Origin of the sequence: Arthrobacter gallicola (assembly GCF_014836775.1) — a bacterium.
GTDB lineage: Bacteria > Actinomycetota > Actinomycetes > Actinomycetales > Micrococcaceae > Arthrobacter_B > Arthrobacter_B gallicola.
Genome location: NZ_JACSQD010000007.1, coordinates 1 through 115,343, shown reverse-complemented (window position 1 = coordinate 115,343; position 115,343 = coordinate 1). Strand labels below are relative to the sequence as shown.

At 65.4% G+C, this 115,343-nt stretch carries 99 protein-coding genes and 3 pseudogenes (1 of these 102 running past the window's edge); 61 read left to right on the top strand and 41 right to left on the bottom strand.

Going from position 1 to position 115,343, the window contains the following annotated elements; translation table 11 throughout:
• The 4 genes in view from H9639_RS14590 to H9639_RS14575 are tightly spaced (at most 22 nt apart) and all read left to right on the top strand, a layout consistent with a single transcriptional unit that may run on beyond the window.
• On the top strand, positions 1 to 116 hold the final stretch of the coding sequence (locus tag H9639_RS14590; RefSeq protein ID WP_191808802.1) for a carbohydrate ABC transporter permease. Its footprint begins 775 nt before the window's first position; the window shows 116 of its 891 coding nt (coding positions 776-891); the start codon falls outside the window, past its left edge; it ends in the stop codon at positions 114 to 116.
• Between the two features lie 22 nt (positions 117 to 138).
• A complete protein-coding gene (locus H9639_RS14585; RefSeq protein WP_191808801.1) occupies positions 139 to 1,407 on the top strand; it encodes a Gfo/Idh/MocA family protein in 1,269 nt (422 codons plus the stop codon).
• Positions 1,404 to 2,099, top strand: coding sequence for a ThuA domain-containing protein (locus H9639_RS14580; protein WP_191808799.1), 696 nt, complete (start codon positions 1,404 to 1,406; stop codon positions 2,097 to 2,099). Before H9639_RS14585 ends, H9639_RS14580 begins: the two co-directional genes overlap by 4 nt.
• Positions 2,084 to 3,199, top strand: coding sequence for a Gfo/Idh/MocA family protein (locus tag H9639_RS14575; protein WP_191808798.1), 1,116 nt, complete (start codon positions 2,084 to 2,086; stop codon positions 3,197 to 3,199). The genes H9639_RS14580 and H9639_RS14575 overlap by 16 nt, the downstream gene beginning before the upstream one ends.
• Positions 3,200 to 3,233: 34 nt before the next feature.
• On the opposite strand, the gene H9639_RS14570 is transcribed toward H9639_RS14575, so the two are convergent.
• Positions 3,234 to 4,970 carry a glycerol-3-phosphate dehydrogenase/oxidase gene (locus H9639_RS14570; protein ID WP_191808797.1) on the bottom strand — a complete coding sequence of 579 codons (1,737 nt, stop codon included), beginning with the start codon at positions 4,968 to 4,970 and terminating at the stop codon, positions 3,234 to 3,236.
• A gap of 119 nt (positions 4,971 to 5,089) precedes the next feature.
• Here H9639_RS14570 and H9639_RS14565 point away from each other — a divergent pair, with 119 nt between their 5' ends.
• Positions 5,090 to 6,076: a sugar-binding transcriptional regulator gene (locus tag H9639_RS14565; RefSeq protein ID WP_191808795.1), complete on the top strand. Its 987-nt coding sequence runs from the start codon at positions 5,090 to 5,092 to the stop codon at positions 6,074 to 6,076.
• Here H9639_RS14565 and H9639_RS14560 read toward each other — a convergent pair.
• From H9639_RS14560 to H9639_RS14535, 6 genes are all read right to left on the bottom strand, one after another.
• Positions 6,045 to 6,740 (bottom strand): DUF4166 domain-containing protein, encoded by a 696-nt coding sequence (locus H9639_RS14560; RefSeq protein ID WP_191808794.1) that lies wholly within the window; start codon positions 6,738 to 6,740, stop codon positions 6,045 to 6,047. The genes H9639_RS14565 and H9639_RS14560 overlap by 32 nt on opposite strands.
• Entirely contained in the window at positions 6,737 to 7,459 is a 723-nt protein-coding gene (locus H9639_RS14555; RefSeq protein WP_191808793.1) for an SRPBCC family protein, read from the bottom strand. Before H9639_RS14555 ends, H9639_RS14560 begins: the two co-directional genes overlap by 4 nt.
• A gap of 61 nt (positions 7,460 to 7,520) precedes the next feature.
• The gene (locus H9639_RS14550) at positions 7,521 to 7,979 is read right to left on the bottom strand and encodes a MarR family winged helix-turn-helix transcriptional regulator (RefSeq protein ID WP_191808792.1); all 459 of its coding nucleotides are present in this window, start codon (positions 7,977 to 7,979) and stop codon (positions 7,521 to 7,523) included.
• Positions 7,980 to 8,041: 62 nt separating this feature from the next.
• Positions 8,042 to 11,350: a DEAD/DEAH box helicase gene (locus tag H9639_RS14545; RefSeq protein ID WP_191808791.1), complete on the bottom strand. Its 3,309-nt coding sequence runs from the start codon at positions 11,348 to 11,350 to the stop codon at positions 8,042 to 8,044.
• Positions 11,351 to 11,515: 165 nt separating this feature from the next.
• Entirely contained in the window at positions 11,516 to 13,126 is a 1,611-nt protein-coding gene (locus H9639_RS14540; protein ID WP_225219640.1) for a sulfite exporter TauE/SafE family protein, read from the bottom strand.
• Positions 13,127 to 13,200: 74 nt separating this feature from the next.
• Positions 13,201 to 14,448, bottom strand: coding sequence for an NAD(P)/FAD-dependent oxidoreductase (locus H9639_RS14535; RefSeq protein WP_191808790.1), 1,248 nt, complete (start codon positions 14,446 to 14,448; stop codon positions 13,201 to 13,203).
• A gap of 107 nt (positions 14,449 to 14,555) precedes the next feature.
• On the opposite strand from H9639_RS14535, the gene H9639_RS14530 reads away from it, so the two are divergent.
• From H9639_RS14530 to H9639_RS14510, 5 genes are all read left to right on the top strand, one after another.
• The gene (locus H9639_RS14530) at positions 14,556 to 15,065 is read left to right on the top strand and encodes an Lrp/AsnC family transcriptional regulator (protein WP_191808789.1); all 510 of its coding nucleotides are present in this window, start codon (positions 14,556 to 14,558) and stop codon (positions 15,063 to 15,065) included.
• Between the two features lie 98 nt (positions 15,066 to 15,163).
• Positions 15,164 to 15,691 (top strand): gluconokinase, encoded by a 528-nt coding sequence (locus H9639_RS14525; protein WP_225217495.1) that lies wholly within the window; start codon positions 15,164 to 15,166, stop codon positions 15,689 to 15,691.
• Positions 15,692 to 15,726: 35 nt separating this feature from the next.
• Positions 15,727 to 17,130 carry a GntP family permease gene (locus H9639_RS14520; RefSeq protein WP_191748704.1) on the top strand — a complete coding sequence of 468 codons (1,404 nt, stop codon included), beginning with the start codon at positions 15,727 to 15,729 and terminating at the stop codon, positions 17,128 to 17,130.
• A 95-nt stretch (positions 17,131 to 17,225) separates the two neighbouring features.
• On the top strand, positions 17,226 to 17,999 hold the full coding sequence (locus H9639_RS14515; protein WP_191808788.1) for an SDR family oxidoreductase: 774 nt from the start codon (positions 17,226 to 17,228) through the stop codon (positions 17,997 to 17,999).
• Positions 18,000 to 18,010: 11 nt separating this feature from the next.
• Positions 18,011 to 19,060 (top strand): L-idonate 5-dehydrogenase, encoded by a 1,050-nt coding sequence (locus H9639_RS14510; protein ID WP_191808786.1) that lies wholly within the window; start codon positions 18,011 to 18,013, stop codon positions 19,058 to 19,060.
• A 179-nt stretch (positions 19,061 to 19,239) separates the two neighbouring features.
• Here H9639_RS14510 and H9639_RS16940 read toward each other — a convergent pair whose 3' ends face one another.
• From H9639_RS16940 to ppk2, 3 genes are all read right to left on the bottom strand, one after another.
• Positions 19,240 to 20,916, bottom strand: a complete 1,677-nt coding sequence (locus H9639_RS16940; RefSeq protein WP_318242107.1) for an HNH endonuclease — start codon at positions 20,914 to 20,916, stop codon at positions 19,240 to 19,242.
• A gap of 528 nt (positions 20,917 to 21,444) precedes the next feature.
• A complete protein-coding gene (locus H9639_RS14495; RefSeq protein ID WP_191808785.1) occupies positions 21,445 to 22,182 on the bottom strand; it encodes a FadR/GntR family transcriptional regulator in 738 nt (245 codons plus the stop codon).
• Between the two features lie 51 nt (positions 22,183 to 22,233).
• The gene (gene ppk2, locus H9639_RS14490) at positions 22,234 to 23,271 is read right to left on the bottom strand and encodes a polyphosphate kinase 2 (protein WP_191808784.1); all 1,038 of its coding nucleotides are present in this window, start codon (positions 23,269 to 23,271) and stop codon (positions 22,234 to 22,236) included.
• 116 nt (positions 23,272 to 23,387) lie between these two features.
• On the opposite strand from ppk2, the gene H9639_RS14485 reads away from it, so the two are divergent.
• Both H9639_RS14485 and H9639_RS14480 read left to right on the top strand, forming a co-directional pair.
• Positions 23,388 to 24,293: a GmrSD restriction endonuclease domain-containing protein gene (locus H9639_RS14485; protein WP_191808783.1), complete on the top strand. Its 906-nt coding sequence runs from the start codon at positions 23,388 to 23,390 to the stop codon at positions 24,291 to 24,293.
• 186 nt (positions 24,294 to 24,479) lie between these two features.
• Entirely contained in the window at positions 24,480 to 24,722 is a 243-nt protein-coding gene (locus H9639_RS14480; RefSeq protein ID WP_191808782.1) for a hypothetical protein, read from the top strand.
• A 24-nt stretch (positions 24,723 to 24,746) separates the two neighbouring features.
• On the opposite strand, the gene H9639_RS14475 is transcribed toward H9639_RS14480, so the two are convergent.
• Both H9639_RS14475 and gluQRS read right to left on the bottom strand, forming a co-directional pair.
• Positions 24,747 to 25,220: a nitroreductase family deazaflavin-dependent oxidoreductase gene (locus H9639_RS14475; protein ID WP_191808781.1), complete on the bottom strand. Its 474-nt coding sequence runs from the start codon at positions 25,218 to 25,220 to the stop codon at positions 24,747 to 24,749.
• 98 nt (positions 25,221 to 25,318) lie between these two features.
• Positions 25,319 to 26,242 (bottom strand): tRNA glutamyl-Q(34) synthetase GluQRS, encoded by a 924-nt coding sequence (gene gluQRS / locus H9639_RS14470; protein ID WP_318242106.1) that lies wholly within the window; start codon positions 26,240 to 26,242, stop codon positions 25,319 to 25,321.
• Between the two features lie 87 nt (positions 26,243 to 26,329).
• On the opposite strand from gluQRS, the gene H9639_RS14465 reads away from it, so the two are divergent.
• Together H9639_RS14465 and H9639_RS14460 are read left to right on the top strand one after the other, a co-directional pair.
• On the top strand, positions 26,330 to 27,253 hold the full coding sequence (locus tag H9639_RS14465; RefSeq protein WP_191808780.1) for an LLM class flavin-dependent oxidoreductase: 924 nt from the start codon (positions 26,330 to 26,332) through the stop codon (positions 27,251 to 27,253).
• Between the two features lie 50 nt (positions 27,254 to 27,303).
• Entirely contained in the window at positions 27,304 to 27,747 is a 444-nt protein-coding gene (locus tag H9639_RS14460) for a nucleoside deaminase (RefSeq protein ID WP_191808779.1), read from the top strand.
• Here the strand turns inward: H9639_RS14460 and H9639_RS14455 are convergent.
• On the bottom strand, positions 27,744 to 28,457 hold the full coding sequence (locus H9639_RS14455) for an MBL fold metallo-hydrolase (protein ID WP_191808778.1): 714 nt from the start codon (positions 28,455 to 28,457) through the stop codon (positions 27,744 to 27,746). The two genes, H9639_RS14460 and H9639_RS14455, sit on opposite strands and share 4 nt — an antisense overlap.
• A gap of 102 nt (positions 28,458 to 28,559) precedes the next feature.
• Between H9639_RS14455 and H9639_RS14450 the strand changes: the two genes are divergently transcribed.
• Both H9639_RS14450 and H9639_RS14445 read left to right on the top strand, forming a co-directional pair.
• A complete protein-coding gene (locus tag H9639_RS14450) occupies positions 28,560 to 29,081 on the top strand; it encodes a TetR/AcrR family transcriptional regulator (RefSeq protein WP_191808777.1) in 522 nt (173 codons plus the stop codon).
• An 83-nt stretch (positions 29,082 to 29,164) separates the two neighbouring features.
• Complete coding sequence (locus H9639_RS14445) at positions 29,165 to 30,586, top strand: alpha/beta hydrolase (protein WP_191808776.1); 1,422 nt, start codon at positions 29,165 to 29,167, stop codon at positions 30,584 to 30,586.
• A 1-nt stretch (position 30,587) separates the two neighbouring features.
• Here H9639_RS14445 and H9639_RS14440 read toward each other — a convergent pair whose 3' ends face one another.
• The 5 genes from H9639_RS14440 to H9639_RS14420 form a co-directional block, all read right to left on the bottom strand.
• Positions 30,588 to 31,001, bottom strand: a complete 414-nt coding sequence (locus H9639_RS14440) for a VOC family protein (RefSeq protein WP_191808775.1) — start codon at positions 30,999 to 31,001, stop codon at positions 30,588 to 30,590.
• A 114-nt stretch (positions 31,002 to 31,115) separates the two neighbouring features.
• Positions 31,116 to 31,553, bottom strand: coding sequence for a VOC family protein (locus H9639_RS14435; protein WP_191808773.1), 438 nt, complete (start codon positions 31,551 to 31,553; stop codon positions 31,116 to 31,118).
• A 27-nt stretch (positions 31,554 to 31,580) separates the two neighbouring features.
• Positions 31,581 to 32,063: an SRPBCC family protein gene (locus H9639_RS14430; RefSeq protein WP_191808772.1), complete on the bottom strand. Its 483-nt coding sequence runs from the start codon at positions 32,061 to 32,063 to the stop codon at positions 31,581 to 31,583.
• Entirely contained in the window at positions 32,060 to 32,566 is a 507-nt protein-coding gene (locus H9639_RS14425; RefSeq protein ID WP_191808771.1) for an SRPBCC family protein, read from the bottom strand. The genes H9639_RS14430 and H9639_RS14425 overlap by 4 nt, the downstream gene beginning before the upstream one ends.
• Positions 32,563 to 32,928 carry an ArsR/SmtB family transcription factor gene (locus H9639_RS14420; RefSeq protein ID WP_191808770.1) on the bottom strand — a complete coding sequence of 122 codons (366 nt, stop codon included), beginning with the start codon at positions 32,926 to 32,928 and terminating at the stop codon, positions 32,563 to 32,565. The genes H9639_RS14425 and H9639_RS14420 overlap by 4 nt, the downstream gene beginning before the upstream one ends.
• Positions 32,929 to 33,278: 350 nt before the next feature.
• Here H9639_RS14420 and H9639_RS14415 point away from each other — a divergent pair, with 350 nt between their 5' ends.
• Together H9639_RS14415 and H9639_RS14410 are read left to right on the top strand one after the other, a co-directional pair.
• On the top strand, positions 33,279 to 33,581 hold the full coding sequence (locus H9639_RS14415) for a hypothetical protein (protein WP_191808769.1): 303 nt from the start codon (positions 33,279 to 33,281) through the stop codon (positions 33,579 to 33,581).
• A gap of 46 nt (positions 33,582 to 33,627) precedes the next feature.
• Complete coding sequence (locus tag H9639_RS14410; protein ID WP_191808768.1) at positions 33,628 to 34,128, top strand: DinB family protein; 501 nt, start codon at positions 33,628 to 33,630, stop codon at positions 34,126 to 34,128.
• Between the two features lie 4 nt (positions 34,129 to 34,132).
• Here the strand turns inward: H9639_RS14410 and H9639_RS14405 are convergent, their stop codons facing one another.
• Both H9639_RS14405 and H9639_RS14400 read right to left on the bottom strand, forming a co-directional pair.
• Entirely contained in the window at positions 34,133 to 34,474 is a 342-nt protein-coding gene (locus H9639_RS14405) for a DUF202 domain-containing protein (RefSeq protein ID WP_191808767.1), read from the bottom strand.
• Positions 34,475 to 34,876, bottom strand: a complete 402-nt coding sequence (locus tag H9639_RS14400; protein WP_318242105.1) for a YidH family protein — start codon at positions 34,874 to 34,876, stop codon at positions 34,475 to 34,477. It abuts the gene before it with no gap.
• A gap of 206 nt (positions 34,877 to 35,082) precedes the next feature.
• Between H9639_RS14400 and H9639_RS14395 the strand changes: the two genes are divergently transcribed.
• The 3 genes from H9639_RS14395 (at position 35,083) to H9639_RS14385 (ending at position 38,305) form a co-directional block, all read left to right on the top strand.
• Positions 35,083 to 36,048 carry a PDR/VanB family oxidoreductase gene (locus H9639_RS14395; RefSeq protein ID WP_191808765.1) on the top strand — a complete coding sequence of 322 codons (966 nt, stop codon included), beginning with the start codon at positions 35,083 to 35,085 and terminating at the stop codon, positions 36,046 to 36,048.
• Positions 36,049 to 36,154: 106 nt separating this feature from the next.
• Positions 36,155 to 37,408, top strand: coding sequence for a cytochrome P450 (locus tag H9639_RS14390; RefSeq protein WP_191808764.1), 1,254 nt, complete (start codon positions 36,155 to 36,157; stop codon positions 37,406 to 37,408).
• 129 nt (positions 37,409 to 37,537) lie between these two features.
• A complete protein-coding gene (locus H9639_RS14385; RefSeq protein WP_191808763.1) occupies positions 37,538 to 38,305 on the top strand; it encodes an IclR family transcriptional regulator in 768 nt (255 codons plus the stop codon).
• Here H9639_RS14385 and H9639_RS14380 read toward each other — a convergent pair.
• Entirely contained in the window at positions 38,302 to 39,276 is a 975-nt protein-coding gene (locus tag H9639_RS14380; RefSeq protein WP_225219638.1) for an MBL fold metallo-hydrolase, read from the bottom strand. The two genes, H9639_RS14385 and H9639_RS14380, sit on opposite strands and share 4 nt — an antisense overlap.
• A gap of 208 nt (positions 39,277 to 39,484) precedes the next feature.
• Here H9639_RS14380 and H9639_RS14375 point away from each other — a divergent pair, with 208 nt between their 5' ends.
• Positions 39,485 to 40,879 (top strand): MFS transporter, encoded by a 1,395-nt coding sequence (locus H9639_RS14375; RefSeq protein ID WP_318242104.1) that lies wholly within the window; start codon positions 39,485 to 39,487, stop codon positions 40,877 to 40,879.
• 208 nt (positions 40,880 to 41,087) lie between these two features.
• Here the strand turns inward: H9639_RS14375 and H9639_RS14370 are convergent, their stop codons facing one another.
• Positions 41,088 to 42,515: an aldehyde dehydrogenase family protein gene (locus tag H9639_RS14370; protein ID WP_318242103.1), complete on the bottom strand. Its 1,428-nt coding sequence runs from the start codon at positions 42,513 to 42,515 to the stop codon at positions 41,088 to 41,090.
• 179 nt (positions 42,516 to 42,694) lie between these two features.
• On the opposite strand from H9639_RS14370, the gene H9639_RS14365 reads away from it, so the two are divergent.
• The 4 genes from H9639_RS14365 to H9639_RS14350 all read left to right on the top strand — a co-directional run bounded on the left by H9639_RS14365 (position 42,695) and on the right by H9639_RS14350 (position 47,943).
• Positions 42,695 to 43,483, top strand: coding sequence for a coniferyl-alcohol dehydrogenase (locus tag H9639_RS14365; protein ID WP_225219637.1), 789 nt, complete (start codon positions 42,695 to 42,697; stop codon positions 43,481 to 43,483).
• A gap of 342 nt (positions 43,484 to 43,825) precedes the next feature.
• The gene (tpx, locus tag H9639_RS14360) at positions 43,826 to 44,323 is read left to right on the top strand and encodes a thiol peroxidase (RefSeq protein ID WP_191808760.1); all 498 of its coding nucleotides are present in this window, start codon (positions 43,826 to 43,828) and stop codon (positions 44,321 to 44,323) included.
• Between the two features lie 158 nt (positions 44,324 to 44,481).
• Positions 44,482 to 46,509: a hypothetical protein gene (locus tag H9639_RS16935; RefSeq protein ID WP_225219636.1), complete on the top strand. Its 2,028-nt coding sequence runs from the start codon at positions 44,482 to 44,484 to the stop codon at positions 46,507 to 46,509.
• Between the two features lie 231 nt (positions 46,510 to 46,740).
• Complete coding sequence (locus H9639_RS14350) at positions 46,741 to 47,943, top strand: globin domain-containing protein (protein WP_191808759.1); 1,203 nt, start codon at positions 46,741 to 46,743, stop codon at positions 47,941 to 47,943.
• Between the two features lie 75 nt (positions 47,944 to 48,018).
• On the opposite strand, the gene H9639_RS14345 is transcribed toward H9639_RS14350, so the two are convergent.
• A complete protein-coding gene (locus tag H9639_RS14345) occupies positions 48,019 to 48,645 on the bottom strand; it encodes a rhodanese-like domain-containing protein (RefSeq protein WP_191808758.1) in 627 nt (208 codons plus the stop codon).
• 159 nt (positions 48,646 to 48,804) lie between these two features.
• On the opposite strand from H9639_RS14345, the gene H9639_RS14340 reads away from it, so the two are divergent.
• From H9639_RS14340 to H9639_RS14290, 11 genes are all read left to right on the top strand, one after another.
• Positions 48,805 to 49,491, top strand: a complete 687-nt coding sequence (locus tag H9639_RS14340) for a hypothetical protein (RefSeq protein WP_191808757.1) — start codon at positions 48,805 to 48,807, stop codon at positions 49,489 to 49,491.
• Between the two features lie 576 nt (positions 49,492 to 50,067).
• On the top strand, positions 50,068 to 50,877 hold the full coding sequence (locus tag H9639_RS14335; RefSeq protein WP_191808756.1) for a tyrosine-protein phosphatase: 810 nt from the start codon (positions 50,068 to 50,070) through the stop codon (positions 50,875 to 50,877).
• Positions 50,874 to 51,833 (top strand): metallophosphoesterase family protein, encoded by a 960-nt coding sequence (locus tag H9639_RS14330; RefSeq protein WP_191808755.1) that lies wholly within the window; start codon positions 50,874 to 50,876, stop codon positions 51,831 to 51,833. Before H9639_RS14335 ends, H9639_RS14330 begins: the two co-directional genes overlap by 4 nt.
• Positions 51,817 to 52,875, top strand: coding sequence for an ABC transporter substrate-binding protein (locus H9639_RS14325; protein ID WP_225219635.1), 1,059 nt, complete (start codon positions 51,817 to 51,819; stop codon positions 52,873 to 52,875). The genes H9639_RS14330 and H9639_RS14325 overlap by 17 nt, the downstream gene beginning before the upstream one ends.
• Before the next feature lie 604 nt (positions 52,876 to 53,479).
• Complete coding sequence (locus H9639_RS14320; protein ID WP_318242102.1) at positions 53,480 to 55,066, top strand: ABC transporter permease; 1,587 nt, start codon at positions 53,480 to 53,482, stop codon at positions 55,064 to 55,066.
• Entirely contained in the window at positions 55,067 to 56,320 is a 1,254-nt protein-coding gene (locus tag H9639_RS14315; RefSeq protein WP_191808753.1) for an ABC transporter ATP-binding protein, read from the top strand.
• Positions 56,317 to 56,901: a histidine phosphatase family protein gene (locus H9639_RS14310; RefSeq protein WP_191808752.1), complete on the top strand. Its 585-nt coding sequence runs from the start codon at positions 56,317 to 56,319 to the stop codon at positions 56,899 to 56,901. Before H9639_RS14315 ends, H9639_RS14310 begins: the two co-directional genes overlap by 4 nt.
• A gap of 198 nt (positions 56,902 to 57,099) precedes the next feature.
• On the top strand, positions 57,100 to 58,221 hold the full coding sequence (chvE, locus tag H9639_RS14305) for a multiple monosaccharide ABC transporter substrate-binding protein (protein WP_191746282.1): 1,122 nt from the start codon (positions 57,100 to 57,102) through the stop codon (positions 58,219 to 58,221).
• 78 nt (positions 58,222 to 58,299) lie between these two features.
• Positions 58,300 to 59,928 (top strand): multiple monosaccharide ABC transporter ATP-binding protein, encoded by a 1,629-nt coding sequence (gene mmsA, locus H9639_RS14300; protein WP_191808751.1) that lies wholly within the window; start codon positions 58,300 to 58,302, stop codon positions 59,926 to 59,928.
• Complete coding sequence (gene mmsB, locus H9639_RS14295) at positions 59,925 to 61,133, top strand: multiple monosaccharide ABC transporter permease (RefSeq protein ID WP_404799761.1); 1,209 nt, start codon at positions 59,925 to 59,927, stop codon at positions 61,131 to 61,133. The genes mmsA and mmsB overlap by 4 nt, the downstream gene beginning before the upstream one ends.
• A 242-nt stretch (positions 61,134 to 61,375) precedes the next feature.
• Entirely contained in the window at positions 61,376 to 61,657 is a 282-nt protein-coding gene (locus H9639_RS14290) for a hypothetical protein (protein WP_191808750.1), read from the top strand.
• A 100-nt stretch (positions 61,658 to 61,757) separates the two neighbouring features.
• On the opposite strand, the gene H9639_RS14285 is transcribed toward H9639_RS14290, so the two are convergent.
• Both H9639_RS14285 and H9639_RS14280 read right to left on the bottom strand, forming a co-directional pair.
• A complete protein-coding gene (locus H9639_RS14285; protein WP_191808749.1) occupies positions 61,758 to 63,050 on the bottom strand; it encodes a hypothetical protein in 1,293 nt (430 codons plus the stop codon).
• 210 nt (positions 63,051 to 63,260) lie between these two features.
• The gene (locus tag H9639_RS14280; RefSeq protein WP_191808748.1) at positions 63,261 to 63,752 is read right to left on the bottom strand and encodes a hypothetical protein; all 492 of its coding nucleotides are present in this window, start codon (positions 63,750 to 63,752) and stop codon (positions 63,261 to 63,263) included.
• A gap of 188 nt (positions 63,753 to 63,940) precedes the next feature.
• Here H9639_RS14280 and H9639_RS14275 point away from each other — a divergent pair, with 188 nt between their 5' ends.
• Both H9639_RS14275 and H9639_RS14270 read left to right on the top strand, forming a co-directional pair.
• A complete protein-coding gene (locus H9639_RS14275) occupies positions 63,941 to 64,720 on the top strand; it encodes a restriction endonuclease (protein ID WP_191808747.1) in 780 nt (259 codons plus the stop codon).
• Between the two features lie 18 nt (positions 64,721 to 64,738).
• Positions 64,739 to 67,866, top strand: a pseudogene (locus H9639_RS14270) (DUF3427 domain-containing protein).
• Between the two features lie 356 nt (positions 67,867 to 68,222).
• Here H9639_RS14270 and H9639_RS14265 read toward each other — a convergent pair.
• The 5 genes and pseudogenes from H9639_RS14265 to H9639_RS14245 form a co-directional block, all read right to left on the bottom strand.
• Positions 68,223 to 68,375, bottom strand: a pseudogene (locus H9639_RS14265) (transposase); the annotation flags it as partial.
• Positions 68,376 to 68,647: 272 nt separating this feature from the next.
• Positions 68,648 to 69,862: a restriction endonuclease subunit S gene (locus H9639_RS14260; RefSeq protein WP_225219656.1), complete on the bottom strand. Its 1,215-nt coding sequence runs from the start codon at positions 69,860 to 69,862 to the stop codon at positions 68,648 to 68,650.
• 2 nt (positions 69,863 to 69,864) lie between these two features.
• Positions 69,865 to 71,280 (bottom strand): class I SAM-dependent DNA methyltransferase, encoded by a 1,416-nt coding sequence (locus H9639_RS14255; protein ID WP_191808744.1) that lies wholly within the window; start codon positions 71,278 to 71,280, stop codon positions 69,865 to 69,867.
• Positions 71,280 to 74,558, bottom strand: coding sequence for a type I restriction-modification system endonuclease (gene hsdR / locus H9639_RS14250; protein WP_191808743.1), 3,279 nt, complete (start codon positions 74,556 to 74,558; stop codon positions 71,280 to 71,282). Before hsdR ends, H9639_RS14255 begins: the two co-directional genes overlap by 1 nt.
• Position 74,559: 1 nt before the next feature.
• On the bottom strand, positions 74,560 to 74,778 hold the full coding sequence (locus H9639_RS14245) for a helix-turn-helix domain-containing protein (protein ID WP_191808932.1): 219 nt from the start codon (positions 74,776 to 74,778) through the stop codon (positions 74,560 to 74,562).
• Between the two features lie 1,273 nt (positions 74,779 to 76,051).
• On the opposite strand from H9639_RS14245, the gene H9639_RS14240 reads away from it, so the two are divergent.
• The 13 genes and pseudogenes from H9639_RS14240 to H9639_RS14180 all read left to right on the top strand — a co-directional run bounded on the left by H9639_RS14240 (position 76,052) and on the right by H9639_RS14180 (position 89,307).
• Entirely contained in the window at positions 76,052 to 76,519 is a 468-nt protein-coding gene (locus H9639_RS14240; RefSeq protein ID WP_191808742.1) for a sigma-70 family RNA polymerase sigma factor, read from the top strand.
• A 253-nt stretch (positions 76,520 to 76,772) separates the two neighbouring features.
• Positions 76,773 to 77,926, top strand: a pseudogene (locus H9639_RS14235) (IS3 family transposase).
• Positions 77,927 to 77,995: 69 nt separating this feature from the next.
• A complete protein-coding gene (locus H9639_RS14230; protein ID WP_191808741.1) occupies positions 77,996 to 78,211 on the top strand; it encodes a hypothetical protein in 216 nt (71 codons plus the stop codon).
• A gap of 24 nt (positions 78,212 to 78,235) precedes the next feature.
• Complete coding sequence (locus H9639_RS14225) at positions 78,236 to 78,961, top strand: GntR family transcriptional regulator (protein WP_191808740.1); 726 nt, start codon at positions 78,236 to 78,238, stop codon at positions 78,959 to 78,961.
• Between the two features lie 54 nt (positions 78,962 to 79,015).
• Complete coding sequence (locus H9639_RS14220; RefSeq protein ID WP_191808739.1) at positions 79,016 to 80,014, top strand: ABC transporter substrate-binding protein; 999 nt, start codon at positions 79,016 to 79,018, stop codon at positions 80,012 to 80,014.
• 42 nt (positions 80,015 to 80,056) lie between these two features.
• A complete protein-coding gene (locus tag H9639_RS14215; RefSeq protein ID WP_191808738.1) occupies positions 80,057 to 81,280 on the top strand; it encodes an alpha-hydroxy acid oxidase in 1,224 nt (407 codons plus the stop codon).
• A 92-nt stretch (positions 81,281 to 81,372) separates the two neighbouring features.
• Complete coding sequence (locus tag H9639_RS14210) at positions 81,373 to 81,897, top strand: DinB family protein (RefSeq protein WP_225219632.1); 525 nt, start codon at positions 81,373 to 81,375, stop codon at positions 81,895 to 81,897.
• A gap of 119 nt (positions 81,898 to 82,016) precedes the next feature.
• The gene (locus H9639_RS14205; protein WP_191808737.1) at positions 82,017 to 82,715 is read left to right on the top strand and encodes a hypothetical protein; all 699 of its coding nucleotides are present in this window, start codon (positions 82,017 to 82,019) and stop codon (positions 82,713 to 82,715) included.
• An 81-nt stretch (positions 82,716 to 82,796) separates the two neighbouring features.
• Positions 82,797 to 84,092, top strand: a complete 1,296-nt coding sequence (locus H9639_RS14200; RefSeq protein ID WP_191808736.1) for an amidohydrolase — start codon at positions 82,797 to 82,799, stop codon at positions 84,090 to 84,092.
• A 370-nt stretch (positions 84,093 to 84,462) separates the two neighbouring features.
• Positions 84,463 to 85,950, top strand: coding sequence for a hypothetical protein (locus H9639_RS14195; RefSeq protein WP_191808735.1), 1,488 nt, complete (start codon positions 84,463 to 84,465; stop codon positions 85,948 to 85,950).
• 32 nt (positions 85,951 to 85,982) lie between these two features.
• Positions 85,983 to 87,746, top strand: a complete 1,764-nt coding sequence (gene pelF / locus H9639_RS14190; protein ID WP_191808734.1) for a GT4 family glycosyltransferase PelF — start codon at positions 85,983 to 85,985, stop codon at positions 87,744 to 87,746.
• 35 nt (positions 87,747 to 87,781) lie between these two features.
• Complete coding sequence (locus H9639_RS14185; protein ID WP_318242101.1) at positions 87,782 to 88,846, top strand: putative glycoside hydrolase; 1,065 nt, start codon at positions 87,782 to 87,784, stop codon at positions 88,844 to 88,846.
• Positions 88,847 to 88,881: 35 nt separating this feature from the next.
• Positions 88,882 to 89,307, top strand: coding sequence for a hypothetical protein (locus H9639_RS14180; RefSeq protein ID WP_191808732.1), 426 nt, complete (start codon positions 88,882 to 88,884; stop codon positions 89,305 to 89,307).
• Positions 89,308 to 89,342: 35 nt separating this feature from the next.
• Here H9639_RS14180 and H9639_RS14175 read toward each other — a convergent pair whose 3' ends face one another.
• On the bottom strand, positions 89,343 to 90,524 hold the full coding sequence (locus tag H9639_RS14175) for an FAD-dependent oxidoreductase (RefSeq protein ID WP_191808731.1): 1,182 nt from the start codon (positions 90,522 to 90,524) through the stop codon (positions 89,343 to 89,345).
• Positions 90,525 to 90,821: 297 nt separating this feature from the next.
• On the opposite strand from H9639_RS14175, the gene H9639_RS14170 reads away from it, so the two are divergent.
• Positions 90,822 to 92,270, top strand: coding sequence for a basic amino acid/polyamine antiporter (locus H9639_RS14170; RefSeq protein WP_191808730.1), 1,449 nt, complete (start codon positions 90,822 to 90,824; stop codon positions 92,268 to 92,270).
• 126 nt (positions 92,271 to 92,396) lie between these two features.
• Here H9639_RS14170 and H9639_RS14165 read toward each other — a convergent pair whose 3' ends face one another.
• The 5 genes from H9639_RS14165 to H9639_RS14145 form a co-directional block, all read right to left on the bottom strand.
• Positions 92,397 to 93,548, bottom strand: coding sequence for an adenosine deaminase family protein (locus H9639_RS14165; RefSeq protein ID WP_191808729.1), 1,152 nt, complete (start codon positions 93,546 to 93,548; stop codon positions 92,397 to 92,399).
• A 49-nt stretch (positions 93,549 to 93,597) separates the two neighbouring features.
• Positions 93,598 to 94,677, bottom strand: coding sequence for an ABC transporter substrate-binding protein (locus H9639_RS14160; RefSeq protein WP_191808728.1), 1,080 nt, complete (start codon positions 94,675 to 94,677; stop codon positions 93,598 to 93,600).
• A 150-nt stretch (positions 94,678 to 94,827) separates the two neighbouring features.
• Positions 94,828 to 95,895 (bottom strand): ABC transporter ATP-binding protein, encoded by a 1,068-nt coding sequence (locus H9639_RS14155; RefSeq protein WP_191808727.1) that lies wholly within the window; start codon positions 95,893 to 95,895, stop codon positions 94,828 to 94,830.
• The gene (locus H9639_RS14150) at positions 95,892 to 96,686 is read right to left on the bottom strand and encodes an ABC transporter permease (RefSeq protein ID WP_191808726.1); all 795 of its coding nucleotides are present in this window, start codon (positions 96,684 to 96,686) and stop codon (positions 95,892 to 95,894) included. Before H9639_RS14150 ends, H9639_RS14155 begins: the two co-directional genes overlap by 4 nt.
• A 26-nt stretch (positions 96,687 to 96,712) precedes the next feature.
• Entirely contained in the window at positions 96,713 to 97,534 is an 822-nt protein-coding gene (locus H9639_RS14145; protein WP_191808725.1) for an ABC transporter permease, read from the bottom strand.
• 228 nt (positions 97,535 to 97,762) lie between these two features.
• Here H9639_RS14145 and H9639_RS14140 point away from each other — a divergent pair, with 228 nt between their 5' ends.
• Together H9639_RS14140 and H9639_RS14135 are read left to right on the top strand one after the other, a co-directional pair.
• Positions 97,763 to 98,746, top strand: a complete 984-nt coding sequence (locus H9639_RS14140; protein WP_191808724.1) for a LacI family DNA-binding transcriptional regulator — start codon at positions 97,763 to 97,765, stop codon at positions 98,744 to 98,746.
• Positions 98,747 to 99,804: 1,058 nt separating this feature from the next.
• Positions 99,805 to 102,372 (top strand): beta-glucosidase H, encoded by a 2,568-nt coding sequence (locus tag H9639_RS14135; protein WP_191808723.1) that lies wholly within the window; start codon positions 99,805 to 99,807, stop codon positions 102,370 to 102,372.
• Positions 102,373 to 102,482: 110 nt separating this feature from the next.
• Here the strand turns inward: H9639_RS14135 and H9639_RS14130 are convergent, their stop codons facing one another.
• The 3 genes from H9639_RS14130 to H9639_RS14120 all read right to left on the bottom strand — a co-directional run bounded on the left by H9639_RS14130 (position 102,483) and on the right by H9639_RS14120 (position 105,861).
• Entirely contained in the window at positions 102,483 to 103,484 is a 1,002-nt protein-coding gene (locus H9639_RS14130; protein ID WP_191808722.1) for a sugar phosphate isomerase/epimerase family protein, read from the bottom strand.
• 29 nt (positions 103,485 to 103,513) lie between these two features.
• Entirely contained in the window at positions 103,514 to 104,704 is a 1,191-nt protein-coding gene (locus H9639_RS14125) for a Gfo/Idh/MocA family protein (RefSeq protein ID WP_191808721.1), read from the bottom strand.
• A gap of 110 nt (positions 104,705 to 104,814) precedes the next feature.
• Entirely contained in the window at positions 104,815 to 105,861 is a 1,047-nt protein-coding gene (locus H9639_RS14120; protein ID WP_191808720.1) for a substrate-binding domain-containing protein, read from the bottom strand.
• A 161-nt stretch (positions 105,862 to 106,022) separates the two neighbouring features.
• Here H9639_RS14120 and H9639_RS14115 point away from each other — a divergent pair, with 161 nt between their 5' ends.
• From H9639_RS14115 to H9639_RS14100, 4 genes are read left to right on the top strand one after another with little or no spacing between them, the layout of a single operon-like run.
• On the top strand, positions 106,023 to 107,555 hold the full coding sequence (locus H9639_RS14115; RefSeq protein ID WP_191808719.1) for a sugar ABC transporter ATP-binding protein: 1,533 nt from the start codon (positions 106,023 to 106,025) through the stop codon (positions 107,553 to 107,555).
• Positions 107,552 to 108,607 carry an ABC transporter permease gene (locus H9639_RS14110; RefSeq protein ID WP_191808718.1) on the top strand — a complete coding sequence of 352 codons (1,056 nt, stop codon included), beginning with the start codon at positions 107,552 to 107,554 and terminating at the stop codon, positions 108,605 to 108,607. The genes H9639_RS14115 and H9639_RS14110 overlap by 4 nt, the downstream gene beginning before the upstream one ends.
• Positions 108,604 to 109,776: an ROK family protein gene (locus H9639_RS14105; RefSeq protein ID WP_191808717.1), complete on the top strand. Its 1,173-nt coding sequence runs from the start codon at positions 108,604 to 108,606 to the stop codon at positions 109,774 to 109,776. The genes H9639_RS14110 and H9639_RS14105 overlap by 4 nt, the downstream gene beginning before the upstream one ends.
• A 55-nt stretch (positions 109,777 to 109,831) precedes the next feature.
• Entirely contained in the window at positions 109,832 to 110,803 is a 972-nt protein-coding gene (locus tag H9639_RS14100) for a D-2-hydroxyacid dehydrogenase (RefSeq protein ID WP_191808716.1), read from the top strand.
• A 64-nt stretch (positions 110,804 to 110,867) separates the two neighbouring features.
• On the opposite strand, the gene H9639_RS14095 is transcribed toward H9639_RS14100, so the two are convergent.
• The gene (locus H9639_RS14095) at positions 110,868 to 112,643 is read right to left on the bottom strand and encodes an amidase (protein ID WP_191808715.1); all 1,776 of its coding nucleotides are present in this window, start codon (positions 112,641 to 112,643) and stop codon (positions 110,868 to 110,870) included.
• Positions 112,643 to 113,704: an agmatine deiminase family protein gene (locus H9639_RS14090; RefSeq protein WP_225219631.1), complete on the bottom strand. Its 1,062-nt coding sequence runs from the start codon at positions 113,702 to 113,704 to the stop codon at positions 112,643 to 112,645. Before H9639_RS14090 ends, H9639_RS14095 begins: the two co-directional genes overlap by 1 nt.
• Positions 113,705 to 113,906: 202 nt before the next feature.
• On the opposite strand from H9639_RS14090, the gene H9639_RS14085 reads away from it, so the two are divergent.
• Both H9639_RS14085 and H9639_RS14080 read left to right on the top strand, forming a co-directional pair.
• Complete coding sequence (locus H9639_RS14085) at positions 113,907 to 114,578, top strand: hypothetical protein (protein WP_191808714.1); 672 nt, start codon at positions 113,907 to 113,909, stop codon at positions 114,576 to 114,578.
• Positions 114,579 to 114,830: 252 nt separating this feature from the next.
• Positions 114,831 to 115,256 (top strand): hypothetical protein, encoded by a 426-nt coding sequence (locus H9639_RS14080; protein WP_191808713.1) that lies wholly within the window; start codon positions 114,831 to 114,833, stop codon positions 115,254 to 115,256.
• The last annotated feature ends 87 nt before the right edge of the window (positions 115,257 to 115,343 follow it).

Genomic DNA, 115,343 nt, shown 5'->3' with positions numbered 1-115,343 from the left:
TCAACATCCCGGCGGTGCTCGCCGCCGTCGTTCTCTCCACCCTTCCGCTGGTTGTCCTCTACGTTCTGGCTCGTCGCCAGCTCGTCAGCGGTCTGACCGCCGGATTCAGCAAGTAGACCGAAAGGAAACCGGAGCCTTATGACTACCACGCAGCAGCCCTCAACCCTGAGGGTAGGCATGGTGGGCTATGCCTTCATGGGCGCTATGCACTCCCACGCCTGGCGCACCGCACCGCGCTTTTTCGACCTTCCGCTTCGACCGGAACTCGCCGTCCTCTGCGGCCGTGACCAGGTTGCCGTCAAAGCGGCAGCGGACACGATGGGCTGGCAGGAAACCGAGACTGACTGGCGCTCTCTGGTGGAGCGCGACGACGTCGATCTAATCGACATCTGCACCCCGGGAGACACCCACGCCGAAATCGCCATTGCGGCTCTCGAGGCCGGTAAGCACGTGCTCTGCGAGAAACCGCTGGCCAACTCCGTCGAGGAAGCCGAGCGGATGGCCGAGGCAGCCCGAAGCGCCGAGGCGAAGGGAACCTATGCCATGTGCGGGTTCTCCTACCGCCGCACTCCCGCCTTAACCCTGGCCCGGCGACTGGTTGAGCAGGGCCGGCTCGGAGAAATCCGGCACATTCGCGCCCAGTACCTCCAGGACTGGCTGTCGGACGAAAACGTGCCCATGACGTGGCGCCTGGACCGGGAAAAATCGGGGTCCGGAGCGCTCGGGGACATCGGCGCGCACAGCATTGATGCGGCGCAGTATGTGACTGGTCTGGACATCTCCGGTGTGTCAGCCCTCATGAACACTTTCGTACACCAGCGTCCCCTGGCCGGAACGAGGATAGGACTGGGGGGAACCGGCGCCGACGACGGCCGGACCGGACAGGTCACGGTGGATGACGCCGCCATCTTCAGTGCCAGGTTCGACGGCGGAGCCGTCGGCGTCTTCGAGGCCACCCGCTTCGCGCTGGGCAGGAAGAACTCCATGCGTCTGGAAGTCAACGGAACCCGGGGGTCGTTGGCCTTCGACTTCGAGAATATGAACTCCCTGGAGTTCTATGACGGCAGCACTGACGCTGAGGCGGCGGGTTTCACCACCATTAACGTGACCGAACCGGTTCACCCCTACACCGGCAACTGGTGGCCCTCCGGGCACGGCCTCGGATATGAGCACGGCTTCACCCACCAGGTGGTGGACTTGGTGCAGTCGATCTCCGGCGGAACCACACCCTCACCCTCCTTCGACGAGGCATTGCGGGTCCAGAAGGTCCTGCACGCCGTTGAGCGCTCAGCAGCGGACGAATCCAGGTGGCAGTGGACGGACCTTCCGTTGGCTGCCTCTATCGAAGCGGCCGGCGCCACCGGGGCACAGAGCCGCGTATCAACTCCCGGGAAAGGGACACCATGACCAGCAAGCAAGTTCTCGTCGTGCGCGGTGGCTGGGACGGGCACCAGCCCGTCGAAGCTACTGAGCGCTTTATTCCATTCCTCCGCGACCATGGATACTCGGTGCGGATCGAGGAGTCCCCCAAGATCTACGCCGACAGCGAGTACATGGCGTCCGTAGACCTCATTCTGCAGTGCAACACGATGAACACGATCGAAAAGGATGAGTTTGCAGGCCTGCGGGCCGCCGTCGAGGCTGGGACCGGTCTGGCCGGCTGGCACGGCGGCATTGCAGATTCCTACCGGAACGAATCCGATTATCTTCACCTGATCGGCGGACAATTCGCGTGCCATCCGGGCAAGCATCCCGATGAGCGAACCGGCGAGCAGTCCGACAACTATGTGCCCTACACCGTCAACATGCTCCCGGCGGCCGCCGACCACCCCATAACCCGGGGCATCGAAGATTTCGAGCTCGTCACCGAACAGTACTGGGTGCTGGCCGACGACTACATCGATGTCCTGGCAACCACCACTCAGGCGGTTCGGGCCTGGGATCCCTGGCATCGTCCGGTAACTTCACCGGCCATCTGGACCCGTCAGTGGGGCAGCGGCCGCATCTTCGTCTCGACTCCCGGCCACCGTGTCGAAATCCTTGACGATCTGAACGTCCGCACTATCATCGAAAGGGGTTTGCTGTGGGCGAGCCGCTGAACGTCGGAATTATCGGCTGCGGCGCGATCGCTGCACAGTATCTGGCCACCCTGCCGACACTGCCGTCCGTTAACCTCGTTGCCGTCGCCGATCTCGATCCCGATCGCGCTGACGCTGCAGCCAAAGGGCAGGAGGGTGTGCGAGCCCTGACGGTGGAGGAGCTGCTGGCCGACCCGGAGATCGACACGGTTCTAAACCTCACCATCCCGGCAGCCCATGCAGAGGTGTCCCTGAGGGCGCTCAATGCGGGCAAGAACGTCTATGGCGAGAAGCCCCTGGCGGCCAGCACGGAAGAGGCCCGCAAGGTGCTCGAACTGGCATCCGCTGCGGGCTTACGAGTCGGCTGCGCCCCGGACACCGTGCTTGGCACCGGGATCCAGACCGCCCGCCGTGCGATCGACAGCGGCCTGATCGGCTGTCCGATTGCCGCTACGGCAACCATGGTCACCCCCGGCCATGAGCGCTGGCACCCCAACCCCGACTTTTACTACGTTCCCGGGGGCGGGCCGCTGCTGGATATGGGGCCCTACTACGTGACGGCTTTGGTCACCCTCCTGGGGCCGGTCACATCCGTGGTTGGTGCGGCGAGTCACACCCGTTCGGTGCGCACCATCGGAAGCGGTCCGCGGGCCGGGGAAGCTGTCCCGGTCACGATCGACACGCACGTCACGGGGGTCCTCGTCCACGACTCAGGTGCCCTGTCCACCCTGGTCATGAGCTTCGACGCCGTACAGACCCGGTCCTCTAGCATCGAAATCCACGGTGAACGGGCCAGCATGGTGGTTCCCGACCCCAACTACTTTGACGGCGACGTCTCCATCTGCCGTCTTGAAAACAGGGATGGCGGCTGGGAAACGCTGCCGAGCAGCGCGGGTTACATCGGCGCCGGCCGGGGGTACGGGCTCGCGGACATGGCCCTCGCACCCGCGGACGGACTGCACCGTGCCAACGGCGACCTCGCCTACCACGTGCTGGACGTGATGGAGTCGCTGCTCGAGGCAGCCGGCAGCGGGGCCGCCGTCAGGGTGCAGAGCACCGCAGCCCGTCCGGAGGGCGTGCCGCTGATGTCGCTGACGTCGTCGGAGGAGGTCACTGCCTGACCCCGCAGCGCGGGGCCAGGCACCTGATCTTCGCCTAGCCCACGGTGCGCGCCACGGCCTCGACAACGCCCGGTACCTCGGAGCGGACGGCTGCAGCGGTGGGTTCGTCCGCGATCGCGGCGGCAGCATCCTGGGCCTCGCAGCGGGCGCGGTACGCCCGCACCTCGGCGTCGCGGCGGGCCTGGTCCCAGCCCAGCGCTTCGGCGGCCAGGTCGGCAATCTCCTCGACGGCGTCCAGGCCGTGGTTCGGGGCTTCCCAGGTGAGGCGGGTGCGCACGTCGAACAGATCTTCCAGGTGCAGGGCGCCTTCATGGGTGCAGCCATGCACGATCTCCGCCCGCAGGTAGGCCGGGGCACCCTGCAGCGGGGCAGCCAGCTCGGGCCGTTCGTCCACGAGTTCGGTGATCTCGGAGATGGCCGATCCGTAGCGGTCCAGCATCCGGATCACCTGCTGTTCGGTCCAGCCGTACTTCGCACCCAGCGCGGCGGCCTGGCGGGTCAGCGGCAGATAGCCGTCGGCACCGAGCAGCGGGGTCTTGGCGGTGACGGAGGGCAGCTCCTTGGCGCGTGCGCCCAGGGCCAGGTCCACGGCGTCCTCGGCCATGACCCGGTAGGTGGTGAGCTTGCCGCCGGCAATCGCGACTAGGCCGGGCAGGACCTCGGTGACGGTGTGCTCGCGGGAGATCTTGGTGGACTGTTCGTCGCCCTTAGTGCCCGGCTGCAGCAGCGGGCGCAGGCCGGCGTAGGTGCCAATGACGTCGTCGCGGGTCAGCGGCTTGTCCAGCACCACGTTGGCGTGCTCGATGACGTAGTCGATGTCCGCGCTCGTGGCCACCGGCGTCGACAGCTCCTGGTGGTACGGAGTGTCGGTGGTGCCGATGATCCAGTAGCGCTCCCACGGAATCACAAACAGCACGGACTTCTCGGTCTGCAGGATCAGGCCTGACTCACCGGAGATCCGCTCGCGCGGCACAATGATGTGGATGCCCTTGGACGCAAGTACCTTCAGGCCGCCGTCGGCCCCGGCCAGATCCTGGGTTTTCTCGGTCCATACGCCGGTGGCGGTGATCACGGTCTTGGCACGGATGGTGCGCTCGCGGCCGGTCTCCAGATCGCGGACGACGGCGCCGGACACCCGGCCGGAGGCATCCTGCGGGAAGGAGACTGCCTTGGCACGGGTGACGGCCGTGGCGCCCAGACGCGCGGCGGTGCGGACCAGGGTCAGGACCAGGCGGGCGTCGTCGACCTTGCCGTCCCAGTACTTGATGGCGCCGACCATGGTGCCTTCCTTGATATCAGGAAAGGCCTCTTTGACGCCCTTCATACCGAGGTGACGCTGGATAGGCATGGTGGCGTTCTTGGCGCCGACGTGCGCCAGGGTGTCGTAGAGGCCAATGCCGGCGGCGACGTAGGGGCGCTCCCAGCCGCGGTGCGTGATGGGGTAGAGGAAAGGCACGGGCTTGACGAGGTGCGGGGCCAGTGAATCGAGCAGCAGCTCACGCTCGCGCAGCGCCTCCGCTACCAGCTTGAAGTCCAGCTGCTGCAGGTAGCGCAGGCCGCCGTGGACCAGCTTGGAAGACCACTGGGAGGTGCCGCCGGCCCAGTCCTGGGCTTCGATGATGGCGGTACGCAGGCCGCGGGAGACGGCATCCAGGGCGATGCCGGCGCCGGTCACCCCGCCTCCGACTACTAGGACATCGAGTTCGGGACCATCAGCGAGCTCGTCCAGGACGGCGTCGCGGTTCCCGGTGGAGGGCAGGCGAGTTGACATGTGGAGGCCTTTCGCATTCGGGTCGGACCTGTAGATCCGGAGTCTTCGCTGAACCTTAGGCCCCAGCTGGGAGTACGATCAAAGTAGATGAACGAACGTGCACAGTCGAGGGAGATGCCATGCACGAAGATGCTGATCTGTACCGGGCAGCAGAGCTTTACTACATCCAGGGCGCCACGATGGAGGCGGTCGCGGAACGGTTCAATGTCTCCCGCTCCACCGTCTCGCGGATGCTGCAGGCAGCGCGGGAGCGGGGCATCGTCCGGATCACCCTCTCGGCGCCGGTGGACACGCGCAATGAGCTGGTGCGGACTCTGCGGAAGTCCTTCGGTGTGACCACCTATCTGGCTGCGGCACCGGCTACGGCATCCAACGCCAAACGGCTGGAGGCCGCCGCCCGGCACGCAGCGGTGCTAATCCATGACTGGTTCACCGACGGGATGACCATGGCGGTGGCCTGGGGTACAACGACGTCGGCAGTCGCGGCCGCCCTCCAGCCGAAGCTCACCCGGGACGCGACCGTGGTGCAGATGAACGGCGCCGTGAGCGCCCGGTCGGCGCAGCTGAATGCCTCTCCTGGGCTGTTGACGCGGATGGCGGCCTCCTTTGACGCCGCGCTGATCCAGTTTCCGGCCCCTGCCTTCTTCGACGACGAACGGACGAGGGAACTGATGTGGCAGGAATCCACGGTACGGAGGGTGCTGGCGGTGCGGGCCGAGGCGGATTTGGCGGTGTTCAGCGTCGGCGCGTTCCAGGGACCCTCGCCCTCGGAGGTGTACAGCGGCGGCTACCTCACGGAGGACGCATTCCGCGAGTTCGCCGCGCAACGGGTGGTGGGCGATGTGTGTACGGTGTTCCTGCGCGAGGACGGCAGCTATGCGGACATCGGGCTGAACCGCCGCGCCTCCGGGCCCACACCGCAGGAACTGAGGCAGATTCCCCGCCGGCTCTGTGTGGTCTCGGGCGATCACAAGGTGCCGGGACTGCTCGCAGCGCTGCGGGCCGGCGTGATCACGGACCTGGTGCTCGACGACGGCACGGCCCGCACGCTGACCCGTCACCTGTCCCGGGGCGTTAGTCCCGCAGTTCCTCCCGGAGCGGCTTGAGTCCGGCTGGTACCTCTGCGCCGGTGACGGGTACGAAGGCGCAGCTGAACTCTCCGCGGTAGCCAAAGAGGAACCCGAACAGGGGATTCCGGACCTGCAGCTGGATCGTGTAGACCTGCCGCTCGTCGTCGTAGGCCTCGTACAGGTCCGCCGATCCGGTCAGGAACCGTGGCACGGTGAAGTGCAGCAGCCCTTCATGGAAGCGCAGAGCGGTGGAGCGCAGGTGCAGTGAGCCGTCCTCCCGGACAGCCAGGCGAAGATCCGTGGCCAGGTGCTGGTGGCTGCCGAGATAGTCCACCACGGTGCCGCGGGCTTCGCTGTAGACCATGGTCGCGTCGAACCGGCGCGGTTTGCCCGGGCGCATCTCCAGGGTGCGGGTGAACGTGACAGTGGGCCGCCCGAACCCGTCGGTGTAGGGATAGTTCTCGATGGTGAAGGGAACGTCCGTGCCGCGTTCGGGGAAGAGGATATTCCGGTACGCACCAACCTTCAGGAACGGTACCGTCCACCAGGCTCCGCGCCGCACTTCGGCGAAGACGCCGCGGCCCAGGCAGGCGTAGCCGGATGCCGGGTCCACACCGAAACGCTGCTGCAGCATCGGGTGCAGCCGGTCGAAATCCGGGCCGAGGGCGCGGGCAAAGATGGACTGGGCGTCACCGCTCATGCCGGTTCCGCCAGCGAAGCGAGCGACGACGGCGCCTGGCCGGCTCTGCGGTCCGGCGGATTCCGCAGGCAGCGGTCCGCCCGTGGAATGCTGGGATGCCGGGGGATCAGGCTGGCAGCGGCGGCAGCAGCGAAGGCGGTCAGTACGGTTGCCGGCCTCGGCCTCCGAAACACCAGAATGACGCCCGTGGCCACTGCGCCCAGCCGCGTGCCGCCGTCGAGCAGCCACCGGTTGCGGGTGCACCGGGGGTCCAGCTCCTCCTCGGCCCACAGCCGCAGCCGGTCGAAGCTCCAGGCGGTGGCCCAGCCAAGCAGCGGGCGGATGAGCGGCTTGTCCAGCCAGGTGCCGATCCGGCCCCAGCCCGGCGCAAAGTCGTAGCCGGTGATAAACCGGGTGCCGCCGTCGTTGGCTGGAACGTAGCGCCAGTAGCCTGCTCCCGGACCAATCGGGGACAACGGGTCCTTGGTGCTGAACTTCAGGACAGAGGTAGCGGCACCGCCCGCGCCTGTCCGCCCGCCCAGGGATACGCCGGTGCCGTGAACGGTGTGGAGCGGCAGCCTGAACTCGTAGCGGAATTCCTGCGGCGGTCCGTCCGTAAGCGGCACGATGGAACTGAACCGCAGGTCCCAGCGGGAGTGGAGATCCGGCTGCTGCGTCAGGTTCCAGACGGTGTCCAGCGGCGCACGGACCAGTATCTCCACATAAATCTGCTTCCCCATGAAGGGAGCCTACCGCTGGCGTGCCGGTTTCAAAGGCCGGGGTTGCTTAAAGTCCGGGGTTCTAAAGCCCGGGGGTATCTGCGTCCATGGTGCCGCGGGGTTCGCTCCAGCCGAGGTTGCCGGCCATCCGCTGCAGCACACCCACCAGCGCGGCATATTCCTCCTCGGACACCTCCGAGGTGAGCTGGTCCCGGATGCGTTCAACGGCGCCGCGCAGGTTCTCCAGGCTGCGCGATCCCAGCTCGGTCAGCGCATACTCGCCGTCCTGCACCGCAACCCAGCCGCTTTCGGCAAGTTCGTCGATCAGTTCCTTGGACGTGCCTGCCTCCACCGGGGGGAAGAACGGACGGAGCTGGTCTGAGAGCTCTTGTTCGGTGGCAGGCCCGTTGGTGAGCATGTTCATCATCTGCCACTGCCGGCGGGTGACGCCGTGCTCCTCGAAGCTGGCGCCGTACTGTTCATCGACCAGCTGATCCACCAGTTTGAGCCAAAATCCTATGGGACGTTCCTGGGTAGCCATCCCCCCACTGTACAAACCGAACCGGACGCTGGGAATGGCCGGAGTGTCCGGGCCGCAGGGCGTTACTGCAGCAGGGCGTGAATGTCCTCGGCGGTCAGGGCGGAACTGAAAACGGCGTCGTCATCCATGACCGAGGAGAACAGGGCGGCTTTTTGTTCCTTCAGGGCCATGACCTTTTCCTCAATGGTTCCGCTGGCGACCATCCGGTAGACCATCACGGACCGGGTCTGCCCGATCCGGTGGGTGCGGTCCACGGCCTGGGCTTCCGTGGCCGGGTTCCACCAGGGATCCAGCAGGAAGACGTAGTCCGCCTCCGTGAGGTTCAGGCCGAAACCGCCGGCCTTCAGGCTGATCAGGAACACCGGAGCTTCGCCATCCTTGAACCCGGAAATCACCTCGGCCCGGTTGCGCGTGGACCCGTCCAGATAGGCGTAGGGAATCCCGGCCGCCTCGAGCCGCTGGGCAGCGATCTTGAGGAAGGACGTGAACTGGCTGAAGACCAGGGCACGGTGCCCTTCCGCGGTTACGTCCTGAAGCTGCTCAAGCAGGGCATCCAGTTTGGCTGAGGGCACTCCCTGATTTTCCGGATCCACCAGGGAGGCGTCGAGGCTGAGCATGCGCAGCAGCGTCAGCGAGCGGAACACGATCATCCGGTTCCGGTCCATGTCCTGGAGCAGGCCCATCAGTTTCTGGCGTTCGCGCTGCAGGTGCGTCTCGTAGATTTTCCGGTGCTTGGGGCTCAGCTCCACCTCCAGGACCTGCTCCTGCTTGGCCGGCAGATCGGAGGCCACGGCTTCCTTGGTGCGGCGCAGCATCAGCGGTTTGATCCGGCGGCGGAGCCGGCCCAGCAGTTCCATGTCCTGGGACTTTTCGATCCTGCGTTGGTACTCCTCAGCGAACCTGCGGGCGGATGGAAACAATCCGGGTGCCACGATGGCGAACATGGACCACAGTTCCATGAGGTTGTTTTCCATGGGGGTGCCGGTGATCGCGAGCTTGAACGGCGCCGGCAGGTCCCGGGCACATTGATTGGCCCTAGTGGTGCGGTTCTTCACGAACTGCGCTTCGTCCAGGATCAGTCCGTCCCAGTCCTGTTCCCGGTAGGCGGCGAAGTCGAGCCGGAAGACGGCGTAGGACGTCACCACGATGTCTGCGCCGTCGATGATCTCGGCCAGCTTCCGGCGTGATTTGCTGCTGGTGTCGGTGACAGCCACAGCCCGCAGACCGGGGGTGAAGCGGGCGGCTTCGGAGATCCAGTTCGGCACCACTGACGTCGGCGCGACCACCAGGAACGGGCGGCGGGCCGGCTGGGTCTCCTGTTCCCGGGCTTTGCCCGCCTGGGTTTCCCGCGCCCGGGCGATCAGTGCCAGGGTCTGCAGCGTCTTGCCCAGACCCATGTCATCCGCCAGGACTCCGCCCAGCCCGTGGTCCCAGAGGAAGGCCAGCCAGTTGTACCCCTGGACCTGGTAGGGCCGGAGTTCGGCGTTCAAACCCGCCGGAAGCGGCACCGGCTCCACGGAGTCGAGTTCCAGGAGGCCGCTGACCGAGGACTTCCAGGCAGCGGCCTGCTCGGTTTCTTCCGCCAGCTCTTCGAGTTCCGCCCAGAGCCCGGCCTGGTACCGGCTGATCGACAGGGCACCGGTGTCCCATTCCTGCAGCGCCTGGGCCTCTTCAATCAGGGCATGGAGCTGTTCGAACTCCGGACGGTCCAGGGACATATAGGTGTTATCCACGAGCCTGAGCTTGGTTTTTCCCTTGGCGATGGCCTTGAAGACGTCAGCGAAGGCCACCTGCCGCCCGTCCACGGTGATCATCACCGCGAGGTCGAACCAGTCCCGGCGTTCGGTCTCCACCGTGGTGATCTTCAGTTTCGGCGCCGAGGTCAGTTCGCGGTAGTCCGGCCGCTCACCGAGGATATCGACCCGGATTCCATCGGCTTTCTGCAGTTTCGGAAGCGTGTATTCGCTGAACTCGGCGGTATCGATGTCCTGCAGGACGGTATTCCGCGGTGCGGTGCCGAGCACCTGCGTGGCGGTGGCCAGGACGTCGGCTTCGGCTCCCAGATCCCGGGCCGCCGGTCCGCCGGCGGCGGGGTGCGCGTCCAAGGGAATCCGGTGGGCACTGGTGCCCTGCCGGTACTCGTATTCCCAGGCCAGAGCCAGCAGATGATCGGGCTGGAAGGACGCGGTGAGGACCAGCAGCGGCGGCTCGACCTCCGGGAACTGCACGGACTCGTCGCTGCTGGTTACCGGCAGCACCTGACGGAGCTTCGGATAGAACTTCTCCAGGAACAGGGCGGTATCTGCCTGGGGAATGGTGACCGGTGCGTTCCCGGCCAGTAGAGCGCGGTCCTGCTCGGTGAGGGTCCGCGGACTCGGTGCCAGCAGGATCGTTCCGTTGGCTGAGCGGACGTACAGGCCGTGGCTTCCGATGATGCCTGCCGTATCCAACGGATAGTGCTGGGCATCGATTTCCAGGCTGGGAAGCAGCTGCAGCGGCGCCGAGTCTCCGGCAGCGGTGGCCCGGACATCGAGGGCCAGGATGGCCTCGGCGCCGAGCTGCACGGTGATGTCCTTCTTGGTGCCGACAAATTCCACACCCAGACGCTGTGCCTCTTCCAGCAGCTGCCAGAGCAGCGGATTGGCGAAGTCATCCAGATAAAGCCAGGAGTCGTTCTGCCCGAAGTAGGTCACGCCGTTGGACCGGTGCAGGGCCGGGAACTGGGAGAACCAGCGGTGCTGTTCCGGATCGAATTTCAAGCCGTACGTCTGGTAAGCGAGGTTGGTCCACGCCAGGTTGTTCTTGACCCAGGCGCCCCGGGCGTTACGCACCACCGGCCGGACCCCAAGCCGCCAGGCCGGTGCCCGGGTGCCGCGCCGCGAAGGCGGGGGACCCCACACGCCGCTGGCGCCGCCGTCGCGCCTGCGCAGTTCAAACTGCAGGCCCAGGGGAGTGGTGTGCCGTGGCTCGCTGCTTTCCGTGCCTTCGAGCAGGTGCTGGAGGGATTGCTGCCAGGCCGGGACGGCGGGCGTGGCCGGAGGGCTGCGCAGCTCCTGCCGGCTGATCAGGTGTTCGGTGTTGCTCTGCAGGGCTGCTGCGGCGACGTGCTTGCAGTCGTAGCCCACCGGGCAGCTGCAATGGTTGTCCGCCAGGCGGTAGTCGCCCTGCCGTTTGGGTTCCAGGACCAGCATGGTGCGGTACGGCGTATTGGCGTGTCCGCGCACCCTTGCCCGCAGCACGTTTTCGGGCGAATCCCAGTCCAGGGACTCCACCGCACCGCCCTTGGCGTAGCTCTGCCCCCGCTGAAAAGCGGTGCCGCCGACCACACGGATGATATCGGTGACATCAACGAGGGGCATGGTCGCAGGCATAAAAATATCGTCTCACGCAGCACCGACGGCGCTTCACGAAGCCTCAAGACTGCAGGTCAGAAGTGCCCGCGTGTCTCCGTTTAGCCTTCCGCAGCGGGGACAGGTAGCATCGCCTGTAACGCGGATCACAATGGCGTGATTCGCGTGCAAGCTATTTCGTGCCGGCTATTGAGTGCAGGCCGAACGAACAAACTCGTAGACCGCGGCCGTGAATTCCGGCGGCGGTTCCAGACGCACCTGCCCGCGGTAGCCGCCGGCCTCGATCTCCAGCGGCAGCCGGGTGCCGACCTTATCCTCAGCCAGTGCGTGGACATCGCAGCGCATGGGGACAATATGCAGTTCCAGCACGGACGGCGCATCGTTGCCGGAAATCTCCACCTGCCGCGGCCAGGGTTTGCCGGGGGCCTCGGTGATCAGAGTGGTGGTGCCGATCGCGTCCACGGTAAGGCTTCCGTCCCCGCCGGTCGGAGTCACAGCAACAGAGATCACTGTGCTTCGGCCGTCTTCGCTGACGCCCAGGCCCGCCGGGAGCGCGATGACGGCCACCTCATCCACCGCCTGCTGCAGGCAATCCTGCCCATGGACCCCCGCCAAAGAGGAGTAGGGGTCCGGTGCCGCCACGGAATGGGTGCTGCCGTCGCCGAGCGTGAGCCGGACGGAGGCTGCGTTGTCCCCGGAGCTGTCCGCCCCGGACGGGTCGGTCCCACCAGCGCAGACCGCGGCCGGCAGCGCAGCAGGCAGCGCAACCCGGCCGCCGGGCCGCACGGTGGTGCCGTCACCGTCGGCGGGTACCCACGGGGCGGGACCGGTATACCAAGGAGAGTCCAGGGCAGCGGCCGTGATTTCCAGGTCCGTCTCCGTGCCGTTGCTGATGACCAGATTCACGCTGCGCTCGCCGATGCTGAGCCGGCTCACGGTGAGGCTGGCGCTGATTCCGGCTGGCTGGGTCTGAGGTGCCTGCTGTGCCTGCGGTGCCGGAGCTTCCGGCGGCGCCGGCTCCTGCCGCAGCAGAGCCGGGACGGTCTGCAGCAGGACCCCGAGGGCGACCGCGAAGATCATGACGGCGAAGACCCGGCCGACGACGGCGTCGTCGAGCCGGTGCGCGGCCCGTGCGGCGGTGAGGGACGCGGCCATCGCGGCGGCGGCGAAGCTGGCTGTCAGGGCCCAGTCGATGGACAGGTCCTCGAGATGCGCGGCGAATCCGGAGGCTGAGTTGATGCTGATGATGACCAGCGACGTGCCGACGGCGCGCGGGATGGGAAGTCCCAGCAGCAGGGTCAGGGCCGGAATGATCAGGAAGCCGCCGCCCACGCCCAGCATCCCGGTCAGGAAACCGACGGCCAGTCCCGTCGGGATGCCGCGCAGCGCCAGGGTTCCCCTGTTCCGCGCACTGGAAGCCGTTGGAGGCCGTCCGGAAGGACGCGAAACACTGAGCATCCGCAGGCCGGCCACAATCATGATGCCGGCGAAGATGAGCATCAGCCAGTCCGGGTCCAGCAGGGAGCCGGCTGCGGCCCCGGCCCAGGACGCGGGAATGCCAGCCAGACCGATGATCAGGACCAGCGGCCAGCTGACATCCGACCGCAGCCGGGGGATGGCGCCGGCAATCGAGGCCAGCCCAACGACGACGAGGGAGGTGGGTACCGCCTCTTCCGGGCTGAGCCCCACCACGTAGACCAGGGCCGGGACCGCGATGATCGCCCCGCCGGCTCCGACCAGGCCCACCACTGTGCCGACCAGCAGCCCTCCGGCGAGTCCGATCAGCACCATGTCCATGGTGGCAAGAGTCCCAGAGTCGGGCTGCAGGGAAAAGACTGCGGACCCCGCCGGCGTCGTACCCGCGGTAGTGCTTACCTCAGCGGATTGAAGGGCCGGATGGCGTCCGGGGTGGAACCGGTGACAATCTGCTCCGCGAGGAGCTTGCCGGTGGCCGGACCCAGCACGATTCCCCACATGCCGTGACCGCCGGCCACATAGACTCCCGGTGCCTTCGTGGCGCCAATCAGGGGCAACCCGTCCGGTGTGACCGGGCGCGGCCCAACCCAGATGTCCTGGAGTTCGGTGAGATCCATGTTCTGGAACAGCGGCCGCACCGAGTCAAGGATGGCATCGATCCGGCCGGTCTGCAGCGGCTCGTCCGGGCCGCGGAACTCCATGGTCCCGGCGATGCGCAGCCGGCCCTGGTACGGCGTGCAGGCAACGCGGCGGGCGGGAAAATAGATAGGGAACTCAGCCGGCTGGTCCGTGGCCACGCTGAACGAGTAGCCGCGTCCCGCCTGCACCAGGGTCTTCACGCCCAGCGGACGGGCGAGCTTGGGCAGCCACGCACCCGTGGCGAGAATAACGACGTCGGCCGCAACCGGCTCCTGGGCATAGGTTTCGACGGCGATCCCGGACGGCCCGTGCCGCAGGGACCGTACCTCTGATCCCGTGATGATGCGGCCGCCGCGCTCCCGGACCGCTGCAGCCAGAGCCTCGACGAACGGTCCCGGTTCCAGGAAGCGCTGGCCTTCCATGGCGTACACCGACTCCACATTGGCGGAGAGCTGGGGAACCTTCAGTTGGGCGTTTTCCAGCCGCTCCAGCGGAACCTGCTGGCCGGCTGCTTCCACATGGTGGATTTCCTCGACGAACGGCACGGATTGCGCTTCCTTTTCGAAGCCGATAATGAACGGCCCCTTGCGTGTCTGTGCCTGGACGCCGGCATCGGTGAGCTCGTCGAAGCAGTCCAGGGCCATCCGGTCGATCGGGGTGAGTGCTGCCATCGCCTTGGCCCAGGCACCGGGGGTTGCGTGTGCGGCGAAGCGGAGCAGGAAGGCCCACAGCTTGGGATCCAGCCGGGCCGGAATGTGCAGCGGAGCGGCAGGATCCAGCAGTGCTTTCGCCCCGTAGCTCCACAGTGACGGATCCGAGAGCGGCATCGCCATGCCCGGGGTCAGCCAGCCGGCGTTGCCCCAGGATGCTCCGGCGCCCACTCCGGACCGATCCAGGACCGTGACCTCGACTCCCTGTTCCTGGAGATGCCAGGCGGTGGAAAGTCCGACCATGCCCGCTCCGACGACGACGGCGGTACGCGGGGCTGCGGCGCGGGGGTACATAAGAGCTCCTAGGGATCGACTGAGGCAGGTGGCTTCAGTGCAATCGTCGAATAATCCACATCCCTTAGGCAATGGTTTTGTAGAAAATTCTCTGTAGGGTCACCTCCATGACAAATGATTCGAGCGCGGCTGATTTTTCCAGCGTTGTACCGAAGGAACGGCGGGGCCTGGATCCGGTAGACCGCAGGATCCTCGAGCTTCTTCAGGAAGATGCCCGGATGCCGAACAATGCCATTGCCGCCGCCGTCGGCGTTGCTCCCTCCACCTGCCACGGGCGGATTCGAGCACTGCAGGACAGCGGGGTGATCCGCGGTTTCCATGCCGATGTCGATCCGGCGGCCACCGGCCGGGGACTGCAGGCGATGATCGCGATCCGGCTCCATGCCCACGCCCGTTCCAATTTGGCGACGTTTAAGGACTATTTAGCCCGGCTGCCCGGAGTGGAGAGCATTTTCTTTGTGACCGGGGACCGGGATTTCCTGATCCATGTGGCTTTGTCCGACTCGGAAGCGCTGCGGGACCTGGTGGCCCACAACATCAGCGTTCATCCGGAGGTGGCCGGGACTAATACCAGCGTGATCTTCGAGTACGTCTCCGTGCGGCGGCCTGCGGGCTGAGGAGTTTCCTTGTGCTATCTTGGACCTGATAAATCTGATTTATTACTGGCTCAGCCACGAGCAAATCAGATGTAATGGAGCGTCTGAGGAGTTTTGCCATGCCGTTGGCGGACAAGCCGTATACCCCACTGGTGGTTATGGGAGTGCAAGGTTGTGGCAAGTCCACAGCGGGCCAGGCAGTTGCCGCCCGCCTGGGACTGCCCTTCCTGGATGGAGATGACCTTCATTCGGTCAGCAACAAACAGAAAATGGCCTCCGGGCATCCCCTAACCGATGCCGACCGCGAACCGTGGCTGCGTGCCATCGGACGTGAGCTGGCTGCGGGCCTGCAGAGGGGAACCGCCACGGTGATCGCCTGCTCTTCCCTGAAGCGGCAGTACCGAGACCTGATCCGCTCCTATGCACCCGAGACCCAGTTCATTCACCTGGACGGATCCAGGGAACTGATCGCGGAGCGGCTCACCCAGCGCGACCACGAATACATGCCACCCACGCTGCTGGATTCCCAGTTCGCAACCCTGGAACCCCTCGGTGAGGACGAAGCCGGCATCCGGCTGGACATCTCGCTGAGCCTCGACGAAATCGCGGCCGCCGCAGCGGAAGCCTTCGCCCCGGCCGGGCACTGAGCCCGGCTTACTCACCTCACCCTGATAGGACAACGATGACCGATCTTGAGCTCAACTGGACGCTGGGTACACCCGGCCTCCTGTTGGTCGCAGTTGCAGCCATTGCGCTGCTCCTTGTGCTGATTATGAAGTTCCGCATCCATGCGTTCCTGGCACTGATCACGGTTTCCGTGCTTACCGCCATCGCAACCGGCGTTGCGGCGGCTGACCTGGTACCCACGCTGCTGAGCGGCTTCTCCTCGACCCTGGGCAGCGTCGCGCTGCTCGTTGGCCTTGGCGCCATGCTGGGCCGCATGCTGGAAGTCTCCGGCGGCGCGGAAGTGCTGACCAACGCGTTGATCAACAAGTTTGGCCAGAAACGGGCCTCGCTGGCCCTCTCCGTGGCCTCGCTGCTGTTCGGCTTCCCGATCTTCTTCGACGCAGGCCTCGTGGTCATGCTGCCGATCATCTTCACCGTTGCCCGCCGTATGGGCGGCTCCCTGCTGACCTACGCCTTCCCCGCAGCGGCCGCATTCTCCGTGATGCATATCTTCGTTCCGCCGCACCCCGGCCCCGTGGCAGCCACCGGCCTGTTGGGCGCCGACGTCGGACTGGTCCTGATCTTCGGCCTGCTCGTCGCGATCCCCACCTGGTACCTGACCGGCTACCTCTTCGGCCACTTCCTGGGCCGCAAGTTCAACATCCCGGTTCCGACCATCCTGGACGCTCCGAAGGGTTCCGCTGAGTCGGAGTTCCGCTCCAGCCCCAGCCTGGGCACCATCATCACCCTGCTGGTCCTGCCGTTCATCCTGATCTTCCTGAACACCGGCCTGAACATGGCTGCTGCAGCAGAACTCGTATCCCTCGAGGACACCTGGGTGCAGGTGCTGCGTACGTTCGGTGAAACCCCGATCGCCCTGCTGATCACCGTGTTCCTGGCCATGTGGCTGCTGGGTCGCCGCCAGGGCAAAAAGGGCACCCTCATCGAGACTGTCGTGGACAGCGCCCTCGGCCCGGTATGTTCCATCATCCTCATCACCGGTGCCGGCGGAATGTTCGGTGGCGTGCTGCGTGCCAGCGGTATCGGCAACGCCATCGCCGACTCACTCGATGCCATCGGCCTGCCGGTCATCGTTGCAGGCTTCGTGATCGCTGCCATCGTCCGTATGGCACAGGGTTCGGCTACTGTCGCCCTGACCACCGCCGCCGCCCTGGTGCAGCCCGTTGTCCTGGACAACCCGGACTTCAACGCCGTGCAGACCGTCGCGATCGTCCTGGCCCTGGCTGCCGGTTCGGTCTTTGCCGGCCACGTGAACGACTCCGGCTTCTGGCTGGTGAGCCGCTTCTTCCAGATGGACACCAAGACCACGCTGAAGACCTGGACCGTCGGGCAGGCGCTGATCGGCGCCGTCGGCTTCATCCTGGCCCTTGCGATCTACCTGGTCGCATCGAGCGTCTAACAATGTAGTACGGCCGGGGGCGGCAGCAGCTGCCCCCGGCCGCTTTGGCATCACCGCCCCGTTGGTGCTGGTGGTGCAGGAAAGGAATGCAGCACATGGCTGAGAACATGTTCGATATTTCCGGGCGGATCGCCCTGGTCACCGGATCAAGCCGGGGGATCGGCAACGCGATTGCCCGCGGCCTTGCCCGTGCCGGAGCGGTTGTGGTCCTCAACGGCCTCGACGGCGACAGGCTGGAGAAGGCCCGGGCCGCTCTGGCTTCCGAGTTCGGTGATGACCGGATCTTCGCCCGCCAGTTCGACGTCACCGATGCGGAAGCAGCGGCCGACGGCGTTGCCTGGGTGGAGCGCGAAGTTGGTCCGCTGTCGATTCTGGTCAACAATGCCGGAGTGCAGCACCGTGTGCCGATGCTGGACCTCGACGTCGCCGATTGGGAGCGCGTGATGCGCACCAACCTCACCAGTGCTTTCCTGGTGGGCCGGGAGGCTGCACGGCACATGATTCCGCGCGGTGCCGGGAAGATCATCAACATTGCGTCGGTGCAGACCGACCTGGCACGTCCCACCATTGCCCCGTACACCGCCTCCAAGGGCGGCATCCGGAACCTCACCCGTGCGATGACGGCGGAGTGGGCCGGCGAAGGCCTGCAGATCAACGCGATCGCTCCGGGTTACATCCACACGGAAATGACCCAGAACCTGGTTGATGACGAGGCGTTTAACTCCTGGATTCTGGGACGTACCCCGGCCAAGCGCTGGGGAACCGTGGAGGACATCGTGGGTCCGGCCATCTGGCTGGCTTCGGATGCATCCAACTTCATTAACGGTCAGGTCGTCTTTATTGACGGCGGCATGACCACCGTGGTCTGAAAGGCGGAACGATGATTCCTGAAAGTGTTCTTGGCGTTGTAGCCCATGGTGCCGGTGACCTGCGGGTTGAGCCCGTAGACCTGGCTGCTCCCGGCGCCGATGAAGCCGTTATTGAGGTTTCCTACGGCGGTGTCTGCGGGTCCGATCTGCACTACTGGCAGCACGGTGCGGCAGGGGAGTCCATCCTGAAGGCGCCGATGCTTCTTGGCCACGAAGTAGTGGGCCGCGTGGCTCGTGCCGCGGCGGACGGATCGGGTCCGGCTGTGGGTACGGCTGTGGCCGTGCATCCGGCGACCCCGGGCCCGGGCGACGGATCACGCTACCCCGAGGACCGGCCGAACCTCTCTCCGGGGTGCACGTATCTTGGCAGTGCGGCGCGGTTCCCGCACACCGAAGGTGCCTTCGCCCGGTACGTGAACCTTCCGACGCGGATGCTCCGGGTGCTTCCGGAGGAACTGCCGATGCGCCGTGCTGCTCTCGTGGAGCCGGCTGCTGTCGCCTGGCACGCTGTCTCACGTGCTGGCGATGTGCGCGGCAAGCGGGTTCTGGTTATCGGTTCCGGTCCGATCGGTGCGCTGATCACGGCTGTGCTGAAGGCCCGCGGCGCCGGTGAGATCATCACCACCGACATGCACGAGCAGCCTCTGGCTACCGCCCGCAAAGTGGGAGCGGACCGGTCGATCCTGGCGACGGATGCCGAGGCTATCGCCGCTGTGGACGCGGATATCTGCTTCGAATCTTCCGGCAGCTACCGTGGCCTGATGTCCGCCGTGCAGGGCGCAACCCGTGGCGGCCGTGTTGTGATGGTCGGTCTGTTGCCTTCGGGTGAGCAGCCGGCGCTGATCTCCCTGGCGATCACGCGGGAGCTGGAACTGGTTGGCTCCTTCCGCTTCAACGATGAGATCGACGAGGTGATTGCAGCCCTGGCTGACGGGACCCTGCAGATTGATCCTGTCGTCACGCACGAGTTCGCGGCCGAGGATGCCTTGGAGGCATTCGGTGTTGCCCGGGACGCCTCCGTGAGCAGCAAGGTCCTGCTGCGTTTTGGTGGGGCGGAGTAGCTTCTCCGGAACGGTCCTTTCGGCACGCTTGCTTTAGCAGGACGGGTGCATCTGTTCATGAACAGGTGCACCCGTCCTTTTGCGTGGGGCGGTGTACCCGTTGGTGGGGCTGTATTCGTTGGACGGGCTTGCCGGACCGGTAGGAGAAGCGGATTCGATACGTCCGCCGCGTCACCGGACTACTGGGCGGGCGGCGCCCCGGGCAGGGACGGTGCTGTGGATTCGTACGCGTGGCCGGTGGGTGTGACGGTTCGGACGGTGTGGCGCTGTCCTGGGATGCCGGTGATATCTGCGGTCCAGCCGGGTGCTTCCTTAGCCTGGTTGCAGGCTTCGCAGAGTCCTTGTCCGTTGGCGTAGTTGGTTGGTCCGCCGGAGGAACGGGGACGGATGTGGTCGATGTGCCGGATCGGTGCATCGCACCACGGTGTCCGGCACGTCTGGTCGCGGGTACGGATCAACCTTGCCAAGCCCGGAGGGAAGTAACGGGCTTTGGAATCCATGCCGATCAGTTCACCCGTTTCGGGGTTCAGGAAGAGCCGGCGCAGCGTGACAAGGGGTTGTTCGCGAACACCGTGCTTGGCTTTACGGCGGACGGGCCCAGGACCAACGGTGTCCGCACGGGCATGACTGTAGATGTGCTCCTGCGACGGAACCTGGCGTGGGTTTGCGCCTGGGGCCGGGTCTGGGTCTGGGGCTGGGTCGGTGAACGGCGTTCTGTCTCCGCCGGGTGGGATGAGGTAACCCGGTGGGTTGTGTTGACCGGGCGGGTTCTGCCGATCGGGTGGGAGGCTGTCGCTCGGAGGGATGCGCCGTTCAGGCTGGTTGTGCCGACCGGGCGCGAGGCGGTCGCCAGGCGCATGGTTGTCGGCGGTCAGGTCCGGCTCCTCTACGCGAAGTGCGCCGGTGATGAGATCCCTGGCCCATTGCCCGGGAACGACGCCGTACCCGGGGAAGTATGCTGGGTCGTCGCCGCCTCCGTCGCTGCCTCCCTCAACGTCGCAGATGCCGTTCGGCTGCTTGTTTATGGGTGACGAAGGTGTTGCGACCGGTGGAGCGGACAAAGTTTGCTCGGCATCGGCATCGGCATCGGCATCGGCATCGGCATCGACATCGACATGGCGGCAGCCTCCTGCCTGCTTGGATTGATAGGCACTGCTGAAGAGGGTCCGGTCGGTGATCACGAGCTGGACCTCGACCGGTACCTGGGATGCGGTTGCTTGCCCGGTGATCCGTTCCACCAGGGTGTCGGCCATGATTTGGCCCCGGCCGCGTTCGTCCCCTGAGGAACGCAGGGAGTCAGCGGCCCGGGATAAGGCGGTGAATACTGCTACGCCCTGGGCGACGGGCAGCAGTCCGGTCAGATAGGACATGGTGTCCGGTGCCGGACGGCAGGAAACGTATCTGTCGGCGACGGCTTTGGCATGACGGCGGACCTGGGAGGCAGGATCAATGGCCTGCGTGAGGGTCCTGATCCTGGCGATGAGTTTGCGGTCCCCGATTCCTTCCAGTGCGGCGGGGTTGCCGCAGACCAGGGCGTCGACCCGGCGCCGGTCTTCCACGTCGAGGCAGGCGGTTTCCCGGACCAGGAGGGTGGCTCGCCATTCGTTGAGTACTCCGGTGGATAGGGCGTGGAGGGTGTGGGGCATTTCGTGGACCAGGGCTTTGCCAAGGCCGAGGTGCCTGCCTCCGCGGTGGGGTGAGTCCCGGCGGGCCAGTGCGATTTGGGCTCCTACTCCACGGCTGAGTTGGGCGGCGGGTAGTCCTGCCTGGGTCTGGGCCTGGCGTTGGGAGGCATCAAAGGCTGCCGCTGCCCGGGCCTGCGCTGCAGCGGCTGCGGCTTTGAGTTCTTCCAGCACCCTGGTCAGGTCAATCAGATCCGCATCGTTCAGACGGGCTGGATCAACATCTTTCAGGTGGCTGATCCATTCACAGACATCGGCGATTGACGGCTGCCTTGCTGAGTGAAGAGGAGAGCGTGCAAACTGCGGGTTGGAACCCGCATGCGTAACTGAGGATTTTGCGGGAAAATTGCCAGCCGGAGAACGACGACTAAGACCCGGCACGGGCAGCTCAGTTTCCGCCCAGTGGGTCCCGTCGCGTAGGCCTGCTTCCATCTCCAACATGGTCAAAGGCTAGAAACAAACAACCATGCCAGGACCGGTAGGGAGACAAAATGTGGATAAGTAACTCTGCCCACGGTCGCGGCACACACCTGTGGAGGACAAGACACGTCGACAAGTCTCGTTCCCGCCGCTCCGCGCCGCTCCGCCGCTGCCCCCGCCCGCACCGCCGCCCGCCGCTCCGCGCCGCTCCGCCGCTGCCCCCGCCGTCCCGCCGCTGCCCCCGCCGTCCCGCCGCTGCCCCCGCGGCCGGACCACCCCGACCTACCCCTCCGAAACCTCCGGCTGCGCAAAGATCCGAGGCTCGTCCTTCCAGACACTCTCAACTTCGGACTTTGTCCGCCGCATGATTTGGTCCATCGCGGCACGCGCTTCTTCAGGCTGACCCGCCTGAATGGCGTTGGCGACGTCGACGTGCCATTGCAGCGCTTCCTCATGCGGATGGGTGGGCATGAGCCCATAGTCGGTCCGGCCGCGAAGGACCTCAGCGATCATGGACTGCATCTGGCTGAACATTTCATTCCCTGACGCCGCGAGAACCAGAGCGTGATAGTGAATATCCAGCTCCAGGAACTGCTGCAAATCTCCGGCACGCCCCACAGCACGCATCTTCGCGGCAACAGCCATGAGTTCGGCAGCCATGTCTTCCGGAGCGTATTGCGCCGCTAATTCGGCAGCAGCAGGCTCGACGGCGGAACGCAGTTCGGTCAGGGACCTCAGCTGGGCACCCTTGCCCGCCTTGGCTGCGAGCCGCCACCGCACAATGTAGGGATCGAACACGTTCCAGGATGTTTCAGGGAGAACCCGGATCCCCACGCGCTTGACCGTCTCCACGAGGCCCAGGGACTGCAGCACCCGGACCGCTTCGCGGGCAACAGACCGGGAGACATTCAGCTCCGACTCGAGCTGTTCGGAAAGCATGGTGTCACCGGGCACCAGTTCGCAGGAAACAATCCTGCGCCCGAGCGATTCGATGACCAGGCTGTGCAGGCGCGAACTCATGGGAGTCTTCGGGTAGCAGTCACCCAGACATCATATGCAACAGGGGGCACATCAGTTCTGCGGTTTGACCACTGGAAACATTCCGTTGGGTTCTTCACCCTCTTCATAATGGCTGGCGGCAGGACCCACGATCAGCTGATCCGGCGCGTGCGCCACGGACAGGTCTTTATTGGGATAATCGACGCCGTTCAGGACGAAGCGCATTGCTTCAAGCCGGGCGCGTTTTTTGTCGTTGGATTTCACCACCGTCCACGGAGCATCGCCGGTGTCCGTATAAAAGAACATGGCTTCCTTGGCTTGGGTGTAGTCATCCCATTTGTCCAAGCTGGCCAGGTCGGTGGGGGAGAGCTTCCACTGCTTCACCGGATCCGTTTCGCGCGCCGCAAACCGGGCCACCTGCTCGGCCCGGCCCACCGAGAACCAGAGCTTGCGCAGCAGGACACCGGAATTCACCAGCATCCGTTCCAGCTCCGGCACCTCCCGCATGAACTCCAGATACTGGGCGGGGGTGCAGTAATTCATCACGCGCTCGACGCCGGCACGGTTGTACCAGGAACGGTCCATCATGACGATCTCCCCGCCACTGGGAAGACGTGCGACATAGCGCTGGAAATACCACTGTGTGCGTTCCTGCTCACTGGGTTTTTCCAATGCGACAACGCGTGCACCGCGGGGATTCAGATGTTCGTTAAACCGCTTGATCGCACCGCCCTTCCCGGCAGCGTCACGGCCCTCAAAGATGATCAGCATTTTCTGGCCGGTTTCTTTGACCCACAGCTGCATCTTCAGCAATTCGATCTGCAGCTGACGTTTTTGCCGTTCATAGGAGCGGCGGGAGAGCTTTTTGTCGTACGGATAATTGTGCGTCCAGGCGGCGGCTTCAACCTTTTCCTGAACAGTTCCCGTCTTGGAACCGAGCTCTTCCAGCTCGTCGAGTTCCGCCGCGTAGTCCTCGGCCACGGATACGCGGCCGCCGTCGTCGTCAGGCCCGGCCCGCCCGGACCTCCCGTCCTGCCCGTCCCGCCCTGCCAGCTCCTGCGCCAGCGCGTTCGGAGTGCCGGACTTGGATGCGTTCTTGCCCGTGGCCATGGGATCTCCTCGTGAGGGGTTGCACCACCGAATTTACGCGGACGGCAGGACCAGCGGAAGGGCACGCCGTGAGCCTCCCCGGGTTTCCGGCAAATGGCACAGATAATTGATGCCAAATGAAATACCTGCGCTCCACCCTCGTGTCCCTGTTCGTCCTTTCGTTCCTCATCTTCGGAACGGCCTGCGTGCCGCAGGAATCCGGCCCTGCCGCCGCCGCACCGCCCAGCCAGCAGGCCCAGGCGGGAACGGCACTGGAACAGCTAACGAGCATTCCAATCAAGGGCAGGGCGCCGAAAACCGGATACGACCGCGACCAGTTTGGGCCGGCATGGGCCGACGTCGACCGCAACGGCTGCGACACCCGCAACGACATCCTGGCCCGGGACCTGGTGAACCTCACTTTCCGGGAGGGCACCAAGGACTGCGTCATCGCCTCCGGGACGTTCCTCGACCCCTACACCGGAACATCCATCAGCTTTGTCCGCGGCAATACAACCAGCACGGCAGTGCAGATTGACCACGTGGTGGCGCTGTCCGACGCCTGGCAGAAAGGCGCCCAGCAGCTGAGCGCGGAACAGCGCCGGCAGCTCGCCAACGATCCGCTGAACCTGCTCGCCGCCGATGGCCCCACCAACGGAGCGAAGTCGGATTCCGACGCCGCAACCTGGCTGCCGCCGAATAAGGGCTTCCGCTGCGAATATGTTGCGCGGCAGACCGCGGTGAAAGCGGAATACGGGCTCTGGATGACCCAGGCGGAACACGATGCGATTGCCAACGTTCTCTCCGGCTGCCCGGAGGAGCCCGTGCCGGCGCGGGAAGGAACGGCGGCGCGGTTCGCCGCTGCCGGAATAGACGCTGCCGGAATAGACGCCGCGGGAACCGACGCCGAGGGGGCCACGACGCCGGTCTATGCCAATTGTTCGGCCGTCAAAGCTGCGGGAGCCGCACCTATCCGCCCCGGCGACCCGGGCTGGGATCCTAAGTTCGACGGCGATGGAGACGGCGTCGGCTGCACCTCCTAGGCTAATTTTCCGGGCCCGCAAAACCCTCCGGCAAACACCTTTCGGATGCGGACCAATCCTGTCCTGAACGGCCTCGTCCAGACCTGCCCAAGCTTCTAGCGTTAGTTCCGGTAAGAAGAGCTCCCTGCCGGCAGCGCACACAGCGCACAGAGTGCAGCGGCGGCACAGGGATAGAGGGATAGGGACGTGAGAGAAGCCATGGGGCTGATGGAGATTGAACTGGCGCGGCTGGATTACCGGGAACGCGTGGACGAAGCAGCTCGGGCAAATGCCGAGCACCGCAGAAGGGCTGAGCACAGGTCAGCGTCGACGCCGGAACTGCTGCCGGTCCCGGCCCGGCGCGAAGCAAAGATTGATTCCCCCGTGCTCTCGATCCGCCTGGGCGGATTCCGCTACCGGCTGTGGTTTACCCGCAGCGTTGCTGTCTAAACCAGGTCGCTCCGGGGCCGCACCTCAGCCCGCCGGCGCAGGTGCCGGCGCGGCCCCAGGAACGTCCAGCCGCTCCAGAACGAACACAGGGATCTCCCGGTCAGTCTTTGCCTGATAGTTGGCGTAGGGCGGGTAAGCGTCCACGGCTCGTTCCCACCACAGGGCCTTCTCCTCGCCGGTGACCTCGCGGGCCTGCATATCCCACTTCTGCGGACCGTCCTGCAGCTCCACATGTGGGTGTGACCTGACGTTGTAGTACCAGACCGGGTGCCGGGGAGCGCCGCCGAGGGAGGCAACCACCGCATAGTCGCCGTCGTGCTCCACCCTCATCAGCGGGGTCTTGCGCAGCTTGCCCGTTTTCGCGCCCTTGGTGGTGAGCAGGACAACGGGACGTCCGTTGAGAGTAGTGCCGCGGGTGCCGCCGGAGGACTCAATCTGCTCGGCCTGTTTCGCGGATCTCTTACTGGAACTCGGGACATATTCGCCGGTGAGGGGCATGGCACCAGTGAACACCTCGGCAGCAGAACCTGGCCAGCCCCCAAAACCGGTAAACGCCCCGGCCTAACTCAGGAACAGGACAGTTCTGGGCCCGCAGTTCAGCGACCCGGCGGCTCAAAGACCCACGGATGCAGCGGCAGCTTGGCAGGATCAAACACAGCTAAGGCCTCGGGCAGGGTTCCCGGAAGATCCAGGGAACCGAGAATCATTGCCGTCGCGTCCCGGGCAGAAATGCCAAGGTCCGCCAAACCGCCCAGCGTCACCGCGCCGTCGCGCTTCGCCAGCCGCTTGCCGGTACGCCCCAGCACCAGCTGGACGTGCACATAGTCCACCGGCGGCAGTCCCAGCAGCGACGCGAGGTATGCCTGCCGGGGTGTGGAGGAGAGGAGATCATCACCGCGGACCACCTGATTGATGCCCTGGGCAGCGTCATCGACGACGACGGCCAGGTTGTACGGCGGAACGCCGTCGTTGCGCAGCAGCACCAGGTCATCGACCACACCGGTGTAGTCCCCATGCAGGACGTCATGGATGGTGTACTCGGTGACCTCGGAACGCAGCCGCAGGGCCGGCGGACGTTCACGTCGGCGTCGTTCCCGTTCCGCCTCCGAAAGGTTGCGACAGGTTCCGGGATAGGCACCCGGCGGCGAGTGCGGGGCGCGGGGCGCGTCGGCGATTTCGCTGCGGGTGCAGAAGCACTCATAGACCCGTCCGTCTTCCCGCAGCCGTTGAATTGCCTCGAGATAGACCGGTGTCCGGTCGGACTGCCGGATGACTTCGCCATCCCAATCCAGTCCGACGGCGGCCAGATCGCGCAGCTGGGCGGCCTCGGCTCCGGCGCGGGCCCGGTCCAGGTCCTCCACGCGGAGGACGAAATCCCGGCCGGTGCTGCGCGCGAAAAGCCAGGCCAGCAATGCCGTCCGGAGATTGCCGACGTGGAGTTCACCGGACGGACTGGGAGCAAAACGTCCGGCACCGGCGGCGGACACATCGGCAGGGACGGCGGGAATCTCATGGGGCACGTCTTCCAGCCTACAAACCAGGCTGCCCGGATGCCGCACCGGAGGAATAGGCTGGCTCCCACTCACCCCAGCTGTCAGGAGCCCTTGATGCCCGACTACGGCCGCGACCTGCTGTTCGGAGCCTTCATCACGCCGTTCGCCTCCCCGCCGCAGCGGGCGGTGGAGCTGGTGCAGACTGCCGAAGCCTCCGGCTTGGACCTGGCGGCGTTCCAGGACCACCCGTACCAGCCGCGGTTCCTGGACACCTGGACGCTGCTGTCCTATCTGGCGGCGCGGACCACGCGGATACGGCTGGCCACCGATGTGCTGAACCTGCCGCTGCGGCAGCCGGTCATTGTGGCCCGGAGTGCGGCCGGTCTGGACCTGCTCAGCGGCGGACGCTTCGAGCTCGGATTGGGAGCCGGAGCATTCTGGGATGCGATCGCGGCCTCCGGCGGAGACCGGCTCAGCCCGGGCGACGCGGTCACCGGGTTGGAGGAGGCCATCCGGATCATCCGCGGGATCTGGGACGTTTCCGCGGGCTCGCCTCTACGGGTCGACGGAAAAATACACCGGGTCGAGGGAGCCAAGCGCGGTCCGGCACCGGCGCACGACGTCGGCATCTGGCTCGGTGCCTACAAACCCCGCATGCTCCGGCTTACCGGGGAACTGGCCGACGGCTGGTTCGCCTCCCTGGGGTATCTGCCCGGCGGGCCGGGGGAGCTGGCCGGACTGAACGCACGGATAGACGACGCCGCTGCCGGAGCCGGGCGCAGCCCCGGCGCTGTCCGGCGGCTGCTGAATATCAGCGGGTCCTTTGGCCCTGCAGGTTCCTTGAACGGAGCAGGTTCCGGACGGCTGCAGGGCCCGCCGCACCGGTGGGTTGAACCGCTGGCGGAACTGGCCCTGGACTACGGAATCTCAGGCTTCCTCCTGGCCAGTGATGATGCCGCTGACCTGTCCCGTTTCGGCGCCGAGGTCGCCCCCGCCGTCCGGGAAACCGTGGCCGCGGCGCGGGCCGCCGGAACCTGAAGTCCGTGCGGCCCTTCCCTGCCGGGGGCTGTGGCTCCTAGTGTGGGGCCATGACATCGGAGTTGCTGCTGCCCGCGCTGAACGCCGCCCGGAAGGGCCTGTCCGAGGGCGGAATCCCCATTGGATCGGCGCTGTATGTCGAAGGCACGATTGTGGCTACGGGACGTAACCGCAGGCAGCAGCTCGGCAGCGTAATCCGGCATGCGGAACTGGACTGCCTGGAGCAGGCCGGCCGGCTGCCCGCCGGTTCCTACCGGCGGGCCACCCTGGTCACCACGCTTTCGCCCTGCGACATGTGTGCCGGAGCAGTGCTGCTCTACGGGATTCCGCGCGTGATCATTGGCGAGAACCGGAACTTTACCGGCGCGGAAGACCTGCTGCGGAGCCGGGGAGTGCAGCTTGAAGTGCTGGATGACGACGCCTGCGCCCTGCTGATGGAGGACTTTATGACCGAGTACCCGTCGCTGTGGAACGAGGACATCGGGCTGCTCTAACTCTGCGCCCGCACCGCAGCGGCGAGGCCGGAAATCTGTCCGTTCCACGGAGTCCCGTGGCCGGGCAAAACCCAGTCGACCTGCTGCAGGCCCGTGACACGGTCGAGCACCTCCAGCGCTTGTGCCGGGTCATCGGTGAACGGCGCCGGCTGCGGGCCAACCTGTCCGGTCAGGACATGGCGGGTGGTGAGCGCGTCCCCCACAAAGAGCGCGCCGGCGGCTGGCACATGCACGGCCACGCTGCCGGGGGAGTGTCCCGGCAGTGCGATGATCCGCGGCGAGCCGGGCAAATCGAGCACATCGCCATCCTCCACCGGGACGACGTCGGTCAGGTACTTGGTCCGCCAGCCGCCCTTCCGGAGGGAATAGGCGAGGAAGCTCAGCGTCGGACCAAGCCGCATACGGCCGGCGGACGCCTTGGGCTTGTCCTGTCCCTTGGCCCGGGCCGCGTCTGCGCTGTGCACATACACGGGAATGCCGGTGGCCAGGCGCAGCCGCTCGGCGAAGCCGAGGTGGTCGGTGTCGCCATGGGTCAGCACAATGCCGCGGACATCCGAGAGGGGGCGCCCGACGGCGGCGAGCTCGCGCTGCAGGTCGCTCCAGTGTCCGGCAAGTCCGGCATCGATGATGGTGATGCCCTCATCGGTAAGAACCAGGTACGCCGCAACGATGTCGTTGCCGATCCGGTGCAGCTGCGGTCCGAGCTTCATGGTTTCCTCCTCCACCGGCCGGGGCGTGTCCCGGCGATATAGTTACGGTAATTAGCTATCATGGCTAATGTCAATAGCTTACGTTTTCAGCCAGGAGTTGTTATGCCCACACCGCAACGAACGTCGCTCGCTGAAATCGTGGCGGCCGGCAGGGAGGTTCTGGAGACAGGCGGTCCTGGTCGGGTGACCATGCAGGCTGTGGCCGACCGGGTGGGTGTCCGGGCGCCGTCGCTGTACAAGCATGTGCGGGACCGGGAGGCACTGCTGACGCTGATCGCCGCAGCCACGCTTGAGGACCTCCGGGAACGCTTGGAAGCCCAGGACTCTTTGGCCGGAATGGCGCACGCCTACCGGACGTTCGCCCACGAGCGGCCGGAGGGATTCCGGCTGCTCAGTACCCGCAGCGCCACGGCCGAAGACCTGGCACGGGCCAGCGAACCAGTCCTGGCGGCGGCGAGGACCGCCGTGGGTGAGACGGATGCGTTGGAAGCCGCACGGTTTATGACCGCCTGGCTGACAGGCTTTCTGTCCATGGAACTCGCCGGGGCCTTCCGACTGGGCGGAGACCTCGACCATGCCTTCGCCTACGGGATCGAGCGGGTGAGCGCCGCGCTCGCGTCCTGAGAGCCGTTGTTCGTCCGGACTGTTGTCCTTGCTCCCTGCTCCGGTGTCGTGAAGGATAGCGGGACTGGGAGGAACCTCCTGCAATGACGCAGAGAAGAACGGGCGAAACCATGCACAGACTGAAAACACTGGGACTTACTGTGTCCCTGGCACTCATCGCGGCACCGGCAACAGCCATGGCAGCCGAACCCGCGGTCACTGAACTCGGCGGGACACTGGCTAACGGGGCCACCTGGGCGGCGGAGGTTCCGGCGGACTGGAACGGCAAACTGGTGCTCTACAGTCACGGCTTCCGTCCGGGACCGGACAACCCCGCCTGGGACCAGGGCTTTGACTCCACGGCCCAGGCACTGACCGACAGGGGTTTCGCCGTGGCCTCGTCGTCGTACGCCAGCGCCGGGTGGGCACTTGGCACGGCGGTGGATGACCAACTGGGAACGCTGGCAGCATTCTCGGCAGCTGCCGGTGAACCGGACCGGACCATCGCTTTCGGCACCTCAATGGGAGGGCTGGTAAGCAGCCTCATCGCCGAAGTTCCGAACAGCGGGGTTGACGGTGTGGTGAGCACTTGCGGGCTGCTGGGAGGCGGAATCAACCTGAACAACTACCAGCTGGACGGAATCCATGCGCTCGCGGAACTGCTCCTTCCCGGCCAGGAGCTTCAGCTGACCGGCTTCCGCACCGGAGCGGAAGCCGGAGTCACAATCAACGCGCTGATGGGTGCGGTGCAGCAGGCGCAAACTACGCCCGAAGGCCGAGCACGGCTGGCGCTGGCTGCGGCATTCATGAACACACCAACCTGGTTCAGCGGGTCCACTGCCCCGGGTCACAAGGACTACGCCGCGCAGCAGGTAGCCCAATACAACTGGTTGCTGCAGACCATTCCCTTCGTAGTGGGCTCGCGCTCTTCAATCGTGAATGCGGCCGACGGCGATAGCGGCTGGAACGCGGGCGTGGACTACCGGGCACTGCTGCAGGACTCCGCCCAGCGGCAGCAGGTCGAGGCGCTGTACCGTTCTGCCGGGTTGGATGTTCGAGGTGATCTGCGAACCCTCACCACGACGGCAGATATCACCCCGGATACCGATGCTTTGGGGTGGATGGACCGGACATCCACACCGCACGGAAATCTGCAGGTTCCGGTGCTGACCATGCACACTCTGGCCGATATCCTGGCGCCCGTTGAGTACCTCGAGGAATACGAGGAAACCGTGCGGGAAGCCGGCAGTAACGCACTGCTGCGCCAGTCCTACGTTGAGCGGACCGGGCACTGCACCTTTACCGACGCGGAACGGACCGCAGCCGTGCTCGCCATGGATGAACGCCTCGACACAGGACGATGGGCCAACCTCGCCGAGCCGAAGCAGCTCGACCGCCGCGCCGAATCACTGGGCCTGGGTGGTGCGGACTTCATCAAGTACCGGCCGGCTGAGTTCGTCAACGACCGGACCTACACAGCAGGTCACGGCCACGGCAACGGCCACGGCAGCGGAAAGGGCAGCTAAGTTACCGGAGTTCGTCCAGCTCCTGGAACAGGGTCAGCTGCAGGCCTGCGGGGCCGTTGAGCCGGGAGTTGAGCGACCGCCACGGGGTTTCGCGGGGCTCGGCAACCAGCTCGGCTCCGCCCGCCACGGCCTGCTGGGTGCGGGCCGTGGCGTCGTCCACCTCGAAGGCCACCCGGACCTTCAGGCTGGGCTGCCCATCCGCTTCCACCCGGTCGATCATGCGGACCTGGGCGGGGTTGGACAGTTCCAGAGTGGCCCGGCCGGCGTCGAGGATCGTGACCCGGGCGTCGCCGTCGCCCTGATAGGACTCCTGCTCGGGCAAGCCCAGGACATCACGGTAGAAGGTGAGGGCGGCGTCGTAATCTTCGGCTTCGACCACCAGGCGCAGCTGGCGGACGGGATTCGGTGTCTCCATGCCAGCACCAACCCCGGGTGCGGCTGCCGCATTCCCAGCTGCTGAAAAACTCAGCGACGGCGGCAGCTGCCCTTTCTCGAAAAGGCAGCTGCCGCCGTCGTTCTGTTGGAGCTTTTAAGCGGGTTCCCCGGCCGCAGCGGCTTCGGGATCGCGCGGGATCAACGGCTTTTCGGCACGTGCCCTGATCTGCTGCACCACCCAGCCGTTGCCGTCCGGATCCTCGAAACTGAACAGAGTGCCGCCGTCGCGCTCGTCGAGAACCATGATCTCCCCGGCCTCGACTCCGCGGGAGAGGAGCTCCTCCCGGGCAGCCGCAGCATCGGAAACCACCAGCTGCAGTCCTTTGAGGGAGCCCGGCTCCATCTGAGCCTGTCCGGGAACATTGCCGATCACAATCGAGCAGCCGGATCCCCGCGGTGTCAGCTGAGCGAACTGCATCTGCTCCGTGACGGTGTGGTGATCGAGTTTGAAGCCCACCTGATCGGCGTAGAACGCGATGCAGCGGTCCAGGTCGCTGATGGGGACCACAATGACTTCCAGGGTCCAGTCCATGGTTCCTCCCTTGGTTGTGCCGGCGGATCAGGCAGTGGCGAAGGCCAGCAGCTGCTCGAGCTTGTCCAGGCCGGCAGCCATCCCGGCTTCCATGCCCGAGGAGAGAAAATTATCCCTGGTCTCCACGGAAGGATAGAGTGAGCGCCCGTGCATTCGTGACCGGCCGCCGGGCAGGTCCTCGAAATGCAGATACTCCAGCGAGGCGTGGTCCGGATAACCCTCGTATTCGAAGGTCTGCAGGATGAATTCGTCCGGCCGGACCGTGTGGAAGACGCCCCGGAAGGCGAATTCACCGCCGTCGTCGTCGGTTTGGACAAAGCGGTAGGAGCCGCCCGAAACAGGTTCGAAGCCGTCAACCCGGGTGGTGAGCCGGTCCGGGCCGATCCACTCGGCATAAACCTCCGGGTCAACATGCGCGCGGAACACCTGCCGGGCCGGGTAATCGAATTCCCGGGCGGCATCCAGGTACGGGACGCCGTCGGGAGCGGTGACTTCCAGTGCATTGGTCATGATGCCTCCTGGGCTGTCGTCTCCTGGGTGCGGGTGGCGAGGAGTTCCTCCAGCCGGTCGTAGCCTTCGCTCATGCCGCCTTCCATGCCGGAGGACGCCATGCCGTCACGGGCCTCCTGCGTGGGATACACCGATCGGCCGCTGAGCCGGGTCCTGCCGTTGCCGAGGTCCTCGAAGGATATCGACTCAATGCTGACGACGTCGGGATAGCCGGAGAACTCAAAGGTCTGGATCGCGAATTCGTTCTCCCGGACGGTGTGGAAGATGCCCGTGAAGTCGTAGGGGACACCGTCCGGGCCGGTGTGTGTGTACTTGTAGGAACCGCCGGTGATGAAGTCGTAATGGTCAATCTCCATCTCCATGCCGCGCGGACCCAGCCACTGGACAATCAGCTCGGGATTCCGGTGGGCCTCGAAAACGTCGGCCACGGGAAAATCGATCTCACGGGAAAAGTCGATAAATGGAACGCCGTCGGGAACGGACAGCTGCAGTGCGTTGGTCATGATGGATCCTTTGCCTGCGGGCCGCTGTGCGCGGCCTGTTGGGAGAGCACGGAGTCGAGGCTGCGGAACTGCTCCTCGCGGACCAGCCGGTACCGGTCGATCCACGCTGTGAGCGCCTCCAGCCGTGCGGGGTTCAGGTGCACGGGCCGGCGCTGGGCGTCACGGGTTCGCGTGACGAGCTGCGCCTGCTCGAGGACCTGGATGTGCTTCGAAACCGCCTGCTTGGTGATCGCGAAGGGTTCCGCCAGTTCGTTGACCGTGGCCGGGCCCTTGGAGAGCCTGGCGATGATGCGGCGGCGGGCCGGATCGGCAAGGGCCAGGAAGGCCTTGTCGAGGAGGGCGTCGTCACGGGATTCGTTCATCTGCTGGCCAACGTTTCGTGTGCAGTGTGCCTGTAGGGAGTCAAAACGGTATTCAATGTTGCGTTTGATCAACCAACTGATTGATTACGTTCCAAGCTACGCCTGCCCTGGCCCGGCGGCAAGAGGTTGGACGTGATGTTTTTGGTCTTTCGAGTCCCGGTGGCGTTGCCATGACCGCCCTTCGTCATGGAAGCACTTTTCCTCGCGGGGGCTCCGGCGCACCTGTTAAGTCCGTGGTTTTCTGCCGCACTTTCGGTGCTCCCAGAACCAGAACAGGGCAGGCAGGAGTACCGTGTTTTGTCTCCGGCTGAGCCGTTTAGGCGGCGTCAGCCCGCGGAAGGGGACAGCCCATGGTTTCGATGGACCGCAGTCAGACCGCCGGCACGGGCAGCAGCGAATCCGGTTTTCACTGGCCCAGTTTCGCCCTGGGCCTGGTACTTCTGCTGCTGGTGGTGGCACAGGGGGAGGACAACGGCCTGCCGGGCTTCGTGGGCATGGCTGGACTGATCCTGCTGATCACCGGCTTGTACTCTGCGGCGACTGTCCGAAAATCCTGGCTGCGGTTGACCACCCAGGGTGCGGCGCTCACTGTGGCAGCCGCCGGGGCAGCCACGATGCTGCTGGCACTGAGTCTGCGGCTGGTCGGTTTGTGACGCACCCGGCTGCAGGACAGTCAGTGACGGCCGCTACGCTGAGCCGATGCTCACCGATGAACGACTTGACCCGCCGGAAGCCGGCAACGAACGCGAGACCCTGAACGGGTTCCTGGATTTCCTCCGGGCCAGTGCCGTCCACAAAGCCCAGGGGCTCAGTGACGCCGACGCCGCCCGCCAGGTCCTGCCTTCCCTCACCACCGTCTCCGGCCTGCTCCGGCACCTGGCCGACGTCGAACGCACCTGGTTCCGGGACCGGATGGACGGACAACTGGACGTTCCCACCCGCTGGAGCGATGCTGATCCCGACGGCGAATTCCGGGTCACCGAAAACGACAGCTTGGCGGAAATCATTGCCGACTACCAGGCAGCCTGCGCCGAATCGCGGGAGGTGGCAGCCCGCTACCAGCTCGACGACCTGGGCACGGCCGACGGGATGACCCACAACCTGCGCTGGGTCCTGGTCCACATGATTGAAGAGACCGGCCGGCACTGCGGGCACCTGGACATCGTCCGCGAACTGCTGGACGGAGTGACGGGGGAGTAAGGGCTCAGCCGGAAACCGGCAGCCAGATGACAGCAGCAATCCCCACCGCGCCCAGGAGAACGACGGCGAGGGACAGTGCCAGCGCCGCCGCGGTGTTGGGCTGCCCGGCTTCAGCCGAAATGCCTGCGGAGCCCAGCCTGTAGCGGCGCTTCTGGGTGAAGTGAATGGCGACGGCGGTGGCCAGGGCGAGCGCGACAAGCGTGCCGGCGAACCAGCCATGGTGGGGCATCCAGCGCAGGAAGATAGCTGCAGCCACCACCAGTGCCAGGGCGGTCCGGCCCCAGGCCAGGGCGGTGCGCTCCGGCTGGAGACCCGGGTCCTGGTGCCCAGTCAGCGGGGGAGCCATCTAGGCGGGCCGCAGGACGACGAACACCACCAGCACCGCCGCGGTGATTCCGCCTCCGACAGCAAGGAGCGGGGCCAGCAGCGGCAGCGGCAGCGGGGTCTTGTTCCGCATGGCCCGTTCCACACCCAGCCAGCGGAAAAACGCCCCGCCGCCGATGGCCATGGCCAGGATCAGCAGCAGCAGAGCTACGGCCTTCCGGATCTCAGGGACAAAGAGGTCAGCGGTGAACGCCTCTACCGCGATGCCACCGGCCAGCAGTGCAAGTGACGTGCGAATCCACGCCAAAAAAGTACGCTCATTGGCAAGCGTGAACCGGGGATCAGGCTCCTCGCCGCCCCGCAGCAGCCGCGCAGAGAGACGTCCGCGCTCAGCAGGTGAACTCAGCGTTTTGGGACGCGGCACGTCAGCCTTCCTTCTATCCATAGGGGAAACATCCTCCTAAGGATGGTAGCGCCGGGCCTTTCCATGGACCGCAACGCGGCTGCCTGCCGGGCCCGCCTTTCCACTGCCCGGAAAGCATGCAGTGCCGTGGGTCACGTCGAACCGTAACGTGCAGTGCGGAGCTGCTGCGCCGTTTCGGCGCGCAGGGGATGGAAGGAACAGCGGCAATGGCTCAAGGAAGCACCAGCAGGACAGTTGTCCTGGAGAAGAAGGAGACGCTGGCCGACGGCGTTGTCCGCCTGACGCTGCGGAACCCGGACCGGACCAATTTCCCGCAGTGGCAGCCCGGCTCCCACATCGACCTGGTGCTGCCCGGCTTTATCCGGCAGTACTCGCTCTGCTCGCCGTGCGCTGACCCATCGATGCTGCAAGTCTGCGTTCTGCACACCCCGGAATCCCGCGGCGGGTCTCAGTACGTTCACGAATCCCTGCCTGAAGGCACCGAATTCACCATCAACGGGCCGCGGAACAACTTCCCGCTGCAGGACTCCCGCAAATACCTGTTTATCGCCGGCGGAATCGGCATTACCCCCATCCTTCCCATGATCGAAGCCGCCGAAGCGGCCGGCCGGGAATGGCGCCTGGCCTACGGCGGCCGCAGCCGTGCCTCAATGGCTTTCGCTGACGAGCTGGAAGCCAGGTATGGCAGCGAGAAGGTGCTGCTGTATCCCGCGGACACTCACGGGCGGATCGATCTGCAGGGCCTCCTCGGCCTGCCGCGCGCGAAAATGCTGGTCTACGCCTGCGGTCCCGCCCCGCTGCTGAACGCCATCGAGGACTTCTGCATGGGCTGGCCGCCCGGAGCCCTGCACACCGAACTTTTTTCGGCTGCCGCGCTGGACGGCAGCGGAGCCTCGGCGGAACCCTTCGAGCTTGATCTGCGGAACTCCGGCCTGCGCCTGGAAGTCCCGGTGGACAAGACGGTGCTGGAAGTCGTGGAGGAGGCGGGGATCCGGGTCCTGTCCTCCTGCCGGCAGGGCGTGTGCGGTACCTGCGAAATCCGGGTTGCAGCAGGCGAAGTGGATCACCGGGACGCCGTGCTCTCCGCGGAGGACAAAGCCTCCGGCGAGACCATGCTGGTCTGCGTATCCCGGGCTGCGGCCGGCTGCAGCACCCTCGCACTGGACCTCTGACGCTTCCGGCCTGACCCACCCGGCCTCACACTCCCAGCCGGACCCGCCTGGCTTGACCCGCCTGGCCTGACCCACCCGGCCACCAGATACCGCTGATAGGAACCCCATGACAACCAAGACAGTCAGTCCAAGCACCGGCACCGGCGCGCCGGCGTCTGCGCGAAACCCGGAGTCCGTGCCGTCCCTGGCCGATGATCCCTTCTCCCTGGCCAACCTGGCCGACCCCTATCCGCTGCATGAGAAGCTGCGGGAAGCCGGGCCGGTGGTGTGGCTGGAGAAGTACGGTTCCTACGCGGTGACCCGGTACGAGCCGGTCTATGAAATCCTGACCGACTTCGAGACCTATATTTCCGGCGGCGGGCTGGGCCCGGCCGACCGGAGGAAATCCGCAGAATGGCGCCCGGCCGGCATCCTGGAGTCGGATCCGCCGACGCACACCGCCATGCGGCGCGGCCTGTCCAAGGTGGTGAGCCCGTCCTCGGTCCGCCGGCTCCGGTCCGAGTTTGAACCCCCGGCGCGGGACCTGGTGCAGGAGCTGGTGGCCCGCGGCAGCTTTGACGTGGTCCGGGACCTGGCCGAGGTGTATCCGCTGCAGGTCTTCCCCGATGCGGTGGGGATTCCCCAGGGCGGACGCGAGAACCTGCTGCCGTACGGGTCCATGACCTTCAACGCCTTTGGGCCCCGGAACGAGGTCTATGAGGAAGCCTTCCGGGACGCGGACGCGGTCTCCGCCTGGGTGATGGAAAACTGCGAGCGCCGGAACCTGCGGCCCGGAGGATTCGGCGCCGGTATCTGGGAGGTGGCCGACGACGGCGGCATCACCGCCGATGAAGCGGCACTGCTGGTGCGGGCACTGCTCTCCGCCGGCGTCGACACCACTGTCACCGGGATCGGCAACACGCTGCTGTGCCTGGCCCGGAACCCGGATCAATGGGAGAAACTGCGTGCGAACCCAAACCTGGCAAAATTCGCGGTGGACGAGGCTCTGCGTCTGGAATCGCCGTTCCAGATGTTCCACCGCACGGCGGCCGTGGACTCGGTGATCGAAGGTGTGCTGATTCCCAAAGATGCGAAGATCCTGCTGTTTATGGGCGCAGCGAACCGGGATCCGCGCAAGTGGGGCGAGAACGCGGACAGCTTCGATCTGGACCGCAGCGCTTCCGGCCATGTGGCCTTCGGCATGGGCCTGCATCAGTGCGTTGGCCAGCCCATCGCCCGGCTGGAAATCGAGCTGGTGCTGAGGGCACTGGCCGAAGCAGTTGAACGGATCGAACTAACCGGCGATCCCGTGCCCCAGATCCACAACGTGCTGCACGCTTTCTCCTCGATTCCGGTCCGGGTGGTTCCGGCCGCCGGATAGGCCCCTGTTACCCGAACATGACGCGGGCGCAGCGCCCGAAGCGCCCGGATGGGGGCGCTTCGGGCGTTTCGCTATATAACAAATGAAGCCCTTGCGGGCAGGCGCACAGATCTACCGGAGGTTGACGCAGTGGCAGGACAGGCAGCGGCCAAAGGACAGTCGGTCACCTCACGGGCGCTGAACATCCTGGGGGCCTTCGACGCCGGCAACGTCAAGCTCACGCTGTCCCAGATTGCCCGCCGCTCGGGAACCCCGGTAGCCACCTGCCACCGGCTCCTGGGCGAGCTGCTCGAGTGGGGCGCCGTCGCCAAACGCGGCAACAACTACTACGTGGGGCACCGGCTCTGGACACTGGGCCTGCTGGCCCCGGTGGAGAAGGACCTCAAGACCATTGCCGGTCCTTACATGCAGGACGTGCTCTTCGCGACCCGGCAGGTGGTCAACCTGTTTGTCCTGGAGGGCCAGCAGGCGCTGCTGATTGAACGCTTTGCGGGCACTGCGGTGGGAAAACCGGTGGCTCAGGTGGGGGAGCGGCTTCCGCTGCACGTCAGCGCCGCAGGGAAGATCATCCTGGGCTATGCCCCCGCGGAGGTCCGGGCGAAGGCCTTCGCCAACCTGGGCCGCCGCACCCCGTACACCGTGATCGAGCCCGGCAAACTGCATCGACAGGTCCAAGAGGCCCGGGACAACGGGTACGCGACCACCCGCGAAGAACATGCCCTGGGCACCTCGGGGCTGGCGGTGCCGGTGTTGAACTCCAAGGGGCAGCTGATGGCCGCCCTAGGCGTCGTGTTCATCGGGCCAATGCGGGAACCCGAGCGGATCATTCCGGCCCTGCAGGTGGCCGCCGCCGCCGTCGGGCGTGAAGTGGGCGGCCTGACCGGCCTTGCGGGTTAGAGCGCTTCCGCCAGCGCGGCGCCTGCGACGTCGAACCGGTTGCCTGGAGCAGCCACGGTGATGCGGCCGTCGAACCCGGTCCGCACACCCGCCGTCCACTCGTCGTCGCTGGCCAGCCCGGCCAGGTGCGAGAGCACGACGTGCGGGACGCCGGCCTGCGCAGCGACCCGGCCGACGCCCGGGGCCGTGGTGTGGGAGATCCGCTGATGGTTGAGGAACTCCGGCGCCATGTCCAGCGCCGCGAAGTAGTCCAGATTCACTGCTTCATGAATCAGCAGGTCGGCGCCGGTGGCCAGTGCCACCATGTTGGCGCACTCCGTGGTGTCGCCGGAAATGACCACGGACCCGTAACGGCTCTCAATCCGGAAGCCGAAGGCGGGAAACACCGGGGGATGTTCCACCAGGATGGCGCTGACCCGCACCAGCTCGTCCTCATAGACGAGGAAGGGTTCCATGGCGGGGGTGTGGTTTCCGTGCGCGGTGCCGGCCACTGCGGCGGGCAGTTCAATGTCCGCGGCGAGCACCAGTTCCCGCAGGTCAGGGCGGCCCTCGTCATGGACGCGGATGTTGATGTCGTAGGAGAACGCCTCCAGAAGGTGCTCAACCATGGCGGCGGTTCCGCCGTTTTCACCGGGGATTCCCTGCGGATCGGTGCCCGGGCCGAAGACAGTCGCGGGAGTGGTGATGCCGTTGACCGGGCGGCCCCAGTTCCAGAGGAAATAGCCCGGGAGCTCTGCCACATGGTCCGAATGCAGGTGCGTGATGAAGCAGGCCCGCAGGTTCTCTCCGCGCAGCCCGGCGCTGTTCGCGGCCCGGGTGATGCCCAGGCCAAAGTCCACCAGGTAGAAACTGCCGTCCACCACGACGGCGGTGGCCATCCCCGGATGCGGACCGCGGATGGCCGGTCCGGCGGCGGTTCCGAGGGTGATGACGGACATGCCCGCCGCAGGCTCCGGGAGGGGCTTGTTCATGTCGTGTGCTCGCATATCTTCGCCGGCCCGGCGAGGTTGGAAGTCGGTTGACTCCAGAATGCCCGCCCGCGGAGAGAAAAACCGGACGAGCTTTCCGGCCACCGGAAAGCGCAAATTGTTGCTCAGGTCACACGAACTTACAGTCGAGGAAATAACGCCCCACACCGGATGCCTGCGCGGTATCCGATTACGAAAGTCTGGTAGGCCCGTGTCCCTCAAAGAACCCCCCACGTCTGTTCGGCAGGACCCTGGTAATCCGCGCTACTGGTCCGCCGCCAGACGGAACCGCTACGCCTGGTTCACCACCTCTTCGCTCCTGGTGCTGATGATGCTCAGCTGGGCGGACAAAGCGGTTCTGGGCATCGCCGCCGTTCCGCTGATGCGGGACCTTGGCATTACGCCGGAACAGTTCGGCCTGGTGAGCAGTGCAATGTTCCTGACCTTCGTGATTATCCAGTTCGTGGCGGCGCCGATCGCCAACAAGATTCCCACCAAATGGATCCTCCTGGTCCTGTGCCTCACCTGGTCGGTGGCGCAGCTGCCGATCCTGATCTTCGCCTCGCTGCCTGCCCTCTGGATTTCGCGGCTGCTGCTCGGCGCCGGGGAAGGCCCGCTGGCTCCGGTCATGATGCACAGCATCTACAAGTGGTTCCCGGAGAAGAAGGGCGCGACGCCGGCGGCGGTCGCTTCCTCCGGCGTCACCCTGGGTGTGGTGGCCTTCGCTCCGGTGCTGGCCTGGGTGGTCGGTGCCTTCGGCTGGCAGACTGCCTTCGCCACGCTGGCCATCATCGGGCTGGTCTGGTCCGTCTTCTGGGTCATTACCGGCAAGGAGGGCCCCTACACCAGTCGGCAGGTGGAGCGGGAAATCGACGGTCCCGACGCCGGTGCCGGGGACGATGAGGAGGAGCCGGCGGCCGCCGTCGCCGAAACGAAGGTCAGCTATAAAAAGACCATCTTCACGGCCAGCTGGATCATCGCCGTCCTGACCTCGTTTATGGGTTACTGGACGTTCACCCTGGCGATGTCCTGGGGGCCGGCTTACTTTGAAACCGTTCTTGGCTACTCCAGCCAGGCTGCAGGGAGCATGATTGCCCTTCCTGCTGCCTGGGGTGCCATTACGACTATTTCCCTGAGTGCCCTGACCCAGCGCCTGCACCTGCGCGGACTGCCCACGCGTCAGGCCCGTTCCTTCGTCCTGGGCGGCGCCGCCACCCTGGCCGGAGCGGCTCTGCTGGGTGCAACCCTGGTGCAGTCCCCGCTGCTGTCCCTGGTGCTGCTGGTCCTCGGACTGGGCACGGCCCCGGCACTGTTTGCCATCACGTACCTGATCGTTTCCGAACTCACCACCGTTGCGCAGCGCGGGGCGAACCTCTCCATTGCCAACGCGGTGCTCTCCTCCGGCGGCATCTTCGCCCCGGCCGTCTCGGGCTTCCTGATCGGCGGCGGAGCCACCCCGGCTGAGGGTTACACCTCGGCCTTCGCCCTGGCCGGCGGTCTGATGCTCCTGATGGGCATCCTGGCCCTGCTGTTCATTAACCAGCAGCGCGACGTGCGCCGGTTGGGCCTTGCTGGGCCGGTACCTACCGGCGGTTCCACGCACTAAGCACGTATCCCGCTGCGGCCGTAACCGCGAAAGGTCCCCTTCCGAACATGGAAGGGGACTTTTTTGTGTTTGTCTTTGGTGCTAGCTGGGGCTACCTGTGGTTCCCGGCGGAACTCTGGGCTGCCTCTAAAGGCTGCGGTCAAAACCGACCAAATAGAGAAAGCCCGGCTACGGCGGGCTGCCGTAGCCGGGCGCTGCTTTCTAGGCTCTAGCTGCTCTGGGCGGCGGAAGATGCACCGGCTGCCGCGACGGCGTGGGTCCCTGCCATGGCATTCACGGTGCGGGTCTGCAGGTATTCGGACAGGCCCCAGTGGCCGCGTTCCCGGCCCATCCCGGAGGCCTTCCAGCCGCCGAACGGTGCATCCAGCTCCACCTGGGTGTGCTGGTTGATCCACACCGTGCCGGCCTCGATCCGGGCGGCCAGTTCTCCGGCGCGGTCCAGGTCCGGTGTCCAGACCGATGCGCCGAGCCCGAATTCCTGTGCGTTCAGCTGGGCCAGGACGTCCTCGACGTCGTCGTACACCGACACCGGGAGCGCGGAACCGAACTGTTCGCTGCAGACCAGCGGGGTGTTATGCGGGGCGTCGGAGATGATGGTCGGCTCCATGAAGTACCCGGGCAGTGAGGTGCCTGTGCCGCCGCCGAAGGCGAGCTTGCCGCCGTCGTTCACTGCCTGCGTGACCAGGCTGGCAACCAGGTCCCGCTGCGCGGCGTTATGCATCGGGCCCATGCTGGTGCCGGCGTCGAGGCCGCGGCCCACCACCAGGCCGGCCGCGGCGGCGGCGAGCGCCTCGGTGAGTTCCCCGGCCAGGCTGCGCGGCACAAAGACCCGCTTCACGGCCATGCAGACCTGCCCGGCGTTGCGGAACGCGGAGCCGATGATGCCTGCGGCGGTGAAGGCCGGATCGGCGTCGGGCAGGACGATCGCCGGATCGTTGCCGCCAAGTTCCAGCGTTACCCGCTTCACCGTGGGGGCGGCCTGGGCCATGATTGCGGTTCCCACCTCGGTGGAACCGGTGAAGGAAATCTTCCGCACACCCGGCAGGGTGCTCAGCGCACGGCTGAGCACGCCCCGGCCGGTCACGGACGTCAGCACGTGCGGCGGCAGGAAACCGTTCATCAGCTCCACCAGCGCGATGGTGGAGAGCGGGGTGCTGGGTGAGGGCTTGGCAATCACCGTGCAGCCGGCCACCAGGGCCGGAGCCAGCTTGACTGCCAGCAGCGAGATCGGGAAGTTCCACGGCGTGATGGCGCCGACCAGGCCCACCGGACGGTAGTCCACCGAGAGCCGGCGGCCGTCGCGTTCGGGCAGCTGCTCGGTCTGGTCCCATTCAAGATCGGCGTAGTAGTCGAACAATCCGGCAGCGACCTGGAATTCCATCACGGCCTCGCGCAGGACCTTGCCCTGTTCGCGGCTGAGGATTTCGCCCAACCGGCCCGACTGGGTCCGGACGGCAGCAGCAATGGAGCGCAGGGCTGAGCGCCGGGCCCCGCGGTCCGCGGCCCAGGCGGCGGCAGCAGTGCCGGCCAGAGCAACGGCGCGTTCCATATCCTCCGCCGTGTGCAGCGGCGCGGTGCCGACTACTTCCAGGGTGGCCGGGTCGAAGACCTCATAGGTGGTGGGGGAAACAGTCACAGGCCGTCCTTTTCGCGTTGTTTCTGGGATCCCAGCCTTGTCCGATGCGGGGAAACGGACAAGTCTCATTATCTGTCCAGTGGAAAGGCGGCCTTGCCTGGGTGCGTGTGGAGGAGAAGATTGGTCAGCGATGAGCCGTGGCCGCTGCCGCGGAAGCACGGAGAGTACGGAGACGAAACATGGGCATGTTTGCTGGGCAGAGGATTGTGGTTACCGGAGCTGCCTCGGGCATCGGCGCGGCCACGGCGGCGGCGTTCACGGCCGCCGGCGCCGAGGTCATCGGTATTGACCGCAACCCGGCCGAGGATTTCTCCGGAGAGTTCATCCAGGCCGATCTCTCCTCCCCGCAGGGCGTGGCCGACGCCGCCGCCCAGGTCAGCGGCACCATCCACGGCCTGGCCAACATTGCCGGCGTTCCGGGCACCGCACCGTTTGAGCTGGTGCTCGCGGTTAACGTTTTCGGTCTGCGGGAGCTCACCAAAGCGCTGCTGCCCCGGATTGCGGACGGCGGATTCGTCACCAACCTGGCGTCCTCGGTGGCGGCAGGATGGGCCGAGCGGCGCTCCCAGCTGTTCGCGTTCGTCTCCGCCGCCGACTGGGACGGCGCGCTCGCCGGCGTACACCAGGATGCTGAGGTCACCGGCAACTCCTACCGCTTCTCCAAGGAAGCCGTCCGCCTGCTCACGGAACTGCAGGCGAGCGAAAACCTGGGCCGCGTCCGGGTGAACTCGGTGAGCCCGGGTCCGGTGGAAACCCCGATCCTGGCTGACTTCAAGAAGGACCACGGCGTGGACAAGGTGGAAGGCGCAGTAACCCTCCTGGGCCGGGCGGCCTCCGCCCGGGACATCGCCAACGTGATCATGTTCCTGGCCTCGCCGCAGGCCGGCTGGGTCAACGGCACGGACATCCGGGTCGACGGCGGCCTTGCGGCCCACCGCGGATCGGCGCAGCTGCAGCCCGCGGGGTAGGTTCTTCGCCGCCGGGCACCTGGCGGGGCTGAGCTCATTCCCGGCATGAACTGACCCCCACATGAACTGACCCCCACATGAACTGACTCCCCGGCCTCAGCCGGGGAGTCGTTCCCAGATCCGGCCATCGAACCTACTGGTCCCGGCCATGTGGACCTATCAGCCCTCCGGGGAGGGCCTAGTTGGGATTCTCTGCAGCAAACCCACAACCTTCTCCCAGTAGAACACCACCACGCGCGCTGGGAACCCCGCATCCCGAATTTCTTCGGATTTGCAGACCAATCCGGCATCGCCGCAGGTCAGCGTCCCAACAAAGGGGGCCGGACATGATAGACACGAACCATGGCAACCACAGCATTCAAAGAAAACCCTGTCCGCACCGCCGGTGAACTTCCCGCCGTTGGCACGTCCGCACCGGCGTTCGAACTGGTCGGCACCGACCTGTCCGCAGTGACCCCGTCCGATTTCGCCGGCCGCCGGGTGGTTCTGAACATCTTCCCGAGCGTGGACACCGGTGTCTGCGCTCAGAGCGTCCGCCGCTTTAACGAGGTGGCCGCCCAGCTGGAGAACACCGCGGTGGTGTGCGTCTCCAAGGACCTTCCCTTCGCCCTTGGCCGGTTCTGCGGTGCAGAAGGCATCGAGAACGTGGTGGCAGCTTCCGCTTTCCGCAGCAGCTTCGGAGAAGACTTCGGCCTGACCCAGGCTGACGGGCCGCTGGCCGGCCTGCTGGCCCGCGCCGTCGTCGTGCTCGATGCCGAGGGCACCGTGCTGTACACGCAGCTGGTTCCGGAGATCACCACCGAACCGGATTACGACGACGTCGTCGCGGCTCTCGCTTAGTCTTTCTTCGTTTGGGGTCCGTTCCGCAGCTGCGGGGCGGACCCCTTTCTCATGGGGAAAGCCGCAGGTCAGGGGCCTAGAATGGTGCCGGGGCCACCGGCAGGACGGCTGTGTCCCCGCATTTTGTGCACACAGGGCTCTACGCATGGGGGAAACAAATGGACAAGGAACAGGGCCAGCCTGGGCTCGGAGACGGCCAAGGGCAGAACGGTTCACCGGAACCCGGGGAGGGCCGGGAACCCGGGGAATTCCGGGGCCCTGGGGGGACGCTGGACGCGGGGGAGACCCGGGAAGCTGGGGAGACCCGAGACGCGGGGGAGACCCGGGAAGCTGGGGACGCGGCGGCTGCTGGAACGCCCGGCGAGGCGCCTGCCGAACCCGGGGCTCATCCTCCAGCTGACTCAGGGCACACCGGGCCGGCACCTGTTGGAGAACGCAACGGCAGCAGTGCGGCAGCGCAAGGCGCCGGCGGCGGGCCGCAGCAGGAGGACCGCTCCCGGCTGGCGCCGCCGGGCGGATTTGCCTCTCCCGGCGGGTCCTTCGTCCCTCCCGCCTATGCTCCGGCCGGATCCGGAGGTGCTGCAGGCAGCAGGGAAACGTCAGGTGCCGCAGCACAGCCGTACGGCGACAGCGGCGACGCCGGCGGCCGGGGCTACGAGACGGGCGGCTACGGCCAGGGTGGCAGCGGCAACACGGCCTACGAAACGGGCGGCTACGGCCATGGCGGCAGCGGCGATGCCGGGGCGCAGGAAACGTCGGAAGGTGGCCCGTACATCGTTGGCGGATACCTGGTGCCCACCCGGCCTTTGACCTCGTACGACAGGCCCAGCGGAAATCCCTACGCCGCAGTTGCGCCAGCCGGGGCTCCAGCGGGCGGTCCCGTTCAACCCTCTTATCCGCCGGCCGGTCAGTCTGCTGGGCAGCCCGCGGGTGTGCCGTTCAGTGGCCCGACGGGAGCCCCGGCGGGTGCGCCGGGTGCTGAGGAGACTGGATCCTCCGGCCCGAACGCCGCCCCGGAGTACATCCGGCCGCAGTACGGCATGCCGAATCAAGGTCAGCAGTCGTACACGGCTCCGGACCAGGGTCAGCAGTCGCACACGGCTCCGGACCAGGTTCAGCAGCAGTACGCAGCTGCGGGACAGGGGCAGCAGCAGTACGCAGCTCCGGGACAAGGGATGCCAGATGCCGGTTACGGCTCCGCGTCGGGCTATCTCAATACCCCGGGCTATCCGGGCAGCGCAGGCACCCCCGGATACCCCGGCAGCGCAGGCACCCCCGGATACCCGGGCACCCCCGGATACCCGGGCACCCCCGGATACCCCGGCGCCCCCGGATACCCGGGGCACCCTGGCGCTCAGCCAGCCGGGACACCCGGCAAGGCACTGGGCATCGCGGCCCTGAGCATTGCGGGTGCTGGACTCCTCATCTCCTGGATACCGTTCATCAACCTCTTTACGTACATGTTCGGCGTCGTCGCTCTCGGCCTGGGCATTGCAGCCCTGATCAAGGGAATCCGTGCCCGCAACGTGTCTCGCATACTCTCCATCATTGCGCTGGCAGCCGCCGCGGTCTCGCTGGTCATCGCTAGCGTTGTGTCTGCCCAGGTGGCAGATACGTTCCGGAAGCTGGGCATTGGCGAATACGACGCCAGCGAGTCGGATCCGGACCTGCTCCTCCCGGATGCCTCCGAGACGCCGGATGCACTGCCCACCCCGGATGAGTACACCTTTGATATCAGCGACACGTATCGCTCCAAGGTGCTGGCCGCTTCCGCGAATTCGGCGGGCGACGAGGCAACGGTGGGTGACTACACGGTCACCCTGGTCGAGGTGAACGGAGATGCCTCCGCCGAGGTGCAGGAACGTGACCGGTTCGCCGACGCCCCAGACCACAACTATGTGATTTTCGAGTTCAACACCGTGTACAACGGCAGCGGTGAAGGACGGTTGTGGCTGGACCTTGCACCGGAGTTCATCGGCGCGGACAGCCGCGCCTACAGCGTGTTGGACTGCTCCACGGACCTGGGCGCCGACATTTTCGGCGAGCCCAACCTCGCCAAGGGAGACAGCCGCACCTACGAGGTCTGCTTCGACCTGCCCGAGGAAGCGATCGGCGAGGACAGCCGGATCAGCCTCCGCATGATCCTCGCCCAGGAGAATGATCCGGTGTACTGGCGCCTGCCCTGACCCTGGAAAATACAGCGGCCGACGCCGGCACCCGCCTGGGTGCCGGCGTCGGCCTTTTGCTGCTGCTGCGGGCGCGTCAGAGGCCATCGTCCATGTCCTGACGGGCCGCCTGGGGGACAGCCTTACCGTGATTTCTACACGGCGTAGAAGAGGAGTACTGTGACTGTCGGAAGTCGGCAGAAAATCACTCCTGGCTTTCGAATTGCGTTTCGTTAAGTCAAGGAGTTTTACGTGCTTTCAGATACATCCCGTCCCGTTGTCGAGGCCACTTTGCCGGTGGTCGGAGCGAATATCGGGGAGATCGCGAAACGCTTCTATTCACACATGTTCGCCGAGAAACCTGAACTGCTTGATGGCCTCTTCAACCGCGGAAACCAGGCCGACGGCCGCCAGCAGCAGGCGCTGGCCGGCTCCGTGGCCGCTTTCGCCAGTTTCCTGGTGAATAAGCCCGGGGAACTGCCGGATCATCTACTGGCGCGGATTTCGCACAAGCACGTATCCCTGGGCCTGCGGCCGGAGCAGTACAAGGTAGTCCACGACCACCTGATGTGGGCCATTGTTGACGTCCTGGGCGAGGCCGTCACCCCCGAGGTGGCCGCCGCCTGGGATGAGGTCTACTGGCTGATGGCTAACGCCCTGATCAACCAGGAACGCGCCATGTATGCCGCGGCGGACGTGGATCCGGACAGCGTCTGGGCGACCTGGCGCGTGGTGGAGCGGATCCAGGAGACAGCGGATGTGGTGACCTTCGTCGTCGAGCGTACCGACGGGAGCGCTGCCTCTCCGGCTCTGCCCGGCCAGTACGTCTCGCTCAAGGCACTGATGCCCGACGGTGTGCACCAGCCGCGGCAGTACAGCCTGACCCGCGCCGATGACGGGCGGCACCGCCAGTTTGCGGTCAAGCGGGTCCACGGCCGGACGACGCCCGACGGCGAGGTGTCGAACCTGCTGCACGCGGCCGTCCAGGTGGGCGACGAGCTGGTCCTCTCGGCACCGTTCGGCGAGGTTGTCCTGAAGGACACCGGCCGGCCGGTGGTGTTCGCCAGCGCCGGGATCGGCATCACCCCGATGGCCGGGATGATTTCCCACCTGGCGCAGGCATCAGCCACGCGCCCGGTCACTCTGCTGCACGCTGACAAGTCGGAGGAAGCGTTCGCGGTGCGGGACCAGGTACGTGCGGATCTGGCGAAGTTGCCGGGTGCCTCGCTCAGCACCTGGTTCTCGGCTGCGGCTGGGCTGGAGGCCGCCAACCAGTTCTCCGGTGCCATGGATCTGTCCGCGGTGGACCTCCCCGCCGACGCCGAGTACTACCTGTGCGGGCCGCTGGGCTTTATGCAGGCGATCCGCAGCGCACTGATTGAGCGCGGGGTTGCGGCACAGGATATCCAGTACGAGGTCTTCGGCCCCGACCTCTGGCAGGCTGACGTCCAGTAGCCAGATCGGCGTTCGTTCCTGCCGGGGCCTGGTTGCCCGGGGCATCAGGTCCCGGCAGGAACGGGCGCGCGGCTCTTACCGGTCGAGCTGAGTCTGGATTTCGTCCCAGGAGGGCTCGGACCTGCCCTGGTTCCAGGGCAGGTAGGAGAGCGCTTTGCCCATGGCGCAGGTGTTTGACAGTGCGGAGAACACCAGGCCGCTGCTGATGCCGCCGGCCAGGATCCGGAACTTCGGGGAAACCGTGCGTCCAGCCAGCAGGCTGATCCCCACCAGGCTGCCGGCAACGAACCGGACCTGGCGTTCCATGTCCCAGACCTGCTTTCCGCGCACCACGGTGCCGCCGGCCTTTTCCACATCCGCGACGCTGCCGGAGAGCACCGCACCACCCTGCAGACCAGCCGCGGCCAGCCGTTCATGGGCCTGCCTGGCCCGCACACCGGACTGGCACAGGATCACGACGTCGTTCCCCAACCGGGCCGCGAGCTCCACAGCGTGTTCGGAGAGCAGTGGCAGCGGAATGTTCCGGGAGCCGGGGATGTGCGCGGATTCGAATTCGGCGGGGCTCCGGACATCAACGAGCGTCAGCGCAGGATTCTCCCGGATCAGGGAGGCAAGCGTCTGCGGATCAATCGTCTTCTGGCCGTTGGCGTTGGCGTTGGCGTTGGTTTTGGCAGGGGTAGCTGTGGCGGTGGTGGTGCTCATGCAGGTTCCTTCGGTAGTGGTGGCCGGAGCGAAGCCACCACCGTAGAACCCGAATCTGGGAGAAGCCCCGGGATATTACGCCGTGTGGCCTTGGGTGTGGCCCCGGTGCCCGCGGCTGCCTTGGCCCGGCCCAGGACGGTGTCGAGTAAGCTCGCCGCCATGGGGAATCACACACCGTCGGAGGACTACCGGCTGTACGCGCGGCCACGGGCTGGCCAGACTCAGGACCCGGTGCCGATTGTCGACGGCGGCGGATCTGTTCCGTCTGCTGTGGGGCAGACCGCCGGGAATGATGAGGCCGAGGTTTTGACCGCCGGCAGGGCCGGGGGCCGTGCCGCTGCAGTCAGGTCCGGTGGGCGTTCCGTCGCCCGGGCCGGGGACCGCGCCGCCCGGCAACACCCGGTTGGGGCCTCCGGTGGGAGCGGCACTTCCGGCTGCGAAGATGGTTCCGCGTTGGCTGGCGAGTCCATCCGAATTGAAGAGGTGGGGAACCCGGGCCGCTCCGAGGGTGACCGCGGGGCGCCGGTTTCCAGCGGATTGTCCGCCAGCCACGGTCTATCCGCATCTGATGGACCCCGGCGTTGGTTCAATCCGTACCTCTGTGCGGCATGGGTGCTGGTGGCCGTGATGCTGGCAGCTGGCCTGTTCTGGCTGACGGGAGCCCTCGAGCCGCCAAGATACGTCTCGGTTGATCCGGCCACGGGTCAGGGGATGGAGAGCGGGCCCAGCGTCATCGCTTCCAACCTGTACGGCGTGGGTCCGTTCCTGCTGCTGCTCGGGCTGATCGGTGCCTTGACGCTGCTCACCGTGCAGGCTGATGGCTTCCGGCGGGGTCGCGGACGCTAGCTGTACTCCCCTGCCGTTTGGCAGACCGTTTTCCACCGGTTTGGGGTTCCCCTGCCAGTTTGGGATTTTCCTGCCCGTTTGGGACTTTCCTGCCGGGGCGCCACGGCAGGGAAGTCCCAGCACGGTCGATTTGACCCAAAACGGAGGGTTCTTCGTCCGGATCCATCGGCCTGGCTACTGGTTGCCTGACCGTTGGTACGGCTGGGGCTGGTGTTACCCCGCAGTGCATTTTTCCCGCGAATTCTGAGCAGGTTGGCCGTGCGAGAGCCGAGTTCACGCAGTTTGGCGGGCTGTGGGCCACGGTTCCCAGGGAGTGTTGAAGGTGTTGCCTGCTGTGACCTCAGCGGTAACTCCAGCCCCACATCGTGGGAACTGTGGGCGCGGGGGAGTCGGCAGGATCCATCAAGGAGTTCAGATACGGCAGAACCGGGCGACCGGAAGTGCGTGACGGGAGAGGGGTCAGCTGGGGCAGAGTGTTCGCGCACGGTTGGCCTGAGCGCCGGGGTGTGTTCACCGCTGATTAACCTTCGCTGGGTGAACTCGGAGAGTCCCAACCGAGCACGACCCAGAGGTTCCATGAATACCGAGCTGCCCCCAGATCTGCAGGCACCTGCAGACGTTCCGCCGTCAGTCAGCGGATTGTTCAATTTCCGTGATGCGGCGGACGGAACCGGAATTCCGGGACTTCGCCGGGGGCTGCTCTTCCGGTCCGGAGCTCTGAACGACCTCGACGCGTCCGGTCTCACTGAGCTGGCGTCCGCACGGATCGCCACGGTAGTGGACCTGCGCGAGCCGATGGAAGTCGCCGCGGCCCCGGATCATGTTCCGGCCGGAACGCAGGTGGTGAACGTCCCGCTTTACCGCGGAAGCATTCCCATCTCCGAACCAATCGAAGCCGTTTACCGGCATCTGCTGCAGAACTGCGCCCCGGCACTGACCCGCGCCGCCGCGGCTGTAATCCGAAACCTCGACGGCGGTGTCCTGGTGCACTGTGCTGCCGGGAAAGACCGTACCGGGCTGATCATCGCGCTGGTGCTGGCCGCCGCCGGTGCTTCCCGCGGGGCCATCGTGGCGGACTACTCCCGCACCGAAGCGGCCCTTCCTCCTTCCTTCCGCCAGGCTGTGCTGGACCGGCTCCGCAGCCGGACGACGGATCCCGCGGAACTGGCCACAGCTGTCCGCCTGCACCTGGCCAGCCCGCCCGAGGTTCTGGAAAGCGCCCTGCAGCTTCTGGCGGAAGAATCCTTCGACGGCGAGACGGGTGCCGCAGCCTACCTGCTGCGGCACGGCTTGGGCCGGGACCTCCTGGACCGGGCCCGCGACCTGCTGGACTCCGACCTCCCGGCCCGCGGCCTGCTGCATAACGAGGGAATCCCCGCGTCATGAACGGCCCCGGATACACCTTGATCCACCTCACGGACACTCATCTGCGTCAGCCGGATGAGCTGCTGTTTGGTGTCCTGGATACATGGGCGCGCACTGCCGAGGCCCTGCGCGCCGCGGCCCGCTACCGGCCCGACGCCGTGGTGATTACCGGTGACATAGCCGACGCCGGTGGCGATATCTATGCCGCTGCCGCTGAGCTGTTCGCCCGGGCTGGCCGGGAGCTGGGCTGCCCGGTGATCCTGCTGCCCGGTAACCACGACGTTCCCGGCCCCCGCGCGTGGGCTGCGGAAACGTTCACCGGCTCGCGCACTGACATGGGGCCCGGCCCGGGGAATGACGTGCATTTTGTCGGGGGACTGCGCCTCATCACGCTGGATTCGCACGACCCCGGCCAGCCCGCAGGCCGCCTCACCGGCGAGCAGCTGCACTGGCTGGATACCGTCTTGGCCGAGCCTGCGCCAGACGGCACAGTGCTGGCCCTGCACCATCCGCCCGTCGATTCCCTGCTGCCGCAGCTGGCCGGCCGCGGCCTGGCCCGGCCGGCAGAACTCGCCGGCGTGCTGGCCGGGACCGACGTCCGCGCCGTCCTGTGCGGGCACTATCACCATGCGGTTTCCGGACGGCTGGGTGGTGTGCCGGTCTGGGCCGGTCCGGCGGTGTCCTACGGCCAGGACCTGTCCGCCCCGCCGGAGACAGTGCAGGGCCTGGACAGCAGCTGGCTCTCGGTCATCCGGCTGGGCGAAAAGGGCAGCTTCAGCGCCGTTCCGGTGCCGCTGCTGCCCGCCGGACGCCAAAACGCCGGAGCCCTGGTGTTCAGCAGGACCGCCGTCCCAGCCGCGAACATCACCCGTTCCACTCATCCGATCCCGGTGCCCGCACGGGCCCCGGGCCACCCCTGCCGGCAGCAGCCGCTGCTGCCGGTTTCCCAAGGAGAACCCATTGCTGCACCGCACTAAGTACCCCGCCCTCGCCGTCGTCTCACTGGCATCTTTGGCGCTCCTGACCGCCTGCAGCGGCAGTGCCGACGGTGCCGAGAACTCCCCGGCAGCCACGGCGTCCAGCACCGGAGCCGGTGCCACCGGGACCCTCACGGTCTACACCTCCGAGCCGCAGGCCAAGATCGATGAACTGGTCGCCGCCTACAACAAGGTCAACCCGGAGGTCAGCGTTGAGGTCTTCCGGGCCGGCACCGGCGAACTGAAGACCCGGATCGCCACGGAGAAGGAGACCGGCGGCATCCAAGCAGACGTGATCCTCGCCGCCGATGTCCCCACGTTCGAGGCGTACGCCGCTGAGGGCGACCTGCAGGTCCTGGACATCGACAATGCCGGTGAACTGAATCAAGAGATCGACGGCCTTGTCGACGCCGAGGGCTACTACGTGGGCACCCGCATCATCCCCACGGTCATCGCCTACAACACCACGCTGGTGGACAGCGCCCCCGAGTCCTGGGCCGAGCTGACCAACGCGGAATACAAGGGCCTGATTGCCATGCCGAACCCGGATGTGTCAGGTGCCGCTGCCTTCAACACCACCGTCTGGCTCGAAACCCCGGCCCTGGGCGAGAACTGGTTGAAGAACCTGATCAGCAACGAACCGACCGTGCTGGAAAGCAACGGCCCGGTGGGTCAGGCCGTGGCCGCCGGTACCTCGGGAATCGGGATTGTGGTGGATTATGTGGCCCGTGAACTGGCAGCGAAGGGCTCGCCGATCAGCCTGAACTACCCGTCCGACGGCGTTCCGTACGTCTCCCAGCCGGCCGGGGTCTTCACTGATTCGAAGAACCCGGACGCTGCCAACGAGTTCGTGGAGTTCCTGGTCTCCAAGGAAGGCCAGGAGCTGGCTGTGGCGCAGTCCTACCTCCCGGTCCGCGACGACGCCGGTGTTCCCGAGGGTGCGCCCGAGCTGGCCGACCTTCAGCTGCTGAACCCGGATCTTGCGGTCATCGCTGAGAAGCAGGCAGGAGCGGTCGCGAAGTTCAATGAACTCCTCAAGTAATTCCGTGTCCCCGGAGGCAGGGCGGCTCAGCGCTGCCGGGTCGAGCCCCGACGGTCAGAACCCCGCCGCTCAGAGCCCCACCGTTTCCAGGTCTTCCGGTTCCAGGTCCACCGGCTGGAGGCGTCCCGGCTGGAGGTTTTCCGGACGGCTGCCCGCGGGGCAGGTGCCCGCGGGACGGCTGCCCGTCAGGCGGGGATGGGCAGCGCGACGACCCGCCACACAGGTATCGGCAGGACGATGGCCCGCCGGACAGACAGCAACCGGGCGACGTCCAACCGGCCAGAGCTTAGCCGGACAGAGCCCAGCCGGACAGAGCCCGGCCGGACAGAGCCCGGCCGGCCGATGGTCTGCCGGCCGGTTGCCAGCAGGCCGGGCCGCCGGGCCGGCTGCCCGACGGGACGCCAGAGGGACCTCAGGCCGGGGATCCGCCGGCCGGGGCGCTCCAAACAAGGGTGCTCCGAACAAGGGCGTTCCAGGCAAGGGCACATCAAACAAGGTCGCTTCAAACCGCGGCTCTTCAAACCAGTCCGCTTCAGACCGGGGGCCGCGGGGCGACGGACTGCACTGGCTTCGGCTGGCGGTCTGGGCGGCGCTGGCCCTGTTGGTGCTCCTTCCGCTCGGCGTCATCCTGGTCCGCGGGGCCCAGCCGGCCAACGCCGATGTGCTCACGGATCCCTACGTCCTGGCGGCGGCTTGGAACTCCGTGTCCTCCGCCGCCGGATCGGCCGCGCTGGCCACCGCGTTCGGTGCGCTGCTCGCCGTCGTCCTGGACCGCACCGATCTCCCGGGCCGGACCGTGCTGCGCTGGATCCTCCTGCTCCCGTTCCTCATTCCGCCGTTCATTGGCGCGATGTCCTGGATGGCGTTGCTCTCTCCGGCGGGCACCGTGAACCAGACACTGATGGCGCTGACCGGATCCGCGCGCCCGCTGCTGGATATTTACGGCGGCGGCGGTGTGGTGTTCCTGCTGGCCGTGCACTCCTACCCGCTGGCGTACCTGGTGATCAGTGCGGCGCTGCGCCGGGTTCCCGGCAGCCTGGAGGAAGCTGCCCGGATCAGCGGTGCCGGCGGGCTGCGCACGTTCTGCCAGGTGACCCTGCCGCTGGTGCGCCCAGCCGTGGTGGCCGCGTTCGTGCTCACTCTCGTCGCCAACCTTTCCGACTTCGGGATTCCCGCGCTGATCGGCCTGCCCGAGCGGTACACCACGCTCACCACCCTGGTCTACCGCTACCTCGCCTCCGGCACGGTGACCAATCCGCTGCCCGCCGTGGCCGCGATCGGCGTGGTGCTGCTGGTTCTGGGCCTGGCCGCCGTACTGCTGCAGCGCCGGCTGCCCGGCGGCAGCGAACTGGGCGGCTCCGGAGCGGCTGCGCTGCCGCTGCAGCTGGGGTCCGCCCGCTGGGTGGTGGCCGCGCTGCTCTGGTGCACCGCCGCCGTCGTCTGCGTCCTGCCGCTGCTGGCGCTGACGGAACAGGCGCTGCTGCCCGCTCCTGGTGTGCCGCTGACCTGGGAGAACCTGACCCTGGCGAACATCGCCCGCGCGCTCACCAGCGGCGGAGCGCTCACCGGCATCGCGAACTCGGTGCTGCTCGCCCTCGGTGCCGCGCTGGCCTGCGGCGTGCTGGGACTCGCTGTTGGTGCGCTCCTGACCCGGTCCAAACACCGCTCCAACACCGCACTGGACGTCACCGCCATGCTGCCGCAGGCACTGCCGGGCCTGGTCCTGGCCGTCGCCTGGCTGCTGATTGCCCCGGCGCTGGGCATCTTCAACACACCGTGGGTGATCCTCGGCGCCTACGTGATGGCGTTCCTGGCCCTGGTGGTCCAGTCGGTGCGGGCACCGCTGGAATCCGTGCCGGTGTCCCTGGACGAGGCGGCACGGATCTCCGGTGCCGGCCCGCTGCGGGCACTGGGCGACGTCGCGCTGCGGCTGAGCGTGCCCGCGGCAGTGAGCGGCGCCGTCGTCGTCGCCCTGACCGCCGTGCGCGAACTGACCATTTCCATCCTCCTGGTGGCGCCCGGCTCCCAGACGCTGGGCGTGGTCATCTTCAACCTCCAGCAGGCCGGGGACTACAACTCGGCGTCCGCCCTGGCGCTGCTGGTCACGATCGTCGGCGTCGCGGGGCTCTCCGCGACCGCCGCCCTGGGTGCCCGCCGCACAGCGCGCACCCGCTTCCGGAAGGGAAAGTAAATGTCTTCGATCAGCCTTCAAGGCCTGCACCACGTCTACGCCAACGGCCATGTTGGCCTCTCCGAAGTGGACCTGGAGGTGCACGACGGCGAATTCCTGGCCCTGCTGGGTCCGTCGGGTTCCGGGAAAACCACGCTGCTGCGCAGCATCGCCGGGTTTGTTCAGCCGGAGGGCGGCACGCTGTGCCTCGGCGGCAGTCCGGTGGCGGGACCGTGCGTCTGGGTCCCGCCGGAGAAGCGGAACCTGGGCATGGTCTTCCAGGATCACGCGATCTGGCCGCACTGGTCCGTGGCCCGGAACGTGGGGTATCCGCTACGGCTGGCGGGTGTGCCGCGTAAGACTGCGGAGGCCCGGGTGCGCAGTGTGCTGGGACTTGTGGGGCTGGACGGGCTGGGGGAGCGGGCACCGTCGGCACTCTCCGGCGGGCAGCGCCAGCGGGTCGCGCTGGCGCGGGCGATCGTCGGCGCTCCGCAGGCCCTGCTCCTGGACGAAGCACTGTCCTCGCTGGATGAACCGCTGCGGGCAAGGCTCCGCCTGGACCTGAAGGCCCTGACCAATGAGCAGGGACTGACGTCGGTGCACGTCACGCACGACCGTGCGGAGGCCCTGGCCTTGGCCGACCGGGTGGCCGTGCTGCGGGCCGGCCGGATAGAGCAGATCGGCACACCGCAGGACCTGGTGCGGAACCCGGCGTCGGCCTTTGTGGCGTCTTTCGTCAACGATGCCGTGCTGCTGGACGGCACCTGGGCCGAGGGCCGGCTGCAGATCGCGGAGGGCAGCAGCATCCCCGGCGAACGGTTGGAGGCCGGGCCGTGCCTGGGCACCGACGGTTTGGGGCGCCGCGCGCTGGCAGTGACGGCCGCGGTGTCGCCGCTGGACCTGGTGCTGCATCCGGTGCACCCGGACCCCGACGGCGACACCTGGGACACCGGCTGGGAACGGACGGGCATGGTGACCTCCGCGCTCTACGGGCCGCACGGGTTTGACGTCTCCGCCGACTGGCAGGGCCGGACCCTGCGGGCGCATGTCACCGGCTGGGTACCCAAGCCTGGCGACCGGGTCCTGCCGGAGGTGCTCCGGGCGCAGGTGTTCGCGGCGGAGGTGTCGGGGGCTGTGCCCGGAGCGGCGGGAGCGGCGGGAGGTGCCGCGGGAACCGCGCGGAATGGCCCGGGAAATGCGACGGGGAATGCGGGCGCGGACGCTGCGGCCGGTCCGGGTACGGGAGCCGGCCGCCGGACGCTGGTGACGGCGTGAGGCACGACGGCGTCCGCAAGCTACCGGCACGGCTGGTCCTGGCGCGGCACGGCGAGACGGACTGGAACCAGGAGCGCCGGCTGCAGGGCCGCACCGATAACCCGTTGAACGGGGTGGGCCGTGCCCAGGCGCGCCGGGCCGGGCGGCTGCTGGCCGCCGAACCCTGGGACGTGGTGGTTTCCTCGCCACTGCTGCGTGCCGTGCAGACAGCTCAGATTGTTGCCGACGCAGCCGGACTGCAGCCCGCCGGCACCCTTCCCGGGCTGATCGAGCGGGACTACGGATCGGCTGAGGGGCTGCACCTGAACGGGCTGACCGAACCGCAGCTCACAGCTGCGCTGGGCATCGGGGAACCGGAGGAAGCGGTGGCGGAGCGCGGAATCTCGGCCCTGCGGAGTGTGGCTGCGCAGTATCCCGGCCAGCGGATCGTCGCCGTGGCCCACGGCACCCTGATCAGGCTGACCCTTTCTGCGCTCACGGGCCGGCCGTATCCGCGGGTGCTGAACGGTGAGGTGGTGGAGGTTCCGCTGGCTGCGCTGCGCGAGTCCCGCCTGCCACCCCGCCAGATTGCGATTGGATAACTATCGGAATTCCCCTTGCCGAGCGGCTTCGCGCGGAGTTAAGTTGTGCTCGCCTACAAATGGTTGACCGCAGGACGTCGACTCAGGCGCTACAGCGTTGTATCCGCTCGACCCAGTCGGCCGGGAAGTGGCCTTCCCGCTCTTCCTACCGCGTGCGTTTTGGCGTTGGCCGGCCGGGTCCTTTTCGAAGGTTCGACCATGAGCAAAAGAAAGAATGTTCCGGCCCTCTTAGCTGCCTTCGGTCTCGCGGCGGGATTGGCGGCCTGTGCTCCCGCCGGAACCACCGGGGACGGCGAAGGTGACAGCAACGCAGTCGAGTGCAACGTGGGCATCTCGATGCCTACCCGCAGCCTGGAGCGCTGGATCAACGACGGCGAGGGGCTGAAGGAGAAACTCGAAGCCCAGGACTGCACCGTTGACCTGCAGTACGCCGATGACAAGACCGACCAGCAGATCAGCCAGATCCAGAACCAGGTGGCCGGCGGAGCCAAGATCCTGGTGGTCGCCGCGATCGACGGTGAGACCCTGGGCCCGGTCCTGGAAGACGCCAAGAGCCAGGACGTCACGGTCATCGCTTATGACCGTCTGATCAACGGCACCGACGCCGTGGACTACTACGCCACATTCGATAACTACCAGGTGGGCCAGCTCCAGGGCGAGTTCATCGAGGAACAACTGGACCTGGCCAACGCCGAGGGCCCGTTCAACCTGGAACCGTTCGCCGGCAGCCCGGATGACAACAACGCCGCGTTCTTCTTCGCCGGTGCCTGGGATGTGCTGCTGCCCTACGTGGAAAGCGGCAAACTGGTGGTTCCCTCCGGTAAGTCCCCGGCCAGCAATGCGGACTGGACATCCATCGGCATCCTGGGCTGGGGGTCGGCGGACGCGCAGGCGGAAATGGATAACCGGCTGCAGTCCTTCTACACCGGCGGAGACAAGGTCGACGTCGTCCTCTCGCCGAATGACAGCCTGGCGCTGGGCATCGAGCAGTCTCTGTCCAGCGCCGGCTACGCACCCGGCACGGACTGGCCCCTGATCACCGGACAGGACGGCGACGTCGCGAACATCAAGGCCATCCTCGCGGACCAGCAGTCCATGACGGTCTGGAAGGACACCCGCGAGCTCGGCAGCCAGGTGGACAAGATGATCCAGCAGATCGTGGCCGGGGAAGAGGTGGACGTCAATGACACCGAGTCCTACGACAACAAGGTGAAGGTGGTCCCCACCTACATCCTGGAGCCGCAGGTGGTGGTCAAGGACCAGGTGGAACCCGTCCTGGTGGAGTCCGGGTTCGTGGAAGCCTCCGATATCGGTCTGTAGCCACCCCGGTTCGCGGGGCACAACGGCGACTGCCGCCGTCGTGCCCCGCCTTCCCCCATCAGGTAAGGCGAGACATACATGATCGACGACGACGTCATCCTGCACATGGACGGCATAGTGAAGGAGTTCAACGGGATCCGGGCGCTGGACGAGGTATCCGTGAGCGTGAAACGCGGCGAGGTGCACGGGATCTGCGGCGAGAACGGAGCCGGCAAGTCCACGCTGATGAAGGTACTCAGCGGCGTGTACCCGCACGGCAGCTATTCCGGCACCATTTCGCTCGAAGGCACACCGGTCAGCTACGGCTCGATCAATGACAGCGAGCGGGACGGGATCGTGATCATCCACCAGGAGCTGGCGCTCAGCCCCTACCTGTCCATCGCGGAGAACATTTTCCTGGGCAATGAGGTGCAGCGCGCCGGGGTGATCGACTGGAACCAGACCAACCTGCAGGCCGCGGCCCTGCTCAAGCGGGTTGGCCTGGAGGAGAATCCGGCTACCAAGATCCTCGAGCTGGGTGTGGGCAAGCAGCAGCTGGTGGAAATCGCCAAGGCCCTGTCCAAGGAAGTGAAGATCCTGATCCTGGATGAGCCGACGGCGGCACTGAACGACGGCGATTCGGCGCACCTTCTGGGCCTGATCGACCAGCTGCGCGACGGCGGCATCACCTCGATCGTGATCTCCCACAAGCTGAAGGAAATCCGGGCCATCGCGGATAACGTGACGGTGATCCGGGACGGCCGCACCATCGAGTCCTTCCCGGTGGAAGACACACCGGAAATCGAAACCCGGATCATCCGGGACATGGTGGGGCGGCCGCTGGACAGCCAGTTCCCGGACCGGCTCCCGGAGATTGGGGCGGAGAAGTTCCGGGTGGAGGACTGGACGGTGCACCACCCGATCGACGTGGACCGCGTGGTGGTTTCCAACGCATCCTTTCACGTCCGGGCCGGGGAAATCGTGGGCTTCGCCGGGCTCATGGGGGCCGGCCGCACCGAACTGGCCATGAGCATCTTCGGCCGGTCCTGGGGCACCGGAATCTCCGGCCGGGTCTATAAAGACGGCGTGGAAATCCAGACCCGCTCGGTGGGGGAGGCCATCCGGCACGGACTGGCCTACGTGAGCGAGGACCGCAAGCGGTACGGGCTTAACCTGATCGGCTCGGTGGTGGTCAACGTGTCCGCCGCCGCGCTGGGGAAGCTGGCCCGGCTGGGTGTGATCGACAAGCACCGCGAATATGCCGTGGCGGATGACTACCGGCAGAAGATGAACATCCGCACCCCCTCGGTCGCGTCCGTGGTGGCCAACCTCTCCGGCGGGAACCAGCAGAAAGTGGTGCTGAGTAAATGGATCTACTCGGGCCCGGAGGTGCTGATCCTGGACGAACCGACCCGGGGGATCGACGTCGGCGCCAAGTTTGAAATCTACGGAATCATCAACGAAATGGCGGCGCAGGGCAAGGCCGTGATTGTTATTTCCAGCGAGCTGCCCGAACTGATTGGGCTGTGCGACCGCATCTACACCATCGCTGAGGGCCGGCTCACCGCGGAGGTTCCGCGGGCCGAGGCAACGCAGGAGGAACTGATGCGGCACATGACAGCTGACAGGACTGAAACCGCCGGGACTGCATCCGCGGGAACCGAATCCGCCAGGACCGAATCCGCGGGAACCGATTCCGCCAGGATCGAAGGAGCACAAGGGCCGTGACCACCACAACTTCCGAACAGGCCAAATCCCCGCTCCCGCCGCCGCCGAATGGCACCGGGCGCAAACGGATGCGGATCGACCTGCGCCAATACGGCATCCTGGCCGCACTGGTGGTGATTGTGCTGCTCTTCCAGGTCCTGACCGGCGGGCGGCTGCTCTACCCGGGCAACGTCAGCAACCTCATCCAGCAGAACGCTTACGTGCTGATCCTGGCCATCGGCATGGTCATGGTGATTATCGCCGGGCACATCGACCTGTCGGTGGGTTCGGTGGTTGCCACGGTGGGGGCAATTGCCGCGCTGTCAATGAACAGCTGGGGCCTGCCCTGGTGGGCCGCCGTCGTCGTGTCCCTGCTGGTGGGGGCGCTGATTGGTGCCTGGCAGGGCTTTTGGGTGGCGTTTGTGGGGATTCCGGCGTTCATCGTGACGCTGGCCGGGATGCTCGTGTTCCGCGGGGTGGCGCTGATCCTGCTCACCGGCGGCACGATCAGCGGCCTGCCTCGCCAGTTCAACGCGATCGGGTCCGGCACGCTGCCGGCGACGGGAACCCCGGACCTGCTCACCCTGGGCATCGGTGCGCTCGCCTCGGTGGCGCTGGTGGTGCAGCAGGTCAAAGCCCGCAGCGACCTGAAGAAGCTGGACCTGCCACGGGAACGCACGGCGTCCTTCGTGTTCAAGAACGCCGTGGCCGTCGCCGCGATCATGTACCTGTGTTATCTGCTGGCGTACAACCGCGGGACGCCGATCATCCTGATCATCCTTGCCGCCCTGGTGCTGGCGTATTCGTTCCTGCTGAACCGGACCGTGTTCGGCCGGCACATCTACGCGATGGGCGGGAACCTGAACGCCGCCCTGATGTCCGGGGTGAAGACGCGCTGGGTCAACTTTATGGTGTTCGTAAACATGGGTTTCCTCGCCGGGCTGGCCGCCATCGTCAGCACTGCGCGAGCCGGCGGTGCGGTGGCATCCGCCGGCAGCGGGTTTGAGCTGGACGCGATTGCCGCCGTGTTTATTGGCGGTGCGTCGGTGCAGGGCGGTGTGGGCACGGTGGTGGGTGCGGTGATCGGCGGCCTGGTGATGGGTGTGCTGAACCAGGGCCTGTCCATCCTGTCTGTGGACGCTGCCTGGCAGCAGGTCATCAAGGGCCTGGTGCTGCTGGCCGCAGTGGCATTCGGGTTTGCCCGGCGGGGGAGGGGTGCACGGTAGGCGGGTGCGGCCCGGAGTGCTGGAGCGGTCGGGTAGGAACGCCGGGGCGGTCGGGTAGGCTCGCCGCTATGGGGACTTCACGCACACCTGGCGAGGCGGATCACGACCTGTACGCGCGGCCGGCGGAGGGCGGCGAGGCGCGGGCCGGAGGCCATCGCAATGCCGACAGCGCGGCTGGCGTGCCTCGTGGGCCTGTGAAACGGTCCGGTGTGGACGGAGCCGAGGGGACACCGTCTGGTGGGATGCCTGTCGAAGGGGTGCCGCAGCCGCGGCGGTTCAACCCCTATCTTGCAGCGGCCTGGGGGTTCGTCGCCATCGCTCTGGTCCTCGGTGTGGGCAGTATGGCGGGAATCTTTGACGCCAGCCGGCAGTATTACGACCCGGCCAATCCCGACAGCGCCGGGTCATCGAACACATTCCTCCTCAACCTGTTCAGCATGGGCCCGTTCTTTTTCCTCTTTAGCGTTATCGGTGCCTTCACCCTGCTGACCGTGCAGGCTGTGACCTTCCGCCGCCGCGGCTAGCCCGGGTATGGGGTTAGCCGGTTCCGCGATCCCCGTGGACGAGCAACGGCCGGTGCAACGCCGCTCGCGGGGGTGCTGCACCGGCCATAGGATCCATTTGTCAGGTGGCCCCTGACGTCCTTGATTTAGCAGGGCCGCCACCTTCCGTTTGCTCAGGGGCTGAACCTATTGCGTCGCTCGAGCTCTCCGCCAGCGCCCGCCGTTCCTGGATCCCATTCACTTTTCGAATGAGATTGTCTTCGCGACGTCGGGAGATTTCTCTTGGTACCGCGACAGCGACGGCTTTGGCTTCGGAGACGGTGTCCTTGGCCAAGTCGACTACCGATTTCCGCCACGGCTCCTGTTCCAGCTCACCAGCCGTCACCTCGATTCCCGTGACTTCGGCGAATGCCGAGACCAGCTTTAGCGCATGTTCCGCCTCTCGGATGAGCTTTCGGCTCCGCAAGGGATTTCTGACCCTGTTGACGTCGCTGACGTCACCGGTGATGGCGAGAGCATCAGAAAGCCGCTGCACGGTGTCCGTGAGTATTCGGCGGCGGTCTTCCAACGCTGCACGCGCCGCTTCTGCATGAGCGACGACGGCATCGGCGTCCCGTTCCCGAAGGTGGGCTAGTTCCAAGACATCCAGCCGCTGCTGGTTTACATCCACTGCGGCGAGGATGACCAGCCAGTGCTGAATTTCACCATCCGCGGCACGGTGGATTGCATCGGCACGGTCACCAAACGTCGGGGCGCCGACGGACGCGACGACGCTCTCTATATGCGCGCGGGCCTTGGCCTCCGCCTGGGCCAAGGCAGAGGCGTGCCCCGCGATCTGGCTCCAGACGGTTTCACTGATCCGTCCCGACTTTTCGTACATCGCGTAAGCCCGGCTGAGTACATGCGTCAGACCTTGTACATCACCGATGGCAGCGTTCCTGTTGTCCTCCAGCAGGATGTCCAGCTTTACATCCATGGTTTCAACCAGAGACTCCAACTGGTCGATGGCGTGGCGCAACGCCATGGTCTGGGCCAGCGCCGCCGTCTGGGCCAGCATCGCCGGGTTCATGCCTCCGGCAAGATCGAACTTGAGAATGCTGTCTATGCGGCCCATATCGCCGCGGAGAACCCCTGAAAAGAGACCGTCTGCTGTCAGCTGAATTCCGCCTAGTTCCTGCACCCGTCCGTAGCTCTCGCTGGTCATTCGTACCCATTTCGGGTCGTAGGCCGAGGCGATGGCGGCGGTGCTGGTGAGGTCCACGAACAAGTTCTTGACGGACCGACCCACGGGCTTGGCTGAGGTTTGAGGGAGATCCAGACGGGCCAACAGCGCTTCGACAGCTTCATCTGGGCCCGCAACGAGGGCTCCGTTTTCGGAAAGAACGATTTCTACATCACTGGAGTCGTGCATCACGTGCTCATTCTGGCATGGGTGAGGAGGGCTGCTGGGAGCAACGCGTGAGATCAAGTCATACGGCCTTCATTAGGAAGGGGTCAGTATTCAGTAGCCCACATGGACAATCTCAGGTTCCCGGTGGGGGAGTACGACGGCGACGCCTAAGGCGCGCAGGTGGCCCCGGATTCCTCTTAGGGAGGCGAATCTCGGGCAGCCGCCGTCCGGCGCTCATCGGCGCAGATTGGCGAACGGGAGCGATGAGTATGTACGCACGAATTCCTCGATAAGCTCCGTTTCAAGCTCGCTTGCCAGCCGGTCAAGAACCGGCAACCATGCAATTTGCAGGTCTTGGGAGTCTGCCAACTGCCATATGCAGCGCCCGCCCCAGTGCCCGACGGGTTCACCATTGCCGAACCTGACGAATTCAGTGATCCGCTTACGCAGCCCTCGGTTTCCGCTGCCCTTATCTGCCTTCCCTATGTAAAGGGTGTCAGCGGAATGCGACAGTTTCGCTGTCAGGACGTCCCTGTCCATCGTTGGATCTTTCCCTTTGAACCATCCGCCTACACTTGCGTCCAGCACATGGGGAATCTGGGTGCCGTCGCGAAGTACTGCGTATACGCCAGGCTCCCGGGGCACCTCCAGCAGGTCCAGATCACGGAATCGTCTGAAACCGAGGAAACCGCGGTTCTTCAAATCGCTTCCGTCGAAATCGGTCATAGCTGCTCCTTGGTTCGGTTGTGCAGAGGGTTTTCGCGGACATCAGGTAATCGGTTCCAATAGCGGCTGAAAGGCCGGAGGGGTGCTGCCCTACTGGGAGTACTACTGATCTGACCATTGAAGCAGCAGGTCAAGTCTGATTTCATGAAAGAAATAAGAAACTCCCCTCTTTCTCTGATCGGATACTCGTGACACCTACAGAATATGAGTCGCAGATTGCGGCCCACTTTGCTAACCTCGGGTACCGCACGCAGCAAACGGCTATATCTGGTGACTACGGTGTCGATGTTTTCGCCGAAAATGCGGATGAACGACTTGCCATCCAGATCAAGATGTACGGGACAAGTCGCCGGGTGAACCGGCAGATGGTTATGGAGCTTCATGGCGCCAAAGATTTTTTCGACTGCCACAGGGCCGTACTAGTAACTGATGGGCACTGTCTCCCGGATGCTCTCGAAGTCGCCGAGAAACTCGGTATCCAGGTCCTAACTATGCCGGCGATCATGTCCGATATTGCTGCGACGGACACACACTACTTCCGCTTGGGAACCGCGTCTGACGAACCGGACTCGGACACCGGCGTGCGCGGTGATGAAGCGCTCTCCTTCGATCAAATATGGACAGATCATGTAATGCCTTTAGAGGGACAGCTTCTCAGAGGAAAAGGCGACAGAACTAACATCATCGAGAAGGTCGATTGGGCTGGCGTTTGGCGGACAAGTTCCACGGGTAGGAGTGGGCGAATCGATATCGAGATTTTCCGACTTGCTATCAACCATATTCTGAGGACCGGAAGCATCACACGTGACGAGATTAACCAGAACTATGCAAAACGTGCATCGTCTGGTGTTGTCCTCATTCTCTCGCAGGTTCCACTATTCGTGCTCACAGATCGACCGTTGACTCTCCATCTTCGCGCCGACCATTCTCAGACAGACGTACCAGAATTCCTGAATGCCGTACCGTAATCTGAACAGGTGGGAAACATGGGGGAAGCCGGCGGCATCTTGCCGGGTCTGTACGAGCGACTGCACACCCGAGGGCTCAAAGGGCAGTTAGAGAGCAATCCTGAGCTTGCGCCAATATTTGAACCCGTTCCTGCCACCGAATCTCCATCCGTCCTCGCTCAGCACATCGCGGAAAAGGTTCGCGTCCTCCTGGACGGCGCCAACCCTGAAGACAGAGTGGCCCTGGCAAACACTGTCCTTGCGACCATCTCAGCAGACCTTGTCGAACCAGGCCCCACCCAGCTCCTGTCACTCTTCCCGCCGGACTCGCTGAAACGCCGCCAGCTCCGACGCCCCTCCACGCCACTGCGCAAACCTGCCCTGCTGACCAACGGCAAGGACGACCCCAATCTCGCAGCAGAACTGCGCGCAGAAATGGGTTCCGCCAACAACATCGACCTGCTGTGCGCATTCATTCGTTGGACGGGTCTGCGCCTCCTCGAACCAGCCCTCGAAGAGGCCCGTGATCGAGGCATCCCCATCCGGGTCATCACCAGCACCTACATGGGCGCCACGGAACGGCGAGCGATCGATGAGCTGGTCCTCAAGTACGGGGCCGAAGTCCGGATCAACTACGAAACCCACGCCACCCGCCTCCATGCCAAAGCCTGGCTGTTCCGCCGGAACACCGGATTCGACACGGCCTACGTCGGCAGCTCGAACCTGAGCGCACCGGCGATGCTGGACGGGCTGGAATGGAACGTGAAACTCTCCTCCGTGGGAACCCCGGAACTGCTGCGCAAGTTCGAGATCACCTTCGACAGCTACTGGGAACAACCGGCTTTCCAGCCCTACGACCCGGAGACCGATGGCGACCGGCTGGACGCGGCACTGGCCCGCAACGGCGGCCGCACCACGGTCCGTCCGGACAGCACCACAGGACTGGAGATCCAGCCGTATCTGCACCAGCAGGAAATGCTGGAGAACCTCGAAGCGGCCCGCACGGTCAACGACCAGCACCGGAACCTGCTCGTCGCAGCAACCGGAACCGGCAAGACCGTCATTGCGGCGCTGGACTACAAACGGCTTCGCGAAGCTGCCGGCCGCGAACTGTCCCTGCTGTTTGTTGCCCACCGCCAGGAAATCCTCAAGCAGTCGTTGCGGACCTACCGGGATGTTCTGCAGAAGGGCTCTTTCGGCGAACTGTGGGTGGGCGACCACAAACCCACCCAGTTCAAACACGTCTTTGCGAGCGTTCAGTCACTCTCGGCGCTGGGAGTGGACAAAATCGCCCCGGAGCAGTTCGACGTCGTCGTCATCGACGAGTTCCACCACGCGGAGGCACAGACATACCGCAGGCTCCTGGACCGGCTGCGTCCCCAGGAACTGCTGGGGCTGACGGCCACCCCCGAGCGCGGCGACGGCGTGAACGTTGCGGACCAGTTCTTCGAGGGTCGCATTGCCGGCGAGCTGCGGCTATGGGACGCGCTCGACGCCGATCTGCTGGTGCCGTTCCACTACTTTGGCGTGGCTGACAACGTCGATCTGAGTCAGGTCGAATGGAAGCGCGGCGCCTATGACACCACCCAGCTGGACGCGCTTTACACGGCAACGATACACGTGCCGCCAAGGTCATCAGCGAACTCCGGGACAAGGTCACGTCCACCAGTGACATGCGTGCCCTGGGCTTCTGCGTGTCCGTGCAGCACGCCGGTTACATGGCGGAGGTTTTCAACCGTGCCGGCATCGCTTCCCAGGCGGTCTCCGGGGACACACCTGAGGTGGAGCGGACAGAGGCGCTGCGGCGGTTGCGCACCCGGGAGCTGAACTGTCTTTTCGCCGTCGACCTCTTCAACGAGGGGCTGGACCTGCCCGAGATCGACACGATTATGCTGCTCCGGCCTACGCAGAGCGCCACGGTGTTCCTCCAGCAGCTGGGCCGTGGGCTCCGCCGGGCGAAGGACAAAGCTGTACTGACGGTGCTGGACTACATCGGCCAACAGCGCCGCGAGTTCCGGTTCGATGCCAAGCTGCGGGCGCTGACCGGTCTGCGCCGGAAGGCACTGGAGAAAGCGGTAGAGGAGGGCTTCCCGTTCCTGCCTTCGGGGTCGCAGATCATTCTGGACCGGGTGGCGCAGCAGACCGTGCTGGAAAACATCCGTGAGCAGCTGCGGGTCAACCGGAAGCAGCTGGTGGCTGAGGTCCGGTCCTACGGGGAGCCGGTGCTGGAAGATTATCTGCGCGAGTCCGGGCGGGACCTGCCCGATGTGTACCGTAAAACCGGGGACTCCTGGACCTCTCTCATCCGTGAAGCCGGCCTGGTGGACATCAGCCAAGCGCACGACGTCGTACTGGCCTCCCAGCTCAACGAGCCTTCAGAGCTGGAAGAGGACCTGCTGCGCCGGATGACCGCGATGCTCTGCGTCGATGATCCGGAACGGGCGGAGACCTACACGAAACTGGTCTCGGAACATGCACCCCGCTACGACGAGCTGAGCGACAGGGAGCAGATCCTGGCCCGGATGCTCTTCTTCGCGCTGTGGCCGAATGGGGGAGGGCACACATCCTACGACGCCGGACTCCGGTTCCTGCGGAGCTATCCGTTGGTCTGTGCGGAGATCCGGCAGCTGGCCGCCCTGGGCGTGCAGCGTTCCGGGTATGCGCCCAAGGGGCTGGGTCTGGGGCTGCAGCAGATTCCGTTGTATTCGCACGCCACGTACCGTCGGGAGGAAGTCCTGGCCGCACTGGGATACTTCGCGCTGGGCGGCAAGTCCAGTCACCGGGAAGGTGTCGCGTGGTGTGCGGAGACGAAGACCGACGCGTTCTTCGTGACGCTGGATAAGGACGAGAACGAACGTGCGGCGTCCATCATGTACAAGGACTATGCGATGAGCCCCGAGGTGTTTCATTGGGAGTCGCAGAACGCGACGTCACCGGAGAGTGTGACCGGCCGGCGGTACATCAACCACAAGGCTCTGGGATCGAAGGTTCTGCTCTTCACTCGGGCACGGCAGCGGGATGAGAACGGGATGACTATGCCGTACACCTGCCTGGGGCAGATGGACTACATGTCGCATTCCGGGTCGAAGCCTGTGGCCATCGTGTGGAAGCTGCACCGGGCGATGCCAGCGGATGTTTTTGTTGAGGCTGGTGCTGTGGCGCATTAGCTAGTGGATTCACATCGTCGCGCAGCCCAGGGCTGGCTGTAATGAACCTCGCCAGCGTTCAATGTTAGATCAGCACGTAATGCCCTGGAGAAATTGGTCGGGTGATAACTCTGCTCTCACGTGTTCACGTGTTCCCAATCTCAGGGTTAGATCCATCGCTCGATGAAATCGAGACATTGACACACGGCTCCCGCTCACACCTGATGAAGAACTCTGCTTTGGTGAGTGAGAGGCATTGTTCGTCAACTGGGGAGGGCCGGCTATATTGAGGTCGCAAGCTACCCACCTGTGACCATGGGCAAAATACCCACAGGCTGTCCTAAAGACCCCGTCTGACCACAGAGTGGTGGCCGGAACTACTCCTCGGTGAGGAACCGATCAGGATGCTCCTGCCGGTATTTCCGCACCCAGGTCCCCAGTGTTCCCTCGTTCACACCGATATCCGGTGCCACTCGGGCGATCGGACGACCCGAGGAAATCACAAGTTCCACCGCGTCGTTCTTGTACTTCTGGCTATACCTCTAACGGTCGGTCATGCGAAGAAGGGCTCCTAACAAGCTGTCTCACAAAACCATACGGCCGCAGAACCACGAAGAGCCCCTTTGATTTTAGCGATTCAGGAGCGCTGTGCTAATTGGGTGCCGGTTCCCGTTCGCTCAATCGAAGGTTGAATCTACCGAAGCAACCGCCCTGATGCCGGGCGCTTGCACCAGCATAGTTAGTTCGGGCACGCCTGCGCTAAAGTGTTTTGCCCGCGCCAAAAAGTTCTCTCATGCGAGACTCAAGACATCCCCCGCAACGCTTGCTGACGAACCACATTACGAGTGGAAAGCAGAAGTTCCCTAGATTGCATAACTGCTGACTCAGCCTTGACTAGTTGGTCTACAGAGCGTTCGATATCAGCCACTATGTATTTTTGAGTGTCAAGCTGAGGTACGTGCACTTCTATGTCGTAAATCTTCTTTCCAGAGATCAGCGGCTGTGCGCTCGAACTCGTATTGACTCGAAGATTCGTATGGGCCAACAGATAGTAAAGAAACTGTTTGTCAATCTCGTCCTCGTTAAATCGAGCGACTAGAGCATTATCTGTGACCCAGCATTCTTCTTTCGACATGTGCACAGCGCCACAGTAATAGCCCACCCTACCTATGGCGATTGTGCCTGCAGGGTAACAAGCCTGATCATGGTAGCCAGTGACCCCATTGCCGCCATACACAGGCACGCTGCCGTCGGGATGCATCTCTTTCGCAGTGAGACCCTTCCCTGAAGAGACCCTTAGGATCTTACCGAGTGGTTCAACTCTCCATGCCTCAGGTGGATTCGCCTCATAGTTCGGAGTGCCGTAACCTGCGAGCAATGTCTGCACTAGGGCGAACTGCTTTTTCGGGAACTCATCTAGGAATTGGTCGAGGCGTTCGAGTATGTTGTCGATCTTTTGGTTTGTCGCCTGTAGCTTCTCGACGATTGCCTTCTGCTCATTAAGCGGAGGTAGAGGGATTGGAAGTGATAGCAAGACTGCGCGGGAAATTCCTGGTATGAGCCCTACTGCCTGTTGCTGGATGCCCTGAAGCACCTCATTAACATGTTGCAGAAGGTAGGTCACTTCTATTAGTTCGCCGGGCTGAATTGCCATGATCTGGCGACTCAAATTAATTTGGGGTTCTTGTTGGATATGCAGCTTCCCGACAGTACCTTTCACAGATATCAATAGGTCGCCAGACTTAGAGACAACCTTAGGGTGCACGATCCAGCGTTCAATGGTCAGCCCTGCGTCTGAAAGGTTGCTCGCGCCCATAACATATGGAATACCCGTCCCTTCAGCATTGCATTCAGATAGAGGCTCATCTCGGCCAGAGAGCAAATTACAAATCGATCCCAGCCGCACCCATCTCCAGTGCGCTGGAATCTCATAGGCCTGTTCGTCTTCGGGTACGAGTGCTTCAACGGGGATGTTGTCGAAGTCGATGATCAGCGGGGGTGTGCGTTTCCTCGCCATCGTCACTCGACCTCGTTGTCTTTGACACTGAGTTCTGCGGAGAGAGTGCGTAGCAGGTCGACTGCTTCATCGAGCAGGTCGGCTGCCTCCGCCGTCATCTGGCCGGGGTCTATGTCGTTAAGGTCGTTGGCGTTGTCGCTGGCGCGGAGCAAGCCTCGGTCGAGTGAATCGTCTTTGTCCGCGATCTCTTCGCGCGTGAGATGGCTCCACCGCTCGTCCGCAATAGTGGCGCGGTCGGATGCGGCGTATGCGGACTCGAAGTCAGTGAAGTGCCCGGTGGTCAGCGGTGTCCTTTTGCCGAACGATGGCATGTTGGTACGCAGGTCGTAGAACCAGATCCCACTGGTGTTGCCTTTGTCGGTTTTGCCGCGCTCGAAGAACAGCACGTTGGTTTTGACCCCTTGTGCATAGAAAATACCGGTGGGAAGGCGCAGGATTGTGTGCAGGTTGCACTTGTCCATAAGGTCCTCGCGAATGCGTCTGCCATCTCCATCGGCGAAGAGCACGTTGTCAGGCAGTACCACTGCCGCACGCCCTCCAGGTTTGAGGCTGCGGTAGATGTGCTGCAAGAAGTTGAGCTGCTTGTTCGAAGTTGGGAAGGTCAGGTCGTCACGGCTTGCGCGCTCGCCGCCCTTCTTGGTTCCGAATGGCGGGTTTGTGAGTACCAGGTCGAAGCCGCGCACGTTCTTGCCGAGTGGTGAGAGCGTGTCACCGAGGGTGATGGGCGCTTCGATGCCGTGTAGCATGGCGTTCATGAGTGCGAGGCGGTGCGTATCATGCACGAGTTCGACGCCTGTAAATGCTTGTTTGACTTCGAACTCTGCTTGGTCTTGGCCGAGGGTGAAAAAGTCGTCGGTCGCTTCGCGGACGTGCTGGTTCGCGGCGATCATGAACCCGAAGGTGCCGCAGGCAGGATCGTTACACTTCTCGCCTGGTTGAGGATCCATGAGCCGGACCATCACATCGATGAGCACACGCGGGGTGAAGTACTGGCCTGCGCCAGATTTCTTTTCATTCGCGTTCTTTTCGAGTAGCCCCTCGTACAGGTTGCCGAGGCCTTCTTCGCGTGCGGAGTACCAGTCAAGAGCGTCGATGGAAGAGATGATTTTCTTGAGGTTGGCGGGTTCGTCAATGTTGGTTGACGCACCGGCGTAAATCTCCTGCACGCGCCCTGTGGCCTCTTCGCCGAGATGTTGCAGGAGGTTGCGGTAGTAGCGTTTGAGTTCAATGCCTGACTTGGTGCGGAGTATATCCCACCTGTATTCGGCGGGTATTTGATCCTCGGTTCCGGTTTCTTTGGCCATCTTCAAGAACAAGATGTACGTCAGTTCGGTGACGTACTGGTGGTAGGTGATGCCGTCGTCGCGGAGGACGTGTGAGAGTCTCCATAGCTTAGCTACGATGTCTTGGTTGTTCACTAGGCCGATTCTTCCTGATACATGTAGGTGTTGATGTCTTCGATGACGGCTCCGAGCCGCCCTCTGAATGCTTTGTCGATGCGTGCGAAGCCGCCTTTGCTTCGGAACCGCACGTCTTCGTCGAAGGTGTCACGGGTGATGATTTCTTCGTTGGCGAGATAGTCGCGGACGCGACCGAGCCAGGTCTGCTCAATCTTGCTGGGCTGGTATTCGATCTGGATCTTCGACAGGGCAAAATCGATGCATTGGTGGTGGGTAAGTAGCGGGGAGCCAATGGCGTATCGGCGTACGAGAGAGATGATGTCAGCAGTGATCTCCGTGTTCGTCATCTCTGAAACAGCACTGGAGAGTTTCTGAGAGGTGAACCCGGCACGGTCGAGTGTCATCTTGAGTGATTTGAGTTGTTCGCGAGTTAGATCGGATGGCTTGGTGCAGATAATCGTGAGCGCCGCGATCTCGTTCTGGTTGTTCCGCACGTATTGTGTGAACTCTTCCAGGTAGTCTTCGGGGCGCTTGGTGTCTCCGTAGTCGCGCGTGTGGGTGAGGAGTTCATCTGCCTTGTCGGAGATCACGAGGCGCTTTGCGCCGCCGAATGTGTTGCCATCGAGGTAATCGAACAATTCGGAGTGTTCTTTCACCCATTCGGCAGCATCTTCGGGGCTCATGTCGCGTAGAGTCTCCGCTACTTCTTTCAGCCCTTTCCCGCCCGCGAGATCACTAGTGTGTTCTGCTGCCTGTCCTTTGACTCGGTGGGTGCGGCGCTGCAGTTTGGCGATGATCTGAGTGATGACGGAGGCCAGCGATTCGCCCTCGCTATCGAAATTCTCGGAGGCGAAGTCGATGCCTTCGATGAGGTCAGAGAAAGAAGTGTTGGGGTTCGCTGCCAGTGGCTTCATGGTGTTGACACGGTCGAGAGCGTCGTAGACACCGACCGGGTCGTAAATATCGAACTTCTCCTTGCCGATCTCGGGACAGAGCCTGGTCGCACGACCAAGCATCTGCTCGAACAGGATGCGCGAGCGAACCCGCCTCAAGAAGACAAGTGAGGTGAGTTCAGGCACGTCGATGCCGGTAGTGAGAAGGTCTACGGTGACAACGATTGATGGGAAGCGTTCGTTCTTGAACCGTTTGATCGCTTCTTTAATCTTCTTCTTGTTGCCGCCCGCCACACTGCCAGTAATTTTCATGATCGCATCGGTGTCGACCCCGGAGTCGGCGTAGATGTCCTTGAGGAGATTCACGATCATGTCGGCGTGAGCATCATCGACAGCGTAAATCAGGGTCTTGCCGTAGACCTCTGGGGAGGTCGGGTCAAGATCCTGTGCGATTTCTTGGAGCACCGCACGGTTGAAGTCTTCAGTGATCACTTGCCGGTTGAACTGGTCGAGGTCGAACGTGACCTCGTCTTCAAGCTCTGCGCTGTTGGTGATCTCACCGGTTTCAGGATCGTAAATCGGCAAAGTTTCACCTTTGTCGAACTTGATCCCGTCGCTTGAGAGCTTCGTGGTGAGCCGGTGCGGTGCATCGTGGTCTACGAGCCAACCGTCGATGACCGCTTCCCGGTAAGTGTACGTATACACGGGCTGTCCAAAGATCTGCGTTGTGTGAAGCGCAGGGGTGGCGGTCAGCGCGATCTTCGAAGCGTCAAAGTAATCGATCACGCTTCGGTACGCAGACTGATAGTCGAACTGGTCTCTGTATAGAGCCTCGTCCTCTGTCATGTCCTTATCGAGCAGGTAGCCTCGGTGGGCTTCATCAACGATGATGAGATCGAAGTCTGACACGACAGGTTTCGAGTAGCCGTCGCTGTAGAAGACTCGTTTAACCATTCCCTGCACGGTGGATACCTGTACTCGTAGCTCAGGGTCGAGGCCAGCTTCTTCGAGACCCTGAATCGAGTACAACTCATCAAGGGTCATGAGTTCTTCTAGCTTGACGTCTCTGAAGGTGTCTTCGGCCTGCTCCCCCAGACTCGTGCGATCCACAAGGAACAAGATCCTGCGGAACCTATCGGTCTTCAAGAAGCGATAGATCATCCCCAATACGGTGCGCGTTTTGCCGGTGCCAGTAGCCATCGCGAGTAGCGCATGAGCCTTCCCACCGGTAATCGCGTCCTCTGCAGCATGAATTGCGTCAATCTGGTAGCCGCGAAGATTCAGCCCATTCGGGTTGGTGAGCAGATCATCGCCGAGGTTTGCGAGCGCGTTGTTAGCTGCGCCGGTATCGGCTTCAAAAACATCCATAAGTCCAGTGGGGCTATACCAGCCCTGTAACGCGCGTGGTGCGTTATCGGTGCTTCGCACATCGCGGAACCACACGCCTGACTTGGTTCGATACTGCTCGAGGTACAAGCGACCGTTCGTCGCGAAAATAAACGGCACCCGGTAGTCACCCCATACCCCGAGTGTGAGTTCGCGGTGTTCCGATTTGATGGTCTGGGCATAGTCTTTCGCCTGGTAATCCAAGACTGAAGGAACGTCCTTGTGTGTCGCCTTCGCTTCGACGACAGCCACGAGTTGATTGCCGATGAAGAGTGCATAATCGGCGAAACCACGTGTGCCGCCGTTTGCGAGAGCCGAATCTGTCGGCCATTCGGCTATTGCGATGTTCCTGCCAACTTGTGGTCGCGTACCTTTGGAATACCGCAGAGTTTCAGTGTCAGCCTCCCACCCGACTTGCCGCAGCTGTTCATCGATCAGCAGGCGTGTCTCAGCCTCGGTGCGTGGGCGCTGGTTCGCTGCCTTTTCACTACGCTCGCGTCGCGCAGTCTTCGTGACTGCGGGTGCCGCTTGAGCTTTCTCTTCGTCGACTGCAATCAGGGCAGTCTCGTCGTGCTCCAACGCCCGGATATCGGGTGCAGCCGTACCGGTGGCAGGAAGCGCGTACGCGGGAACAGTGAGATCTACAGGGCCATATGTTGTGGCGAACCAGCCGGTAAGCGAATGAACGACGGGAAGGAACTGGCTTGCTGCTGCTTCATCGCCCCACCCATCGTGGGCAGCCTTGTTGCGTGCTTTGCGCAGAAGATGCAGGACATCGACGACGTCCTTGGGAAGCAGCCCCTCGCGTTGGAGCGCGTCAATGCGGGTTACGGCTTTGTTCTCGTATGGCTCCTCCACGCGGTCGAACTTGAACATCATCGACACGATGGATTCGCCGATCATGCCCTGCTTCATGAGAGAAGAGTTTGGGTCAGACTGGCGGTATGCCTCGGCGATGCTACCAAGGTTCGCAAGCGAGGGGAAGGTGTCCGCGAGATAGTCAAAGTTCGAGGCCATATCAAGCACCTGCTTCCTCGTTTGTAGCCAATTCTGCTACTTCGTGAAGTTGGCAACCCAACGCTTCGCAGATGCGCACGAGAACACCAGTGGTGACGTTCTCGTTGCGTCCAAGTTTTGCGATGGTGGCACCGGACAGTCCACTCATCTCGCGGAGATCTTGACGTTTGAGATTCTTGTCTATGAGCAACTTCCACAACGGTTTGTAGCTGATTGACAATACTGGTTCGTGCGTCATTCGTCTGTTCCTTCCCCAACGTCATAGACGTCCTTCAAGTACCCGTAGCGGCCTTGGCCGCGGTTCTTTGTGAAACTGATCTGATCCGCCGATTCGTCAAGGGTGAGGCCCTTCATGTGGAAAACGGCAGCGGGAATTTCGTCAACCGTTTTGACCGTGATGCCATAGCGTGCGAGGTTCTCCTGAAACTTGGCAGAGCGTCGATGCCGATCTCAGAGCATAGATCTTCAATCTTGGATTGATTAATATACTGGTGAAATCTGCTCGCTTTCCATGCGGGTAACTTACGTCTTCCGTTGAAGAACTTCGCAAAGTCTGTCTCGTTTATGCCTTTCCAAGCCCCGGCAGTGATTGAGGTCTTGCCGGGACTTGGGATGTTTTCGTGTGGCGAGGGGGTTTTCAAGCTCTTCTGTGTCGATAATCGCATCGAAGTAGTCCTTCATGAACCCTTGCGTCGTACGCGAATACTGCGTGACGAACGGGCGGAGAAGCTGACAGAAGACGCCGAGGGCATATGTGTTTTTGGGCTGGTCTGCCATCCGTCACTCCTCATCTTCGAGCTTGGGCTCGCATCACCCAACGCGTCCGTCTGAAGAGCACTGATGCTCATCCGAACCTGTCTGCACCTATCTTACCCTGCTCGCGACACAATCCTGAAGATGAAGTTTATAAGTGCAAACCCAACTGCTTGTTTGTGAACTTGATGACGCGTATCCACCTTCGCCGGTTGTGCGGAATCTTGCCTGCCTTAGAAGCGTCGTCTGACGCTAGTCGCATCTCGTCGTTTTTCGTCGCGCTCTCGAATGCCCCTCCTCCGTAGCTTGGGATTAGTTGCTTCACAGGAGCCTCTTGAGTGGCAACGATCCAGGTGACTGGTTGGAGCTGACGAGCGACATCCGGTCACAAACTTCTACCGCTCGGGCGCTAGCTACGCCGAGTTCACAATACAGATCAAGCTTGGCTTCTTTTCGCCTACTTCAGGGGGAACTGCAGGAGCCGCTGAGGGCGGTCACCGCCTGGTGAACCGCCTTCACATGTTCCAGCACTCACCCCTCACGTAGTTCGAAGCCTCTCCGGCAGTTCCTCCGCAACCACGCGGAGGAGTCATGAAACTCATCATCAAGTCAGAACCGACCCATAACTCAACCCTCGCGTCATCTCGTTCGGGGACGTTCGAAATCGTCGACAGCGAAGCAACCCTGCTCATCGACTGGGACTACCCCCAGCAGTGCGCTGACCCAACGGTGAAAAGCCCGTGCATCGCAGCGCTCAGGAAGCAGCTGATGTGCAGCTTTCCCGTGCTGAGTACAACAACTGGCACAACTACCACCGCCAAGATCATGACGGCGCGAAGTTCTCGTCGTTCGAGGTTTGGAACGAGCACGGCGACCTGCCCGTGGGTGCCACACCTTCACCTGAAGATATCTATCTGGCGAACCTCGACGATGAAGCTCAGCTTCGTCGCGCTCAGGTAGTGCGCGCGGCGATCAACGCGTTACCGCCAGTGCAGCGCACCATCGCTGAGGCTCTTTTCGATGACCGCAAGCGCCCTGTCGATGTCGCCACAGAACGAGGAGTATCGAAAGCGGCAATCTCGCAGACATTGGCTAAGGCACTTAAGCGGATTGAAGAAGTGGTGCTGGCCTCGGGGGTTAACGATCTGAACGACGCTGGCCTTCCCGTGAGCGGCACGCCGGGTGCGGCTCAGGAAGGAAACCTCTGACGAGCAATCAGCCCCGAATCCGGGTAGCGAAGACTCCGAACCCAGATGCAGCTCTCTCAGTGCGTCAGATACGCCCTAGCGGTCGACTGCTTCGGTCAGTATTCGGCACTGCTAAGCCGCGCCCGAAGATGGCGATCCTGCTGCCAGGCGCAGACACTGTCGCCGTCGAGGTCGCTATCCGAGAAACGGGACTGCCCCCGGTTTTGTTGACTCCTTGACCTAGCGGGCTGGTGCTCGTGGAAGGATGTTGACCATGCCGACGGCTTATGGGGCGGAGTTCCGCCAGGGTGTAACGGATGTGGCCCGCAAGGGTGAAGCTCCGCTGGCGCAGATTGCGAAGGATTTCGGACTTTCGGTCACCACGCTGAAGCGCTGGATTGCGATCGCCGAGCGTAAGGAAGCCGGAGCCGCCCCGGCAACGGCACACTCTGCCGAGATACGTGAACTGAAGAAGCGCAACCGTTTGTTGGAGCAGGAGAACGAGATTCTGCGCCGGGCTGCCACCTATCTGGCGAGGGACATCAACCCAAAATGATCTACCCGCTGGTCACGGATATTGCCGCCGGAGGGATTCCCGTGGCGGTGACCTGCTTAGGTGTTGGGATTCAGCAAGCAAGGCTATTGTCGGTGGAGAGCGAACCCGGTGACGGAACGGGACTGGGTCGATGCGCACCTGGTGAACGCTGCTTTGGAGATCCATGCCGATGATCCGGTGTTTGGCTATCGTTTCATTGCCTATGAACTCCCGGAGAAAGGCTTCACGGCCGGGGAGAACAGAGTTCAGCGCCTGTGCAAGGACCACGGCATCTGGTCGGTGTTCTCCAAGAAACGTGACCTGAACCGCAAGCCCGGACCACCGGTCCACGAGGATCTGGTGGAGCGGGACTTTACTGCCGCGGCACCGAACGAGCTCTGGCTCACCGACATCACCGAGCAACCCACCGATGAGGGCAAGCTCTACCTCTGCGCGATCAAGGACGTCTATTCCGGCAGGATCGTGGGCTACTCAATGGACTCGCGAATGAAATCCTCATTGGCCGTCGTCGCCGCACATTGGAGAACCCCGTGCGGGCACGCCGCCCGTCAGGAACGGTGCTGCACTCGGACCGCGGCTCGCAGTTTCGATCCGGCCGTTTCGTTGAATTGCTCCGGCACCACGGGCTGACCGGATGGATGGATGGGTCGGGTGGGTGCGTGCGCGGACAATGCCGCGATGGAATCGTTCTTCTCTCTGCTGCAAAAAACGTCCTGGATCGTCAGCAGTGGGGCACCCGGCAGGAACTCCGGCTGGCCATCACTACCTGGATCGAAAGGACTTACCACCGCCGGCGACGACAAAGACGGCTGGGAAAACTCACGCCCATCGAATATGAAACAACCAACCGAACCGCGCTCATAACTGCCTAAGACCCCAAGTCAACAAAAGTCGGGGCAGTCCGGCTGCGTATCGCCGTCAAGCTGAATACCCCGGCTACCGTGGAAAGCATCCGCGCGCTGAACTTGGACCACGTCATCGTGGACACCGGCGCCGTCCGGCCCAAGCCGGACTTCCCGGGCGGCGACCTGCCGATCGTGCAGACCGGCGACACCCTGCGCGCCATGATGCTCGGCGTCGCCACCGCCGAGGAAGCCGGCGCCGTGCTGAGCACCCTGGGCAAGCTGCCCTCTTGTATCCCTGAGATATATCTGTAGCATCTCTGTCATGCAGGTCACATTATGACGTCCACGGATAACGTCCTCCCGCTGCCCACCGGCCCCACCCGGGGCAGCCCCACGGACACCACCAAAGACGCCACCCAGTCCCAACCCGAACGGATCCGCGGGATGATCCGGCGGCAGATCATCCGCGCCGAACTGCGGCCGGGACAGATCTTCACCGAGCCCGACCTCGCCCGCGAATACGGCGTCTCCAAGACCCCGGTCCGCGAAGCACTGCAGATGCTCACCGTCGAAGGCCTGGTCAATGTGCTGCCGCGCAAGGGCTACATGGTGCGCAGCCTCAGCTTCCACGACGTCCGCGAAGTCATGGACCTGCGCCTCATCCTCGAACCCCCGCTGGCCGCCGCAGCCGCACGCAACGTCACCGCTGACCTGGTCACGGACCTGCGCAGCCTCGTGGAAGACCAGTTCCGCGACGGCAACACCCTGGAAGACCGGCTCGCCGCAGCCCGCGACTTCCACGTCACCTGCTCCCAGGCCTCCCGCAACACCCGGGCCGCAGCAGTAGACCGCAGCCTGACCGACGAAGTCATGCGGTTCTACCACCTCATGCCGACCGCCCGCGATCACTTCGCCTCCGCGGAAGAACAAGATGCGCATGAAGCCATCTTCGACGCCGTCGCCACCGGCAACGCCGAAGCCGCGCAGGAACTCATGCACAACCACCTGCTCGAATCCAACGCTGCCATGATCCGCACCTTCTACAACGCCGGACCGCTCTAACCCCGCCGCTCCAGAACCACGCCAGACCAGCACACCGACCCGAAAGGCAACGCAATGAAGCGTCCACTCAAAACCCTCGGTACCGCCACGCTGCTCGCCTCCGCCCTGTTCCTCGCCGGCTGCGGCGGCGAAGGAGGAGCCAACGACGGCGCCGCCGGGGGAGACGGCCCGATCAAGGTCGGCATCTCCCAGCTCATGGACATCGACGCCCTTAACGCCACCCGCGAAGGTTTCATCAAGGGCATGACCGAGAACGGCTACGTCGAGGGCGAGGACATCGAGTACGACTACCAAAACGCGCAGGGCGACCAAGCCACGGCCACCCAGATCGCCGCCGGCTTCGCGACGTCGGACCTTGACCTGGTCCTGGCCATCGCCACCCCGGCAGCCCAGACCGTGGCCCAGGCCGTCGGCAACATTCCCGTGGTGTTCTCCGCCGTCACCGAACCCGTGGAAGCCGGCATCGTGGAGTCCTGGGACGCACCCGGCGCCAACATCACCGGCACCAGCAACCTCGGCCCGGTCGAGGACCAGATCGGGCTGGTCAAGGAACTTGCCCCAGATGCCAAGACCATCGGTGTCGTCTATTCCTCCGGCGAGGTCAACTCCCAGGTCCAGGTGGACCTGGCCCGCGAAGCCGCGGAGAAGCTGGGCATGGAGCTCAAGGAAGCCTCCGTCGCGAGCACCGCCGAGGTGCAGCAGGCCGCCCAGTCGCTCGACGTCGACGCGTTCTACGTCCCCACCGACTCGCACGTGGTCTCCGCGATCGACAGTGTGGTGGAAGCCGCCGAAACCCAGCAGGTGCCGCTCGTCGTCGGCGACAGCGCCACCGTGAAAGCCGGAGGGGCGGCCACCTATGGCCTGGACTATGAGCAGCTCGGCTACCAGACCGCGCTGATGGCGATCAAGATCCTCGAGGGCGAAGACCCCGCCACCATGCCGGTGGAAAAGCAGACCGAATCGCTGCTGGTCGTCAACAAGGGCGCCGCGGAACGGATGGGCGTCACAGTTCCGCAGGAACTGCTCGACACCGCCGACACGGTTATTGAATAAACGCAGCTTGAAGACCCCACAGCACCAACCAGGAAAGCAGTTATGAAGCGCCGAATTCCCCAGTACTCCGAACTCCGCGAACTTGTGCAGTTCAAAGCCTTCGATCCCGACCGGCGCCGCGCCCGGCTGGCCAAGGCCAACACCGTCTGGGACCTGCGGGACATCGCCAAGCGGCGGATCCCGACGGCGGCCTTCGAGTATGTGGACGGCGGCAGCTTTTTCGAGCACTCGCTGCGGCGGAACCGGGCGGCGTTTGACGACGTCGAATTCAACCCCCGCGTGCTCCGCGACGTCTCCGCGGTGGACCTGCGCGCTAAGATCGCCGGCGTGGACGCTGCTCTGCCGGTGGGCATCGCGCCCACCGGCCTGACCCGGCTGATGCACTCGGAGGGTGAGGTGGCCGGCGCGCAGGCCGCCGCCGCGTTCGGCATTCCGTTCTCCCTCTCCACCATGGGCACGGTGTCCATCGAGGAGGTCGCCCGGGAAGCGCCCGACGCCGATAAATGGTTCCAGCTCTACCTCTGGAAGGATCGTCCCCGCTCCCTGGACCTGATCCGCCGGGCGGCCGACGCCGGCTTCGGGGCACTGATCGTTACGGTCGACACCCCGGTCTCCGGCGCCCGGCACCGCGACACCCGCAACGGGATGACCCTGCCGCCCACCCTGACCGCCAAGACCATCCTCGACGCCTCCTACCGGCCCGAGTGGTGGTTCAACTTCCTGACCACCAAACCGCTGGGCTTCGCCAACTTCGAGGGGGAGCGGGCGTCGGTGGCCGAGCAGGTCAATACGATGTTCGATCCGTCGCTGAATCTGGAGGACCTGGCCTGGCTGCGGGAGAACTGGTCCGGGAAGCTGATCGTGAAGGGTATCCAATCCGCGGCCGACGCCGTCGACGTCCTGGCCCGTGGTGCGGACGCCCTGGTGGTCTCCAACCACGGCGGCCGGCAGCTGGACCGCGCGCCGGTTCCGTTGAGGGCCCTGCCGGAGATCCGCGCCGCCGTCGGGCCCGAAGCCCAGCTGATCCTGGACTCCGGGATTATGTCCGGAGGGGACATCGTCGCGGCGCTGGCTGCCGGGGCGGACTTCACCCTGATCGGCCGGGCGTATCTCTACGGGATGATGGCCGGCGGGCGCCAGGGAGTGGACCGGGCACTGGAGATCCTGCGGACGGAAATGACCCTGGTGATGCAGCTGATCGGGGTGACCAGCCTAGCCGAGCTGGAGCCGGAGCATCTGCGGAAAACGGCTGCCGAGCAACGGTAAGTCTCAGCGCCCGCTGGGCACTGTGGTTGCTAGGCTGCGGGAGCGGTGCCCGGTACCCGGCCGGCACCTCTTGCAGCCACCGGAGGACCCGCTTGTACGACAGGAACGGCTTTCACGACGCCGACAGCTCCAGCATCCACCACGCTCCCTTTGACGTGCAGATTGGCACGTTTATTGACCAGCACCGCAGCATGCTCGCCGCCAGCTTGGATGGGCTCACTGAAGACGAGGTGCGCCGGAAGGTGGTGCCGTCAAAGACGACCCTCCTGGGACTGGTCAAACACGCCGCATTCGTGGAGCGTGTCTGGTTCGGCGAAGCGGTGACCGGCGCTGCCCGCGCAGGCTTGGGGATCCCGGAGACCCCGGATGAGTCCTTTGACCTGGCGGAAACGGACACCATTGAATCGGTCCTGGCCGACTATGCCCGGGCAGTTGAACTCTCCCGCCAAGCCGTTGCTGGTCTCGACGGCGATTCCCTCCTCAGTGGGAACCGCAGGGGACCGCTGCCCCTGCGCTGGGTTCAGCAGCACCTGCTCCGGGAACTCGCCCAGCACTGCGGACACGCGGATATTCTGCGCGAAATGGTCCTGGACGCGCGTTCCGGTTCGGACGCGTAAAGCTGCAGGGCCTGTGCCGCTGCCTATGGCTGGAGCAGACTGACAGGCGGGTCGGCGCAGTTTCGCTGCCCGGCGAATTTGGTGCCCATCGCATCGGTGCCATCCACTAGCCTGTGGGCATGGGGATAACAAAAACACTTAATGACGACTTGATCGCGAACCGCAGCGAAGTTTCTATCGCCGAGTTTGAAGCCAGCAGGAGGCTCGGTGCCCGCGAGGGAGTAGGTGGAGCAGCGAGCTGGGCCGTCTGGGGGAATGAAAACGACGACCTCACGATCTTTGAGGACAGCGCCGCTATTTCCCCTCGGCTTCGAAAAGATGTCGTACTCATTGGTGCGAACTTCGGCCTCGGCGGAGACACGGGGGAGTTTCCCCCGTTCAAGAACTTCCATGCCCGGAAAAGCGGCGGGGATTCCAAACTGCGCAAGGCAATCACAGGGACGGCTCTCGAAGGGGCATTCCTGACAGACATCGTCAAGGATTATCCGACTAAAGACGCAAAAGGCCTCCCAACGGAAATTAAGTCGGGAACGCTCGACACGAACAGGTATGTACTTTCGGGGTTCAAAACAGAGCAGGAAGCTCTAGGACTCAGCCGCGACACTCTGTACATCCCGATGGGTGACACCACCCGGATACTTTGGGATCTGCTGGTAGACCGAGGGGTGATCCCGGCTGAACAGCGTGTCTTCCACCGGGCTTACGGCAATGGGCCACTTTTCAAGGAGCGGCCGGTCACGTACCTGCGGCATTATGCCGGTGCGGTAGACATGGTTCAGGCCGTACAAGGATTGCTCGCCCAGCTGAATCTCCGTTAGCGGGCCCGCTCCAAAATTCGAGTACGTGGGCGGCGGCATCGCGCAGGCCGCCGCCTATGAGCAACAAAGGAAGGTTCACCCATGACTGCCCCCACCGAAAACGCCGGCAGCGATGCATCTCCCGGCAGCGCCGCCGGTTCACCTGCCGCCGCTTTCCTCACCAGCCTCGGCTACACAACCGAGGATCAGCAGAAGCTGCACGAAACCTACCGCTACCTGCACGCCCATCCGGAACTCTCCATGCAGGAACACGAGACCGCGGCCTACCTGCTGGGCCGGCTGCAGGAGCTGGGTCTGGAGGCCTTTGCCTGCGGCGGGACCGGCATCGTCGGCATCCTGCGCAACGGCGACGGGCCGGTCGTCGGCTACCGCGCGGACACCGACGGCCTGCCGATCGGGGAGAACACGGGGTTGGAGTACGCCAGCGCCGCCACCGGCACCCTGGAAGACGGCACCGCCGTTCCGGTGATGCACGGCTGCGGGCACGACACCCACATGGCCGTGGCCCTAACCACCGCCGAGCTGCTGGCCCGCAGCACCGACCGCTGGGCCGGCACCGTGGTGTTCATCTTCCAGCCCGGTGAGGAAACCGCGGCCGGGGCACGAGCCATGGTCGCCGACGGGCTCTGGGGCAAGGCACCCCGTCCCGAGGTCATTTACGGGCAGCACGTCTGGCCCAGTGCGGCGGGGGAAGTGGAAATCAGCAGCGGCACCGCGATGGCCATGGCTGACTCCTGGCGGATCACCGTGCTGGGCCGGCAGGCGCACGGCTCGCAGCCGGAGAAATCGATCGACCCGATTCTCCTTGGCGCCCACATGGTGGTGCGGATCCAGACGATCATCTCCCGCGAAGTGCCGGCCCGGGACTCCGCCGTCATCACGGTGGGCACCTTCCACGGTGGCCTGAAGGAGAACATCATTCCCGGCAGCGCCGAGTTCACGGTCAACGTGCGAACCTTCGAACCTGAGGTGCGGGAGCACGTGCTGGGTGCGCTGCGCCGGATTATCGCCGCCGAGGCCGCCGCCTCCGGCGCCCCGGAGCCGCTGATCGAGGAGATCTCCAGTTTCCCGCGCTGCTACAACGATCCGGAGACCACCGCCGGTCTGCTTCCCGGCTTGCGGCGTGCGCTGGGGGAGCAGAACGTGAAGGAAGTGCCGCCGGTGATGGGCAGCGAGGACTTCGGCCTGCTCGCCGACGCGATCGGTGTGCCCTCGGTGTACTGGATGTTCGGCTCCGCGAAACAGAAAAGGGTCGACGCCGGCGAGCCGGTTGCCGGGAACCACTCACCGGAGTTCGCTCCCGAACTCGAACCCACCCTGGGCACCGGGCTGGCCGCGGCGTTGGCAGCCCTGACCACCCGGCTGGATGCGGGATAGCAGGTCTGAGCATGGGTGCCACACGGTAAACCCGTACCGGCCCACGACACCAAGTAGCGGCCACATTCGCGGCTTGGAGCGCCAGAAATAACCAAGTAACACCCCGGACAAAGACGCGTAGGCGCTACTCACCCACACCTCCATCCGCATTTCTAGGCTGAGGACTGTGCTCGCCGGAGAGTTCGGCGGTGACACGTACTTTCCCTCGTCAACTGGGACACCGGACGAATCTGCTCCTGCGGCGCTCACGCTGCGCCAACCTACACCGGTCCACCTTGGACCGATGGAGGCCGCAGCCTGCCAGCCACGTCTCAATGCAATCCCACCGCACGCGCATTCGTGCCGCACAGCGGTGGTTCCGGGGGGATCCATGTCATCGCTACAGTCTCTTTTCCAGGACACCTTTGTCCGCCGCCGCACCGTGGTCATCATCGCCGCGCTAGTCCTGACCAGTCTTGTTCCGTTCGCGGACACCGTGTTCCCCGGGGAATGGTCCGCCGCGCTCCTGGGCGCCGGTGCGCTGCTGGTCATGGCCACGCTGTTCCAGCTGCTCCGCCCGGGGCGTCCGGGCAACCCAGATACCGCGGAGGACCCGGAATCCCCGGGACAGAGAACCGGGGTAGATAACGCCCGCCCCGGCGCCGGCCTGCTGCTCTACCTCTCACCGGTGATCCTGTTGAACCTGGTCTACCCGCTGGTCAGCCCGGAGATGGCAGCCGCGAACGTGGGCGGTGTGCAGCTCACCTACCTGGTGCTGGCCTCCTCCATAACGGTTCCCTGGCTGGCGCAGGCCGCCTGTCTGCCCGCCTACCGCCTCATCGGTGACCTGATGGCCGAGCGCAACATGCCCGCCATCACCCGCCGTTTCTGCGCCAACTGGCCGGCCATGTTCGGCTACGCGTTACCGCTCGTGGTGCTGTTCGCCATCCCGCTGTGGCTGGCCTCCCGCTGGTCCTTCACCGCCATGGCAACCTACGCCGCCCTGTGCGCCCTCCACCTGCTGTTCGTCCAGTCCCTGGTCCTGGCCAACGTGGGCAACCGCCGCGGCCTCTGGGCCCTGGCCTGGGTTGCCTACGCCGCCGCGCTGTTCGCCGTGCCCACGCTGTGGTGGCTGCCGCCGCTCCTGGGAGCGGCCACCCAGATCGCGGCCATGGGACGCGGACTGGCCAGCATCAGCCTGCGTAACCGGCCGGCCGGACGGAACTTCGCGCGCGACGTCGTTCGCGGCCTGCTGCTCGGAGCCGTGCTCTGGGCCGACAAATACCTGCTGTTCCTCGCAACGGACGGCGATTTCCCGGTGGTCATCGTTTTCGTGTCCATGCTGCCGGCGGTGATCGCCTACAACTACTACTTTGTGCACCTCGCCCCGCGGGTGGATAAGGCCGTGACTTCCCTGCACCGTTCCATCGCCGAGGAACCGCTGACAGTTCTCGCCGCCGAGTCGAAGCGGCTGACCCGGACCGTGGACCGCGCGATCCTCAGCACCGGCGCGGTCGGCATGATCCTGACGCTGGTCATCTCCTTGGTAATTGACGGCTTCCAGCCGGAAAACACCCTTCTGGCGGTCTGCGTCGGCACCGCATCCTGGGCGTTTATGGTCCTGACTCTCCTCAGCTACGAACTGGACTACATCGGCGTACGGATGCCACCGCAGCTGCTGGGCGGAATCCACCTGGCCCTCTGCGCAGGAGTCTTCGCGCTCGCCGCGGCCTCGACCAGCCCGACGGCGGCAGCCCTGGCCTATGCGGCACTGGTTGCCACAGACGTGCTGCTCGTCGCCGTCGCCTGGGTTCTCTACAAACGCCACTGGAGCCAGCCCGAATACACGCTGTTCTGGCGCCACGCCACCTCCTGGTAGCCCGCCCTACCCCCGTCTTGAAAGGCATAACCATGTACGGAATCAAGCAGAAACTCTTCCGCCGCGCCCCGCTCGCGCAGGCACCCGCCCAGCCGCAGGCACCCGCCCAGCCCGCCGCCGTCGTCGTCCAGCCCGCGCAAACAGCGGCGCAGGCCCAGTACGACGACGTCGACGTTGCCATTGTCATGGAGTCCACCTACCCGTATCTCAAGGGCGGCGTCTCGGCCGTGGTCCATGACATCGTCACGCACAACCCGGACCTGACCTACGGCATCATCCACATCACCTGGGACTCCGACGCCCCGCACGAGGACCTGTACGGCATGCCGGAGAACGTCCTGTGGGTCCGGCCGGTCTACCTGAGCATGCAGGAACACCGGCATGACTTCATGAAGGTGTCCGCCAAGGACCTGGGGATGGATGCCCGCCAGCGCTCGGCGTTGGCACACCGGCTGTTCGACGCGCTCTACGCCCTGTCCGAGGAGCGTGAAGTTGGCCCGCTTTGGGACCTCATCGACGAAGGATTCAACGAACGCACCCGCGCCTACCCGCTGTGGGCGCTGCTGGGCACACGGGAATTCATGGCCGCCCTCGCCGAGCGGATGCCGCAGCTGGACCTCTCGCTCGCCGACTCCTTCTGGACCCTGCGCAACTTCCTATCCCTGGCCTACGCCATCCTCGGCGAAACCATGCCCCGGGCCAACGTTTACCACGCCCACACCACCGGCTACGCATCACTCCTCGGAGCCGCCGCCGCCCGCGACCACGGCACATCCTTCCTCCTGACCGAACACAACCTGTACGTCCGCGACACGGTTAATACCCTGCTGGACCGCAACATGGCGCTCTCCATCACCTCGGAGGACTACCGCACCTTCGACGTCACCCCCGAAAAGCGGGCCTGGATGGCGTGGTGGACCGAAATGGGCCACTTCTGCTACCCCAGCGCCGCGCTGATCACCTACCTGTACCCAACGGCGATCACCGAAGCGGCGCACCTGGGAACGGACATCGACAAGGCCGTGGTGGTACCCAACGCCATGGTGATCGAAGAGTTCGACGAGAAGTACCGGGCCCGGCTCGCCGCGCGGGAGCACCTGATCCGCAACGGTGACAACCACACCTGGAACCTCGTCTACATTGCCCGCGTGGTGCCGATCAAGGGGCTGCTGGATCTGCTCTCCAGCATCGACCTGCTGCGCCGCTACGGTTTCCCGAACCTGCACCTGGACGTGCTCGGCCCCACCGAACACGTCCCGGAATACTACGAGGCGTGCATGGCGAAAATCGATGCCCTGAACCTGCACGACCACGTCACCGTCCACGGCACGGTCAACGTCCGGGACCGGCTGGACCAGTTCGACCTGCTGGTCCTGCCCAGCTACAACGAAGGCCAGCCGATCGTGGTCCTGGAAGCCATGGCGGCCGGCATCCCCACCGTGGGCACCGACGTCGGCGGTATGCGCCAGCTGATCAGCGACGAACTCGCCACCACCGACGGCCGTATGGTCGGGCCCTGCGGGGAGCTCGTGGCCGCCGGCGACGTGGATCACATGGCGGACAGCATCCGCGCCGTCATCGGGAACATGGACCTCTACATCGACTACGCGGACAACGCCCGGACCCGGGTGGAAGAGTTCTTCCAGATGCACGAAATCATGTCCTCCTATAACGGGATTTACCGCGCCGTCGGCAACATCACGCACGTGCGCACTCTGGACACCACGGAGCTGGATTTCCTCACGCCCGCTGATTCGGTTCCGGGTGCATCAGTTCCGGCCGAACCGGTCCGATGAGCGGAGTCGGTGCCTGGATCCGGTACGGGGATCCGGTGAGCTCGGAGCAGGTCAGGTTCGCCGCCGAGCACTACTGTGCGGCGATTTTGCAGCCCTGGGAAACCGGGGCCGCCCGGGAGCTCAAGCGGCTGCGTCCGGACATGACGGTCCTGGCCTACAAGTGCTTGTCCTCGGTGCGCAGCTATGAACCGGGCCCGGTCTACAGTTCGGGGGTTTCCTTCGCGGAGGCGGAGGCTGCCGCTGTTGCGTTGGAGGACGACGACGACGGCGGGGGCTGGTTCGCCACGCGCCTGGACGGGGCGCGGATCGAGTGGGAACGGTATCCGGGGCACTGGCAGATGAAGGTCTGGGAGCCGGGCTACCAGCGCCGCTGGGTGGAAAACGTGCTGGCCGAATTCCACGGCTCACCCTTCGACGGCGTGCTGGCGGACAACGACGTCTTCGACGACTACTACGGGCTGAACCTGCCGATCCCCGGGGCCGCTGACATGAGCGTTCTCCGCACCGCACTCGGAGACCTGGTGAACGCCGCCGGGACGGCGCTGAACAGTGTGGGAAAGATCCTGGTGCCCAACATTGCCGAGTCGCGCCGGGAAACCGGCCGCTGGGCGGCCCATGCTGCCTACGGTGGCGGCTTTGAGGAGGTGTGGCTCGGCTACGGCCCGGAGCACCTCTTCGACCCGGCGACCGCCGAGGCCCAGCTGCCCCAGGCCGGCGGGCCGGGACTCTCAATCCTCCGCGTCCCCACCGACGGCAACGACCAGCATCCGAATTTCCTGTACGGATTGTCAGCGTTCTGGATTTTCGGCGAAGGCAGGGGAGCCTACTCGGCCACCGCCCACGACGACTACAGCCGCACCCAGCACGCCCCGGAACTCGACTGGCAGCTCGGGCCGCCGCGCGGCAGGCCGCAGGGGAGGGGCCATACCTGGTGGCGCGAGTTCGAGGGTGGCTTCGCGGCCGTGAACTTCAACCGCGACGGACGGCGCCGGCGCAAGGTGCGCATCCCCGCCGGGATGGTGGACGACGCCGGCCGCCCCGCGCCGTCGTCGTGCATCCTGCCGCCGCAGCGCGGAGTCCTGTTCCGCCGGAGGGGCTGACCACCCGGCGCGTCTACCTGGCCTACACTCGCCCCATGAAACAGCTGGGGCCGCTCGACGTGGTGGACGTCTTCGCCTACACCGTGGTGCTGGGTCTGTTCGTGCAGTTCTTTCCCGCGGTGATTACCGAGTCATTCCTGATCACCCTGCTGAGCGCGGTGCTGCTCAAGGTGGTGCTGGAAGTGGTCGTCTGGGCGAAGACGCGGCTGCTTCAGCGGCTGCGGCCGGGCCAGCCGGGACCGAGGCGGGCGGTGAGTGCCGCGATGCTCCTGCTGGTCCTGCCGGGAAGCAAGTTCCTGGTCCTCGAGCTGACGGCCGTGGTCTTCCGCGGCAGCGTCCACCTAGGCGGGTTCTTCCTGGTGACGGCGCTCATTGTGGTGCTGATGCTCGCCCGGGCTGGCACGCGGCGGTTCCTGGAGCCCCGGCCTGGGCCGGGAACTGCAGCGGGGACCGCTGGTTAGGGCTTACCTGGGTGGGCCCTCAGCTGGGTGAGTGGTCAGCGCGTGCTGTTCCTGGCCGGAACCGCGCCGGAACTTGGCCGGAACCGCGCCGGAACCGTGCCGGTTCCGGTGGCGAGGTCCGCCGCCAGCTCGCCCAGCAGGGGAGCGAACTTGGCGCCGTGCCCGGAACAGGGCGAGAGCACCGTGATGCCGTCGGCCCGGTCGATCACGAAGTCCTCGGTAGGCGTGTTGGTGAACAGGCAGGTGGTTTCGGCGTAGGGCTCCGGGACCAAGCCCGGCAGATACTGCGAGACGTAGTCGACCATCCGCTGGCGGTGCGCCGGATCGATCTTCCCGTCCTGAGCAGCAGCATCAGGAAGCACCTTGCCACCGTTGTATTCGGCGACCTTCTGGCCCCGGTGCCCGGCGTCGCGCCCACCCGGCAGGCCGTAAACCTGCATCCCGCCAGCCTTATGAATAAAGGTGGGCCACGGGGTCTCCGGTGCCGGCTGGTCGCGGTAGGGGAAGTGGAAGGCCATCTCCTGCCGGACTTCGAAGGTGGGCAGGGAGCGGAGGAACGTGCTCGGCAGGTCCAGGTTCCCCAGCAGGCCCGGCAGCCACCCACCGGCGGCGATGATTACGTTACGGGCATCCAGCGTCCGACCGTCGCTGCTGGTCAACGCGTAGCCTGCCCCGGACTTGGCGACGGAGGCCACGGTCCAATCCGTCAGGAGCGTCGCCGAATGCGCGACGGCGGCTGCCACCATGGCGTGGACCGCACCTTCGGCGTCAATCACGCCAGCGTCCGGGTGCCAGAGCACGTCGGTGGTGAAGGCGAAGTGCGGCCACCGCGCGGAGGCCTCGTCCCGGGACAGCAGCTCGTGGGTGACACCGGCCTCGTCCAGGCCAGCGGCGAAACGCTTCGGGGCATGTTCCTCCCCGAAATCCAGGCACCCGGTGGGGCGGATCAGCGGCGCTCCGTGCGCCGTCTCCAGTTCCTTCCAGCCGGCGGCGGCGGACTGGACCAGACCTGTGTAGAACGGATCCTCGTAGGCGTAGCGGAAGATCCGGGCGGAGCCGTGGGAACTCCCGGTGCTGTTGGCGGGCTCGCTGCGTTCCAGGATCGCCACGTGGAAGCCGCGCTGGGCGAGCCGCCAGGCAGTTGCCGCGCCGGCCAGCCCTGCACCCACCACGGCGTAGTCGAAGGAGCCGCCGGAACGCGATTGCGGTGATGCCAAGGGAGCCCCTCAAAAAGTTGTGTCAGACACTCAAAACTTAGGTCAGGGATGGGCCGCCGAAGGAACCAGTATGTCCTTCCGCGACGCCGCGTCCGGGCAGCGGGGCTTCCGCTTTCCACCGCCAGGATCCCTTCGGGAAACCGACTGGAGGTGCTGATCGCCGATTCGGATCCCGCTGACATTCGGAGGATAATAGTCAGGCTGCCGACGGGGATCTTAGGCAGCAAGCGGTCCGCCCGTCCACTGTTGTTTCACCGGTGCCGCCTCAACAGCCGCCACGCCCGATTGGAAAGATTCATGTCTAATCCTGCTGCTTCAGGGGAGAAGACCTCAGCGGCCAAACTCTCCCTGTTGACCCTCACCACCGTGGTGGTTGGGTCCATGGTTGGGGCCGGGGTGTTTTCCCTGCCCCGACGCTTCGCCGAGGAAACCGGGGTGTTGGGTGCGCTGGTCGCCTGGCTGATTGCCGGTTTCGGCATGCTGATGCTGGCCTTCGTCTTCCAGCGGCTGTCCATGCGAAAGCCAGCGCTTGATGCGGGGATCTTCTCCTACGCCAAGGCCGGCTTCGGAAATTACGTGGGATTCTTCTCTGCCGCGGGTTATTGGGCCAGCGCCTGCGTTGGAAACGTCACCTACTGGGTGCTCACCATGTCCACGCTGGGAGCCCTGTTTCCGCAGTTGGGCGCAGGGGACACCCTCCCCGCCGTCGTGCTGTCCTCGGCCGGGTTGTGGGGATTCTTCTTCCTGATCAGGCGCGGCATCAGGGAAGCCACGGCCATTAACCGGATAGTCACGATCGCCAAGGTTGTTCCCATCCTGGTCTTCGTGCTCTTTGCTGTCTTCCTGTTTGATCCCGCCGTCTTCGCGGGAAACCTAACCGGAGCGGACTATACGGGGCCGCTGTTCGAGCAGGTCAGCAACACGATGCTGGTGACGGTGTTCGTGTTCCTCGGTGTTGAAGGTGCCAGCGTGTACTCGCGCCATGCCCGACGGCGGGAGGACGTTGGCCGGGCCACCGTCCTCGGCTTTCTGAGCGTCTTCGCCATCTTTGCCTCGGTCACGATCGTTTCCTACGGGGTCCTGCCGATGGAACAGCTCGCCGAGCTGCGCCAACCATCCATGGCCGGTGTCCTGGACGCGGGAGTGGGGACCTGGGGATTGGTGTTCGTCAGCGCAGGACTGATCATTTCGGTGATGGGGGCTTACCTAGCCTGGAGCCTGATGGCTGCGGAGGTCCTGTATGTGGCTGCCAGGGAGAAGGACATGCCGCAGTTCCTGTCCCGCGTCAGTGCCGTCGACGTTCCGGTCAATGCTCTGCTGCTGAGCACCCTGCTGAGCCAGCTGATGATGGTCATCACCTACTTCTCCGAGGACGCATTTGACTTCGCACTGGACATGACCGCGGTCCTGACGCTGTTTTCGCTCCTTTTCGCGGCCCTCTACGCCCTCAAGCTCGGCTGGAACGGTGAAACGTATGACGGAGTCCCGAGCCGCATCCGGCGGGGCGACCTGACTATTGCCGTTATTGCCACCATTTACTCGGTCTTCCTGGTTTATGCCGCCGGGCTGCCCCTGGTGCTGCTTTCGATGATCTTTTACGCCCCTGCCACCGTCCTATTTGTGATCGCGCGCCGTGAACAGGGCCAGCGCGTCTTCCGGAGAGGGGAGCTGTTCCTTTTCCTCATAACGGTGGCAGGAGCAGTTGCCGGTGTGCTCGCCTTGGCGCGGGGCTGGATAGTGCTCTGAGCAGGGGGCCGAAGGGGCCTTCACCCCGGGACGAAACCCCGGCGCCCCTGAAACCAGAAGGGGCCTCCCAGACGCAGATCGCACCCGGGAGACCCCTTCTCTGACGGTCAGTTCAGCAGTGAAAACCTACCCAAACAGTTCCTTCTCCAGCGCATCAATCTCCGCCGTCATGGACGCCTTCAGCGCAGCCTTCTCCGCGTCCGGCAGCCAGCACGCGTCCGCACCGGCCAGCGCGGACTTCCGCAGCCAGGCACGGTCCAGGCCGAGGTCGTCGACGGCGATCCGGTACTCGTTGGCGAGGTTCGTGGGGAACATCCCCGGATCGTCCGAGGCAAGAATAACGTTCAGGCCGGCGTCGACCATGGCCTTGATCGAGGCGCGCCGCCACGGACGCCAGGACCGGCGCGAGGTGGTGAAGATGCCGGTGAACGGAACCTGCTCCTCGCGCATCCGGGCGATCACGGCGTCGTCCTCCATCACAAAGTAGCCGTGGTCAATCCGGTCGCAGCCCAGCACATCCAGGCAGGTGATCGTGTTGACCGCCACCGGAGCGTGCTCCGAGGAGTGCGCGGTGCGCTTCAGTCCGCCCTTGCCGGCCAGCTGGTAGGCAGCCTCGAAACGCTCCGGCGGGCCGGCGGTTTCCAGGTTGTCCAGACCAATCCCCACCACGTACTCGTGCGGAGCGTTCAGGATCTGCTGCACGCGCCGCACGGCATAGGCGCCGTCCTTGCTGCGGTCGATCCCGACGATCAGCCGGCCGGTCATGCCGAAGTCCCGCTCGGCCATCCGGATGCCCTCCGCATACGCCTCCACGCAGCCGGCGTAGCCTAGCTCGGTGAGGTTCGGCGGAACGTCATCGATGAACAGCTCCAGGTGGCGGGTGTTGCTGGTCCGGTGCGCGGCCTCAAACGCCTCGTAGGTGATGCGGGTGAGGTCAGTGGCCTCGGTCAGGGACTGCATCACCCAGTCGGAGGCCTGGAACAGGGAGTACCTCTCGCCGGCGGGGTCGAGGGAGCCGTCCTCCACAATCGGAATCCGGGCATTCTCGTACGGGGTAAAGTCCCGCATCACCGAGGAGATGTTCGCGAAGATCGTCTCCGGGTCCTCCGGCAGCTCCAGGCCTGCCTTGGCGGCCAGCTCGGCGAAGGTAGTGGCCCGTACCGTGCCGATGAGGTGGCAGTGCAGGTCCGTCTTCGGCAGCCGGGCAGCGAACTGCTGCAGGGCCGTGGCTTCCTGGGCTGTCTGGGCCGGGCCGGGCTGGGTTTCAGTGCTGGTCATGCGTCCTGACTTTCAATGCTGCGGATGGATCGGGGCTGGGCCCCGGGGATTACTTGGAAGAGGCCTCACGGGCAAAGCGGTCCACCCAGGAGTCGTAGTTCGCCACGATGGTGGCGAAGTCCAGGGTGGAGAAACCGGCGGCGATCGGGTCCTCGGCAATATCGCCGACGACGGCGGTCAGCGAGTCCGGCACGGTGGCGTCCGGGTTCACCGGCAGGTCGCCGACCAGTTCCGCGGACGCGGTCTGCGCTTCGGCGGAGAGCAGGTAGTCGATGAACTCGTGCGCGGCGTCCACGTTCTTGGCGCCGGACGGAATCAGCACCCGGTTGGTGGCCATGTAGCGGCCGGTATCGGTGGCGGTCCAGGCCACCGGCTCCCCGGAGGCCATCAGATCCGTGGCGAAACCGTTCAGCGTGGGGGAGGCAACAATCTCGCCCTGCACCAGCAGGTTGGTGATTTCGGTGGAGGAGGAGACGAACTTCAGGATGTTCGGTGCCCAGCCGCCAATCGTTTCCAGTGCGGCGTCAATGTCGTAGGGGTCCGAGCCGTAGCTGGAGGCCGCAGCGGTCACCGACAGCTGGCCGCCGGTGGTGGAAATGTCCGGGAAGGCCAGCCGTCCGGCGTAGCTCTTGTCCCCGTAGAGGTCCCAGCTGGCGGCCTTTTCAGCGCTCACATCAGCGGTCCGGTACATCACACCGTTGAGCTGGTAGCTGTAGGACGGGCCGGAGAAGTCATCGGACACGGCGAAGTCCGCGATGTTCTCCAGATTCGGAACCTTATCGGCGTCAACGGCCTGGAACAGGCCCTTTTCCTCGCCCATGGCGGCGTAGAAATCGGACATCAGCATCACGTCGATGCCGGCATCCCCGTCGGCCAGGTCCAGAGAGGAGAGCCGGTCAGCGTTGGAGCCAGTCTCGATCTCCACGTTGATGCCGGTCTTCGCTTCAAACGGCTTCACCACGGCCTCCTCAAACGGCTCAACACCGAACGGGAAGGCACTCAGGACCAGGGTCCGGGACTCCCCGGCAGCATCGCCGGAGGCACCGCAGCCGGACAGGACGAGGGCGGCGCTGACGGTCACCGAGGCAGCAGCAGCCAGCTTGGCTGCGCGGTTGCGGGGGAGTGACATGGTGATTCGTTTCCTTTCGGTGGTACCCGGCACAGGTGCGCCGCGTAGGTTCAGGGCAATCGGGAAGTTCAGGGCAAAGAGGTCGGGTTGGACCTGGGAAGGGCGGGAGCCAGCCGGTTTGGGGGAAAACCAGCAGGCCCCCGCCCGGCTTTAGGCCGCCGGGGAGGCGGGAGCCGCAGCCGCGCGGGGCGCGCTGACCGGGGAGGGCACGACGTCGTCGGGCAGGTCCACAATGTCCCCGCCGCTGGCGGTGACCCGGACCGGATCGCCCGGGCGCAGCGCCGGCAGGGAGGCGCTCTGCGAATTGCGGTGCACCGAGACCTTCAGCAGGGTTCCGCCGGCGTCGGCCGTGACAATCTCGTCCGTGCCGCGGTAGGCCACCGAGGTGACGACGGCGTCCAGCGCCAGCCCGCCGCCGTCGGCCGGCTGTCCCGGCGCGGCAAGGTGCAGGTGCTCCGGGCGGATGGTGGCCAGGCCGCGGCCGGGCAGTTCCAGGAAGTTCTCGTAGCCCAGGAAGTCGGCGGCGAACCGGCTGGCCGGACGGGTGAAGACCTCCGCCGGGGAACCGGTCTGCTCGATCTTCCCGGCGCGCATCAGGACCATGGAGTCGGACATCTCCAGGGCCTCGTCCTGGTCGTGCGTCACCAGCACCACGGTCAGCCCGGTTTCGGCCTGGATCCGGCGGATCTCAGCGCGCATCTGCACCCGCAGCCGGGCGTCCAGGTTGGACAGCGGCTCATCGAGCAGCAGCAGCCGGGGCCGGATGGCGATCGCGCGGGCCAGCGCCACGCGCTGCTGCTGGCCGCCGGAGAGGGCCTTCGGCTTGCGGTCGGCCAGGTGGCCCAGGCCCACCATGTCCAGGCACTCGGCGATCCGGGCCTTGCGCTCCGCCGCCGGCACCTTGCGCAGCTTCAGGCCGTAGCCCACGTTGTCCGCGATGGTCAGGTGCGGGAAGAGCGCATAAGACTGGAAGACCATGCCCAGGTTCCGCTTCTCCGGCGGAAGCCCGGTGGCGTCCGAGCCGCCGATGATGATCTGCCCGGCGGTGGGCTGCAGGTAACCGGCCAGCATGCGCAGGCTGGTGGTTTTGCCGCAGCCGCTGGGACCGAGCAGGGTGGTCAGTTTCCCCTCCTCGATTTGCAGGTTGATGGAGTCCACGGCCAGGGAATTGCCGTAATTCTGGCTCACGTTCACGAATTCTGCTGCGGGCGTGCTCACGAGTTGATACCTCCGAAGATTTTGGCGAAGCCCACGGTCCGCTCGGCGATGATGGCGATGATGACGGTGCCGGCCATGATCAGCGTGGACATGGCGGCGATCATGGGGTCGTAGGACTGCTGGACGTAATCCAGCATGGTGATCGGGAAGGTGCTGAAATCCCGGCTTTGCAGCAGCAGGGACAGCGGCACGTTGTTGAACGAGGTGATGAAGCTCAGCAGCGCCGCGGAGATCAGGCCCGGCCGCATCAGGGGCAGGGTCACCGTGCGGAAGGTGTGCAGCGGCGTCGCGCCCAGGCCGCGGGCGGCGTCTTCGATGCTGAGGTCGCTGAGCACCAGGGTGGAGCCGGTGACCCGGACGGTGTACGGCATCAGGATGACCACGTGCCCGATCAGCAGCACCCAGAAGGTATCCGCCCGCAGCGTGATGACCAGCTGCTGATACAGCGCCAGGCCGATCACCAGCTCCGGCACAATCAGCGGCGAGGCGAAGAAGGTCTGGATGGCGCTTTTGCCCGCCAGCTTGCTGCGCGCAATGGCCAGGGCCACGGGCACCCCGAGCAGCAGGGCCAGCGCGGTGGCCACCACCGCCAGCAGCAGCGAGGAGGTCAGCGATTCCATAAACGGCCCGTACTTGAGCGCCTTCTCGAACCACTGCAGCGAGAACCCGGTGGGCGGGAACGCCAGCGTGCGCCCGGCGGTGAAGGAGGTCATCACCACGAACAGGATGGGCACGATCATGATGACGTAACCGATGACGGCAAGGGTGAGCAGGACTGGACGGGATTTCATCCGGCGGGTTTTCAGTTGAGGGGTTTTCACTCGACCCTGCCCTTTCGCGAGCCAAGCACAGTGGACAATCCGGAGACCAGGAAGACCAGCACCGTCATGATCAGGGCCGTGGCCGAGGCCGCCTGCCAGTCAACGGTCACCGAGGAGTAGGTGAACAGCTGGGTGGAAAGCACCCGCTGTCCGGTGCCGCCGAGCAGGTACGGCGTGGTGTAGGCGGTAGCCGCACCGGCGAAGACAAGCGTGGCAGCGACAACGATGCCCGGCAGGGAAAGCGGTGCGACGACGGTCCACAGGGTCCGGGTGCGGGTGGCACCCAGGCCGCGGGCGGCGTCGTCCAGGTTGCGGTCCACCTGCGCGATCGCCGAGTAGATGGTGATGATCGCCAGCGGCAGGAACAGCTGCAGCATGCCCAGGATCACGGCCAGCGGTGTGTAGAGCAGCTGCGGACCGCGGTCACTGAGGCCCAGGGCGACGATTAGCTGGCCGACGGCGCCGTTGCTGCCCAGGATGACCAGCCAGCCGAAGGTGCGGACCACGTTGCTCAGCAGCAGCGGGAAGATGGCCAGGGCCAGCCAGACGCCGGCGAACCGGGAAGTGGACCGCGCCAGCAGGAACGCGATGGGGAAGCCGAGGACGATGCACAGGATGGTGACGGTAAGACCGTAGACCAGGGTGCGGCCGATGATCGCCAGGTCATACGGATCGCCCAGCATCTGCCAGAGCCGGGACAAAACCTCGGCCGGGCCGGAGCCGGGCGGGCTGAAAATCATGATCAGCGCGGGGATGGCGAATCCCAGCACCAGCACAACGGCTCCCGGCGCGATCAGGAGCTTGGGTCTGCGCAGCATACGGCGTTATCCCCGAATCAATATGGGCGGACCGGTTCGGCCAGGACAGCCGAAACGATCGGACGGACAATCAATCAACGGCTGACAACCGCGTGAATGAAACCGGTTGTGGAACCGATTGCACCTTACCCTAGTAGGATCGTGTTTCCGGTTTGTTAACGGCTTCATATGCGGCCCATGCCACCCACCCGGCGGTAGAGTTACGCGTCAGGGATATCAGGGGGAACAATGGCAACACTGGACGACGTCGCCGCGCTCGCAGGCGTTTCCAAGGCGACCGCTTCCCGCGCCCTGGGCCGGCCCGAACTGGTGGCCCGCGAGACCATTGAACGGGTCCGTGCCGCCTCCGAGTCCCTGGGTTTCCAGCCCAGCCGGATCGCCCGCGCCCTGGCCCGCGGCCGCACCGGGCTGCTGGCCCTGGTGGTCCCCAGCCTGCAGAACACCTTCTTCGCCCCGATCATCGAGGGTGCGCAGGCTGCGGCGGAGGACTCCGGGAACCACCTCACCATTGCCGTCAGCGGGCTGGCCTCCGCAGCGGACCAGCGCGGCATGGACCGGCTGGCCGGGCAGGTGGACGGCCTGATCCTGAACGCCTCCCAAGCCAGCCAGGATGTGGTCCGGCACGCAGCGTCCCTGGCCCCTACGGTGCTGATCGAACGCGAAGTCCCCGGCATGCCTTCGGTCGTGGCGGACACCGCGGCCGCATTCGGCCGGCTGGCCGGAGAACTCGCGGACCGCGGACACACCCGGATCGCCTACGTCGGCGGGCCCGAGGGGTCCTGGCCGGACAGTATGCGCACGGGCGCCATCACGCAGGCGCTGGCCGGCAGGGCGGACCTGACCGTGCTCGGTCCGCTGCCGCCGCTGGCGGAAAGCGGGATCCGGCTGGTCGATGAGGTGCTTGCTTCCGGTGCCACCGCCGTCCTGGTGTATGCCTCGCCGATCGCCCTGGGCCTGATGTACGCCCTGCGGCTGCGCGGCATCGACGTGCCGCAGGACATGGTGGTCAGCGGCGATGCCCGGATTGCCCGCGCACTGGGTTCCGCCGGTGTTCCCTCTGTGGACGTGGACGGCGTCGAAATTGGCCGGCAGGCCGTGGAACTTTTGCTGGCGCTGCTTGAGCAGCGCGGCCTGCAGGACCGTGGGCTCCCGGTGCCCGGACTCGCGACGCCGGAGCAGCGCCGGCTTACGGTGCCGATTCACTGGTCGTAGGTTCGGGGGCGCGGGCGGGTCTGGGGCTGGGGGCGGGTCGGGACCGGGTCGCGTGGGGCCGGACCAGGGCTGGGACGGGACGGGGCGGGACGCGGACCCGGGCCGGGCTGGCGCCGGGACGGGGCTGAGGTCGGGTCGCGCGCGGGCCGAACAAGAGGGCGGCCGCGACTCACGAGAGTAGATATGGCGTCTTGTGTGGCGCTGTCGGTGGCCTGGCGGCTTGGTGGTTCGGTGGCTTGGCGGCTTGGCGGTTCGGTGGGGCGCCGGGGCGGACTGCTTCCGCTGGATGTGCAGGTATGGCGACTTGGCTCTTGCTGGGTGTGCAGATATGGCGACTTTCTGTGCGCGGAAGTCGCCATATCTGCACGTTGGAGGCGGCCAGATCCTGGCCAAGGGCGCGGACGGAGCGCATGGAGAGTCTGGTCTGCTGACCATCGCCCCGGACCGGCCGCCGGTGCCCGCGCCAGCCCTGACCCGCCGCGCCAGCCCTGACCCGCCGCGCCAGGCCCGCCGCCGCTGCCGCTATCGCCGCCTGCCAGCCCCGTCCCGGCCGCCGTCGCCGCCCCACGTCGGCCCGGCCGCCGGCGCCGCCAGCCCCACCCCGCCCCACCCGACACACCAATCGCGCTCCCAAGCCCCCGGCACCGCCAACCTCGGTTGACCGCTCCCGAACCCACTCATACCGTCCATCCTGCACCCGCCGCATCAGCATGTGGGGTCGGAGGGAGCAGCGGTAGGGAGCACCCAAGCTGGGGGAAGGCCAAGCCTGTCAGAATGCCGACGTGTTCCCGCCGTTCATCACCCGCACAGGTCACACTGCGGAATCCAAGCGGTAGCCGCCGCGCCCAGGGGGTGAACGCGGCCCGTATGAGGGAACCACCATGCAGCTAAAAAGCAAAGCCAGCGCTCCACCACTGCATCGCAGCCAAAGCAGCCGAAACCCCAGACACCGAATACTCACAAGGGGGATCGCCCTGCTGGCGGGAACCCTGCTAGCAACCACCAGTTTCCTCCCGGCGGCCGGCGCCGCCGAACTCCCTGACGCAGAACCGGCTGCCGTGGAGCAGGCCGCACCGCCGGCACCGCTCCAGGAAGACCAGCCGTGGCGGGACCCCAGCCTGTCGCCGGGGCTGCGGGCCAACCTGGTCGTCAACGCGATGACCCTGGAGCAGAAGGTGAGCTACCTGATCCAGTCCGGCGGCCCCGGTGTGCCGGAACTCGGCCTGCCGGCCATCCGCAGCAAGGACGGCTGCTGTGGCCTGGCCCTTGAGGACACCGTGACCACCGGGCTGCCGGTCGGCGTCGGGCTGGCCTCGACCTTCGATGAGTCCTACGCCCGGGCCTACGGTGCCGTGGGTGGGGAGGAAGCCCGGGCCACCGGCTGGAACGCCCTGGCCGGACCCACCATGGACCTGGTCCGCACCCCCTATAACGGGCGGATGTGGGAGGACCTGGGGGAGGACCCGCTGCTCAGCGGTGCCATGGCCGCCGCACAGGTGCAGGGGGAGCAGGGCGCCAGCATCTCCGCCCTGGTCAAGCACTACAACCTGAACAACTTCGAGACCAGGCGCGGCCACGTGAACGTGCTGGTCGATGAGCGGACCCTGCAGGAAACCTACACCCGGCCCTGGGAAAAGCTGATCAACGACGCCGATCCGGGTGCCGTGATGTGCTCCTTCAACCAGGTCAACGGAGAGTATGCCTGCGGCAACGACAGGCTGCTGAACCAGATCCTGAAGAGCCAGCTGGGCTTCGCCGGATTTGTATCCTCCGACTTCAATGCCGCGCACAGCTTCGCGGACTACGCGGCAGGACTGGACGTGTCCGGCCCGGGCCTGGAATTCTCCGGGCCGGCACTGCTGGCCGCGGTGCAGAGCGGCGAAGTTTCCGAACTGCGGGTCACCGACGCCGCCCGGCGGGTGGCGCTGACCATGTTCGCCAAGGGCATCTTCGATAACCCGCCTCCGGGATCCTTCGTCAATCCGCAACCCACCGAAGTGCCGGTTCCCGCCAACATGCTCGAAGCGCACGCGGTAATCGCCCAGGATATTGCCGAGGACGCCGCGGTGCTGCTGAAGAACGACGGCGGCGCGCTGCCCCTGGCGTCCTCCACACCATCTGTGGCGGTCATCGGGTCCGACGCCGACTGGTACATCGACGGCGGCGGTTCCGGAGCGATTCCCAATCCGGCGCAGCTGACCACCATCCTGGACGGCATCACCGCCCGGGCCGGAGCAGGCGCCACAGTGGAATACGCACAGGGCACCGACCCGGTGTCCCTGGGCGATACACTGCCCGGCCCGCCCCCGATCCCCAGCACGGTGCTGACCAACGTGCAGGCCGAATACCGCAGCGGGATCGAGAACTTCGAGGGCGAACCCGTGCTGGCCCGGGACGAACTGCAGGTCAACCTGCGGACCGGAATCTCGGCCGACACGATCAACACCTCGCAGGTGCCGGGACTGCCGATCCCCCTGGTGGCGGCGCCGATGTCCGCAGTCTGGACCGGAACCCTCGTGGCACCGGCGACCGGGGACTACACACTGACCATGACGCATCTGGGCACCGCCCGGCTGTACATCGACGGCACCCTGGTGACCACCGCTCCCGCACAGCCGTTCGGCACCACGGAAGCGGCGATCAACATGGCCGAAGGTCAGGAAGTTCCGATCCGGGTGGAGTACACCACGGACGCGGAGAACCAATTCGACGGCGGACTCAATGACCAGCCGGGAGCCATGATGCGCCTGGGCTGGTACGCGCCGGAGGACGCCAACTCACTGGCCATCCAGGAAGCAGTCGAGGTGGCCTCACGCAACAGCACCGCCGTCATCGTTGCCCGCGACTACACCGGTGAAGCAGCCGACCGCGGCTCCCTGACCCTGCCGCAGGACCAGGACCGCCTGATCCGGGCCGTCTCGGCGGTGAATCCGAACACCATCGTGGTGCTGGCCACCAGCGGACCGGTGACCATGCCCTGGATCGACCAGGTGCCGGCCGTACTGGAAACCTGGTACCCGGGACAGGCACAGGGACTGGCGGTGGCCGCGCTGCTGTACGGCGATGCCAACCCGTCCGGCAAACTGCCGGTGACCTTCCCGGTCAGCGAGGAACAGGCGGCATCGGTGGGTGTGGAGAATCCCTTCCTGCTGATTGAGCAGCTGGAGCCGCAGGTGCCGTATGTCGACGGAGTGTTTGTGGGTTACAAGGCCTACACCAGCCGGGATGTCATTCCGCTCTTCCCCTTCGGTCACGGACTTTCCTACACCCGGTTCCAGTACGGCAACCTGTTTACCACCCCGGTGGTCGAGGCGGGTCCGGCACCGGAAGCCGCCGTGGCCGCGCAGGTGATCAACCTTGGCACTCGTGAGGGTGAGGAAACCGTGCAGGTGTATGTGGGCAACCTGCCCACGAGTGTTCCGACGCCTGCCCGGCAGCTGGCCGGCTACGGCAGCATCACGCTGCCGCCGGGCGGAGCCGGGACGGTCAACATCGATCTGGACCCGCGGGCCCTGCAGTACTGGGACGACGCCGCCGGCTGGGTGACTCCCACCGGAGAGGTGCCCATCTACGTGGGCAGCTCGGTGAATGACACCCGCCTGGTCGGCAGCATCTTCGTGGAGTAACCGCCATGGAGTCAGCCCCTGAGGCATAAGCACCGAACACAGCAGGGACCCGGGGCCAAGGCCCCGGGTCCCTGCTGTTCAGCGCGAGGAGAAAGTCCAGTGCGAGGAAGTCAGCGCGCGGAGAAGACGGCGTCGAAGGCAGCCTGCGGCGGATTCAGGGCCAGAGACCGCACAAAGGCCAGGGCCTCCGGGGCACCCACCAGGCGGTCCATGCCGGCATCCTCCCATTCCACGGATGTCGGCCCCTCGTAGCCGATGCTGTTGAGCATCCGGAAAGCGTCTTCCCAGGGGACATCGCCGTGGCCGGTGGAGACGAAGTCCCAGCCGCGCCGCGGGTCGGCCCAGGGCAGATGGGAGCCAAGCCGTCCGTTGCGGCCGTTGCTCAGACGCTTCTTCGTGTCCTTGCAGTGCACGTGGTAAATCCGGTCCTGGAAGTCCCAGAGGAAGCTGACCGGATCCAGGTCCTGCCAGACGAAATGGCTGGGATCCCAGTTCAGCCCGAACGCCGGCCGGTGCCCGATCGCTTCCAGGGCCCGCTGGGTGGTCCAGTAGTCGTAGGCGATTTCACTGGGATGGACCTCATGCGCGAACCGTACGCCCACCTCGTCGAACACATCCAGGATGGGGTTCCAGCGGTCGGCGAAGTCCTGGTAGCCGGCGTCGATGGCCTCCGCGGATACCGGCGGGAACATTGCCACGTACTTCCAGATGGAGGAACCGGTGAAGCCGACAACCGTCTTCACATCCAGGGCGGCGGCCAGCCGGGCGGTGTGCTTCATTTCCTCGGCAGCGCGCTGCCGGACGCCTTCCGGTTCCCCGTCGCCCCAAACCTGGTCCGGGAGAATGTCCCGGTGGCGCTGGTCGATCGGATCGTCGCACACGGCCTGGCCCTTGAGATGGTTGGAAATCGTGTACACGCTGAGGTTGTACTTCTCCAGGATCGCCAGCCGGTCCTGGATATAGGACTCGTCGTCCCAGCGCCAGGGATCCAGATGGTCTCCCCAGCAGGCGATTTCCAGGCCGTCGTAACCCCAGCCGGACGCGAGCCGGGCAACTTCCTCCAGGGGCAGATCGGCCCACTGGCCGGTGAACAAAGTGACTGGGCGGGACATAAGTACTCCTTGGGTCAGGGGGAAGGGGGCTACTGCACCGGGGTCCAGACGCTGGACTTGCCGGAACTGCGGGAGACGGCGTCGAGCACCTGCTGGATCTGGAATCCGTCAGCGAACGACGGCGTGGGCTGGGTTCCAGCGGCAATGGCCTCCACGAAGTCCTTGGCCTGGTGGACAAAGCCGTGCTCATAGCCCAGCGAATGGCCGGCCGGCCACCACGCGGAGACATACGGATGCACCGGTTCGGTGACCATGATCCGGGTGAAACCCTGCCGCGCAGGCGGGGCGGTGTAGTCGTAGAAGTCCAGGAAGTTCAGGTCCTCCAGATCAAAGTGCACGGCGCCGAGGCTGCCGGAAACCTCCAGCCGCAGGGCGTTCTTGCGGCCGGTGGCCATCCGGCTGGCTTCGAAGGACCCGAGCAAACCGTCGGAGAATCGGCCGCTGAAATAGGCGGCGTCATCCACGGTGACCGGTCCGCGCTCGCCGGTGCCTGCGGCCGCGCCCAGCCCGGTGCTGCCTGGTGCGGACGCTGCGGCCGGCAGCGGCCGGGTAGCCACCAGGGTTTCCAGGGTGCCGCTGACCTCGGTGAGCTGCTGACCGGTCACGTACTGCGCCAAGTCCACGGCGTGGGCGCCAAGATCGCCCAGCACGCCGGACCCGGCCTGCTCCCGGTCCAGCCGCCAGGTCAGCGGCGCCTCAGCGTCAACCAGCCAGTCCTGCAAATAGACGGCGCGCACCTGCCGCACCGTGCCAATGGCACCGGCGGCCACGAGGTCGCGGGCGTGGGTTGCGGCCGGGAGCCGGCGGTAGGTGAACCCCACCATCGCCCGGGTGCCGTGGGCAGCTGCCCGGGCGGCGGCGTCGGCCATGGCCTGCGCTTCCTGGACGGTGTTGGCCAGCGGCTTCTCACACAGCACGTGCTTGCCGGCCTGCAGGGCGGCGATGGCGATCTGCGCGTGGGAGGCGCCCGGCGTCACGATGTCGACGACGTCGATATCCTGCCGCTGGACCGCTTCCTCCCAGTCCGTGGAGGTTTCCTCCCAGCCCCACTTCCGGGCCGCGGCTTCCGTGCGGCGGGGATCCCTGCCCACTAACAGCGCCATCCGGGGCTGCAGCGGCAGATCGAAGAACCTCCCGGCCACACGCCACGCCTGGGAATGGGCCGCGCCCATAAATCCGTGGCCGATCAACGCCACCCGTAGTGGTTTTTCGACGTCCATTCGCTCTCCTCGTTTCCTGTTTCCGCGGACTTCGCCGCTGTTGTTTTGCGGCGGCGTGGACCCGTACGGGCAGGGCAGCCAAGGCGTGGAACGCCCTGCCCGCACGGGACTCAGGACTCGAACGCGGTGGGAAGGTACTTCTCCACGTTCTCGCTGGTGACAACGGGCGCGTTGAGGACAATCCGGTTGGGAACCTCGATCTCCACCAGATCGCTCATGGCCTTGTCCTGGACCACCAGCCGGGCCAGCCGGATACCGTCAGCGGCCTGGGTGGAGGGATAGATGATCGTTGCCTTGAGCACGCCCTCGCCGGACTGGATCTCCCGCATGGCGTTGGCGGATCCTGCCCCGCCGACCATGATGAATTCGTCCCGCCCGGCAGAGTCGATGGCGGCCAGGACACCGATGCCCTGATCGTCGTCGTGGTTCCAGACCGCATCGATCTTCGGGGCGGCAGCGAGCAGCTGTGACGTCGCAGCCTCCCCGCCCTGGACAGTGAAGTCGGCCGCAACCCGGTTGTTGACCTCCAGGCCGCAGCCCTCCAGTGCGTCCTTGAAGCCGGCGCTGCGGTCCTGGGTGAGGGGCAGTGAATCGATGCCGGCGATTTCCGCCACCACGGCGTCGGGCTGGTCACCCACCTGCTCACAGATATACGTTCCGGCACTGACGCCCATCCCGTAGTTGTCGCCAAGGACGGTGGCGCGTGCGGCGAAGGGGCTGGAGAACTCCCGGTCCACGTTGATCACGGGTATGCCGGCCTCCATGGCCTGTGTGGCGACGGCGGTCAGTGCCGCGCCGTCGGTGGGCAGCAGGACAATGGCGTCCACGCCCTCGTTAATGAACTGCTCCACCTGGCTGATCTGGAGATTCGCGTCATTGGTCCCCTCAGCGACCCGGAGTTCGACATCCGGGAGCTTCTCCGCTTCCGCCAGGGCAGCTGAGTTGATTGCCCCAAGCCAGCCGTGGTCGGCAGCCGGGCCGGAAAAGCCGATGACGACGGTGTCGCCCTCGGCCTGGTTGCCTTCCACCGAGTTGTTGGTCGGATCACTGCTGGTCTCTTCGCCGCTGGAACATCCGGTGAGGACGAGCCCGCCGACGGCGATGAACGCCGCGGTGGTTACGAGCTGCCTCCGGCCCGACATGCGTGCTGCCTGCATGGTTTTCTCCTCCATTGATGGGGTATTGCACGTCCAGAAGAGGCAAACAGGCACTGTTCCGCACCCCGCACCTCATCGTGATGGCCGTCACAGTAACAGAAGACGTCCGGAAAAACTGCAAGATACTACTGATCATCGACGTAAGTGTGTATGCTCCGTCCATGTCGACGGCCAGCGCTGCCCCAACACCCGTAGAACCGCTGCTTGCGGTGCGGAATCTCAGCAAGAGTTTTGCCGGCGTCCAGGCGCTGCAGGGCGTCAACCTGGAGGTGCTCCCGGGGGAGGTGCACTGTGTACTGGGGCAGAACGGTGCCGGAAAATCGACCTTGATCAAGGCGCTCTCCGGTGTGCATCAGCCGGACGGCGGGGAGATCCGCTGGCAGGGCAACCCGGTGGAACTGGCCTCGCCCACAGCGGCGCTGGAGCTTGGAATTGCCACCATGTACCAGGAGCTGGACGTGGTGGACGGCCTGAACATCACGGAGAACATTTTCCTGGGCCACGAGAATGCCCGCGGCGGAGTCCTGCGGGTCAAGGACGCCCGTCAGAAGACCCGCAGCCTGCTGCAGCGGCTGGGCCACCAGGAACTCTCGCCGGGCACGGAAGTGGGCAGCCTCTCCGCCGCCGGAAAGCAGATTGTCAGCCTGGCGCGGGCGCTCTCCCGCAACGCCCGGCTGATCATCATGGATGAGCCGAGCGCCATCCTGGATTCCGGGGAAGTGGCCAATCTGTTCCGGGTGATCCGCCAGCTCACCGCCCAGGGCATCGCCATCGTCTACATCTCCCACCGGCTGGAGGAGATCGACCAGATCGGTAACCGGATCACCGTGATCAAGGACGGCCGCAGCACAGCCTCCTCCCTGCCGGTGAAATCCGTGACCCGCAGCGAGCTGGTGCGGCTGATGACCGGCCGGGAAACCACCAACGTGTATCCGCCCCGGCAGCCGGTGTCCGATGAGGCGCCGGTGCTGCTCCAGGTGCAGGACCTGGGCCTGCCTGGATCTTTCAGCGGCATCAGCTTCACCCTCCGGGCCGGCGAGATCCTGGGCCTGGCCGGGCTGGTGGGTTCGGGCCGCTCGGAAATCCTGGAAACCATCTACGGCGCGCGGAAAGCCGGAACCGGCAGCGTCACGGTCCAGGGCAGGACACTGCGGCCGGGCTCGGTACGGGCCGCCACGAGCGCCGGGATGGGCCTGTCCCCGGAGGAACGGAAAAGCCAGGGCCTGATCCTGGAAGAACCGATCTACAAGAACGCCACGCTGTCCACTTTCGCCCGGTTCGCCCGCCGCGGACTGCTGAACGAACGGGCCGAGAAACAGGCAGCCCGGGAGCAGGCCAAGGCACTTCACCTCACACCGGCGGATCCGGAACGCCAGGCCCGGACTCTCTCCGGCGGCAACCAGCAGAAGGTGCTGCTGGCCCGCTGGCTCATTCACGGGACCCGGATCCTGCTGCTGGACGAGCCCACCCGCGGCGTGGACGTGGGCGCTAAAGCCGAAATCTACTCACTGATCCGCAAACTCGCCGCTGAAGGCGTGGGCATTGTGGTGGTCTCCAGCGAAATCGAGGAGGTCATCGGCCTGGCAGACCGGGTACTGGTGCTCGACGCGGGCCGGACCCTGGCTCTGAGAGACGCCGCCGATATTGATGAGCACGGTGTGCTCGACCTCGTCCTGAAAGGAAACGCCCCTTGAGCGAGAACAACACAACAACGCTGGAACCTCCTCCCAGCGGAGGCGAGGCGCCGGCGGGGGCCGGCCGCAGGGGCTGGCGCCAGATACTGGGCGGCTCGGGCGCACGGAGCCTCGGTCTGGTCATTGCGCTGGCCCTGCTGGTAGCCGTTGGCGCGGCCACCAGCGGTTCCCAGTTCCTGAGCATGAGCAATCTGCTGACCATCCTGTCCTATGGCTCTGTCCTCGGGGTCGTCAGTATTGGCATGACTTTTGTGATCACCGCCGGTGGAATCGACCTCTCGGTGGGCTCGGTTATGGGGCTGACTTCGGTGGTGGCGAGCCTGTCCGCCGTCCAGCTCGCGGCGGCGAACAGCAGCTGGCTGGTTATGGTTGCCGTCGCTCTCGCCGTCGGGGCCTTCGTGGGGTTGATCAACGGCACGATCATCGCCTACGGCAACGTGGTGGCCTTCATCGCCACTCTGGCCATGCTGGTCGCCGCACGCGGGGTGGCGGAACTGATTTCCGGCCGCAGAACGCTGATTGTCACCGAGCGCGACTTCCTCGCCATCATGCGCTCCAACGTGCTGGGCGTTCCGCTGCTGATCTGGATCTTCGCGGTTGTAGCCGCGATCGGGTGGTTCCTGCTCAACCGGACTACCTTCGGGCGCCGGACGGTGGCAATCGGCGGGAACCTGGAAGCCGCCCGGCTCGCCGGCATCAAGGTGAAACGGCACGTTGTGTGGCTGTATGTCCTGTCCGGCCTGACTGCGGGGATTGCCGGCGTCATGATGATGGCACGCACCACGTCCGGCTCCTCGACGCACGGTCTGTACTACGAACTCGACGCAATTGCCGCGGTGGTGGTGGGCGGCACGCTGCTGATCGGTGGCCGGGGAACCATTGTCGGCACGGTCCTGGGGGTGCTGCTGTTCAGCACCCTCACCAACGTGTTTACCCAGAACAACCTGGATACCTCAGTGCAGGCAGTCACCAAGGGCGCGATCATTGTGCTGGCCGTGCTGCTCCAGCAGAAGTTCGCGGTTCGGGGAACCCGGCGCAAAGGCGCGTTGTGACGGTGCCCTCTTCCGGCATCAGCGATCTCTTCCAGCTGCTGCGCGACGGCCAGCCCCGTACGCGCAGCGAATTGGCCGAGCTGGCTGGGGTGGCCCGGTCCACCATCGCGCTGCGCGTTGACGCGCTGATCGAACTGGGCCTGGTGGCTCCGGTGGAGGATGCCGCCTCGACCGGCGGCCGCCCGTCAGCGCAGATCGCGATGCAGGCCGGACGGCTGGTAGTCCTGGGAGCCGACGTCGGAGCGTCCCACCTGCGGGTCGGGGTGGCTGACCTGGCCGGCAATGCGCTGGCCGATGCCACCCGCGACCTGCTGGTCAGCGCCGGACCGGGCACGGTTCTGGACACGGTGGTGGAACTCGGCAGCTCCCTGCTCCGGCAGCTGGGACGTTCCGGGCGCGACATCCTGGCTGTCGGCGTCGGACTCCCCGGCCCCGTGGAGCACAGCACCGGCAAACCGATCCATCCGCCCATCATGCCCGGCTGGCACGGGTTCGACGTCGCCGCTTACCTGGGCGCCCACTTCAACGCGCCGGTGCTGGTGGATAACGATGTGAACGTGATGTCGATGGGGGAGCGCGAGGCAGCGTGGCCCGACGTCGAGAACCTGATTTTCGTCAAAGTCGCCACCGGCATTGGCGCGGGAATCATCTGCAACGGGGCGCTGCTGCGCGGTGCGGACGGGGTGGCAGGGGACATTGGCCACATCCCGGTGCCCAGCGGCGCGGATCTGCTCTGCCGGTGCGGAAACTTCGGCTGCCTGGAGGCGCTCGCGTCCGGCCCGGCGGTGGCCCGGAAACTGCGGGAAGCCGGCCTGGCCGCGGAGGACGGCCGGGACGTCGTCGCACTGGTGGCGCAGGGGGAGCAGGCGGCGGTGCATGCCGTCCGGCAGGCCGGGCGCGACGTCGGCGAGGTCCTGTCCGCGTGCCTGAGCATGATGAATCCGTCCGTCATTGTCATCGGGGGGTTGCTGGCGCTCACCGGAGAGCACTTTATTGCCGGGGTGCGGGAGGTCGTGTACTCCCGGACCATGCCGCTGGCCACGCAGCACCTGCAGATTGTGCAGTCCGCCTCCGGGCTCGAGGCCGGGATGCTGGGCGCCTGCATGCTGGCCATCCACCACGCGCTGTCGCCGCAGAGCATCGACGGGATGCTTGCCGCGCGGGTGTGAACCGGACAGCGTAACGGATGCCCGGATCGGAGCCGGAATCACCTAGCCTGAGCGCATGTCCAAACCAGTCCTCACCATCCTCACCGGGTCCCGCCCGGTCACCGGGCTCGAGCAGCTCGAAGCCCTCGCGGACGTCCGGCTAGCGTCCGATACCGGCGAGCTCGCTGCAGCGCTGCCCGGCACGGAGATCCTGTACCTGTGGGATTACTTCGCTGACGGGCTGCGGGAGAACTGGTCCCGCGCGGATTCCCTGAAGTGGATCCACGTACCGGCCGCCGGTGTGGACAGGCTGCTGTTCCCGGAGCTCGCGGCCTCGGAGGTCACCGTGACTAACGCCCGCGGCATTTTCGATGCGGCGATGGCCGAGTACGCGTTGGCCGGCATCCTGTATTTCGCCAAGAACTTCCCGGCGGCAGCCCTGAACCAGCGGGACCGGCACTGGCAGTACTTTCCCACGTACAACCTGGCCGGCACCCGGGCGCTGATCGCCGGTACCGGCAGCATCGGACGGACCACCGCCCGGCTGCTGCGCGCCGTCGGCATCGAAACCGACGGGCTGGGCCGCACCGCCCGGACCGGCGACGCCGATTTCGCCGCCATTCACGCCAGCACGGACTTTGCCGCCGTGGCCGGGGACTACGACTTTGTTGTCCTCGCTGCCCCGCTCACCCGGGACACCCGGAGGATGTTGAACCAGGAGGTACTGTCCGCAATGCGCCCGACGGCGGTGCTCGTGAACATGGGCCGCGGCGAGCTGGCGGACCAGGACGCCCTGACTCTGGCGCTGGAGTCCAAGTCCATCGCCGGAGCCGTGCTGGACGTGACCGATCCGGAACCGCTGCCCGCTTCCAGCCCGTTGTGGTCCCTGGAGAACGTGCTGATCACTCCGCACCTCTCCGGCGATTCGCAAACCCATCTGCCCGCCCTGGCAGCCCAGTTCGAAGCCAACCTCACCGCTTATCTGGCGGGCCGCACTCCGGCGAACGTGGTGGATAAGCGGCTGGGCTTCGTGGCTGCGGGAGTTTAGGACTCCGGCCGCCCCAACGCGGCCGCACCCGAGCTGAACCGGCACCCTGCCCCCGTGCCGCCCGCTACGCCAGCCGCGGAGTCCGCGGCGGTTCGGTGCGGCGACCTGTGTCACCCGTCCCGAGCCCGCCCGCCTCGAGCCCGCCCGTCTCGAACCCGGTAGCTTCGAAGGCGGCCGCCAGACGGAGCAGCGCGTTGTCGTCCCAGCCCCGTCCGGCGAAGGTGAGCCCCACCGGCATCCCGGTGTCTGCCATCGTTCCCATCGGAACGGTGACGGTGGGGATGCCCAGATGCCGGGGCACCAGGTTCCCATTAGCCACCCACACACCGTTGCGCCAGGCCAGATCCGCCGACTCCGGATTGACGTCCGCATCCGCCGGGCCGACGTCGGCCATCGCCGGGAACACCACCGCGTCCAGCCCCAGGCCGTCCATCCACTCTTCGAGATCGATCCGGCGCGTTTCCTCCAGGCCACGCAGACCCTCGGCCAGGTGTGGAATTTCGGTAAAGGAGTCCACGGGGGACTTCCGGACGTGCTCCGGATACTCGGCGATGTCGTCGTCGAAACCGGTGTACCGGTCCGGCAGTGCGCCCTCCGGATGCGGGAAGATCCGGGTGCCGTCGACGTCGGCCAGCCGGTTTAGCGCCGGATCGCCGTTGGCGGCCAGGAAGTCGTCCCAGGCCCAGGCCGAGAGATCCACGATCTCGCTGCGGAGGAACTCCGGGCTGACCAGGCCGCGGGTGGCGAGGGTGGGTGCGCCGGGGCGGTCGCCTTCGTAGTTGGTGACGGCGGGGAAGTCCACCTCCACCACCTCGGCGCCCGCGGCCTCCAAATCGCGGCGCGCGGCATTCCAAAGGTCCAGGACCGAGTCCCGGGTCTGAATGCGCTGACCGGTGGGACCGCCAATGCCGGCTGCCCTGCCCCCGGAGTCCGCGGTGCCGGCGTCGGGATCGGCATTGATATACATCCGCGGCACGCCAAAGCGCCGCCCGGCCAGGGCGCCGCGCGCTGCGGCCGGATCCGGCACGGCCAGGTCAAGGTACGACGCCGGCCGCACCTGGGAGGCCGCCGGCACCTTCACCCAGGGCTGGGCGCGCCAAAAATCTCCGCGGGTCTCGGCGTCGTCCGCCACGATCACGTCCAGGACCTCCAGCAGGTCCGCCATGGTGCGGGTATGCGGAACCACCACGTCCATGGTCGGCACCAGCGGCCAGTTCCCGCGCACCGAGATCACGCCGCGGGACGGGGTGTACGCGCACAGTGCGTTGCAGGACGCCGGTGCCCGGCCCGAGGACCAGGTCTCTTCCCCGAGGCCGAAGGCCGCGAAGCTGGCCGCCGTCGCCGTTCCGGACCCGTTGGAGGAACCGGACGCAAAGGCGGAGGTGAGGAAGTCTGCGCTGTACGGGCTTTTGGCCCGGCCATAGAGTCCGCGCTGCATCCCGCCGTTGGCCATGGGTGGCATGTTGGTCAGCCCGATCAGCACGGCTCCGGCATCCCGCAGCCGCTCAATGGTGAACGCGTCCTGCCCGGCCACCAGATCGGCAAACGCCGGAGACCCGGCCGCCACGGTGAGCCCGCGCACCTTGAAACTGTTCTTCGCGGTGTACGGAATGCCGTCCAGCGGGCCCAGCACGGTACCGCGGGCGCGGCGCTCATCCGCGGCACGGGCTTCGGCCAAGGCATCCGGATTGGACACGATGACGGAGTTCAGCCGCGGTCCCTGCCGGTCGTAGGCCTCGATCCGGGCCAGGTACGCGGCAACGAGTTCCTCGCTGGTGGTTTCACCCGACTCCAGGGCCGCCCGCAGTTCGGCAATGCCCGCTTCCACGACGTCGAACATTATGCTCCCGTCCCGGATTCCGCTCCGGCTCCGGTTAGCCGGGGTGCCGGCTGCTGCTGAGTGATGCAGTGGATGCCGCCGCCGAAGGCGAAGATATCCCGCGCGTCCACCAGTTCCACGACCCGGCCGGGGTAGGCGCGGCCCAGGATTTCCGCGGCTGCGGCGTCGTGCGCGTCATCGAAGGCGCACAGCACCACCACGCCGTTGCCGACGTAGTGGTTGATGTAGGACCAGTCCACGAACCCGTCTCCGGCGTCGAGCACCGTGGGTGCCGGGACATCGATGATTTCCAGCTTCCGGCCGCGGGCATCCACCGCGGCTTCCAGGACCGTGCGGAGCTGCTTCATCACCTGGTGGTCAGGGTGGCGTGCATCGTCCTGCCGGTGCAGCAGTACGGTGCCGGGGCCGGCGAAGGAGGCGACGATGTCCACGTGGCCGCGGGTGCCGAACTCGTCATAGTCCCGGGTGAGTCCGCGGGGCAGCCAGATGGCCTTGGTGGTGCCCAGCCGGGCATGGACCTCCGCTTCCACCTCCTCCCGGCTTCTGCCGGGGTTGCGTCCTGGATCGAGCTGGACCGTCTCCGTGAGCAGCACGGTGCCTTCGCCGTCGACGTGGAAACCGCCGCCCTCATTAACCAGCGAGCTGGAGGTCACCGGAACGCCGGCTTCCGCGGCCACGAAGGTGCCCAGATGCTGGTCCTTGTCCCAGGCGGCCCATTCCTGGGCTCCCCAGCCGTTGAACACCCAGTTCACGGCGGCAACGCTGCCGTCCGCGGCGTGCGTGAAGGTGGGGCCGGAGTCCCGGAGCCAGGCGTCGTCCAGCTCAACGGACACCAGATTGATCCCGTCGCCGAGGAACTCCTTGGCCGCGCCCAGGTCCCCGGGGCTGACCAGCATGGTGACGGGTTCGTAGCGGGCGATGGTGCGGGCGACGGCGGACCAGGCCGTGCGGGCCCGGTCCAGCGTGGTGCTCCCGGCCTCGCCAAAGGTGTCGTTAGGGGTGGGGAAGGCCATCCAGGTTTTGCTGTGGGGTGCCCATTCGGCGGGCATAGCGGCATGCATGGTGGTACTTCCTCCAGTGTGACGAAGCTAATAATGAATGACTTTCATTTACTATCCGCTGCGGAGACAAAAAAGGAAAACATTAAGCCGACCCGGGACGTTGGGCAGTGTCCCAGCGATCCGCGGGGTGAAATTTTGCGCCCTCCCGGCTTTGGAAGGCGGCAGCGGTGTATCGCGCGGCGGTCCGGGCTAGGCTCCGGGCATGAACTGGGGAGATTTCTGGGATCAGGCGGCGCAGTGGGCCATTACGTGGATTCCCGTACTCGGGCCGCTGGGCATCCTGACGACGGCGGTGGTCGCCTATGTTGCCTACCGGCAGAAACTCGAGGCGGACCGCCGCGCGCAGTGGTGGGTGCGGGCGCAGTGGGCACTGGAGGCTTCCGTCAGCGCCAATCCGCGGCGCTCACTGGCCGGGCTCGCCGTGCTGAATGACCTGAAAACCTCATCCCTGGCTACCCGGGAGGACAGGGCATTGTTCCGGTTGATCGGCCTGACGGTGCAGGAGGAGGTGTTGGGTGACGGCGGGCAGCCGGCCGCGGTGCGCCCGCTCGGGAATCCGGCGGCTGACGACGGTTCGCGGGCTGATCCGGCAGCACCGCTAAATGCACAGGCACGGAACTCACGGACACGGCACTCACACGCAGACGCCGTCGCCGCCGGTTCGGGGCTGACAAATCGGATCCTGGAACAGGCCGAAGAGCTCCTTGCCGGGTCGGACATGGCGACCGGGGAAGAGAATCCGCCCGTGGGAGAGGGGCCGGAGGGTGCTCTGCCACAGGCCGTGCAAGATACGCGGGAGGCTCCGGGTAGTCCTCCCGCGGCCAGCCGTCCGGACCGGCCTTTGCGGCGCGGAACCGGCCCGCACTCCGGTTGACCCCGTGCCTGGGCGCCTGCAGGGGAATCCGGGTGCCGACAGGGGCCCGTCTCCGCAGTTCCTTGCCGGGCGCCGTGCCCGCTCTTACCGTTGAAGGACCCGGGAAAGTGGACCTGCAGCAGGAATCCAGGCCCCTGACCCGCGGCGTCAAGACTCTGTGAGGCGATCATGGGCACACAACCGAACGATCCGATGTACAGCTATGGACAGGGTTATCCTCCACGGGGGACGCGGTCCAACCAGGGATGGGGGTTGGCTCTTGCCAGTCTCATCCTGGGGGTCATCGGCCTGGGACTGTTCTGGGTTCCGGTGATCAACTACCTGGCCCTGGCGTTCGCACTTGCGGGCCTGGGGCTCTCCATTGCTGCACTGATCATCGCGGTCCGCAACGGTTCCACCGCAAAGGTCCTTTCCGTCGCTGCCGTCATCGTCTCCGGACTGGGATTCATCCTGTGCATTGTTGCCATTTCTCTATGGGGCGCGCTCTTCAGCCGTATCGGTGATGATGACAACTCCACAAGGTACGAGCCAACGCCCACAATCACCGTCACCAGTCCCGCCGCGACGGAAAATTCCAGCGGCACGGACACCGGATCGGGCAGCTCGCCTGGTCCCGGAACCTCAACCGGTCCGGCAACAGGCACGTCCACTGACATCTCGGCTCCCGCATCTGACTAGCCGCCCTAGCTGTACTGAGACACCACGTTAGTTACACGGGAAATAGGTGAAGACCTCTTAGATTTGGTGGTTACCACACACACCCGA

Excerpts from the sequence above, each read along its gene's own strand:
- H9639_RS14410 (WP_191808768.1), top strand. The coding sequence starts at position 33,628 with ATGCTCACCGATGAACGACTTGACCCGCCGGAAGCCGGCAACGAACGC.
- H9639_RS14565 (WP_191808795.1), top strand. The coding sequence starts at position 5,090 with ATGCACGAAGATGCTGATCTGTACCGGGCAGCAGAGCTTTACTACATC.
- H9639_RS14545 (WP_191808791.1), bottom strand. The coding sequence starts at position 11,350 with ATGCCTGCGACCATGCCCCTCGTTGATGTCACCGATATCATCCGTGTG.
- H9639_RS14125 (WP_191808721.1), bottom strand. The coding sequence starts at position 104,704 with ATGGACGTCGAAAAACCACTACGGGTGGCGTTGATCGGCCACGGATTT.
- H9639_RS14215 (WP_191808738.1), top strand. The coding sequence starts at position 80,057 with ATGAAGCGCCGAATTCCCCAGTACTCCGAACTCCGCGAACTTGTGCAG.
- H9639_RS14365 (WP_225219637.1), top strand. The coding sequence starts at position 42,695 with ATGGGCATGTTTGCTGGGCAGAGGATTGTGGTTACCGGAGCTGCCTCG.
- H9639_RS14170 (WP_191808730.1), top strand. The coding sequence starts at position 90,822 with ATGTCTAATCCTGCTGCTTCAGGGGAGAAGACCTCAGCGGCCAAACTC.
- H9639_RS14450 (WP_191808777.1), top strand. The coding sequence starts at position 28,560 with ATGCCCACACCGCAACGAACGTCGCTCGCTGAAATCGTGGCGGCCGGC.
- H9639_RS14090 (WP_225219631.1), bottom strand. The coding sequence starts at position 113,704 with ATGCATGCCGCTATGCCCGCCGAATGGGCACCCCACAGCAAAACCTGG.
- H9639_RS14290 (WP_191808750.1), top strand. The coding sequence starts at position 61,376 with ATGCCTGTCGAAGGGGTGCCGCAGCCGCGGCGGTTCAACCCCTATCTT.
- H9639_RS14115 (WP_191808719.1), top strand. The coding sequence starts at position 106,023 with ATGTCGACGGCCAGCGCTGCCCCAACACCCGTAGAACCGCTGCTTGCG.
- H9639_RS14150 (WP_191808726.1), bottom strand. The coding sequence starts at position 96,686 with ATGAAATCCCGTCCAGTCCTGCTCACCCTTGCCGTCATCGGTTACGTC.
- tpx (WP_191808760.1), top strand. The coding sequence starts at position 43,826 with ATGGCAACCACAGCATTCAAAGAAAACCCTGTCCGCACCGCCGGTGAA.
- H9639_RS14395 (WP_191808765.1), top strand. The coding sequence starts at position 35,083 with ATGGCTCAAGGAAGCACCAGCAGGACAGTTGTCCTGGAGAAGAAGGAG.
- H9639_RS14420 (WP_191808770.1), bottom strand. The coding sequence starts at position 32,928 with ATGAACGAATCCCGTGACGACGCCCTCCTCGACAAGGCCTTCCTGGCC.
- H9639_RS14165 (WP_191808729.1), bottom strand. The coding sequence starts at position 93,548 with ATGACCAGCACTGAAACCCAGCCCGGCCCGGCCCAGACAGCCCAGGAA.
- mmsA (WP_191808751.1), top strand. The coding sequence starts at position 58,300 with ATGATCGACGACGACGTCATCCTGCACATGGACGGCATAGTGAAGGAG.
- H9639_RS14130 (WP_191808722.1), bottom strand. The coding sequence starts at position 103,484 with ATGTCCCGCCCAGTCACTTTGTTCACCGGCCAGTGGGCCGATCTGCCC.
- H9639_RS14465 (WP_191808780.1), top strand. The coding sequence starts at position 26,330 with ATGCCCGACTACGGCCGCGACCTGCTGTTCGGAGCCTTCATCACGCCG.
- H9639_RS16935 (WP_225219636.1), top strand. The coding sequence starts at position 44,482 with ATGGACAAGGAACAGGGCCAGCCTGGGCTCGGAGACGGCCAAGGGCAG.
- H9639_RS14580 (WP_191808799.1), top strand. The coding sequence starts at position 1,404 with ATGACCAGCAAGCAAGTTCTCGTCGTGCGCGGTGGCTGGGACGGGCAC.
- H9639_RS14530 (WP_191808789.1), top strand. The coding sequence starts at position 14,556 with ATGACAAATGATTCGAGCGCGGCTGATTTTTCCAGCGTTGTACCGAAG.
- H9639_RS14485 (WP_191808783.1), top strand. The coding sequence starts at position 23,388 with ATGAAATACCTGCGCTCCACCCTCGTGTCCCTGTTCGTCCTTTCGTTC.
- H9639_RS14550 (WP_191808792.1), bottom strand. The coding sequence starts at position 7,979 with ATGGCTACCCAGGAACGTCCCATAGGATTTTGGCTCAAACTGGTGGAT.
- H9639_RS14260 (WP_225219656.1), bottom strand. The coding sequence starts at position 69,862 with ATGGCGAGGAAACGCACACCCCCGCTGATCATCGACTTCGACAACATC.
- H9639_RS14495 (WP_191808785.1), bottom strand. The coding sequence starts at position 22,182 with ATGAGTTCGCGCCTGCACAGCCTGGTCATCGAATCGCTCGGGCGCAGG.
- H9639_RS14425 (WP_191808771.1), bottom strand. The coding sequence starts at position 32,566 with ATGACCAACGCACTGCAGCTGTCCGTTCCCGACGGCGTTCCATTTATC.
- H9639_RS14475 (WP_191808781.1), bottom strand. The coding sequence starts at position 25,220 with ATGCCCCTCACCGGCGAATATGTCCCGAGTTCCAGTAAGAGATCCGCG.
- H9639_RS14120 (WP_191808720.1), bottom strand. The coding sequence starts at position 105,861 with ATGCAGGCAGCACGCATGTCGGGCCGGAGGCAGCTCGTAACCACCGCG.
- H9639_RS14535 (WP_191808790.1), bottom strand. The coding sequence starts at position 14,448 with ATGTACCCCCGCGCCGCAGCCCCGCGTACCGCCGTCGTCGTCGGAGCG.
- H9639_RS14440 (WP_191808775.1), bottom strand. The coding sequence starts at position 31,001 with ATGGAGACACCGAATCCCGTCCGCCAGCTGCGCCTGGTGGTCGAAGCC.
- H9639_RS14415 (WP_191808769.1), top strand. The coding sequence starts at position 33,279 with ATGGTTTCGATGGACCGCAGTCAGACCGCCGGCACGGGCAGCAGCGAA.
- H9639_RS14435 (WP_191808773.1), bottom strand. The coding sequence starts at position 31,553 with ATGGACTGGACCCTGGAAGTCATTGTGGTCCCCATCAGCGACCTGGAC.
- H9639_RS14095 (WP_191808715.1), bottom strand. The coding sequence starts at position 112,643 with ATGTTCGACGTCGTGGAAGCGGGCATTGCCGAACTGCGGGCGGCCCTG.
- H9639_RS14140 (WP_191808724.1), top strand. The coding sequence starts at position 97,763 with ATGGCAACACTGGACGACGTCGCCGCGCTCGCAGGCGTTTCCAAGGCG.
- H9639_RS14205 (WP_191808737.1), top strand. The coding sequence starts at position 82,017 with ATGGGGATAACAAAAACACTTAATGACGACTTGATCGCGAACCGCAGC.
- H9639_RS14460 (WP_191808779.1), top strand. The coding sequence starts at position 27,304 with ATGACATCGGAGTTGCTGCTGCCCGCGCTGAACGCCGCCCGGAAGGGC.
- H9639_RS14560 (WP_191808794.1), bottom strand. The coding sequence starts at position 6,740 with ATGAGCGGTGACGCCCAGTCCATCTTTGCCCGCGCCCTCGGCCCGGAT.
- H9639_RS14380 (WP_225219638.1), bottom strand. The coding sequence starts at position 39,276 with ATGAACAAGCCCCTCCCGGAGCCTGCGGCGGGCATGTCCGTCATCACC.
- H9639_RS14100 (WP_191808716.1), top strand. The coding sequence starts at position 109,832 with ATGTCCAAACCAGTCCTCACCATCCTCACCGGGTCCCGCCCGGTCACC.
- H9639_RS14525 (WP_225217495.1), top strand. The coding sequence starts at position 15,164 with ATGCCGTTGGCGGACAAGCCGTATACCCCACTGGTGGTTATGGGAGTG.
- H9639_RS14430 (WP_191808772.1), bottom strand. The coding sequence starts at position 32,063 with ATGACCAATGCACTGGAAGTCACCGCTCCCGACGGCGTCCCGTACCTG.
- H9639_RS14405 (WP_191808767.1), bottom strand. The coding sequence starts at position 34,474 with ATGGCTCCCCCGCTGACTGGGCACCAGGACCCGGGTCTCCAGCCGGAG.
- H9639_RS14445 (WP_191808776.1), top strand. The coding sequence starts at position 29,165 with ATGACGCAGAGAAGAACGGGCGAAACCATGCACAGACTGAAAACACTG.
- hsdR (WP_191808743.1), bottom strand. The coding sequence starts at position 74,558 with ATGGCCTCGAACTTTGACTATCTCGCGGACACCTTCCCCTCGCTTGCG.
- H9639_RS14280 (WP_191808748.1), bottom strand. The coding sequence starts at position 63,752 with ATGACCGATTTCGACGGAAGCGATTTGAAGAACCGCGGTTTCCTCGGT.
- H9639_RS14330 (WP_191808755.1), top strand. The coding sequence starts at position 50,874 with ATGAACGGCCCCGGATACACCTTGATCCACCTCACGGACACTCATCTG.
- H9639_RS14585 (WP_191808801.1), top strand. The coding sequence starts at position 139 with ATGACTACCACGCAGCAGCCCTCAACCCTGAGGGTAGGCATGGTGGGC.
- H9639_RS14145 (WP_191808725.1), bottom strand. The coding sequence starts at position 97,534 with ATGCTGCGCAGACCCAAGCTCCTGATCGCGCCGGGAGCCGTTGTGCTG.
- H9639_RS14200 (WP_191808736.1), top strand. The coding sequence starts at position 82,797 with ATGACTGCCCCCACCGAAAACGCCGGCAGCGATGCATCTCCCGGCAGC.
- H9639_RS14335 (WP_191808756.1), top strand. The coding sequence starts at position 50,068 with ATGAATACCGAGCTGCCCCCAGATCTGCAGGCACCTGCAGACGTTCCG.
- H9639_RS14315 (WP_191808753.1), top strand. The coding sequence starts at position 55,067 with ATGTCTTCGATCAGCCTTCAAGGCCTGCACCACGTCTACGCCAACGGC.
- H9639_RS14345 (WP_191808758.1), bottom strand. The coding sequence starts at position 48,645 with ATGAGCACCACCACCGCCACAGCTACCCCTGCCAAAACCAACGCCAAC.
- H9639_RS14540 (WP_225219640.1), bottom strand. The coding sequence starts at position 13,126 with ATGGACATGGTGCTGATCGGACTCGCCGGAGGGCTGCTGGTCGGCACA.
- H9639_RS14390 (WP_191808764.1), top strand. The coding sequence starts at position 36,155 with ATGACAACCAAGACAGTCAGTCCAAGCACCGGCACCGGCGCGCCGGCG.
- H9639_RS14555 (WP_191808793.1), bottom strand. The coding sequence starts at position 7,459 with ATGGGGAAGCAGATTTATGTGGAGATACTGGTCCGTGCGCCGCTGGAC.
- H9639_RS14195 (WP_191808735.1), top strand. The coding sequence starts at position 84,463 with ATGTCATCGCTACAGTCTCTTTTCCAGGACACCTTTGTCCGCCGCCGC.
- H9639_RS14340 (WP_191808757.1), top strand. The coding sequence starts at position 48,805 with ATGGGGAATCACACACCGTCGGAGGACTACCGGCTGTACGCGCGGCCA.
- ppk2 (WP_191808784.1), bottom strand. The coding sequence starts at position 23,271 with ATGGCCACGGGCAAGAACGCATCCAAGTCCGGCACTCCGAACGCGCTG.
- chvE (WP_191746282.1), top strand. The coding sequence starts at position 57,100 with ATGAGCAAAAGAAAGAATGTTCCGGCCCTCTTAGCTGCCTTCGGTCTC.
- H9639_RS14520 (WP_191748704.1), top strand. The coding sequence starts at position 15,727 with ATGACCGATCTTGAGCTCAACTGGACGCTGGGTACACCCGGCCTCCTG.
- H9639_RS14570 (WP_191808797.1), bottom strand. The coding sequence starts at position 4,970 with ATGTCAACTCGCCTGCCCTCCACCGGGAACCGCGACGCCGTCCTGGAC.
- H9639_RS14455 (WP_191808778.1), bottom strand. The coding sequence starts at position 28,457 with ATGAAGCTCGGACCGCAGCTGCACCGGATCGGCAACGACATCGTTGCG.
- H9639_RS14085 (WP_191808714.1), top strand. The coding sequence starts at position 113,907 with ATGAACTGGGGAGATTTCTGGGATCAGGCGGCGCAGTGGGCCATTACG.
- H9639_RS14180 (WP_191808732.1), top strand. The coding sequence starts at position 88,882 with ATGAAACAGCTGGGGCCGCTCGACGTGGTGGACGTCTTCGCCTACACC.
- H9639_RS14160 (WP_191808728.1), bottom strand. The coding sequence starts at position 94,677 with ATGTCACTCCCCCGCAACCGCGCAGCCAAGCTGGCTGCTGCTGCCTCG.
- pelF (WP_191808734.1), top strand. The coding sequence starts at position 85,983 with ATGTACGGAATCAAGCAGAAACTCTTCCGCCGCGCCCCGCTCGCGCAG.
- H9639_RS14220 (WP_191808739.1), top strand. The coding sequence starts at position 79,016 with ATGAAGCGTCCACTCAAAACCCTCGGTACCGCCACGCTGCTCGCCTCC.
- H9639_RS14225 (WP_191808740.1), top strand. The coding sequence starts at position 78,236 with ATGACGTCCACGGATAACGTCCTCCCGCTGCCCACCGGCCCCACCCGG.
- H9639_RS14510 (WP_191808786.1), top strand. The coding sequence starts at position 18,011 with ATGATTCCTGAAAGTGTTCTTGGCGTTGTAGCCCATGGTGCCGGTGAC.
- H9639_RS14515 (WP_191808788.1), top strand. The coding sequence starts at position 17,226 with ATGGCTGAGAACATGTTCGATATTTCCGGGCGGATCGCCCTGGTCACC.